Below are 114680 nucleotides of genomic sequence, written 5' to 3'. Positions count from 1 at the left end.
TGCCTGACGGGCCTGGGAAACGGTGCTGGCCGCTTTGTCCGTAGCAGGGAATTTTTCAAATAACGCAACCGGAGGTAAAAGTTCTTTTATCTCTTTGATTCTTAAGTCATCGTTCTGATAATTCATAATATTTCCAGGTTATTTCATTGCCGTACTGCACACCAGGCGCATCTCTTCCAATTTATCGCGACTCCCCAGCCCTGTAAATCGTATTACGTTGGTTAATTCCCCCTTAGATTTGATTTATCTCTGTCGTGAACTACACTTTTAATCGTTAACTCTTGCATTAAACGTATTTGTACCACTTACGATTCCACCCTGACCTTTCTACAGGATTTTATTCTGAAGATAATGAAATCGCGTAACTCACCGAATCGAGTTATTGAGTCAGGTCACATTCAATAATTAACGGAGCATAATGATGAATAAGTTTGCAATCGTATTTCTGACAGCGGCAATGACCCTGGGCTGCGCAGCAGCTATGGCTGACGACAGTGGCAATGGTTCAGCGAATGCAGCCGCAGATGCCGGTGCAGTAGCCCCAGGTTCTCATGAAAAAATTGCCCCAAATAACGTTAATAACAGCAAAATTAACACTAACGGCACGGGCACTCACAAAGATATGAAGCACCATAAAGGAATGAGTGCGGACGAAGTGAATAAGAACGCACAGTGTAAAGACGGTAAATGTCCCGACATGAACGCCAAGGTCGGTGATGGTGCGGATACCAAAACTGATGGTACCAGCCAGTAATTGGCCATAACGTCAGATTAATCAAAGGAGAGCCGATGCTCTCCTTTTTTCTTTCTCGTTTTCTTCCGCCATCCCTTCAGCTATCCTGAATCCCCTGTTTCACTTCGGAATTTTCCATGGCCACGTTGCTGCTGATTGACGATCATCCGCTGGTGCAGGTTGCGCTGGAAGCCGCACTGGTTCATGCCCCCTTTCCTCTGACCTTGCTGTCTGCTGAAAATCAGCAGGATGCACTGGCGTTACTGGACAGTCAGCGTGTCAGCCTGGTGATCCTCGATATTGGTCTGCCTGACAGCGACGGCCTGCAACTGCTCAAACGTATTAAACGACTCGCCCCCTCACTGCCAGTGGTGATCTACTCAGCGCAGGAAGAGCGTGTCTGGCCGCGTCTGGCAGAAGCGGCCGGGGCATCGGGTTTTGTCGCAAAACGCCAGCCGTTAAGTCAGCTGTTGTCAGCCGTCCTGGCGGTGTTGGGGGGGCAACGGGCCTTCCCTCCCCAGCAGCAGGATGAAAGGCTGCATGAAACGCTCACCGCTAAGGAGTTGCAGATCCTTGCCCTGCTGGCACGCGGTCACTCCAACCTGCACATCGCTGAGCAACTGCATATCAGCAACAAAACGGTCAGCACCCATAAAAAGAATATTATGGATAAAACCGGGGCACAGTCAGTGGTTGAGCTGGCGCAGCTGTGGCAGTCGCGCCAGTGATCGCCAGACAACTGCTGATTATCCTGCTGCTGTGTGTCAGTAGCGCCAGCGCCAGTCTGCGGCCGATCAGCAGTATTGCCCTGCCGCAGGAAATGATGCCGCTGGCCTCGCCTGCGTCAGAATCGCTCAAAAACCTGCGTGTTGGCGTGCTGGTTGGCAGCAGTTCGCCGTGGAATATGGTGGTGGGTAACGATCTTTACGGCATCAATGCCGACTATCTGGTGGCTTTGCAGCAGACCAGTGCTCTGAGTATGAACGTGCAGGGCTTTAACCATCTGCCAGAGATGCTGGATGCGTTACAGCAGGGGAAGGTGGACGTGTTGTTCGGCGTGCCTCAGCACCCTTTGCCACCCGGCATCAGCGCCACGCAGCCCTGGTTTAGCAGTCCGCTGCGTATCTATCGTAATCGTAACAATCTGCGTCCGGTGATGTTTAATTCCAGCGAGGCGCGCATCAGCGTCAGCCGTGACACGCTGGCGCGGGTCAATCCCACCTTTGTCCAGCAGCATCGCTGGCAGATTGTCGACAGCGATGTGCAGGCACTATCAGGGTTGCTGAATCAACACAGTGATTATGTGGTCGCTGATGAAACCAGCGCGGGCTTCCTGCTTGGTCAGTTACAGCAGGGTGAAATCTACCAACTGGCCTCCCCTCTGGATCCGGGTGTGTTGCAGATCAGGGCAATGACCCGCAGCCCGGCACTGACGCAGCAGCTGGACAGTGCGATACGCCAGCTACCGATGGAAGTGGTGAACGGCATCCAGGGGCGCTGGAGCAGCGCACTGCCGCGCTATCAGGACAGTAATACCGCCCGCCTCACCCCGATGGAACGTAGCTGGATTGCCCAACATCCGATGATTATCTACGCCGCCGTCAGTGACGATTATCCGTGGAGCTATCGCAATGCCAGCGGTCAGCCTGCCGGTTACAGCGTGGATCTGCTCAACAGCATTGGTCAGATCACCGGATTGCGCTTTCAGCCCTACTGGGTCAGCAATGCACAGCAGGCGGGTACGCTGGTTGCGCAGGGCCGCGCCCTGATCCAACTGACGTTACCGCTGACGGGCAATGATGCCATGCTGAATAATACGCAGCCCGTCTGGCGCGCGTTGTGGGGCGTTTATGTTCGTCCGTCGGAACAGAGCATCAGCAGCTGGGCAGATCTTAGCGGCAAACGGGTTGGCGTGAAGCGCGGTGATATAGCATCCCGTCTGTTGCCTGCGGGCAGCGTGCCTCAGGTGTTCGATGACACCACCCGCCTGTATGACGCGCTGGCCAGTGGTCAGATTGATGCGCTGGTGGACAATGTGCTGTCGGCTCGCTGGCGTATCCAGAGCCGTTATATCAATACGCTACAACTGGCGTTTACCGCCAGCGATACCGCCTGGCCGATTACCCTGGGCATTGCCCCTGACCAGCCGCTGCTGCGCGCATTACTGAACAACAGTCTGCAACAGATCCCGGCGGAGAGCTGGCAGCGGCTGCGCGAGAACTGGAGCAGCACACCAGAAAGTTTTGATGACGGCCATCAGGGAGCCATGCGGCCAATATCGCTGTTTGTGCTGGTGGCGGCGCTGTTTGCCATTGTCTTCCTGCTGATCCTGCTGCTGAGACGCTATATTGATCAGCGCCGCGAACGTCAGCAGCGGCAACGGCTGGAGCAGGAACGTGAAGTGGCCCAACGGGAAAACCGGATGAAAAGCCAGTTTCTGGCAACCGTCAGCCACGAGCTGCGCACGCCGATGCAGGCGGTGCTGGGACTGCTGGAACTGGAGCTGGCGCAACAACCTCAGCGCCATAATTTATCGCTGATCTATAGCAGCGCTGCCAGCCTGCTGACGTTGCTCAACGATCTTCAGGATCATGCCAGGGTGGAGAACAACAGCTTCAGCCTGGTGCCACGCCCGCTGGAACCGGAGAACTGGCTGAAACGTTTGGCTGTTTTTTACCCTCCTCTTATTCGTCGTAATGGCCCGCAGCTGAAAGTCAGTGCATTAACGACGCTGCCCGCCTGGGTGCTAATTGATGGTGAGCGCCTGCAACAGGTTGCCAATAACCTGATGGGAAATGCGATTAAGTTTACTCCGCAGGGCGAAATCAATCTGACGCTTGCCGCCCTGGAGGAGCCGCCCCGGCTCTGTCTGCGGGTCACTGATACCGGCAGCGGCATTCCTCTGGCCGAGCAGCAGCGGTTGTTTGAACCCTGGTATCAGACGCCTTCCGGTCGTCAACTGTCGGTGCAGGGCAGCGGGTTGGGATTATCTATCTGCCGTGAGATTGTCAGCCGCATGGGCGGAACGATTGATCTGCAATCGGCACCCGGCGAAGGCACCTGCGTCAGCGTCACGCTGCCGTGGCAGGTGATCAATCCGCCAGCCTATACCGCGATGCAGGAGCGCCCTGTCGCGCCCATGACCCACCATTTACGTGCGGCGATTATCGATGACCATCCGACCAACCTGCTGGTGATGCAGCAACAGCTGGCTCACTGCGGCATTCAGGCTGACACTTTCGGCGACGGACGCGCGCTGCTGGATGCCGCGAAACACGCACAATGGGATTTGCTGTTTATTGACTTCAGCATGCCGCACCCGGATGGCCTGACGCTGGCAAAAATCCTGCGCCGCAGCGAACGTCATCAGTCGCATCGCACGCGCATTGTGCTCTGTTCCGCCGATGCACAAATTCTCAACCATCCGCAGGCGCAGCAGGTTGCTGACCACCTGCTGCTCAAGCCCGTATCTCTCGCGGATATCGCAGCACTGTTGCAGGCCGATGCGCCCGATTTGTTCGCGGATATTGCCCAACGTCTGAACCAGCTTGCCCATCATGATGCCCACTATTTTCAGCGTCTGTGCCAGACGCTGAGTGATACATTAGCGCGCGATGTTGAAGCCATGACCCAGGCCGCTTCCGCTGAGGCATGGCCTGCACTGGAAAAAGCGGCTCATCGGATGAAAGGAAGCTGGCTGCTGCTGGGTTATAGCGAAGGTGAACGGCTTTGCCAGCAGATCATTCAGGCGGCACAAAACCATCAGCCCCCTAAATCTGCGCTAACTTTATTGATATCATTAAGCGCTAAGCTATTAACTCAACTGGAATCTTATGGCTCATAACCACGGTGAAACCGACACCAATCGCTCCCGTTTGCTCGCCGCTTTTGCGGTCACAGCCATTTTTATGGTGGCGGAAGTCGCGGGTGGTCTGATCTCAGGCTCGCTGGCACTGCTGGCCGATGCCGGGCACATGCTCACCGATGCTGCCGCGCTGCTGCTGGCGCTGCTGGCAACCCAGTTGTCCCGGCGTAAACCCACGGCGCAGCACTCGTTTGGCCTGTTACGTTTAACCACGCTCGCCGCCTTTGTGAATGCTATCGCTCTGCTGGTCATTACCGTTCTGATTGTCTGGGAAGCCCTGGTTCGTTTCTGGCAACCACAGCCGATTGCGGGTGGCATGATGCTGATCATTGCTATCGGCGGGCTGTTGGCGAACCTGCTGTCGTTATGGCTGCTGCGCAGCGGCAGTGAAGAGAAGAATCTGAATGTGCGGGCCGCAGCACTGCATGTCCTTGGCGATCTGCTGGGTTCAGTCGGCGCCATTGTTGCCGCGCTGATCATCATGCTAACGGGCTGGACGCCCATCGACCCTATTTTGTCGGTTCTGGTGTCGTTACTGGTATTGCGCAGCGGCTGGGCATTGATGAAAGAGAGCGGCCGCGAATTACTGGAAGGTGCGCCACGGGATATTGACACAGACAAACTGCAACGCGCGCTGGTCCGCAGCATTCCTGAAGTCCGTCACGTGCATCATGTGCATTTATGGCAGGTGGGGGAGAAACCGGTGATTATGCTGCATGTTCAGGTGATCCCGCCGCGGGATCATGATGCCCTGCTGCACAGCATTCATGATTATCTGCGTCAGCACTATCACATTGCGCATGCGACGGTGCAGATGGAGTACCAGCAGTGTGAACACAGCGACTGTAATTTGCAGCAGAGCCAGGGCGGCGGCGCGCATCATCACCCTCATTGATTGTTGATGGCCAGGGCGGACCGAAACAGGAGGTCCGCCCCAATTCAGCTATCCGCGCTGGCGGGCGCTTTTCATCCACAGCCACGAACCGTTGAGGGCGATTAATGTCAGCACGACATATTCCAGCGCCATCGCATAAACCCCCTGGCGAGCGAAAATCATCACGCTGATCACATTGATAATCACCCACAGCAGCCAGTTCTCGACGTATTTACGTGTCATCAGCACCATCGCCGCAATCGACAACACCATCATGCAGGAGTCCCAGAACGGGAACGCATCCGGCTGTAGCTGCGGCATTACCACGTTCAGGCCCAGGTTGTGCATCAGCGAGACGGCGGTTTGCGTCAGGAAAGCAAATACCGGGTCGATATAGCGCGTCATCAGGGCAATCGCCACGACGATCGCAGCGCCCCAGCCGAGCAGTTTAGGCAGCGGCAGCCAGCGTATTTTCAGCGCCTGCTGATTATCACTGGTTTGTCGGCTCCAGGCGTACCATCCGTAAATATTGGCGACAAAGAAGAACAGTTGCAGCAGCAGGCTGGCATACAGCTGGATCTGGAAGAAGATCACCGCAAACAGGGTGACGTTGATCAGGCCAAACGCATAGTTAGCGATCTTTTCAAGGCTGGCCAGCCAGATGCACAGCAGGCCAGCAAGGGTGCCGATCGCCTCGATCCACGACAGATCGTAGCCGCCCTGCCCCAGAGGGATGTGAACCAGAATATTCGAGGTGCTAAAAAAATCCATATTAGAGAGTCCTGAGATTTTATAAATTAAGCGTTACCCTTAATTTTTAATTTAAGGTCTGCGGCAAAGGTTAGCATACGATTCAGCGGGATCAATGCGGCTTCACGTAGCGCATCATCTACAAAAATTTCATGTTCGCTACCGCCCTGCTCCAGACCATCGGCAATCGCTTTCAGGCCGTTCATCGCCATCCACGGGCAGTGAGCGCAGCTGCGACAGGTGGCACCTTCGCCTGCCGTTGGGGCTTCCAGCAACTCTTTGTCCGGGCACGCCTGCTGCATTTTGTAAAAAATACCGCGATCGGTGGCAACGATCATCTGCTTGTGCGGCATGGTCTGCGCAGCATGGATCAGCTGACTGGTGGAGCCAACGGCATCGGCCAGATCGACGATCGCCTGCGGCGATTCGGGATGCACCAGCACCGCCGCATCCGGATAAAGCATCTTCATGCGTTGCAGTGCCTGCGTTTTAAACTCGTCGTGAACGATGCAGGCCGCCTGCCAGCAGATGACATCTGCGCCACTTTTGCGCGTCACGTACTGTCCAAGATGACGATCGGGTGCCCAGATGATTTTCTCTCCGAGGCTATCGAGATGCTCAATCAATTCCACGGCAATACTGGAGGTGACAACCCAGTCGGCACGGGCTTTTACTGCCGCCGAGGTGTTGGCGTACACCACCACGGTGCGGTCAGGGTGAGCATCACAGAATTTGCTGAATTCCTCGATCGGGCAGCCGAGATCGAGTGAACACTCGGCCTGCAGGGTCGGCATCAGAATGGTTTTTTCCGGGCTGAGGATCTTGGCCGTTTCGCCCATAAAACGCACCCCGGCAACCAGCAGAGTGGAAGCGGAGTGCTGGCTACCAAAGCGCGCCATCTCCAGGGAATCGGAGACGCAGCCGCCGGTCTCTTCCGCCAGGGCCTGAATTTCCGGATCGGTATAATAGTGAGCGACCATGACCGCATCACGCTCTTTCAGCAGGCGTTTGATTTTTTCACGGTAAAACTGTTTTTCATCAACAGATAAACGTGCCGGTTTTGGCGGGAAGGGATAAACGGCAGATTCGGGATCAAACATCAGGCTCATAAGGCAACTCTCGTTTCTTCAACTTAACCGAATTAACGTAGAAGGCCCATCTGGTGCCAACTCTACGGCTGGTTTGTTTTATATGCTAAACACGATAGCTGAAAAATGAACCTGTGTCGCCGGATTTTTAACTTTTGCCTCAGGATGTGATGGCAATCATCAAAGGGCTTCTTCCGCCCACAACTGTCCCCCTTCAAGGCGCAGTAAAAAGGCTTTGGTCTCCAGGCCACCGGCAAATCCGGTCAGTTTACCGTTGGCCCCAATCACCCGGTGGCAAGGCGCAATAATGGAGAGCGGGTTTCGGCCATTTGCCGCACCCACAGCGCGGACAGCAGTGGGATTGCCGATCTGTTGGGCAATTTCCCCGTAACTGCGCGTTTCACCAAAGGGGATGGTGACCAGCGCCGCCCAGACCTGCTTCTGAAACTCCGTGCCGATAAAATCCAGCGTCAAGATAAACTGCTGACGATGGCCTGCAAAATACTCGCGCAGCTGTCGTTCTGCTTCCAGCAGGGTTGCGTTCTGTATATCTTCCAGCTGCGGCCTGAAGCGCACACGTTTGGGATCATCATTTTCCCACAGAACGGCAGCGAGTCCCTGTTCGGTCGCCACCAGTTTCAACTCGCCTACCGGGGAGTGCATCATTTTATACCAGAAAGCCATCTTCCCTCTCCTTCTCTGTCTGGGGTACGCGCTATTATGCCCTGGTGATGACACATCGCTGGCCGTTTTCGGACATCAGCACAGAATAATGTTGTGTCCGAAAACGGCGAGTACCGGATGTGCTAAACGCCTAATCTGATGTGAATTCTGTGCGACAGGACATAACGATGATTGACCCAAACTCAGCTTACCGCGCCCTCACCTCACGCGATGCGCGTTTTGACGGCGTATTCTACGTTGGTGTGACCTCAACCGGCATTTATTGTCGTCCGGTTTGCCCGGTAAAGGCACCACGCGCCGAGAACTGCCTGTTCTTTGACAGTGCTGAAGCGGCAGAAAAAGCCACCTTCCGGCCCTGCCTGCGCTGCCGACCTGAGCTGGCTCCCGGCCATGCACCTGTTGATAACAGTCAGCGCATTGCCGAGCGGCTGATGCAGCGTATAGATGAAGGGATGATTGAGCAGGTGGATAGCCTGGAAGAGATCGCTGCCTGTTTTCATCTCAGCCTGCGTCAGCTTCGCCGTATTGTGCAGAAAGAACTGGGCGTTTCGCCACAGGAGTTGCGTCAGACCCGGCGATTGCTGCTGGCAAAGCAGTTGTTGAGCGAAACACACCTGCCCGTCACGCAAATTGCCTTTGCCAGTGGATTCTCCAGCCTGCGGCGTTTTAACGCGGCATTCAGCAGCCAGTATCGTATGCCCCCTACGCATTTACGTAAGAACATGAAGATTGCAGAGGGCGGCATCGACAGCAATGACACCTCAACGCTGCAACTGAGCTATCGCCCTCCTTATGACTGGGAAGCGATGCTGGCCTTCCTGCGCCGTCGTGCGCTACTGGGCGTGGAGAGTGTGGATGATAGTAGTTATGCCCGTACCGTGCGTCTGGGGCCGCATAATGGCTGGATTAGAGTGACGCAGCGCACAGAGAAAAATATGCTGCAGGTTGAGTTCACGCATTCACTGAATGCTGTTTTGCCTGTGCTGCTGCGCCGATTGAGAAATCTGTTTGACCTCAATGCCCGCCCTGACCTGATTACACAGCATCTGGGGCAGGACCCGCAGCTACGCGACTCGGTGCTGGCGCATCCCGGATTACGGGTTCCCGGTGCGTTCGACGGTTTTGAGATGGCCGTGCGTGCGATTCTCGGCCAGCAGATTACGGTGAAAGCCGCTGCCACGCTGGGCGGGCGCTTCGCTACGGCGCTGGGGGAAGAGATCACCACACCCTTTGCTGAACTGACACGCCTTTCCCCCCAGCCAGCCCGAGTGGCGCAATGCAGTATTGATGAGATCGCCCGCCTGGGGATTGTCAGTGCCCGCACCCGCTGCATCCTGGCGCTGGCGGAGCAGTGCGCGCAGGGGAAACTGCAACTGGATATCGCCAGCAACCCCGACGATACGATAGTGCAGCTGTTAACACTGCCCGGGATTGGTGACTGGACAGCGAATTACCTCGCGATGCGTGCTTTACGCTGGCCTGATGCGTTTCCGGCTGGCGATATTGTCGTACGCAATAATCTCGGTGGTCTTAGCGTTAAACAAGCGGAGGATCGCTCACAGGCATGGCGTCCGTGGCGGAGCTATGCGGTGATGCATATCTGGCATGGCGGGAAGCTGAAATAGATCGGCTGCTGCTTCGGCACGGGACGACCGGAGAAAAAGGTCGTCCCCTACGAAAGAGCAAACGCACTGGCTCAAATCGCAGATAGCAAAAAGGCGCCTTTAGGGCGCCTTCTTACATTGGTGGGTCGTGCAGGATTCGAACCTGCGACCAATTGATTAAAAGTCAACTGCTCTACCAACTGAGCTAACGACCCGATATGGTGGGTGATGACGGGCTCGAACCGCCGACCCCCTCCGTGTAAAGGAGGTGCTCTACCAACTGAGCTAATCACCCATATCAGAACTGCTGCGCTTGCTTATCTCTTTTTATTTGAGAGGGTGGGTCGTGCAGGATGACTTCGCCCTTCGGGCCGTTGCTGAAGCAACGTTGTCTCGCTTTCGCTCGACTCGAACCTTTTACGGTTTTCATCCTTCACGGTTTACACCGTTCACTATTTTGAGATGGTGGGTCGTGCAGGATTCGAACCTGCGACCAATTGATTAAAAGTCAACTGCTCTACCAACTGAGCTAACGACCCGCAATGCGGTAATGCTTTACTGGTTACTGCTTACTACTTTGAAGTGGTGGGTCGTGCAGGATGACTTCGCCCTTCGGGCCGTTGCTGAAGCAACGTTGTCTCGCTTTCGCTCGACTCGAACCTTTTACGGTTCTCATCCTTCACGGTTTGCACCGCTTACTACTTTGAAGTGGTGGGTCGTGCAGGATTCGAACCTGCGACCAATTGATTAAAAGTCAACTGCTCTACCAACTGAGCTAACGACCCGATATGGTGGGTGATGACGGGCTCGAACCGCCGACCCCCTCCGTGTAAAGGAGATGCTCTACCAACTGAGCTAATCACCCATATCGTTACTTCAAAGCACGGCTTACACCGTTTAAAATCTACGCGTAAAACTTAATAGTGGTGGGTCGTGCAGGATTCGAACCTGCGACCAATTGATTAAAAGTCAACTGCTCTACCAACTGAGCTAACGACCCACTTTTGTGCTGCTGGCGTCTCTTAACATATCCCCCGGCAACGGCGGCATATATTACTGATTTGAATTTCCAGCGCAACCACTATTTAAGGACAAGCTGTTCAACTGCTTAGGTTTCACGCGGTAAGACCATAATTCAGGCTAAAAAGAGCCAAAACGCACCAATTAAAGTGCGGCAGCGCGCTTCTGTGCCTGTTTAGCGGCTTCACTGTTCGGATACAGTTTAAGCACCTGCTGATAGACCGCTTTGGCTTTCGCCTTATCGCCTTTTTCCTGCATGATCACCCCAACCTTCAACAGCGCATCTGCGCTCTTCGGTGATTTAGGGTAATTTTTGACAACCGTCGCAAAATAAAACGCGGCGTCATCTTTTTTACCTTTGTTGTAATTCAGCTGACCGAGCCAATAGTTCGCATTAGGCTGGAAAGTCGAATCCGGGTATTTCTTCACAAAGGACTGAAATGCTGCGATAGCCTGATCGTACTGTTTTTTCTCCAGTACCAGCGCCACTGCCGCATTGTAATCGGTATTCGCGTCCCCAGTTTGGGTCGGGGCAGCAGCGGCAGCAGGAGCTGCTGCCGCTGCATTGCTGCCATCAGAGGACGTATCGGCAGCTGCCGCACCCGCACCTGACGCGGCCGCTGCACCGGCGTTTGCACCACCGCTGCTGAGACTGTCAATCTGCTGGTAAAGTCCTTTCTGACGTTCCACAACCTGATTCAGCTGATAGCTGTTTTCCTGAATTTGACCACGTAGTGAGTCAATATCATTTTGCGTTTCGGAAAGTTGCTGCTGAAGTTGCTGGAGGAGTTGTGCCTGAGCATTAGAAATACGCTCAAGTGTAGTGACACGGTCTTCAACCGAGCCGGAGCCAACGTTACTGATTGTTGCCTGGGCATTAGCGGCCCAGGGGGCCGCTACGCCAACCAGTAACGACAGACTCAACAGGTGAGTTCTGAAGCTACTAATCATGTGATTCTCTTAGTAAACCAGTACTGCACGACGGTTTTTAGCATAAGCTGATTCGTCGTGACCCAGTACTGCAGGTTTTTCTTTACCGTAAGAAACGATAGAGATCTGGTCAGCAGAAACGCCTTTACCCTGCAGGTACATTTTAACAGCTGAAGCACGACGTTCGCCCAGGGCGATGTTGTATTCAGGTGTACCGCGCTCATCCGCATGACCTTCAACAGTCACTTTGTATGATGGGTTGCTACGCAGGAAGTTAGCGTGCGCATCCAGCATCTGAGCGAAGTCAGACGCGATGTCATACTTGTCCAGACCGAAGTATACGATGTTGTTTTTCTGCAGTTCTTGCATCTGCAGACGTGCCTGCTCATCAGAAGACATGTTACCGCTGTTCATGCCGCTGTTAGAACCGTCACCAAGACCGCTAGTCTGGTCGTTGTTGTTGTTCTTGTGAGAGCTACATGCAGCCACTGCGATTACTGGCAGTGCCAGCAGTAAGCCTTTCAGCACTTTGTTCAGTTGCATTATTTAATTCCTATTATAGTTTGCCATACATATTTACACATGCATCACAGATACGGCGACCAGGCAGGAAATTTGACCTGTCCATCAGTTGCCGGAAGACGCGCTTTGAAACGCCCATCCGTCGAAACCAACTGCAATACGGAACCCATACCCTGAGTAGAGCTGTAGATTACCATTGTGCCGTTAGGTGCGAGACTTGGCGTCTCATCCAGGAACGTGTCCGTTAATTGTTGAACGGCTCCCGTTACCAGATCTTGTCGGGCGATATGTTGAGCACCGCTATTGGTGCTGACCATCACCATTGATTTGCCATCAGAGCTGACGTCTGAGTCCTGGTTCTGAGAACCTTCCCAGGTGATACGTTGTGCTGTACCGCCGCTTGCGCTGATTTTATAAATTTGTGGACGACCTGCCTGATCGGAGGTGTAAGCCAGGCTCTGGCTATCCGGGAACCAGGTCGGTTCGGTGCTGTTATAACGACCATCAGTGATCTGACGAATCTGACCAGAACCAATGTCCATCACGTACAGATTCAGGCTACCTGTTTTCGATAACGCAAATGCCAGTTTGCTGCCATCTGGGGAGAAGGCTGGCGCACCGTTGTGACGTGGGAACGAAGCAACCTGCCTGATCGCGCCATTAGCCAGCGTCTGGATAACCAGCGCAGACTTACCGCTTTCAAAGGTCACGTAAGCCACTTTGCTGCCATCTGGAGACCAGGCTGGTGACATCAGTGGTTCGGGTGAACGATGCACAACAAACTGGTTGTAGCCATCGTAATCAGACACGCGCAGTTCATACGGGAACTGACCGCCGTTGGTCTGCACCACGTAAGCAATACGGGTACGGAATGCCCCTTTGATGCTGGTCAGTTTTTCAAAGCTTTCATCACTGGCCGTATGCGCCGCATAACGTAACCACTGTTTTGTCACTTTGAACTGATTCTGCGCCAGCACAGCACCTGGGTTAGCCGAGGTATCGACCAACTGGTAGGAAACGGTATAGCTGCCGTCAGCACCTGGCTGAACCTGGCCTACGACAACGGCATCAATACCCAGCGCGCTCCATGCAGCGGGCTGCACTTCTGCAGCAGTGGTTGGCTGCTGTGGTAAACGTGAACGATCGATTGGATTGAATTTACCGCTGTTACGCAAGTCAGCAGCAACGATACCGCCGATATCTTCCGGCGCTGCACCCGGGCCATCCCATTTAAACGGCACAACACCGATAGGACGCGCGGAATTCACACCCTGAGTAATTTCAATGCGAACTTCTGCATGCGCAACCGCGACAAACAGCATTAAAAAACTCAGCGCTACACGAAATGCCTGCTTCATTCTTTCTCCCTTATCCGGGCATAGCACCCACGATAATTAGCCTTGTATCAAGAAACCTAAGAGTACGGCATGCAAAACATAGTTCAACATGCCGCTTATGACCGAATTCTTACAGTTTAAACTCGACTGTCGCTTCTTTCACCGCCTGCCAGACATCCTGAGTGGGCGGTTTTGGAATTTTCGCAGTGCGAGCAGCACTTAACGCGGCCTGACAGAGCGCAGCATCACCACCGGCCGTCGTTGCTGAAATCAGCAGTCCGTCCGGTGCCAGTTTGATGCGGATATCGCAGGTTTGTCCTGCGAACGTATCCGCATTATACAATTTACTTTGAATCGCGCCTTTAACCTGTCCCAGGTAGCTGTCAATAGCAGCACCCGATGCACCCGATTTCTTCTGAGTCCCCTGCCCGGCAGCACCGCCACCACCGGCGGCATTACCCGACTTCGGCGCATTTTTACCCGAGGTCAGATCACCCAGTAAGTTACCGACATCGCCCGACTCTTTCGCGGCTTCAGCGGCGGCTTTCTTCTTGGCTGCGGCATCGGCTTTGGCTTTCGCTGCGGCGTCTGCTTTCGCTTTTGCAGCCGCTTCGGCTTTTTCTTTCGCCGCGGTCGCCGCTTTCTCTTTGGCTTCTTCTGCTGCTTTTTCTTTCGCCTCAGCGGCCGCCTGCTCTTTGGCTTCCTGAGCGGCAGCCTTCGCATCGGCGGCCGCTTTCGCATCGGCTGCGGCTTTGGCTTTCGCATCAGCGGTAGCTTTGGCTTTTGCATCCGCTGCCGCTTTCACTTTAGCGGCTTCAGCAGCAGCCTGTTTTGCTTCCGCTTCGGCTTCTTTTTTCGCATCAGCTGCCGCTTTCTTGGCTTCTTCTGCGGCTTTTTTCTGTGCATCCGCAGCAGACTTGGCCTGGGCATCTGCCTGGGCTTTCGCATCGGCTTTGGCTTTTGCCGCCGCCGCTTCTGCCTGTTTCTGCTCCTGCTGTGCCTGCTTCGCCGCATCTGCAGCCTGCTTCTGCTCGGCGGCCGTATCTGCCGCCTGCTGTTTGGCGTCTTCCTGCGCCTGCAGTCGTTCTTTCTCGATCTGTTTCAGTCGTTGCTGTTCAGCGGCCTGCTTCTGCTGCAACTCTTCCGCCTGCTGCTTAGCCTGCTTCTGACGCTGCTGCTCGGCACGTTTGCTGTCGCTCTGCTGATTTTGCTGACGATTGTACTGTTCTACGACCGCGCCAGGATCGACCATGACTGCATCAATATCGCTACCGCCACCGCCGCCGCTGGCGTCGATGTTCTCGTCAAACGAACTCCATACCAGCACGGCCACCAGAATAATGTGGAAGATGACTGATATTGTTATCGCTCGTTTTAACTTTTCGTCTTGCTCGGTTGCCTTCGACACTCTCGGTTCCCAAAAACGGTTCGAATGAATTAAATCGGCTGCGTCATTAATCCGACAGACTTCACGCCTGCCTGATGCAGCAAGTTCAGCGCCTTGATGATTTCCTCGTAAGGAACCTCTTTAGCCCCGCCAATCAGGAACACCGTTTTCGGGTTAGCCGTAATGCGACGCTGCGCTTCGGCCACCACTTGTTCCGCTGGCAACTGCTCCATCCGATCGTGATCGACCACCAGGCTGTACTGCCCGACACCCGCGACTTCAACAATCACAGGAGGATTATCATCGCTGGAGACGGTTTTAGAATCTGTAGCGTCCGGGAGATCGACTTCCACGCTTTGAGTGATGATCGGCGCCGTTGCCATGAAAATCAGCAACAGCACCAGCAGCACGTCCAGCAACGGAACAATATTGATCTCGGACTTGACGTCGCGGCGACCGCGACCACGCCTTCTGGCCATGCTAACCTCCGACTTACTTGCTTACGTCGCTAGAGAACGCCTGACGATGCAGGATAGCCGTGAACTCTTCCATAAAGTTGTCGTAGTTCTGCTCAAGTTTGTTCACACGCTGCGTCAGGCGGTTGTAAGCCATAACGGCAGGGATGGCGGCAAACAGACCGATTGCAGTCGCAATCAGTGCTTCAGCAATACCCGGTGCCACCATCTGTAAGGTGGCCTGTTTCACCGCACCCAGCGCGATAAAGGCGTGCATAATCCCCCATACCGTACCAAACAGACCAATGTAGGGGCTGATGGAACCGACGGTACCCAGGAAAGGTATATGGTTTTCCAGCGCTTCCAGTTCACGGTTCATGGAAATACGCATGGCACGCGTCGCCCCCTCCACGACCGCTTCCGGCGCATGGTTGTTGGCACGATGCAGGCGGGCAAACTCTTTAAAGCCCGCATAGAAAATCTGCTCAGAACCGCCCAGCTCATCGCGACGGGCCTGGCTTTCCTGATAGAGACGAGACAGTTCGATACCGGACCAAAACTTATCTTCGAAGGCATCTGCATCACGTGTGGCCGCATTCAAAATACGGGTCCGCTGAATGATTACAGCCCAGGAGGCGATAGAAAATCCGATCAATATCAACATGATAAGTTTGACCAGAAGGCTCGCCTTCAGGAACAAATCAAGAATGTTCATGTCAGTCACTGCTTGAACTCCGCGACAATAGACTTGGGAAGCGCTATCGGCTTCATTAGATGTGGATTGATGCAGGCGATCAGGACCTCTGCTTCATTGAGCACACGGCCTTCTGCATTAACGATGCGTTGTGCAAATGTCATGGTCGTTCTGGTCATGCCAATGACCTCGCATTGCACCTCGAGCATATCGTCGAGACGTGCAGCTGCAAGGTAATCAACCGTGATACGACGCACGACAAAGGCCACCTGCTGTTCCAGCAGAACCTGTTGATTGAAATGGCGCTGGCGCAGCATCTCAGTTCGCGCTCGTTCATAAAAAGCGACATAGCTGGCGTGGTAAACCACACCACCGGCATCAGTATCTTCGTAATAGACACGCACCGGCCATCGAAACAGCGTTGTACTCACTCTACATCCCGGTAATGCTAACGTTGGTACAGGAAAACGTTGCTACTATACGCAAGAGCTAACCTATTGGGAATGGGTTGCCAGAGGCTGACGAAAATAATTATGCCAGCGTAACAACTTCACTAAATTCAGCACATTTGTTAGACAAATACTGACATAAACGTAGCTAAACGAAGCTTCAGAGACATTCTTTGGGGCGAGAAGAAGAAGAGAAAAACAGAGGGGCAGATAAATCCGCCCCTTTGTGCGATCAGAGGAAGAAGAAACCGACACCACTCAACGCAATCAACAGTGCAGGAAGTGGCGAGAAAAATCCGCGCCAGCGTAGACGACGCGGGCGGAAACCCACGCCGTGAATCACGCCAGTGCAGACCGCCCACATCAGCAACAGTCCCTGCCAGATAGCCAGCTCACTGCTGTTCGCGGCAAAGCGCGATGGGTTCCAGAACATGCACCCTGCCAGCACCAACGCAGCCACCAGGGAAAGAGCCCTCAACGGGCCCTTATCCATCAGTTGATAGAGACGAGCGATGCCCTCCCCCATTACAGTTTCTCTTTACTCGCAGCGCCTGCTTCAGCTTGTTCCAGCGCCAGCGCCGTAATAATACCGAAGGCACAGGCCAGCAGCGTGCCAAGGATCCAGGCAAAATACCACATGATGACACTCCTTCCTTAGTAGAGAGAATTGCTGTTACTTTCAATGTGTTCTTTGGTCACGCGACCGAACATTTTGTAGTAACACCAGGTTGTATAAGCCAGGATTAGCGGCACGAAGATCACCGCTGCCACTGTCATCACTTTTAGCGTCAGTAATGTCGACGTAGCATCCCACATTGTCAGACTGACGTTTGGCACCGTGCTTGATGGCATAACAAACGGGAACATTGCCACACCGGCAGTCAGAATAACGCAGGCCATTGTCAGGGAAGAGAAGATGAACGCCCATGCGCCTTTTTCCAGTCGTGAACACAGGATGGTCAGTAGCGGCAGAACGACACCCAGCGCCGGGATCGCCCAGAGAATCGGCGCATTATTGAAGTTCACCATCCAGGCTCCAGCCTGACGGCTGACTTCTTTCACCAGCGGGTTCGATGCACCGTTATGATCCAGTGCCGACGTCACCACGTAACCATCAATGCCGTACACCACCCAGACACCGGCCAGTACGAAGCCGACCATCATCACCAGAGCCGTGATCTGCGCCGTGACACGAGCACGCAAGTGCAGCTCACCCACAGTACGCATTTGCAGATAGGTCGCCCCCTGAGTCAGGAACATCATCAGGCTGACGATACCGGCCAACAGACCAAACGGATTCAGTAACTGGAAGAAATTACCGGTATAGAACAGGCGCAGATCGGTATCGATATGGAACGGCACACCCTGTAACAGGTTGCCAAACGCCACACCAATGACCAGCGGTGGAACGAAGCTACCGATAAAGATCGCCCAGTCCCACATACCCCGCCAGCGCGGATCTTCAATTTTCGAGCGGTAATCAAAGCCTACCGGACGGAAGAATAAAGAAGCCAGCACCAGAATCATCGCCACATAGAAACCCGAGAAAGCGGCAGCATAGACGGTCGGCCAGGCAGCAAATAACGCACCACCAGCGGTGATCAGCCAGACCTGGTTACCATCCCAGTGCGGGGCAATGCTGTTGATCATCACGCGGCGTTCGGTATCGTTACGGCCAAGGATGCGCGATAGCACCCCTACCCCCATGTCGAAACCGTCAGTGATCGCAAAGCCGATACACAGGATGCCAATCAGCAGCCACCAGATAAAACGCATTAGTTCATAAGTTAACATTTGTGGACTCCTGTCTTAGCGTGCCGGCTGCGAGGCGATGCTGGACTGTTCATAGTGATAGCGTCCGGTCTTCAGGCTGCTTGGACCCAGGCGGGCGAACTTGAACATCAGGTACATTTCAGCCACCAGGAACAGGGTATACAGGCCACAAATCAGCCCCATAGAGAACAGCAGGTCGCCGACGGTCAATGATGAGTTCGCCACAGCGGTTGGCAGAACTTCACCAATCGCCCAAGGCTGACGGCCGTATTCCGCCACAAACCAACCTGATTCGATAGCAATCCACGGCAGCGGAATCCCATAAAGCGCGCATTTCAGCAGAAGTGGGCATTTACCAATGCGATTACGAATAACGCTCCAGAATGACAGCCCGATAATCAGTAACATCAGCACGCCACTGGCGACCATGATACGGAAGGAGAAGTACAGCGGGGCAACGCTCGGGATCGAGTCTTTTGTGGCTTTCTGAATCTGCGCTTCGCTGGCATCCGTCACCTTATCGGTATAGCGTTTCAGCAATAAGCCATAACCGAGATCCTGTTTCGCTGCGTTAAACGCGGTTCTGACAGCAGGATCCTGATTGCCGGTACGCAACTCTTGCAGCAGCTCGTAGGCTTTCATCCCGTTACGGATGCGCACTTCATGCTGCTCCATCAGCTCTTTCAGGCCGGTGACCTTTTTGTCGACAGAGCGGGTAGCGATCAGGCCCAGCGCCCAGGGGATCTGGATAGCATATTTATTCTGCTGTGCTTGCTGGTCTGGAATACCAAACAGCGTAAACGCTGCGGGTGCTGGCTGCGTTTCCCACTCGGCTTCAATCGCGGCAAGTTTGGTTTTCTGCACATCACCCATTTCATAACCCGATTCGTCACCCAGTACGATGACCGACAGGATAGCCGCCATGCCGAAGCTGGCCGCAATAGCGAATGAACGCTTGGCAAATGCAACGTCACGACCACGCAGCAGGTAATATGCGCTGATACCGAGAATAAACATCGCGCCGCAGGTGTAGCCTGCTGCAACGGTATGCACGAATTTAACCTGCGCTACCGGGTTCAACACCAGCTCGGAGAAGCTGACCATCTCCATGCGCATGGTTTCGAAGTTAAACTCGGAAGCCACTGGATTCTGCATCCAGCCGTTTGCCACCAGAATCCACAGTGCGGAGAGGTTAGAGCCCAATGCCACCAGCCAGGTGACTGCCATGTGCTGCACTTTCCCCAGACGATCCCAGCCGAAGAAGAACAGCCCGACAAAGGTTGACTCAAGGAAGAACGCCATCAAACCTTCAATGGCCAGTGGGGCACCGAAGATATCACCCACATAGTGCGAGTAATAAGACCAGTTTGTGCCGAACTGAAACTCCATGGTGAGCCCAGTTGCAACACCCAGGGCAAAGTTAATACCAAATAATTTTCCCCAGAACTTGGTCATATCTTTGTAGATTTGTTTACCCGACAGTACATATACCGTTTCCATAATGGCCAGTAAAAACGCCATACCCAGCGTTAATGGCACAAACAGAAAATGGTACATAGCAGTCAAAGCAAACTGTAATCGCGACAGTTCGACAATATCAAACATTTTGACTCCTTGCTCCGCAAGTGGGTTCCGGCAGAAGAATACCCGAGTAAATTACTCGGAATTATCTGGAGATATCCCAATAAATAATTAAACACGTAATCCCGTGGAATGGTCACTGAGGCACAAGGAAGAGCCTCAATCCTTTGACCAAAAAGGCTGCTAACAGCCCTGGAAGATCCATAAGAACCCTACGGACATTATGATACGCCTTTATACACACAGGTTTAAAGTGGTTTTGTGATGACCGTATTATTTTTAGCAGGTTGTATCAATTTTCACCCAAACAGGAGAAACAACCCTAAATTGATGCAACGCAATTTAAACTAAAAACGCGAAAACACTCCAGTAATATACCCAATAAATAAGTCTGATTTTATTGATCTAAAATAAGATTCAGATCTTACATATCGTGGTAGCCAGGGCTATTTGTTAACAGCTTGTGTGCGTTATCGGGCGGAAGGTTAAAATATGAAAGCAAAGAGGTAGCAATTTAACGTTAAATAATTTTTTCATCATTTAAGAATAATTAAACGCTAATGTTCAGGCTGTAAAAAGTGAGAAGGACGGAAATGAAAAAGGCCACCCGAAGGCGGCCTCAGTATCTATAATCTGACGAAAATTACTGCGGCAGTACCGCTTTCACCGCTTCACCGATGTCAGCCAGGCTGCGCACGGTTTTCACACCGGCTGCTTCCAGTGCAGCAAACTTCTCGTCCGCTGTACCTTTACCGCCTGCAATGATGGCCCCTGCGTGCCCCATACGTTTGCCTTTCGGCGCGGTCACACCGGCGATGTAACCCACAACCGGCTTGGTCACGTACTCTTTGATAAACGCAGCTGCTTCTTCTTCTGCGCTCCCGCCGATTTCACCGATCATCACGATGGCTTCTGTCTGCGGGTCATCCTGGAACAGCTTCAGGATGTCGATGAAGTTAGAGCCGGGGATCGGGTCACCGCCGATACCGACACAGGTAGACTGGCCGTAACCAATATCTGTCGTCTGCTTCACGGCTTCATAGGTCAGCGTACCGGAACGTGAAACGATACCGATGCGGCCTGGCTGGTGAATATGGCCAGGCATGATGCCGATCTTACAGGCACCGGGGGTGATCACACCCGGGCAGTTTGGACCGATCATGCGCACACCGGCTTCATCCAGCTTCACTTTCACCGTCAGCATATCCAGCGTTGGGATGCCTTCAGTGATGGTGATGATCAGCTTAATGCCCGCTTCAATCGCTTCCAGGATACCGTCTTTGCAGAACGGAGCCGGAACGTAAATTACGGATGCTGTCGCGCCTGTTGCCTCTACCGCTTCACGCACGGTGTTAAACACGGGCAGACCCAGGTGCTCAGTACCGCCTTTACCTGGCGTAACACCGCCAACCAGCTGAGTTCCATAGGCTAACGCCTGCTCGGAGTGGAAAGTCCCCTGGCCACCGGTGAAGCCCTGGCAGATAACTTTGGTGTTTTTATCAATCAGAATAGACATTATTTACCCTCCGCTGCGGCAACAACACGGTGTGCCGCATCGCTCAGGCTGGTTGCTGCAATAATATTCAGGCCGCTGTCTGCCAGTTTCTTAGCACCCAGCTCGGCATTGTTCCCTTCCAGACGCACAACAACCGGTACGTTAACGCCCACTTCTTCTACTGCACCAATGATGCCGTCAGCAATCAGGTCACAACGGACAATACCGCCGAAGATGTTGACGAAGACCGCTTTCACTGCGTCATCAGACAGGATGATTTTGAAGGCTTCGGTCACGCGCTCTTTGGTCGCGCCGCCGCCAACGTCGAGGAAGTTTGCTGGCTGGCCACCGCTCAGTTTCACGATGTCCATAGTTCCCATCGCCAGACCAGCACCGTTGACCATACAACCGATGTTACCTTCCAGCGCCACATAGTTCAGTTCCCACTGCGCTGCATGTGCTTCGCGGGAGTCTTCCTGGCTTGGGTCACGCATTTCGCGCAGTTCTGGCTGGCGGAACAAGGCATTGCCGTCGGCAGTCAGTTTACCGTCCAGGCAAACCAGATCGCCCTGCTTGGTGATCACCAGCGGGTTGATCTCAACCAGCGCCAGATCACGCTCCAGGAACAGTGTCGCCAGGCCCATAAAGATCTTGGTGAACTGACCAACCTGCTTACCGGTCAGACCCAGTTTGAACGCCAGCTCACGGCCCTGATAGGGCTGTGGCCCGGTCAGCGGGTCCAGCGCCATTTTGTGAATCAGGTGCGGGGTTTCTTCCGCCACTTTTTCAATTTCCACGCCGCCTTCAGTCGACGCCATAAATACGACGCGACGGGTGCCACGATCCACCACGGCGCCCAGGTAAAGTTCCTGGTCGATATCGGTCGCAGATTCAACCAGGATCTGATTAACCGGCTGGCCATGTGCGTCAGTCTGGTAGGTCACCAGACGCTTGCCCAACCAGTTTTCAGCGAAAGCGCGGATTTCTTCTTTACTGTTAACCACTTTCACACCGCCCGCTTTACCGCGGCCACCGGCATGAACCTGACATTTCACTACCCACGGGCCGGCACCAATTTTAGAGGCGGCTTCTTCTGCTTCACGTGGCGTGGTGCAGGCATAACCCGTTGGTGCCGGTAAGCCATACCGTGCAAACAACTGTTTTGCCTGATATTCGTGTAAGTTCATGATGTTCTATCCATTCAGGTCTGAAAAGATTTAGCCGCGAGAAGCGGCTACACATAGGGTTGGGTGCGGCGGTAAGCTGCCACACCCCAGGGGTTTAGACATCCAGCAGCAGACGCGCCGGATCTTCCAGCAGTTCTTTGATCGCCACCAGATAGCCCACAGATTCGCGGCCATCAATCAGACGGTGATCGTAAGACAGTGCCAGATACATCATTGGCTGGATAACAACCTGACCATTCACCGCCATTGGGCGATCTTTAATGGCATGCATACCCAGGATCGCGCTCTGCGGCGGGTTGATGATCGGGGTAGACATCAGGGATCCGAAAACACCACCGTTAGTAATGGTGAAGTTACCGCCGGTCAGTTCGTCAACGGTCAGCTTACCGTCGCGCCCTTTCACCGCCAGCTCTTTAATTTTCTTCTCAATGTCGGCCATGCTTAATGCATCCACATCTTTTAGCACCGGAGTCACCAGGCCGCGTGGCGTGGAAACCGCAATGCTGACGTCGAAGTAGTTGTGATACACCACTTCTTCGCCATCGATGGACGCATTCACTTCCGGGTAGCGTTTGAGCGCTTCGACAACAGCCTTGATGTAGAAGGACATAAAGCCCAGACGCACACCGTGGCGTTTTTCGAAGGCATCACCGTACTGCTTACGCAGGGCCATAATGGGCTGCATGTTGACTTCGTTAAACGTGGTCAGCATCGCCGTGCTGTTTTTCGCTTCCAGCAGGCGTTCAGCCACACGTTTACGCAGACGCGTCATTGGCACACGTTTTTCACTGCGGTTGCCCAGGGAAGCGGCCGGTGCAGCAGCGGCTGCTTTTGGCTCCGCGCTCTTCGCCGGGGCTTTCGCCAGATGCTTTTCCACATCTTCACGGGTGATACGTCCGCCAACACCGCTGCCTTTGATGGCGGCTGCGTCAAGGCTGTGCTCTGCAATCAGACGGCGAATTGCCGGGCTGAGGGCATCATTGCTCTCTTCTTCAAGCGAGGCCGTTGCGCGCTGCGCAGGCGTCGACTCTTTGGCTTCGGCTTTAGCCGAGGTTTCTTTGCCGCCGCTGTTGCCTTCTTTCAGGCGACCCAGCGCCTGGCGAGAAACCACAGTTGCGCCTTCATCTTCGAGGATAGCTTCCAGGACACCATCTGCAGATGCAGGGACTTCCAGAATCACTTTGTCTGTTTCAATTTCTACCAGCACTTCGTCACGTTTGACGCTGTCGCCCGGTTTTTTGTGCCAGGTCGCCACGGTGGCATCTGCCACGGATTCAGGCAGGTCAGGAACAACGATATCTACGCTACTCATTCTTTTTCCTTAATTATTCAACGTTCAGCGCGTCATTAACCAGATCTTGCTGCTGCTTCTGGTGAACGGACATGTAGCCAACTGCCGGTGATGCAGATGCAGGACGACCGGCATAACGTAATGAAGCCCCAAACGGTACGACTTCGCGGAAGTGATGCTGGCTGCAATACCATGCGCCCTGGTTCAGTGGCTCTTCCTGACACCAGACAAAATCATGCACATGAGAGTATTGCTGCAACACATCCTGCACCGCTTTGTGTGGGAACGGATAAAGCTGCTCAATACGCACGATAGCCACGTCGGTTTGCTCATTCTTACGACGTTTATCCAGCAGGTCGTAATACACCTTACCGGAACACAGCACGACACGTTTGACGCCTTTAGGGTCGAGATCGTCGATTTCCCCAATGGCAGGCAAGAACGCACCGCTGGCCAATTCTTCCAGAGAAGATACCGCCTGTGGATGACGTAACAGTGACTTCGGTGACATCACTACCAGCGGACGACGCATACCGCGCAGCGCCTGACGACGCAGCATATGGTAAACCTGCGCTGGCGTTGACGGCACGCAAACCTGCATGTTCTGCTCTGCACACAGTTGCAGATAACGCTCCAAACGCGCTGAGGAGTGCTCAGGGCCCTGACCTTCATAGCCATGTGGCAGAAGCATCACCAGGCCACACATACGGCCCCATTTCTGCTCGCCGGAGCTGATGAACTGGTCAATCACGACCTGCGCACCGTTCGCGAAGTCACCGAACTGCGCTTCCCAGATGGTCAGGGTGCGTGGTTCTGCGGTGGCGTAGCCATATTCAAACGCCAGCACGGCTTCTTCAGACAGCACGGAGTCCCATACTTTGAAGATGCCCTGCCCGTTATGTACATGCTGTAACGGCGTGTAGGTCGAACCATTCGCCTGGTTATGGATAACCGCATGACGGTGGAAGAACGTGCCACGCCCCATATCCTCACCGGACAGACGGCATGGGATGCCTTCATCCACCAGCGTGGCATAAGCAAGGTTTTCTGCTGCGCCCCAGTCGAACGGTTTATTACCGGCCGCCATTTCAGCGCGATCGTTGTAAATCTTCGCCACACGGGACTGCATTTCGACAGATTCCGGTACCGTGCTAATGCGTTTTGCCAGTGCCTGCAAACGTTTCAGTTCGATAGATTCCGGGTAGCCTTCATCCCAGTCGTGGTTCAGATACGGTGACCAGGTGAAAGAGTGCAGGCTCATTGGACGCCATTCCGGCACCACGCATTCACCGGCATCCAGTGCATCACGGTACAGGTTGACCATTTCCGTGGCATCTTCCAGGCTGGCGACCTTTTCGGCTTCCAGCTTGTCAGCATAGAGTTTACGCGGCGTCGGGTGTTTCTTGATCTTCTGATACATCACAGGCTGCGTGGCACTTGGCTCATCAGCTTCGTTATGGCCATGACGGCGATAACAGACCAGGTCAATAAACACATCGCGTTTAAAGGTGTTACGGAAATCCAACGCAAGGCGGGTAACAAAAGCAACCGCTTCCGGGTCATCCGCATTGACGTGGAAGATCGGGGCCAGCACCATTTTACCGATATCAGTACAGTACTGGGTTGAACGGGCATCTTTCGGGTTGGAAGTGGTGAAACCAATCTGGTTGTTGATCACGATACGCACGGTACCGCCCACTTCGTAACCCCGGGCCTGCGACATGTTCAGGGTTTCCTGCACCACGCCCTGACCAATAACGGCAGCATCACCGTGAATGGTGATAGGTAAGACTTTATTGCTGGCAGGTTCATCAAGGCGGTCAAGACGGGCACGTACCGATCCCATCACTACCGGGCTGACAATCTCAAGGTGTGACGGGTTAAACGCCAGCGCCAGGTGAACCATGCCGCCTTCTGTTTCCACATCTGATGAGAAGCCCATATGGTACTTCACGTCACCCGTGCCGAGATGTTCTTTATGCTTACCGGAGAATTCGTCGAACAGGTCCTGTGGCTTTTTGCCCAGGACGTTGATCAGCACGTTCAGACGGCCGCGGTGTGCCATACCCAGCACCACTTCGCGCGTACCGCTCTTACCGGCATGACGAATCATCTCATTCAGCATCGGCACCAGCGCATCACCGCCTTCCAGTGAGAAGCGCTTCGCACCCGGGAATTTTGCTCCCAGATAGCGCTCCAGACCTTCTGCTGCGGTCAACTGCTTGAGGAAGCCTTTCTTCTCTTCAACAGAGTAAGAAGCCCGCCCCACCACCGATTCCAGACGCTGTTGGATCCAGCGTTTTTCTTCAGTGTTGGTAATGTGCATATATTCTGCACCGATCGAACCGCAATAAGTTTGTTGCAGCGCTGCAAACAAATCCGCCAGCTTCAGCGTCTCTTTGCCAATGGCAAAGGAACCGACATTGAAGCTCTCCTGAAAATCGGCTTCGCTCAGGCCATGGTAGGCCGGGTCGAGATCGGGTACAGCTTCCTGCTTCCACAGGCCTAACGGGTCAAGGTTTGCTTGCTGATGTCCGCGGAAACGGAAGGCGTTGATCAGCTGCAATACCTTAACCTGCTTGGCATTGGTTTCAGGGTCACTGACGGAGGCGGTGTAGCGCGAAGCATCTTTCGCCAGACGGCGGAAATACTCGCGGGTGGTGGAGTGAAATTGCTCAGGTCTAACCCCAGTTCCAGGAAGCTGCTGGAAAAGAGACTTCCAGGCCACATCGACAGAGTCAGGATCGGTTAAAAAGTCCTCATAGAGCTGCTCTATGTAGGACTGGTTCGCGCCGGCCAGCCAGGAGGAGTCTAGCCAGGGTTTCATCGCGCTGTTCTGCATTGTGATCCCTTAAGCATATTTGTGCTTTTTTTTTCGCCGTGGTTGTTTAATGGAACCTTTGCAAGTCCCGCGCCGCGTTAACGGCTTACCGTGGTACGGTTCTTCGATACGAGCGACCGGCCCGTAAGGGAACCTTTGCAAAGGGTTTCCAGCAACATCGCTCTGCCGAAAACACCTTACAAAGATGACCTGGTAAAACGCCGGGAACCCGCAGGCTCCCGGTACGTTACTGTTAAGCGCCCCGCTGCAACAGCATCGACTTAATATGGCCGATGGCACGCGTTGGGTTCAGCCCTTTCGGGCATACGCTCACACAGTTCATGATACTGTGACAGCGGAATACACTGAAAGCATCGTTCAGATTATCAAGACGTGCATCCGTTTCGGTGTCACGACTATCAATCAGGAAGCGGTATGCCGCCAGCAACCCTGCCGGACCAATAAATTTGTCCGGGTTCCACCAGAATGACGGGCATGAAGTGGAGCAACAGGCGCAAAGAATACATTCGTACAGACCATCCAGTTTTTCACGCTGCTCCGGCTTCTGAAGATGTTCCCTTGCTGGTGGTTTTTGCCCATTATTCAACAGGTAAGGCTTAATCTTCTCATACTGGGCATAGAATTGCCCCATGTCCACCACCAAATCGCGGATCACCGGTAAACCGGGCAGCGGGCGGATCACAATTTTCTGTTTACCATTACCCAACGCAGAAACGGGGGTAATGCAGGCAAGACCGTTTTTACCGTTCATATTGAGACCGTCGGAGCCACACACCCCTTCACGGCATGAGCGGCGAAATGCTAACGTCGGGTCTTTCTCTTTCAGACGCATCAACGCGTCCAGCAACATCATGTCACGGCCGTCTTCAGACTCCAGCGTGTATTCCTGCATACGCGGAGCATCATCGACTTCCGGGTTGTAACGATAGATGGAAAATTCGAGTCTCATGGTGTTATCTCCGCAAACTAGTATGTACGTGCTTTCGGCGGGAAGGCCGCACGCAGTTTCGGCTGCATGTTCACCTCACGGCGCGTCATGCTTTCAGTCAGCGGCAGATACACGCTGTGACATAACCAGTTTGCATCGTCACGATCAGGATAGTCGAAGCGGCTGTGTGCCCCACGGCTTTCCGTACGATAGTTGGCTGATACCGCCGTGGCGTAAGCCGTCTCCATCAGGTTATCCAGCTCCAGGCACTCAACACGCTGAGTATTGAAGTCCGGAGATCGGTCATCCAGTCGGGCATTTTTCAGACGCTCACGTAGCACTTTCAACTCTTCCAGACCACGCGCCATCGCATCACCTTCACGGAAGACCGAGAAGTTATTCTGCATACACGCCTGCAACGCTTTACGCAGGTCTGCCGGGTCTTCACCCGTGACGTTATTGTTCCAGCGGTTCAGTCGGGCCAGAGAAGCATCAATTTCTGCTTCCGTCGCATCGCGCAGTTCACCCTGCTCGGCAATGGATTCCTGCAAATGCACACCCGCAGCACGGCCAAACACCACCAGGTCAAGCAACGAGTTGCCGCCCAGGCGGTTAGCACCGTGGACAGACACGCAGGCAATTTCGCCTACCGCAAACAGGCCCGGAACCAGAATATCTTCACCCTTCTCGTTCACCGTCAGTGCCTGACCGCTCACTCGCGTCGGAATCCCCCCCATCATATAGTGGCAGGTTGGGATCACTGGGATCGGTTCTTTCACCGGGTCCACGTGAGCAAAGGTTCGCGACAGCTCAAGGATCCCCGGCAAACGTGCTTCCAGCACATCTTTACCCAAGTGATCCAGTTTCAGCTTAGCGTGCGGACCCCAAGGACCGTCACAGCCACGGCCCTCACGGATTTCGATCATAATAGAACGCGCCACCACGTCACGACCCGCCAGGTCTTTCGCATTTGGAGCATAACGCTCCATAAAGCGTTCGCCGTGTTTATTCAGCAGATATCCGCCTTCACCACGGCAACCTTCAGTCACCAGCACGCCCGCCCCCGCAATACCGGTCGGGTGGAACTGCCACATTTCCATATCCTGCACCGGTACACCGGCACGCAATGCCATACCCACGCCGTCACCGGTACAGATATGGGCGTTCGTGGTTGACTGGTAGATACGACCGGCGCCGCCGGTCGCCAGCACGGTGGCACGTGCTTTGAAATACACAACTTCACCATCTTCAATGTTCAGCGCAGTACAGCCGACAATGGCACCATCGGCGTTTTTCACCAGGTCCAACGCATACCATTCGGAGAAGATGGTGGTTTTATTCTTCAGGTTCTGCTGATACAGCGTATGCAACAACGCGTGCCCGGTACGGTCAGCCGCTGCTGCCGTTCGTGCGGCCTGCTCGCCACCGAAATTCTTCGACTGGCCACCAAACGGACGCTGATAAATACGGCCATCATCCAGACGGGAGAATGGCAGGCCCATATGTTCCAGTTCGGTCACTGCATCCGGGCCGGTTTTACACATATATTCAATCGCGTCCTGGTCACCGATATAGTCGGAACCTTTGACCGTGTCATACATGTGCCATTCCCAGTTGTCTTCGTGGGTATTACCCAGCGCCACGGTAATACCGCCTTGCGCAGACACGGTATGGGAACGGGTTGGGAAAACTTTGGACAACAGGGCACAGGTCTGGCCCGATTGGGAAATCTGTAAGGCAGCGCGCATACCTGCACCGCCTGCGCCGATAACCACGGCATCAAATTCTCTGACTGGCAAACTCATCACGCACCCCACACAACAACAGTTCCATAAATTGCATACACCAACAGGGCTACCACAATCACCAGCTGCAGCATCATGCGCAGCGCCAGTGGTTTAATGTAGTCAGTCAGTACCTGCCACATCCCAATCCAGCCATGCACCAGAATGGAGAACAGCGTCAGAAGGGTGAAGACTTTCGTGAAGTTTGAGGCAAAAAAGCCACGCCAGATGTCATAGGTCAGGGTCCCTGACATCACGATAAAGCCGAGGATATACAGCACATAGAGGGTCATAACCATGGCGGCAGCACGCAGCAGCAGCCAGTCATGGATGCCGTTGCGACCCAGTGCAGAAGCATTGCTTACCATACGAGGACTCCAGCCAGGATTGAGAGCACGACAGTGATACCGAATGCAATTTGCGCGGAAAACTTACCCGTTTCTAAGGTTTCACCCAGGAAACCAAAGTCCATCATCATATGGCGAATGCCACCAGCGATATGGTACGCCAGTGCGGTTAAGATGCCCCACATGATGAATTTGGCAATAAAGCTGTCCATGACGGCAGATGCCTGGAGGAAGCCTTCGGGAGAAGAGAGAGACAGACCCAGTAACCAGAGCAGAATCCCGATCGCCACAAAGGTGATCACGCCGGACACGCGGTGGAGAATGGACGCAATTGCGGTTAAGGGAAACCGGATCGTTGTGAGATCCAAGTTGACAGGTCTTTGTTTTTTCACGGTTTTGCCCACACAGCTTTTCTTATTTTGCTTCCTCCGGTCCTGAAGGGGGGTCAGACAGCGTTATCTAAGTTGACCATTCGCGCCAGGCACCAAAACTACAACGTCCAGTGTCAAAAACGACGCGTATGAAACGCTGGGTGGCTCCTACTGCAGGGTAAATCCGGAGACCTGGCGGCAGTATAGGTGGATCACATTCTCATTACAATTCCCCTACAAACTCTTTGGGAACATTTCAGCGGAACAGTGATCACCCTCACGATTTTCATAATTGATACAATTTTAATTATCTGATTTGACAAAAGTTCAACATTCTTGTTACAAACGGACGAATAAAAGTTCTATGATGCACAAAAGTTATGGGGATACACTTTCCCCTAAGCACAAGTTATGTAACATTGGTTGGGATTACCCATAAAGCATCAGGTTTTGACGATAACGTAAGTCATTACCAGACCGGATCTTTATACAACCATGTACGCATCAGTAATATGTCATCCCGGCCAGTACGCGCCCGTCACTCTGTACCCTGCACGCAAAAAGATGCCACAGAGATGATGACCTTCTGCGCCAGACACAAGGCTGGGGAATATGACTTTCCTGGTGATAAAGATCCCTAAAATACGGCGCTAAGGAGACTGTAAATGGCTGATAAAAAAGCAACACTAACCCTGGATGGCGAAGATCCTATCGTGCTCGATGTACTGAAAGGTACATTGGGTCAGGAAGAAATCGATGTCCGGAATCTGGGTTCCAAAGGGTATTTCACCTTTGACCCCGGCTTTACTTCTACTGCATCCTGCGAATCTAAAATCACCTACATCGACGGTGATGAAGGCATCCTGCTGCACCGTGGTTTCCCGATTGACCAGTTAGCGTTGCACTCTAATTACCTGGAAGTCTGCTACATCCTGCTGAATGGCGAAGCGCCAACAGAGAAAGAGTTTGAAGAATTCAAACTCACCGTAACGCGCCATACGATGCTGCATGAGCAGATTCACCATCTGTTCCGTGGCTTCCGCCGTGACTCACATCCAATGGCTGTAATGTGTGGTGTCACCGGTGCGCTGGCGGCATTTTATCATGATGCCATGGACGTCAACATTGAGCGCCATCGCGAGATCGCGGCGTTCCGTCTGCTGTCCAAAATGCCAACCATGGCGGCCATGTGCTACAAATATTCTATCGGTCAGCCGTTTGCTTATCCGCGCAACGACTTGTCCTATGCCGGTAACTTCCTGCATATGATGTTCTCCACGCCGTGTGAAGAGTATGTGGTGAACCCGGTGCTGGAACGCGCTATGGACCGTATTCTGATCCTGCACGCTGACCATGAGCAGAACGCATCAACCTCCACTGTGCGTACCGCCGGTTCGTCTGGTGCCAACCCGTTTGCCTGTATCGCTGCAGGTATCGCCTCCCTTTGGGGACCGGCCCACGGCGGTGCTAACGAAGCCTGTTTGCGCATGCTGGAAGAGATCAGCACCGTTGAACATATTCCTGAGTTCCTGCGCCGCGCGAAAGACAAAAACGATTCGTTCCGTCTGATGGGCTTCGGCCACCGCGTTTACAAGAACTACGATCCGCGTGCCACCGTAATGCGTGAAACCTGCCATGAAGTGTTGAAAGAGCTGGGCATGAAAGATGACCTGCTCGAAGTCGCGATGGAGCTGGAACACATTGCGCTGAACGACCCGTACTTCATTGAGCGTAAACTCTATCCAAACGTCGACTTCTATTCAGGCATCATTCTGAAAGCGATGGGCATTCCGTCTTCCATGTTTACGGTGATCTTTGCGATGGCACGTACCGTGGGCTGGATTGCACACTGGAAAGAGATGCATGACGATGGCGTAAAAATCGCCCGTCCACGCCAGTTGTATACTGGTTACGACCAGCGTGATTTCGCGTCAAACATTAAAAAGTAATCGTTATACGCGAAAAAATGGCCGGGCTTGTCCCGGCCATTTCTATTTCTGGCATCCGGCGCACCAGTAAAATGGCCGCGATGACAGCATCGTGCGCTCAATCGTCCCGCCACAGCGCTCACACGCCTTCCCTGCCCGGTGAAACACCTTAAAACGAAACAGTGCGCCATGATGATGCTTTTCATCCGCCTGCCCGCGCGTCTGATAAGAGAGACGCGGCACCGCCAGTAAAGCGGTGACCAGCGCATCACACTGAGCCTCATTTAACGACTCGGCTTTATGGTGTGCAGCCAGTTGCGCCTGCCAGAGTATTTCCACGCGCAGATAATTACCCAGCCCGGCCAGGAAAGCCTGGTCCAGCAGCAGGCCGCTAAACTGACGGCGGCGAAAACGCGGCGATAACAGGCGCTCGCGCACCGTCTCTTCCGTCAACGACATATCCAGCACGTCCGGCCCGATCTTTAACAGGAACGGATGACGGGCGACGCCTTCAGCATCCAGCAGCTCAATCTCGGACGCGCTGAACAGCAGCAGCGTTTTATCCGCCGCCGCCAGACGCACGCGCAGGATGCGTTTTCCCTCAGGCACACTTCCGGTTTTCACTACCCGCCAGACACCGTACAGCTGGTTATGGCTGTACAACGTCAGCCCATTGGAAAAATGGGTCAACAGCGCTTTTCCACGCGTTTCAATCGAGACAACTCGCTCACCGATCAGCGCCTGCTGATACGTTTGCAGCTCCGGGTAGGAAAACCAGACATCGGTCAGCACCTTGCCTTGTAGTGCCTTTTCCAGTTGATCCGCTGCACGGCGGATTTCCGGGCCCTCAGGCATAGATCCTCACTCTGAATTAATGGGTTGCGCCGCCTTCAAGGCGAATATCGTCTTCCACCGTCAGGGCGATACTGATCGCCATTTCCAGCGCCAGCACGACTGAAGCCTGCGACATACTCGGCACGCCGGGATGCTTGACGGCCTGCTCAGGCAGGTACGGGATATGGATAAACCCACCACGCGTTTTGCGCCGCCGCAGATGGTGCAGCAAACCATACATGATGGCGTTACAGACATAGGTTCCGGCGGTCTGCGATACCGAGACGGGGATCCCCGCTTCACGGATACCCGCCACCATCGCTTTCACTGGCAGCGTGGAAAAATAGGCTGCAGGTCCCTGCGGTTCGATAGGTTCATCGACCGGCTGCACACCGGCATTATCAGGAATGCGTGCATCGATCACATTGATCGCTACGCGCTCAATGCTGATATCAGCCCGCCCCCCCGCCTGCCCAACCGCAATCACCAATTCCGGTTTCAGCTCATCAATCAGACGCGTTATCTCATCAACCGCTGCACCAAACACACAGGGTAGTTGCCGGGCGACAACTTTGGTGTTGCCAATCAAGCGATCGCTAAGCTGATTTACCGCCTCCCAGGAGGGGTTCAACAGCTCGCCATCAAAGGGCTCAATGCCCGTAATCAGTACCGTTTTCATCGTTCCTCACAAAAACATCAGGAAATACAGCAGGAATATGTTGGTAATCAACAGTAGCACACCGGTCGGGACCTGGGCCTTGATCACCGCATTGCGGTCTGGCAGCTCCAGCAGTCTAGCAGGCACAATATTGAAGTTGGCAGCCATTGGTGTCATCAGCGTGCCACAGTAACCACAGAACATACCGATTGCCGCCATCACCGCCGGATTACCATGATGTTGCAGTACCAGGATCGGAATGCCGATACCTGCCGTCACGATGGGGAAGGCCGCAAAAGCATTACCCATCACCATGGTCAGCAGCGCCATGCCGCCCGCATACAACACGACGGCGATAAAGCGGTTGTCTACGGCCAGATAGCTTTCGGTCAGATGAGAAATCGCCGTTCCCACGCCCGCGCTGGTGAACAGCAGCCCTAACGTTGCCAGAATCTGCGGCAGGATAAATGCCCAGCCAATCGAGTCCAGCAGACGACGTGCCTCCTGTAAGGACTGTGCCGGGGATTCCCGCGTCATCCTCAGCGCCAGCAACCATGCCAGCAGGCAGCCAATCGACATCGAGAATAGCGTAACCAGAGTGGCATGATTCCCGGCCCCGAAGACTGCCTGTTGCAAACCGGGAATATTGTTGAACGCCAGTACCCCAATCACCGTGACCACCGGGATGATCAGTGCAGGCAGGAATAGACGATTCCCCAGGCGCTCTGCCCGTTCAATACGCTGTTCCGGGGTCCGCTGCGAGTAACTGCCGAGCTTAACGCCGCCCAACCCGGCAATCAGTGCCATCACGACAACGCCCACGCCAATAGAGATATGCAGCGTACGCGCCCCCACCAGATCCGTGGCCCATTCCCCCACAAAGAACACCAGACCATACAATGCCCAAAACAGCCCGGTCGTCAGTCGGCGAGGATTGGTTTTATCCCGCCACGACATCAGCGCAACCACCAGCAGAATGGTGCCCGCCAGCCAGTACAGATAATTTTGCTGGAACATCAGCGTCCCCCCTTCTGTTGCAGCGCAGTGGCATTCAACTGGCTCAGCTCGTTCGCCAGCGTTTTATCAAGACGATGCAGGCGCACCGCGTGAATTAAAAATGCACACAACGCGGTAGGGATCCCCCAAAGAGCAATATGCAGCGGTTCGGTCTGGATCCCCGCGGACTCCTGCATAAAGTTATGCATAAAGATAATGGCGCCAAAGGCGACAAAAATATCCTCACCAAAGAACAGCCCGACATTATCGGTGGCGGCAGCCATTGCCCGGAGCCGGTAGCGCACCGCCGGAGGCAGTTCCCCATAACGGCTCTCAGCGGCACCTTCCGCCATGGGTGCCAGCAGCGGACGCACCATTTGAGGATGCCCGCCGAGGCTGGTCAGCCCCAGAGCAGCGGTGATCTCGCGTGCCAACAGATACACAATCATCAACCTGCCCGCCGTGGCGCTACGAATGCGCGCAATCCATGCCTGGGCACGTTCTTTCAATCCGTTACGCTCCAGTAAACCGATAATCGCCAACGGAAGTAACAGAATAAACGGCAAATTACGGGTATTGAGGAACCCGGCACCCAGTTTTTCCAGAATATCGGCGACCGGCATTTGTGCAGCCAGACCGGTGATCAGCCCGGCAACCACCACCACAATCACCGGGTTGAAGCGTAAAAGAAAACCCACCACGATGGCAGCGATCCCCGCAAGGGGCCAGAGATTGACAACAGCGTCCATATTGACTCCTGAAGCAGAAAAAAACGCCCCAACAACGGTCAGGGCGTATCATAAAAAATCGGTATTAACGGCTGGTCACCGCAATGTGCTGCTGGCTGAATGCCTGCCGCAGCTGTCGGGCAAAATCGAGTGCATGCGCGCCATCACCGTGCAGGCACACCGTGTCAGCCTTAACCTTCACCCACTCGCCGCTCAGGCTTTGAACCTGCCCCTGTTGAATCATCGCCAACGTCTGGGTAATCGCCTGTTCGTTACTGTCCACCAGCGCACCAGGTTGGCCACGCGGAACCAGTGAGCCATCCGTTTGATAACCACGGTCGGCAAACACTTCCTGCCGGGTAATTAATCCGTGGTGAACACCCGCGCGAATCAACTCGCTGCTGGCAAGGCCAACCAGTATTAGCGCCGGGTCTACGGCTTTAACCGCTGCGGCAATCGCATCCGCCAGCTGCGGGTCGCAGGCCGCCTGGTTGTAAAGCATCCCGTGAGGTTTAACGTGAACCAGCCTGCCCCCTTCACTTTCCGTCAGCGCTTTCAGCGCGCCAACCTGGTACACCACCTGCGCATAAACGGTTTCCGCAGGAAGTTGCATAGCGGTACGACCGAAGTTTTCACGGTCAGGGAAGCTGGGATGCGCACCAATGGCGACGCCAAACTCACGTGCCCAGCGTACAGACTGCAACATCGTTTGCGCGTCACCCGCATGGAAACCACAGGCAATATTGGCTGAAGAGACCAGCTGCAACAGCTCGCGGTCACAACCCGCCCCTTCCCCCAGATCGGCATTAAGATCGACGTTCATTGGCTAACCCCCAGGCCATGTGATCCAGTGAACGCTGCTGCTCATTTTTGGCGCGCAGCGCTTCTTCTAACGTGCAGTGAACAAAGTGAATCGGTTCACCCAGGCGCAGCTGCGCCAGATGATAAAGATCGGCTTCGATTACGCAGGCAATACGCGGATATCCCCCGGTGGTTTGGGCATCGGCCATCAGCACAATGGGTTGTCCATTCGGTGGCACCTGCACCACGCCAGGCACCAGGCCGTGAGAGAGGAGATCGCGAGTGGCATTACGCTGTAATTTCCGCCCCTGCAAACGATATCCCATACGATTACTCTGTGGATTAAGCCGCCAGGCGCTGCGCCAGAATGCTTCCTGGCTGTCTTCACTGAACTCATGATATTCCGGGCCTGGCATGGCACGCACCCGATTCCCCCACAGCAACTGACGCACCCCCGCAGGCTGGTGGAACTGGCGAGTCGGTTCGCCCAGAGGCAAGATGTCACCGTCTTCCAGCTTACGTCCGGCAAAACCGCCGAAACCGGCTTTCAAATCGGTACTGTCCGATCCCAGCCTCTCGTCAACACGGTAACCGCCGCTGACAGCCAGATAGCTACGCATCCCACGCAGCGGCAAACTCAGGGTTAAACGCTGCCCTTTCTTCACCTCGGTGCGCCAGCCGGTCCAGACGGATTTGCCATCCAGTTCGGCATGACAGCCTGCACCTGCCAGCGCTATCCAGCCATCGCGCTGGAATTCGGCACAAAACTGACCCAGGGTGATTTCCAGTACCGCACTGTCGCGGGCATTGCCCACCAGCATATTGGCGGTTTGCATCGCCGGAGAGTCCAGTACGCCCCCCAGGCTGATGCCATATTTTCGCCAGCCAACACGGCCGCTATCCTGAATGCTGGTGCTCATTCCGGCACGAATAATCTTTAACATACCCCCTCCTTTTGCGGCACAAAGCGCACGCGGTCGCCGGGACGCAGCAACACCGGAGGGTGCGTATCCGGGGTAAACAGGGCCGTTTTAGTGTGGCCAATCAGCTGCCATCCGCCCGGTGCTGCCAGCGGATAAACCCCGGTCTGGCTGCCGCCGATCCCGACCGATCCAGCGGGAACCTGTACGCGTGGCTCAGCACGTCGCGGCGTATGCAGCCGCTCATCCAGACCACCGAGGTACGGGAACCCGGGTTGAAAACCGATAAAATAGACCACGTAGTCCACCGAGGCATGGCAGGCCACCACCTCAGAGGCTCTCATGCCGCTATGGCGGGCCACCTCGTCAAGATCCGGACCTGAATCACCGCCATAGACCACCGGGATTTCCATCAAACGTGATTCCAGCTCCAGCGATTCGCTGGCTTCCCACCACTGCTGTAACCACTCGATCGCATCCAGCGCGGTCTGCTGTGGATCGCTGAGCATCACGGTGATGTTGTTCATGCCCGGCACCACTTCGATCACTTCCGGTCGATCCTGCAATCGCTGCGTCAGGCCCCAAATGCGTTGCTGGCTGGCGAGTGATACTGGCGGTTCCAGCTCCAGTACGACTGCGCGTTCGCCTAACAGATAACAACGTGCTCGTTGCAAAAGGCGCCTCCTGAAAATAAGAAAAGGGAAAAAACCACTCACTCCAATGGCAAAATGGCGCGGCCAGTCAGCGGATGAGCAGGGTTAATTGCAGATATGACAGACAGTTATGCGGAATTGTTGTAACGGAGTCAACCTTCAGCGCGTTCCATCAGAACACGCTGAACGATCGGAAGGGCTCAGACAGGGTTATGAATGTCGATAAAGGTCACGTCCAGGCCGTGCTCGTTTGCCAGCCACTCCCCCAGCGCTTTAATGCCGTCACGCTCGGTAGCATGGTGGCCCGCAGCAAAGAAATGCAGGCCCTGCTCACGCGCGCTATGGATCGTCTGTTCAGACGCTTCACCGCTGATAAAAGCATCAACGCCAAACGCAGCAGCCTGATCGATATAGCCCTGACCGCCACCGCTGCACCAGGCAACGCGGCGGATAAGCGCAGGAGCATTGTCGCCACAGTGCAGTGGCTCACGCCCCAGAGCCGTAGCAATACGCCCGGCAAACTGCTCACCACTGACCGGCTCAGCCAACTCCCCCCAGGGCAGCAGCAGTGCAATTTCGCCTTTCACATCAATGCCAAACAGCCGGGCAAGCTGAGCGTTGTTGCCGATTGAAGGGTGACCGTCCAGCGGCAGATGCCAGCCAAACAGGTTAATATCGTTCGCCAGCAGAGTTTTCAGGCGCTGCCGTTTCATTCCTCTGATGGCTGGCGCTTCGCTTTTCCAGAAATAGCCGTGATGCACCAGCACAGCATCGGCCTCCAGACGCACCGCTTCATCGAGCAGCGCCTGACAGGCGGTGACACCGGTAATCACTTTTTTAATCTCGCTGCGGCCCTCAACCTGCAACCCGTTCGGGGCATAGTCTTTGTAATCCGCGCTGTTAAGTAACTGGTTAACCAGTTGTTCTAGCTCAGTATTTAGCATAATCAGTCCGTCTGTTTTCGTGCTGCTTCAAAAGCATCCAGCGTTTGCTGGCGCGCGTGTTTATGTTCCACGATCGGCAGCGGATAATCGAGACTTTGCTGATTTTTCTTTGCCCACTCATGCGGCTGATGGATATATTTTTCCGGCACCGCACGCAACTCCGGCAACCAGTGACGAATAAACTCCCCCGTTTTATCAAAGCGCTCGCCCTGGGTAGTCGGGTTAAAGATGCGAAAATAGGGGGCCGCATCCGTCCCTGTTGAGGCCGCCCACTGCCAGCCACCGTTATTCGCCGCCAAATCACCATCGAGCAGCTGCGACATGAAATAACGCTCACCTTCACGCCAGTCGATCAGCAGATCTTTCACCAGAAAGCTGGCGGTAATCATGCGTAAGCGATTATGCATCCAGCCAAGGCTGTTGAGCTGGCGCATTGCTGCATCGACAATGGGATAGCCGGTTTTTCCCTGTTGCCATGCCAGCAGCCCCCGCTCATCGTCGCGCCATTTAACGCCTCGGGTCCAGCGGGTGAATGGCTGATGCCGACACAATGACGGCCAGGCAACCAGAAGATGACGATAGAACTCACGCCAGATTAATTCATTCAGCCAGACAAACACCTGCGGATCCTCCAGACCGCGCGGATGCTGTTTCAGCAACCGGTGCAGGCACTGACGAGGAGACAGTACCCCGGTGGCCAGATACACCGACAGACGGCTGGTGCCATCGCGGGCCGGTAAATCACGCAGCTCCGGGTACTGCGTCACGGGCTGCTGGCAAAACTCACGCAGACGCGCAATCGCCGCCTGCTCTCCCACCGGAAACAAGCGGGCGTCCACCTCTTCACGCGGGTAATCGAATGCCTTGAAGGGACTATCGTTGGTTGCAATCGCCCCGCCCTCTCTCACATCAGGAGCAGGCAGACATTCGGGTAATCCCTCATGCAATCGCTTCACAAACGCCCGGCTGAACGGCGTAAACACTTTGTACATCTCGCGATTACCGGTCAGCACGCTGCCGGGTGGCAGCAGCAGGCTGTCGTCAAACCCCTGCACCATGACCTTTTGATCAAACAATGTCCGTTCTACCGCTGCATCACGCTGGCGCTCGTTCACTTCATACTGATAGTTGTAGAACAGACGGTCGACACGTTGCTCTTTGCAAAATTCCTGCAACAACGCCACTGAGGCCGTGAAATCGTCACACTCAGCGAGGTGCAAGGGAATGCCTTTTTTGGCCAGCGACTGCTGAACATCGAGCAGGCTCTGCCAGATGAACTCCGCCTGTTTCGGTGCCATGTGGTGCTGCGCCCATTGCCCGGGGGTCGCGATAAACAACGCTATCACCCTGGCATCCGCTGAACGGCAGGCGGCATGGAGTGCGTAGTTATCATTAATACGCAGGTCATTGCGCAGCCAGACCAGATGAGTTGTCATAATGCTCCCTGAGATTAATGCCCGTAACGCAGACGCAGAGATTCCGGATACGGCGCGAAATAGCGCTGCCCGGCCAGCCACGGATGCGGGAATTCCGCCATATAGTGTTTCAGTAAGGTAATAGGTGCCAGCAGCGGCTGGATCCCCTGACGATAATGGTCAATCAGCCCGGCCAGCTCCTGACGCTGGGCCGATGTCAGCTCACGGCGGAAATAGCCCTGTACATGCATCAGCACGTTGGTGTGATTGCTGCGGGAGGCGACCTGCTTCATCAGGTCCATCAGCCGCTGCCGGTACTCAAGTGCAAAATCGTCCAGCGATGCCCACTGATCCATCTTCGCGACAAAAGGCCCGATTTCACGATATGCAGGCTGGGAGTGCGCCAGCAGTAACAGCTTGTAGCGCGTATGAAATGCCATCAGTTTGGCGCGGGTCAACCCACTACGCCATAACTGGTTGAACTCATGCAAGGCATAGACCCGTGCAACGAAATTTTCACGCAACAGCGGATCATGCAGCCGCCCGTCTTCTTCTACGGGAAGCCAGGGCATCTGCGTCATCAGTTCACGGGTAAATATGCCGGTGCCAGATTTACGGTTGTTATTATTGTCGGGCTGGTAGATACGCACCCGCTCCATGCCACAGCTGGGAGATTTTGCACAGACAATGTAGCCACAGAGATGGTGCAGATGGCTGATTTTTTCCTGTGAAAAGGCGGCCATCTTGTCGGTCACCGGTGCATCCTGGCCGTTGCTAAAGCAGAGTGACACCTCACCTTCCCCAGCCTCAGTCAGGCGCAGCGCAGGCCTTGGTGTCGGCAAGCCGATGGCCATTTCCGGGCACACGGGTTCGAAGCGTAAAAAGGGAGCCAGGTGTTCTACCGCGAATTCATTGCGTTTGTGGCCGCCATCAAAACGCACCTTCTCACCTAACAAACAGGCACTAATACCAACTGGAATTTTATCGCCCATAATTATACAACCTCAAATTTCCTGTACAGATTTGAGTGTAGCGTAAAACACAGAGCAACAGGCAAAAAAAATCCCGCCAAACGGCGGGATCATTGATATTTGAGCCAAAATAGCCTGGGGCTGGCATTAACCCTTGCGGCGTTTTATTTAATAAAAATCGCAACCCGCCGCTTCAGCCTGTGCCAGCCAGACCGGCTGATCGCTGGTTTTGACCCAGACGCGATGCAGATAACTGTAAAAACGGGCGCGATCGGCGCGGAACAACATCACTGGCAGCGCAGCAATGCCGATAACCAGCACCGCAGTACGACGCATGAAAATCCGAGTGGATGAATAGTTATGATAAAGACTCATACGTCCTCCTGAAATGGGTAAAAGTGGCTGTGTGTAATCTGAACAAAATAGTACGCCTTATGATGTAATTTTGCTACTGATCCGACCACTTTTGTCGAAAAAAAAACCACCCCCCGCATGAAAACTGAAAGAAGGTTACACTTTCGTTAAATATTCACATATCAATGCTTGCTATAAGATCCATTTTTTAACAAACGCAGAGAAATCGGCACAATCAAAGACGGCTGCTTCTCTTTTTGCTAAATTATCCTGTCCCCGTTTTTCGCTGCGGTTATCTGCTGAGGTTCTGTGCCCACCATTCTGATTGTTGAAGATGAAAAAGAGATCCGCCGCTTTCTGCGCGTTGCGCTGGAAGGAGAAGGTTTTCGTGTTGTCGATGCCGACACCCTGACTCGCGGGTTAATCGAAGCCGCTACACGTAAACCTGAACTGGTGATACTCGACCTCGGATTGCCGGACGGAGACGGTTCACAGTTTATCCGTGAAGTGCGCCAGTGGAGCAGCATGCCAGTGATTGTGCTGTCAGCCCGCAGTGATGAGCAGGACAAAATCGCTGCGCTTGATGCCGGTGCTGATGACTTCCTCAGCAAGCCTTTTGGTGTGGGAGAACTGCTGGCGAGGGTCCGTGTTGCCTTGCGTCACCGTCCACAACCGGGTAATGACAGCCCTGTCGCGCTGGTCAGCTTTGGTAGTGTGAGTGTGGATATTGCCGCCCGTAGGGTGATGCGTAACGATGAAGATCTTCACCTGACGCCGATAGAATTCCGCCTGCTGGTCAGCCTGCTCAACCATCCAGGTAAAGTGATGACTCAGCGGCAGCTGTTAACCCAGGTGTGGGGACCGAATGCGGTTGAGCACAACCACTATCTGCGCATTTATATGGGCCATCTGCGCCACAAGCTGGAGCTGGACCCCGCCAGGCCCCTACATCTGCTGACCGAAACGGGTGTGGGTTATCGCTTTATGCCATAAAAAAAGGGCTCACTGCGTGAGCCCTTCTCTTCACAGCCTGATTCCTCAGGCGTTCTTCAGTACAGCACTCACAATTTCTACGGCTTCTTTCTCAATCTTCTCGCGGTGTTCAGCACCGAGGAAGCTTTCGCAATAGATTTTATAAGCATCTTCCGTACCGGATGGACGCGCAGCAAACCAGCCGTTTTTGGTCATCACTTTCAACCCGCCGATAGAGGCACCGTTACCCGGTGCTGCCGTCAGACGTGCCGTAATCGGATCACCCGCCAGGGTATCCGCACTGACCATTTCCGGGGACAGTTTTGACAGCGCGGCTTTCTGTGCGGAAGTCGCAGGCGCCTGAATACGGTTGTAGCTCGGTGCGCCAAAGCGCTGTGCCAGTTCGTCATAGTGCTGCTGCGGGTTCTTACCCGTTACCGCAGTAATCTCTGCGGCCAGCAGACACATGATGATCCCGTCTTTATCCGTTGACCACGGCGTGCCGTCGAAGCGCAGGAACGAAGCCCCAGCACTCTCTTCGCCACCAAAGCCGAAGCTGCCATCAAACAGACCATCAACAAACCATTTGAAACCGACCGGCACTTCTACCAGCTTGCGGCCCAGATCGTCGACCACGCGGTCAATCATCGCGCTGGAGACCAGCGTTTTACCGACGGCGACATCTTTGCCCCACTGCGGACGGTGCTGGAACAGATACTGGATCGCCACAGCCAGGTAGTGGTTTGGATTCATCAGTCCCGCAGGCGTGACGATGCCGTGGCGGTCGTAATCAGGATCGTTGGCAAACGCCAGGTCGAACTTGTCACGTAACGCCAGCAAACCCGCCATCGCCGACTCAGATGAGCAGTCCATACGGATCACACCATCGTGGTCGAGGTGCATAAAGCGGAAAGTCTGATCGACAGCATCGTTAACGATGGTCAGATCAAGATTGTAGAACTCCGCAATACGCTGCCAGTAGGCAATTCCCGAACCGCCCAGCGGATCAACGCCAATCTTCAGACCTGCTTTCTGGATCGCCGGAATATCAACAATCTGCGCCAGACCTTCGATATAAGGTTGGATCAGATCTTTTTCCGTCAAGTGACCACTGGCCCAGGCTTGATCCAGCGTAATACGTTTCACTTCTTTCAGGCTGTCTTTGATCAGAGCGTTAGCGCGGTCTTCCACCACTTTCGTGACGTTGGTATCGGCCGGGCCACCGTTTGGTGGGTTGTACTTAATGCCGCCATCTTCCGGTGGATTGTGTGAAGGCGTGATGACAATACCATCAGCCTGAGCACCACCGGTTTTATTGTGTTCGAGAATCGCATTGGAGATCGCAGGGGTTGGCGTATAGCCATTGTCCTGCTGAACGATCACATCAACACCGTTAGCAGTAAGCACTTCCAGTACCGAGATGATGGCCGGTTCAGACAACGCGTGCGTATCTTTACCGACGAAACAAGGACCGGTTACACCGTTCTTTTTGCGTTCTTCCGCAATCGCCTGTGCGATGGCCAGAATGTGCGTCTCGTTGAAGCTATGACGGCCCGCGCTACCGCGATGGCCGGAAGTGCCAAATTTCACCGCATGCTCTGCGTTACCCAGTTCAGGCTGCAGGACATAATATTGAGATGTTAATTGTGCAACGTTAATCAAATCGCTCTGCTGGGCGGGTTGCCCGGCACGGGGGTGATTGGCCATTGGCGCTTCTCCCTGACGCTTCAGTTAGAGGGTACCGCAAACTTTCTCTGTCAGCTCCACCGGGAACTGCATCGACAACATAATGTGTTCCACCATGCTGCGCTTACGGTCAGTATTTGTGTTGGTGATCACCCAATACGGTGTGCCCGGAATGTGCTGCGGCTTGGTATGGGTGCCATTCTCTACCAATGTTTGCTGGTTGCCCGCGAAGTAAACCCGCGTACGACCTTGCAGAGACTCAGTCGCTGCACCAAACGCTTTGGCATCCAGACTGTATAAAGTCGATAAAATCAGCATAAAGCGATTCACTGCACGCTTCTGCTCTGCGTACTCATCCGAAAGCAACAGCTCACGTACCGCACGAACACGATCCTGCGGTCGGGATGCAGATTGAATACCTGCCGTAGCAGGTTCTTTGGCTGCAACAGCAGCAGAAGCATTTGCCGCCACAGGCGCGGTTTGACCCGCAGTGAACTTCAGCATGCGACGCAAAATATCGGATGCGCTTTCACCAATATGCTGAGTGTGGCTGGCAATATAACGGTATAGCTCTTCGTCGACTTCTATCGTTTTCATCTTTATCCAGTACGGTTGTTGCTAGTATCAGAACCGGTCGTTCGCGGACAATCATCCACGCAACCATCATGACGTTGAGCCGATCCAGTTCTAACATCAGGATTATAAAGTTAAATCCCGCCAGGGTGTAGCGCCAGACCCGTTTCAGGGCAAAAGTCGGAATATGCCGCAAAAAGATCATACCCGCCATTCGCACCAGCGGCAGAAATTGTGGGATCCATGATACCCTAAGCCTTGGTGCCAACTGTAAGAACTTTCTCTATGAATTTGAATTTTCGCCTGCAATCTGAACAATCCGCCACTGACGGGCTTCCACTGGTATTGATCCACGGTCTGTTTGGTAGCCTGGACAACCTCGGCGTACTGGCCCGGGGATTAAAAGACGATCGCCGTTTGATTCAACTCGATGTCCGCAACCACGGCTTGTCTCCGCGTGCGCAACAGATGGATTATGCGTTAATGGCTCAGGATGTCCTGGGCACACTTGACGCTATGCAGGTCGATCGTTTCACGGTGATCGGGCACTCGATGGGTGGAAAGATCGCTATGGCAATGACCGCACTGGCACCCGATCGCATCGCGGAGATCGTGGTGATTGATATCGCGCCTGTGGCCTACACCACGCGTCATCACGACGATATTTTTGCCGCACTGAATGCGGTTACCGAGGCCGGTATCACCACGCGCAGCGAAGCCACAGCCCTGATGCGCCAGATGATCAGCGAAGAAGGTGTGATCCAGTTTCTTCTCAAGTCGTTTCACGAGGGGGGTTGGCGTTTCAACGTTCCGGTGCTGCTGGCATGTTATGAAAATATTATTGGCTGGCAGCCGTTGGCCCCCTGGTCACATCCTGTGCTGTTCATTCGCGGGGAGCGTTCTCCCTATCTGGCCGACGCGTACCGAGATGCCCTGTTAACCCAGTTTCCACAGGCGCGTGCCCATGTCATCACCGGCGCAGGGCATTGGGTACATGCTGAGAAACCCGATGCAGTATTACGTGCAATCCGACGTTTTTTAGCGCTGTGAAAACCATTTTCGCTGGGGTATGATGGCGCGCTAAAATTTTGCCGCTGCTGATTATCAGACGGCATAACGGCCCTATTCATCAGCAATCCAGCCTTTCAGTATTACGATTCCTATGGCAAAAGAGAACACGGACCGCACAACGATCGATCTGTTTGCAGATGAACGACGTCCGGGACGACCCAAGACTAATCCGCTGACGCGTGATGAGCAGTTGCGTATCAACAAACGCAATCAGCTCAAGCGCGATAAAGTACGCGGCCTGAAGCGTGTCGAACTAAAAATGAACAGCGACGCGGTTGATGTCCTGAATCAGTTGGCTTTCGAGCGCAATATAAGCCGCAGCGAACTGATCGAAGAAATGCTGCTGGAGCAGTTGCAACGTCATCCGTCCTGATGGTTTCAGGACCTTAGCACTCAGCGACAAAACCGGCAGCATTACTCATTTATCCGCTCACGACGGTCTGTTATCATTAGCGATATCTGCGAAAAAATCAGCAGTCACCATATCATTAAGATTCAAGAGGTTATTAAACTCATGGCACTCGTCGGCATTTTCTTTGGTAGCGATACAGGCAATACCGAAAACATTGCAAAAATGATCCAGAAGCAACTGGGGAAAGATGTTGCAGAAGTTCGTGATATTGCTAAAAGCAGCAAAGAAGACCTTGAAGCCTTTGATATTCTGCTGCTTGGCATCCCAACCTGGTACTACGGTGAAGCCCAGTGTGACTGGGATGATTTCTTCCCGACGCTGGAAGAAATCGACTTCAACGGTAAGCTGGTTGCGCTGTTTGGTTGTGGCGATCAGGAAGATTATTCCGAGTATTTCTGCGATGCAATGGGCACCATCCGCGACATCATTGAGCCGAATGGCGCAGTGCTTGTAGGCCACTGGCCTAGTGAAGGTTACAATTTCGAAGCCTCAAAAGGCATGGCAGATGATAACCACTTCCTTGGCCTGGCCATTGATGAAGATCGCCAGCCAGAACTCACCAACGAGCGCGTTGAAAAGTGGGTAAAACAAATTTCTGATGAACTTCAGCTGAAAGATATCATCGAAGCATAACCATTACCGCTTGATGTGGGAGCTATCTCACATCAAGCAAGTGGTTTTTCCTATAGAAGTAATAGATACATGTTTGTAACTTTCATCTACAAAACTGTACAATAACCCCATCGGTTACCCGCTTACTCAACACCTGCCCCATTCTTTGAGGACGTGAGTCGCCCAAAGAAGGGTAAGATGATGCAGATTGAAATGTTAACCCAACCTAATTCGGGCGCGCGCTTCCCTGGATGTAACGACACTTATCCTTACATTCCTCGCGGTTTCAGGCACCCCTTATGGTTTCCATTTCGGAGTATCAGTTCTATACTGAGACGCATTCATCTTTTAGCGTCGACCGATGTTCAGGGCTTTTCAGCCACTAAGTGACTAGCAAAGTAACAGGACAATATCCGCATGACTGACAATAACACCGCATTAAAGAAGGCCGGCCTGAAAGTCACGCTTCCCCGACTGAAAATTCTGGAAGTGCTTCAGGAACCAGAGGGCCATCATGTCAGTGCGGAAGACTTGTACAAACGCCTGATTGACATGGGCGAAGAAATTGGTCTGGCCACGGTGTACCGTGTGCTGAATCAATTTGATGATGCGGGGATCGTTACCCGCCATAACTTTGAAGGCGGTAAATCCGTTTTCGAACTGACCCAGCAGCACCATCACGATCACCTGATCTGCCTGGACTGCGGTAAAGTTATTGAGTTTAGAGACGAATACATTGAGGAACGTCAGCGTGAAATCGCCACGCGTCACGGTATCAAACTGAGCAACCATAGCCTGTATCTTTATGGCCATTGTGCTCTGGGTGACTGTCGTGAAGACGAGACTCTGCACGACAAGTAATCTGCACTGTTCAGTGTAAAAACCGGTGGCTTGGCCACCGGTTTTTTTATGCCTGCGTTATAGCGACGCCTCCCGGCTAAAACGCTGCCCATCCGCACTGACCGCACGGACCTGCACATCACCTTCTATGATGGGTGGATTCTGGCTGTCGTAATGCTGCCAACGCTTTCCACCATCCGTACTGAACTGCATCGCTACACCAGGGAAGGCCGTATTCGCTTCAAGTTTATCGCCCACGATACGAGCGCCGGGAACCGGCAAACGGTAGTGAACCCCGTGTTTATCCAATTTTTCCAACTCTCGCTGACCGAGAATATTCGCGAATCGCTGCCAGTCCTGGCGCAACGCCTTCTGGTCAACGAACTGCGTTTCACCACCACGGTACTCCTTACCTGCCTGATAATCCTGCTCCCAGGATGCACGGTGCCAGGCGCGTTCCGCTGCAGAGAACATCCGTGGATAGATCATATATTCCATATTGTCATCGGTTCGTACTGTCTCACTCCACAACTGAGCAGACATGCCTGCGGCCCCAGGCCAGGGTTTATCGGATTTCGCGTTGAAGAATTGGCCGTCGCGATCCACCGACGTTTCTGCATTTTGCGGCAAATTATCCGGCGCAAAGCTGAACATTTTACGCTCATCGCTAAAACGTGTTCCCCAGTAATACCCTCGCTCGAGGGGGTTCACCTCGTAGGGAAAATCCAAATAGGCATAATCGGGATTGGAAACAATCACCTGATAGCCTTTGTTTGCCCAGTCATTCACCGTGTCAAAACCGCCCCAGTACAGCGTATCCCAGAAATTGACTGCAACTTCAGGTGTGGCAAAGGCACGGGCATCCTGGGCATTTTTTAAACCATCCTGCCAGGCCTGCATGCGGTCAATACCCTGATCTTTGACTAATTTGCTGACCTTCAAAGCAAAATAGCTTGGAAGATGCTCCAGATCGCTCACCTTCCCTGATGCGATCATCGCCTGACAAGCATGGGATTTCGCCCATGGCCGATCCTCACGACTAAGATCGAGCTGACCCTTACCCGTTTCAGGATGTTTAATATCGGTATAGCCTGCGCCAAGACGAATATTTTTAGCCTCGTCTCCACCGAAGTGCCAGCTGCGCAGCGGCTGCCCGGCATCACGGTGCATCAATCTGACTTCGCTGATAATCTTATTCGCAAAGCGCAGTGATGAATCCAGACACGGGTTCAAATAACTCGTCCGGTCGTAAAGTTGTACTGAGGTGGTATTCGAGTTATCCCCCGGATCGACCAGCCGATATTCTGAGGCTTCTTTTGCTCGTCCTGCTTTCATCAGACGCTGGTAGCGAGCCTCCATAGCAACCACTGCCGCGCGAGCATGAGCAGGCATGTCCACTTCTGGCAGAACCTGAATACCGCGTGCTTCCGCATATTTCACGATGTCGATATAGTCCTGACGACTGAAGTAGCCGCTCCCGTTATTATCATTGAACGGTCCAGACCCAAGCTGCGGTAACAGACAACGTTGTTCTTTCAGATCGTGGCAACGTTGGCTTCCCACGTCGGTAAGCTCCGGCAGGCCAGGGATCTCAATACGCCAGCCTTCGTCATCCGTAAGATGGAAGTGGAAGACATTAATTTTCCAGGCAGCCATCTGATCAAGCATCCGCAAAATTGCGGTTTTACTATGAAAATTTCGGCCCACATCAAGGAAAATGCCGCGATAGGAGAAGCGTGGCGCATCTTCCGCTTTTAAGGTCGCAATACGGTTGCTCCCGTCACCAGGTAGCAGCGACATAATGGATTGCAGACCGTAGAAAACACCCTGGGCATCGTAGCCCGTTACCTCAGCCTTTTCTTTAGTGATATTCAGATAATAGGCACCTGATATAGCAGGAATGCCTTTCAATGCTGCGGGATCAATTCGTGTGCTAATGGGGTAACCCGCTTCATTAAGGCGAACACCCAACAGTGATAAGCGCTGCTGCACCGCCTCTGCGCGTTGTGCCGGTAAACTGGCCAGATCAAGTCTGACGCCCTGACTGAGATCGGCATCCTCTTGTGCTATCTCAACATTAAGCGGGGTCGGGACAATCTGGCCGCGTAGCGCGTTAGCGGTAAGCTGTTCAACATCACTATTTTTTTCATAACGACTGTTGGCCTGCATCAGAATGTTTTTATCCGTAGCAGTCCGCTTCCACTGCTCACCAAAAGGTGCCACAAAGCGCGAAAGGTCTTCGGTATCTGTCACCTGAATAATTTTTGGATTGGCGTCACCCGATGTCACATACCAGCGCGGCATTACGTCGGTGATAAACAACTGCCAGTACTCATTGATGATGGGGATGGTCACCGAGGCACCGGCTGCAATACCTGTAAATTTTTCCGTCGGTTCCAGTCGGGTCAGATCACCAACAATATGTACCGTGCGGAACTGATCGCTCTCAATGGCCAGGGTTTTATGGACATTACTCATATAGATAGCCCAGTTTTTACTGGTAATCGCTGGGCCATTATTGGTGAGCGTAATGGTGGCACGGTTGCAGGAGGCCCAGTCAGCACCCAATGCTGCACAGTCCACGCCATGAAGTGCAGCCTGATTATCAGTCACCTGATAACGAACGCCGAATTGGCTAATTTGGTCCACCAGCTTTTGGCTTGCAGGTGCAACACTGCTCCCCAGAAGAGTGATTACCGCCAGGGATAACTGGCTAATTTTTCTATAATTCATGATGCATCCTTCCTTAGTCGCTTATTGATTGGCGTGCTGGATTTCCTGCCGCAATTGACCGCAGTGGTCATGAACTCCCTCGCCGCCACCCATCTTTTCTGCATCCAGGCAGCGCTCATAATCGAGCGCCTTTATAGCTTCACGCCTGGGCGTATTAGCGCCTGGCACCTGAGATACGCAACCGCAAAGCAGTAGCGCAAAGAACAGCGTTATCCCTGGGTTCATATCCATTCTCCTGTTCGTTTTGCACGATCAAAACAGGGTAAAAGGCGCAATGATGATAAATTTAACGTCTTTTTCGTCCTGAAAAATATTGTTGTAACCGCCACCGTAGCTGGGAATATTGCTGTGATTGTCATACTGGGTGTAGTGCAGCTTGAACAACGTTCCTTTCGCCGCACCACCTTGAATTGTATAAAGTAAATCAAGGTTCCATGCCGACTCTTTCAAACGCGTGCTCTGGTTATACGCGGGATGGCTGCTGGGTTTCGCATCCCAGCCATAAGCATAAGATGCGCCTGCGCCCCATCCGGGTAACTGCCAGCGCGCAAGATCGTAAACCACTCCGGCAAACAGGGCTTTTTCTCCATTGGCATTCCAGTCCGAGCGAGCATCCCACCAGACGTCAAGACGACCATTTGAGGAAGCATATCCAGGCGTCATACGCTGTAAGAAGTACCCCTGATTCCCCTTCGCTTTCACCCACGTCCCTTCCAGACGGAAATCAAACGGCCCTGTGGTATAGCCCAGAGTCACCGCCTGAAGCCAGGCCAGCCCTTCGTAAACATCATTCACATTGCCAGCACCGCCATGTTCTTTATCTTTAGCACCATACAACTGCCAGCTGGTACGCAAATCATTACCCGCCACAGGAAAAGCATAAGAGGCTTTAGCAAAATATTGATCCATATACTCTGCTGCCTGGCCAAAGGCTGCTTCAATAACAAATTTTTTGGTGAAGTCATATTTCAACCCCAGGGAATGCAAATAATGAATTCCTGTGGAGCCATCCGCCTTACGAAAGTTATACATATTTTCATACCAGGGCGCTTTATAACGGTCACTCCACATATAGGAAAATGACAATATCCCCGCATCGCCAAAATTATGATGATATCCACTTTCGGCACCGAGGTATGTTCCGGGTAAAAAACTCCAGTGTGGGGCCATCAGCGTCTGCCCGCTGGGTTGTATATACCCTGCTCTTAGCCAGATATCATCATGCTTAATTTTTACTGCAGCCTGATAAATACTGCTGCCGTTACGGTCCCCGCTCCAGCGTTCATCCCAACGGGTTTTTGAATCACTAAACCCGATTTCATTAGGCGCTGCAGGGCCGCTGTTCGACATTTCCAGCGCGCTGAACATCGCGAAGTCGAACCCAATAACATCAGCGGCAAATCCCGAAGAAAAATCCAGACTGCCGTTGAAGGTAGAATGATGCAGGTTCTGCTGATACTGGCCGTACTTATCACTGGCAGGAAGCAAATCTTTACGATCACGCTGCCGCTGCCAATAATAAAGGCTGCCATTCAGCGAGGAATCAGCAATAAAACCAGCAGAAACAGAGGGAGAGGAATAAAAAAAAGTGGATAGCAGAACCAGGTACGCCAGTAAAAAAAACCGCGCACCTCTCACAAAAAAAATAGAATGCATCGAATATTCCTTATTCTTACTGGGTGGAAATATCCTATTTGGCATTAATTTAATTAACACCCTCCACCATCACGCATTCATACTATTTTTCGCAATGCGAATAATCAATTAAAAAGAGATCATGAATGTAAAAATATGATCGACTGCACACATTGCCATTGAAGAAAAAACTATTTATCGGTTTTCCTCCAATGGTATTTATGCATCTTTTTCGAAAGCGCTATTTCGTATAGAGCGGCAGCCAGTCAACATAGGAAAGCAATGAAACCACCGCATTCAATGCACCAAACAGCAGAACCAACACAATCGGTGCTATCCCACCCCGGACTCGCCAGGTGGAGGTGGAAAAGCGCCGACGTGACTGCCATGCCAATAGCGCTGGCGTGACTACAGCCCAAAGTGTCGCGGCCAGGCCAGCATAACCGATCGCCAGCAGAAAACCGTTGGGCCAGATCATTGCGGCCGTTAACGGCAGAATAAACGTCAGCAAGGTGGTTTTCAGTCTTCCGGTCGAGGAATTATCCAGTTTGAATAAATCGGCAAGGTAATCAAAAAAGCCGAGACTGACACCGAGGAATGAACAGGCAACGGCAAAGTTAGAGAAGATATCCAGCAACAGATTCAGAGAGCGATTGTGCAGTACACCGGATAACGCCCCCACCAGCACGTCAATATTCCCGCCCTGCGCAGCAATCGCTTTAAATTCGCTGCGGGGAATATTGCCCATCGTGCCGACAATCCAGATAAAGTAAATCACCAGCGCCAGCAGCGTACCGTAAATCAGGCAGCGGCTCACGCGCCCTGCATTTTTATGGTAGTAGCTCGTCAATCCGGCAATATTGCCATGATAACCAAAGGAGGCCAGACAAAACGGCACCACGATCCAGAGGTAGCGCAGATAATCGCGATCGGCTCCCTGGCTGTCGAGCAGAACCGCTGGCTGAACATGCCACAGCAGGCCGCCGAAAATCATCAGAAACGTGAGGATTTTCGCGCCAAGAAAAATCAGCGTCATCCGGCTGACAACCGCCGTACCCAGCCAGATAAACAGCGCCACCACCAATGTAAAGAGCAGCCCGGCCATCCGCGCCGATATACCGACATTTAACTGATTGAGGCTGTGCTGGATAATTGCGCCACTGGCAGAAATATACGCATAAGTGAGGATCCCCAGCACAAAGACCACTGACAGACCGTTGATCAGGTTCCAGCCACGCCCAAGCAAATCGCGCGTGACGGTATCAAAACTCGCCCCAACGGGATAATGCAGGCTGGCTTCCAGATACAGTAATCCGGACAGCAGCATACAGAACCAGGTCACGATCAGTAGCGCGGATGACCAGACAAACCAGGCACCGGACATGACCACCGGCAAAGAGAACATTCCGGCACCAATAATGGTGCCACTGATAATCAACGAGCCCCAGAGAGTTGAAGGCAAACGAACAGCAGAAGCAGGTACAGCCATGATATCCCTTAGCGGATGCAGTATATAACATGCCAAATGCCGGGATAATCCACTGGCTAAACGGCAAGAATGCCGCATAGTCTACACAGAATCACACTCGCGAACTAGTACGGTAATTAATTTACCACCATCGTTTCCTGCAAATAGCGCCAGCGAGGTGGCGTGCAACCACAATCAATCACCGCCAGCGAAATACGGTGGGTATGATTATCCCCCTGCTGTTGCAGCTCGTGATACTGGATCGCCACTTCCTCGCCAAACTGAGAGATGACTTTGCAGTGTTCAATCGTGATAGCAACACCCTGCCGTCCGCCGACCAGACGGGTAAACAGCGCAGCGACCTCTTCCATCGACAGACTTTTTCCGCCGGGTGTGACCATGACGAAATCAGGCTCAAAATGGCGCAGCAGCTCAGGGACAAAGCTCCCGTCCCCATGAAACACCTTTTCAATAAGCTGATGTAATACCACGACACTGTCTATCGCCCGCAGGCTTAACGCTGACATCGATTTTCCTTAGAAAAAGGGGAAAAACGCCCCATTCAGGCATAAAAAAAGGGCGAATGATCGCCCTTTCCGATTGATGGCATTATCCGGCAATTACTCGCCGACTTTTGCCCAGGTATCACGCAGACCGACCGTGCGGTTAAACACCAGCTTACTGGCGCTGGAGTAAACGCTGTCGGCACAGAAGTACCCTTCGCGCTCAAACTGATACGGTGCTGAGGCTTCCGCCTGCTGCATACCCGGCTCAACAAAGCCCTGACGGATCACTAACGAATCCGGGTTGATGCTGGCGAGGAAGTCTTCTGCCGCTGCCGGGTTCGGCACGCTGAACAGGCGGTCGTACAGGCGGAATTCCGCTGGCAGCGCATGAACAGCCGATACCCAGTGGATCACGCCTTTGACTTTACGGCCGTCGGCCGGATCTTTGCTCAGCGTATCCACATCGCAGGTGCAGAACAGGCAGGTGATGTTGCCTTCGTCATCTTTCGCCACACGCTCGGCTTTGATGACATAGGCGTTACGCAGGCGGACTTCTTTGCCCAGCACCAGACGCTTGTACTGCTTGTTCGCTTCTTCACGGAAATCGGCACGATCGATATAGATCTCACGGCTGAATGGCACTTCACGTGTGCCCATTTCCGGCTTGTTCGGGTGATTCGGCATGCTAATCATTTCGTCATGATGCGCAGGCAGGTTTTCAATCACCACTTTGACCGGATCCATCACCGCCATCGCGCGCGGTGCATTTTCGTTCAGGTCGTCACGAATACAGGATTCCAGCGCGGCCATCTCCACGATATTGTCCTGTTTTGTCACGCCGATACGGCGGCAGAACTCGCGGATAGACTCAGCGCTGTAACCCCGGCGGCGCAGACCAGAAACCGTCAGCATGCGCGGATCGTCCCAGCCTTCCACCACGTTTTCAGACACCAGCTGGCTCAGTTTACGCTTGGACATAATGGCGTATTCGAGGTTCAGACGAGAGAATTCGTACTGACGCGGATGCACCGGAATGGTGATGTTATCCAGCACCCAGTCGTAAAGACGACGGTTGTCCTGGAACTCCAGCGTACACAGGGAGTGAGTAATGCCTTCCAGCGCATCCGAGATGCAGTGGGTGAAGTCGTACATCGGATAGATGCACCAGGCGTTACCGGTCTGATGATGCTCAGCAAATTTAATGCGGTAAATAACCGGATCGCGCAGCACGATAAAGTTGGAAGCCATATCGATTTTAGCGCGCAGGCAGGCGGTGCCTTCGGCAAAACCACCGGCACGCATTTTGGCGAACAGTTCGAGGTTCTCTTCCACACTGCGATCGCGGTACGGGCTGTTTTTCCCTGCTGACGTCAGGCTGCCACGGTATTCACGGATCTGCTCAGGCGACAGTTCGTCAACGTAAGCCAGTCCTTTGGTGATCAGCTCAACAGCATAGTTATGCAGCTGTTCAAAATAATCAGATGAGTAGCGTACTTCTCCGCTCCAGGCGAAACCAAGCCATTGCACATCGCGCTTGATTGACTCAACAAACTCCAGATCTTCTTTCACCGGGTTGGTGTCATCGAAGCGCAGGTTGCACTGGCCCTGATAATCTTGCGCGATGCCAAAGTTCAGGCAAATCGATTTCGCATGACCAATATGCAGATAGCCATTCGGCTCAGGCGGGAAGCGGGTATGCACTGAGCTGTGCTTGCCGTTCGCCAGATCTTCGTCGATGATCTGACGAATAAAGTTAGTTGGGCGGGCTTCAGCCTCACTCATCTCAATTTCCTCAATAGTGCATGGCTTAAATTAGCTATGAAATAACGGAGTATGATCCACAAAGCAGAGAGGGGAAACAACCGTTTGTTGCGGTAATCACATAAAAAAAGGGCGGGAATCACTTCCCGCCCTGTCACAGTCGCATTAGTCGACGGTGTTAGCCATTAATTTCAACGATTCGGGTCTCACCCGCTACCACGGTTTCACCCGCCAGTAACGTTATTCCCGCAAAATCATCAATATTGCTGATGACCACCGGGCTAATCATCGAACGCGCATTCGCATTCAGGAAGACAAGGTCCATTTCCAGCACGGGCTGGCCCGCAGCCACGGTTGAACCTTCTTCAGCCAGACGCGTAAAGCCTTTCCCTTCCAGGGCAACTGTATCCAGCCCCATATGCACCACAATTTCGACGCCGTTTTCGGTTTCAAGACAGAATGCATGGTTGGTATTGAAGATTTTCACCAGGGTACCGGAAGCCGGTGCAACAACGGTGCTGCCCGTTGGCAAGATGGCCAGGCCGTCACCCACAGCTTTGCTGGCGAAGGCTTCATCAGGCACCTGTTCAATCGCAACAACCGTACCGCTAACCGGAGCAACCAGCGTACCGATGATCCCTTTGGCGGTATTCGGTATCGCCTGAGGTGCGGCGACTGGCGCCACAGGAGCCGCGCTTACGCCAGCAGCAGCAACCGGGCCTTTGGCGATCTGTTTTTTCATCTCTTCAGCGATAGATTCCGCTTTCGCGCCCACAATCACCTGAATGGTCTGCTTGTTCAGTTTCACCACGCCGGAGGCACCCAGGCGTTTACACTGTGCATCATTCACCAGCGATGCATCTTTTACGGACAGACGCAGGCGAGTAATACAGGCATCAATAACCTTAAGGTTATCAGAGCCGCCAATCGCACCAATATACTGGCGGGACAGGTCAGCTAAGCCCTCTTCGGTATTGCTGTTCGCTTCATCTGTCACCACCATGTCGCCTTCATCTTCGCGGCCCGGCGTTTTCAGATTCAGCATGCGGATCACTGCGCTGAACAGCACGAAGTAGACCACAAAGGCCACCAGCCCCATCACCAGCAGCAACCACACGTTCTGGCTGGCCGCAGGCAGTTTATACATTAACGCATAGTCGATGGCGCCCGCAGAGAAAGAGAACCCGGCATGAATGCCCAGCGATGTCGCCACAAACAGACTGATGCCTGTCAGCAAGGCGTGGATCAGATACAGCATCGGCGCCAGGAACATAAACAGGAATTCCAGCGGCTCGGTCACTCCGGTCAGGAACGCGGTCACCGCAACAGAAAGCAGCATACCGCCAACCATTGGACGGCGCGCTTTCGGTGCAGCGAGGTACATCGCCAGTGCAGCACCCGGCAGACCGAACATCATGATCGGGAAGAACCCGGACATAAACATCCCCGCCGTGCCGTCACCCGCATAAAAGCGGTTGATATCACCGTGGAACACCGCACCAGCCGCATTGGTGAACTCACCAATCTGGAACCAGGCGATGGTATTCAGCACCTGATGCAAACCGGTTGGGATCAACAGACGGTTAACGAAACCGAAGATGCCCGCACCGAAAGCGCCCTCAGACACGATCCACTCACCACCGGAGTGAATGGCTGCCTGAACCGGAGGCCAGATATAGCCAAACACCGCCGCCAGCACCAGACAGAAGAAGCCCGTCGCGATAGGTACGAAGCGTTTACCGCCAAAGAAGCTCAGGAAGTCAGGCAGTTTGATGTCAGCCCAGCGGTTGTAGGTCATACCGGCAATCAGGCCCGTAATAATCCCCGCCAGCACACCCATATTGACCGTTGGATTGATGGTCACCATCGCCTTGGTCAAAATAAAGTAACCCACCGCACCGGCCAGCGCGGCAGCACCGGCGTTGTCTTTAGACCAGGTCGACGCCACACCAATAGCAAAAATCAGTGCAAGGTTGTCAAAAATTGCCCCGCCGCCCTGTGCAATGAACGGCATATTGAGTAAATCAGGCTGGCCGAAGCGCAGCATCAGTGCGGCAACAGGCAGTACTGCGATTGGCAGCTGTAACGACCGCCCTAATCTTTGAAAGAATCCTAAAATATTCACCACTTCCCCCTATGAGACCCGTTAAGGCGGCAAAAACCGTCTGTTTTTTTTCACGGCTTTTTCAGTCAGCTCGACACTACACACCACGAAACGAAGTGTAAAAAAAAATTAATTCGCTTCGCAAATTAAACCGTCATTTATGTGATTAAAATCACCTAAAAACGCATTATTCTTAGCATGTGACTGGTCAACAGCACAAACTTATTTTATGATTCGAAAAATCAAAACGGATAAATCCCTCTGTTGCAAAATGGTAATCGCGTTACGCTTACCAGAACAACGACAGAGCACCGTTTTAAAATTATACCTAACTCTGCTTATAAACGAGGTGCAACATGAGACTGATTCCTCTGGCAACACCAGCCCAGGTCGGAAAATGGGCGGCACGCCATATTGTTAATCGTATCAACGCGTTCAATCCTACTGCCGAACGTCCATTTGTCCTGGGCTTGCCCACCGGCGGTACACCGCTGGAAGCCTATAAACATCTTATTGATATGCATAAAGCGGGCCAGGTCAGCTTCAAGCATGTTGTGACGTTCAATATGGACGAATATGTCGGCCTGCCGAAAGAGCACCCGGAAAGCTATCATAGCTTTATGTATCGTAACTTTTTTGATCATGTTGATATTTCAAGCGAAAACATCAATCTTCTCAATGGTAATGCACCGGATATTGACGCAGAATGTCGCCAGTATGAGGAAAAAATCCGTGCTTACGGCAGAATTCACCTGTTCATGGGTGGCGTAGGCAATGATGGACATATCGCCTTTAACGAACCCGCCTCCTCTCTGGCGTCGCGTACCCGTATTAAAACGCTGACTCACGATACCCGTATCGCCAACTCACGCTTCTTTGGTGGCGATGTCGACCAGGTGCCAAAATATGCGCTGACGGTAGGTGTGGGCACGTTGCTGGATGCAGAAGAAGTGATGATTCTGGTCACCGGCCATCTGAAAGCTCAGGCGCTGCAAGCTGCAGTAGAAGGCAACGTGAATCATATGTGGACTATCAGTTGTTTGCAGCTGCACGCAAAAGCCGTTGTGGTATGCGACGAACCGTCCACGATGGAGCTGAAGATGAAAACCGTGAAGTATTTCCGCGAGATGGAAGCTGGAAATATTAAAGATCTGTGATCATCCCTGGTCGCTGTCGTCATTTCAGACCGGTTTTTGCCGGCGGGTTATCGCCCTGCCGGCAGGAAAAGAAATATCAGGAAAGTCAGGAGAACAACTATGTACGCGTTAACCCAGGGCCGCATCTATACAGGCCATAAAATCCTCGATCAGCATGCGGTAGTGATTGCCAATGGCCTGATCGAACGTATCTGCCCGCTGGAGGATCTGCCCGCAGGCATTGAAACTCGTCAGGTCGGCGGTGCGATTATTGCCCCTGGCTTTATTGATCTGCAGCTGAATGGCTGCGGTGGCGTGCAGTTTAACGATGATATTTCAGCGATCAGCGTAGAAACCCTGCAAATCATGCAGAAAGCCAATGAGAAGTCAGGCTGCACCAGTTTTCTACCGACGCTGATCACCAGCACCGATGAGCTGATGAAACGCGCCGTGGAAGTGATGCGTGCCTGGCTGGCGCAGAACAGCAACCAGGCGCTGGGCCTGCATCTTGAAGGGCCCTGGCTCAACCCGCTGAAGAAAGGCACTCACAATCCTGATCTCATCCGCGCACCCGATACCGCGCTGGTCGATTTCCTGTGTGCCAACGCCGATGTCATCAGTAAAATCACCCTCGCGCCAGAAAGAGTGGACGCTGCGGTTATTCGCAAACTGCGTGATGCCGGAATTATCATCTCTGCGGGTCATTCCCACGGCACTTACGACGAAGCGCTGGTCGGGATTGATGCAGGAGTCTCGTTTGCCACGCATTTATATAACGCCATGCCGACCACCAGCGGCCGCGAGCCTGGATTAATCGGTGCGCTGTTTGATTCACCCGATGTCTGGTGCGGTATCATCGCCGACGGTTTACATGTCCATTACGCTAACATTCGTAATGCTAAACGAATCAAAGCCGACAAACTGATCCTGGTTACCGATGCGACTGCGCCAGCAGGTGCTTCTATTGATCGGTTCATTTTTGCTGGTAAAACAATATACTATCGCAACGGGCTGTGTGTTGACGAGAACGGCACGCTGAGTGGATCTGCGCTAACTATGATCGAAGCTGTAGCAAACAGCGTCGAACACGTGGGCATCTCCCTTGACGAGGCGCTGCGTATGGCAACACTTTATCCGGCCCGCGCAATGGGGGTAGACACGCATTTAGGGTCAATTGAAGCCGGGAAAGTGGCCAATCTGACGGTGTTCACCCGCGATTACAAAATCACCCGGACCATCGTTAATGGTAACGAGGTCTTAAGCGAGTAGATATTTAATGACCACTGGTGGCCAGGCTCAAATTGGAAATGTTGATCTTGTTAAACAACTTAATGGCGCAGCCGTTTACCGGCTCATCGATCAGCAGGGCCCTATCTCACGAATCCAGATTGCCGAGCACAGTCAGCTCGCTCCCGCCAGTGTCACCAAGATCACGCGTCAGCTCATTGAGCGTGGTCTGATCAAAGAAGTTGACCAGCAGGCCTCCACTGGGGGCCGCCGGGCGATTTCTATCATTACGGAAACCCGCGGATTTAATACCATTGGCGTGCGCCTTGGCCGCAACGATGCCACCGTCACCCTGTTTGATTTAAGTGGAAAATCGCTGGCGGAAGAGCACTATCCACTGCCCGAACGCACGCAGGAAACCCTCGAAAATGCGCTATTTAAGGCCATTGCCGGCTTTAGCGAACTGCATCAGCGCAAACTGCGCGAGCTGATTGCCATCTCCGTTATTCTGCCTGGCCTGGTCGACCCCAAAAACGGCATTATTCGCTATATGCCTCACATCAGCGTCAGCCACTGGCCGCTGGTTGCCAGCCTGGAAAAACGGTTCAGTGTCACCAGCTTTGTCGGCCATGACATCCGTAGCCTGGCCCTGGCAGAGCACTATTTTGGCGCATCACGCGACTGCGCGGACTCCATTTTGGTGCGTGTCCATCGGGGAACGGGGGCCGGGATTATTGCTAACGGTCAGATTTTCCTCGGCAGCAACGGCAACGTGGGTGAGCTGGGGCACATCCAGGTGGACCCGTTAGGAGAGCGTTGCCACTGCGGCAACTTTGGCTGCCTTGAAACCATCGCCGCCAACAGCGCCATTGAGCATCGCGTGCGCCATCTGCTCACGCAGGGATATCCAAGCAGCCTTACCCTTGATGATTGTCAGATTCAACTTATCTGCCGTGCCGCTAATCGGGGGGATGCGCTGGCAACGGAAGTGATCGAACATGTTGGCCGCCACCTCGGAAAAGCGGTCGCCATCGCCATCAATCTGTTCAATCCACAAAAAATCGTCATTGCAGGTGAAATTACCGAAGCAGATAAAGTGCTGCTTCCGGCAATTGAAGGCTGCATTAATACTCAGGCACTAAAAGCCTTCCGTAAAAATCTGCCCGTTGTACGCTCGGAGATCGACCACCGATCGGCGATTGGCGCTTTTGCTCTGGTAAAACGCGCCATGCTCAACGGAATTCTGCTTCAGCGCCTGCTGGAAGGTTAATTGAATGATGGACTCTGATCGCATGACGATAAAGAACGTAATCTGTGATATCGACGGCGTGCTGATGCACGACAACACCGCCGTCCCCGGTGCGCGTGAGTTTTTACAGCGCATCGTGGGCAATAATATGCCGCTGGTGGTGTTAACAAACTACCCTTCCCAAACCGCGATGGACCTGTCGAATCGTTTTGCCTCTGCTGGCATTGAACTGCCGGACAGCGTGTTTTATACCTCGGCAATGGCCACCGCCGACTTTCTCAAACGTCAGGAAGGGAAGAAAGCGTATGTAGTCGGAGAAGGCGCACTAATCCATGAGCTGTATAAAGCTGGATTTACGATTACCGATATCAATCCTGACTTCGTGATCGTCGGAGAAACCCGTTCGTTTAACTGGGACATGATGCATAAGGCCGCCTTCTTCGTAGCCAATGGCGCACGATTCATCGCGACTAACCCGGACAGCCATGGTCACGGTTTCTCACCGGCCTGCGGTGCGCTCTGTGCCGGTATCGAAAAAATTTCGGGACGCCAGCCCTTCTACGTAGGGAAACCCAGCCCGTGGATTATGCGTGCTGCACTGAACAAAATGCAGGCGCACTCAGAAGAGACGGTGATCGTGGGTGATAATCTGCGCACTGATATTCTTGCTGGCTTCCAGGCCGGGCTGGAAACCATTCTGGTCCTGTCGGGGGTATCCACCCTCAGTGACGTGGATGCGATGCCGTTCCGCCCCACGTGGATCTACCCTTCCGTTGCCGATATCGACATTATTTAGTCCTCTGCCCGGTTCGCCGGGCATTTCATTCCCTTTATGTGCATTTCTTGTTCGCTTTTAGTCATTCATTATCGATTCATCAATAAAACCTCGTTTAAATTGCATATCCGCTAAGAATACCTCCTGGTCAACAGGCTATTTTTCACCTAATGACTAAAATACTTGCATCACCTCACTGGTTAGCGCATTTTCTTATACATCATGCGATATAGTCGCTTTAAACCAATATCATCACCGCAAGGTAAGTCGTTAGGGAGCTGTTTATGTGTTCTATTTTTGGTGTACTCGATCTGAAAAGCGATCCAGTTGAACTGCGCAAGAAAGCCCTGGAGCTTTCACGTCTGATGCGTCACCGTGGCCCGGACTGGTCTGGTGTTTATGCCGATGACAAAGCAATTCTCGTTCATGAACGTCTGTCGATTGTTGACGTTAACAACGGCGCACAGCCGCTGTACAACGCAGCTCATACCCATGTACTTGCGGTGAATGGTGAAATCTACAACCATCAGGCGCTGCGTGCTGAACTGAGCGATCGCTATGAGTTCCAGACCGAGTCCGACTGTGAAGTGATCCTCGCGCTGTATCAGGAAAAAGGCATCGATTTCCTTGACGACCTGCAAGGCATGTTCGCTTTCATCCTGTATGACAGCGTGAAAAACACCTATCTGATCGGCCGCGACCATATCGGGATTATCCCGCTGTATATGGGCAACGACGAGCACGGTAACCTGTATGTAGCTTCTGAAATGAAAGCACTGGTGCCGGTGTGCCGCAGCATTAAAGAATTCCCGCCGGGAAGCTATCTGTCCAGCACCGATGGTGAGATCCGCCGCTACTGGCAGCGTGACTGGTTTGACTATGCCGCAGTAGAAGAAAACGTCACTGATGCCGCAGCGTTGAAAAATGCACTGGAAGAGTCAGTGAAAAGCCACCTGATGTCAGATGTGCCTTATGGCGTGCTGCTGTCCGGTGGTCTGGATTCTTCTATTATCTCTGCCGTAACCAAACGTTTTGCAGCGAAGCGCGTAGAAGATCAGGATAAGAGCGAAGCCTGGTGGCCACAGCTGCACTCCTTTGCCGTTGGCCTGGAAGGATCGCCGGACCTGACTGCGGCTAAAGCCGTGGCAGAACATCTGGGCACCGTGCACCACGAAATTCATTTCACCGTGCAGGAAGGTCTGGATGCAATTCGCGATGTGATTTACCACATTGAAACCTATGATGTGACCACCATCCGCGCGTCTACGCCGATGTACCTGATGTCACGCAAAATCAAGGCAATGGGTATTAAGATGGTGCTGTCCGGTGAAGGCGCTGACGAAGTGTTCGGCGGCTACCTGTACTTCCATAAAGCGCCAAATGCCCGTGAATTCCACGAAGAGAACGTGCGTAAACTGCATGCACTGCATATGTTTGACTGTGCTCGCGCTAACAAGGCGATGTCAGCCTGGGGCGTGGAAGCGCGTGTCCCGTTCCTGGATAAAAAATTCCTGGATGTAGCAATGCGCATCAACCCACAGGACAAAATGTGTGGCAGCAACGGTAAAATGGAAAAACACATCCTGCGTGAGTGCTTTGAATCTTACCTGCCAGCTAGCGTCGCATGGCGTCAGAAAGAGCAGTTCTCTGATGGTGTCGGCTATAGCTGGATTGATACCCTGAAAGAAGTGGCTGCAGAGCAGATCAGCGATCAGCAGTTGCAAACCGCCCACTTCCGTTTCGCATACAACACGCCGACCTCTAAAGAAGCGTATCTGTACCGTGAAATCTTTGAAGAGCTGTTCCCTCTGCCAAGTGCGGCAGAATGCGTCCCTGGCGGCCCGTCAGTGGCCTGTTCGTCCGCTAAGGCAATAGAATGGGATGAAGCGTTCAAAAACATGGACGATCCGTCAGGTCGCGCCGTAGGTGTGCACCAGTCCGCTTACTAATACGCTCTGGTTACTCATCTCTAACGGGCCCTTGTGGCCCGTTTTTATTTAGCCGTTGCGTCTGTTAGCATCAGAATTCGTTGATTTTATCGTCACCCTGCTCACAAGGCAGTCAAACAACACGATTGTGACAAAAAACGGGAAAAAACTTGTTGACGCTTTTAGGCCAACTCCGCATAATGCGCCCCGCAACGCCGCAGAAGGTTACGCGAAAAAAGAAGGCTACTTAGCTCAGCTGGTTATTCGATTCCCGTAGTAGCCACCATCTTTTTTTTTGCGCGGGAGTGGCGAAATTGGTAGACGCACCAGATTTAGGTTCTGGCGCCGCAAGGTGTGCGAGTTCAAGTCTCGCCTCCCGCACCATTTCCCTAAGCGGTTTGCACGGATGGGGTATCGCCAAGCGGTAAGGCACCGGTTTTTGATACCGGCATTCCCTGGTTCGAATCCAGGTACCCCAGCCATTTTCTTAGAAGTATGTTAGTGTAGTAACGCAGTAAAATTAGGCTACTTAGCTCAGCTGGTTAGAGCACAGCACTCATAATGCTGGGGTCACAGGTTCGATTCCCGTAGTAGCCACCAATTTTATTGGGGTGTCGCCAAGCGGTAAGGCACTGGTTTCTGATACCAGCATTCCGGGGTTCGAATCCCTGCACCCCAGCCATACAAAGACGGCTGGTAGTACGAGTCGCAAAAAAAAGACGCATGGCTTGCCAGTCGCATAAAAAATTGGGGTGTCGCCAAGCGGTAAGGCACTGGTTTCTGATACCAGCATTCCGGGGTTCGAATCCCTGCACCCCAGCCATAAAGTAAAAAAGCCTGCGAAAGCGGGCTTTTTTACGTCTGTAGAAAATCCAGACCTGCGATCGCGTAGGGGTTGACCTTCAGTTTCGGTCAACCCGCAATCCTACAATCCCAATGCGTATTTCAGCGCCTGCCGTTTTAACACGCCAGAATGCTGTGCCACTATCAGCCCAAGATTGCGCACCACTTTAAGCGGCGCAGACTGATTACTGAAGGCGAAATAGAACAGGTCCATGCCACTTTGCATCAGCAGGTTATCTTTCTGGCGTTTACGCTGGTAGCGCTGTAACACCGCCGTCGATGCCCAATCCTCTGCCCGCTGACGCGACTCACTCAAGACAGTGATTAATGCATCCACATCACGATAACCGAGGTTTACCCCCTGCCCGGCCAGCGGATTGATGGTGTGCGCAGCATCGCCCACCAGCGCCAGGCCGGGGAGTACATAGCGCGTGGCATGGCGACGGACCAACGGGAATGACCCGGCCGCAAACGGCGTAACCTGGCCAAGACGTGCCGGGAAGTGCGCCTGAATCTCTTTTTGTAGCTGCGGCATCGTCATCGCCTGAAGCTGGCGAATGCGGGCCGGGCTGTCGTACCACACCAGTGAAGCCCAGCGATCAAACAGCGGCAGGAAGGCACGCGGTCCTTCTGGGGTAAACTGCTGCCAGGTGGTATCCCCGGCATCCTGCTCGCAGCGCACGCTGATTAGCATGCAGGACTGAGCATAGTTCCAGCCGTGAATGCCAATTCCCGCTAACTGGCGCACCTGCGAATTGGCACCGTCGGCCCCGACCACCAGCCTGGCCGTTATTGTTTCACCGCTTTCCAGCGCCAATTGCCAGCCACCGTTAACCTGCTGTAAATCGCGCAGGCGGGCCGGGCATAACAGCGCTACATCCTGTTGTTGCAAACGCTGCCACAGCGCACGTTGCAATACGCTGTTTTCAACCATGTAGCCAAGCTCAGGTAAGCCGAGTGACTCTGCATCGAACCCGACATGCGCGGTCTGCCACTCCCAGGTCTCCAGCTTACGATAAGGTACGCAGCGCATACCGAGCACCGCAGGCCAGACGCTCAATTGCTTCAGTAACGCGACAGAGGCCACACCAATGGCCGAGATCCGCACGTCAGGGTGGCTGGCTGCATCAAACGCTGCCGGGGGAGCCTGTTCCAGCACCGCCACCTGAAAACCCTGCTGCGCCAGCCCACTTGCCAGCGCGGCCCCCACCATGCCGCCACCGACGATGGCCACATCCACTTTATGCTTTTTTTCCGTCATTTTTTTTCCTTCTCCGGCCGTATCACGCGTGCTGTGCAACTACACCTCACCGGCAGAATTCTGTTATCCTGATCGTTCGTAAGTGTACCGGATTTTTCTGTGACATTCAGAACACCGGCCTCACTGGCAGCGAAGCACTACAATACGCGCCCCGCACTCCTTTCTGCATGACAAATGGCAAGTCGATGACAAAAAAACTGCATATCAAAACCTGGGGCTGTCAGATGAATGAGTATGACTCATCCAAAATGGCAGACCTGTTAAACAGCACTCACGGTTATACCCTGACCGATGCGGCAGAAGATGCCGATGTCTTGCTGCTCAACACCTGTTCGATTCGTGAAAAGGCCCAGGAAAAAGTTTTCGCTTTGCTTGGCCGATGGAGAAAACTGAAGGAGTCAAATCCCGATGTCATTATCGGCGTTGGCGGCTGTGTGGCATCACAGGAAGGCGATCAACTGCGCCAGCGTGCCAGCTGCGTGGATATTGTTTTTGGCCCACAGACTCTGCATCGTTTGCCGGAGATGATTAACACGGTGCGTGGCACGAAAAGCCCGGTCGTGGATGTCAGCTTCCCGGAAATCGAAAAATTTGACCGCATGCCCGAGCCGCGTGCTGATGGTCCAACCGCGTTTGTCTCGATCATGGAAGGCTGCAACAAATACTGCACCTTCTGTGTGGTGCCTTATACGCGCGGTGAGGAAGTCAGCCGCCCTTCGGATGATATCTTGTTCGAGATCGCCCAACTGGCCGCACAGGGCGTGCGTGAAGTGAACCTGCTGGGTCAGAACGTCAATGCATATCGCGGTGAGACCTTCGACGGCGGCATCTGCTCATTCGCCGAGCTGCTGCGTCTGGTGGCCGCCATTGATGGTATTGACCGCATCCGCTTCACCACCAGCCACCCCATCGAATTTACCGACGATATCATTGATGTTTACCGCGACACGCCAGAGCTGGTGAGCTTCCTGCATCTGCCGGTACAAAGCGGGGCAGACCGCATCCTGACGCTGATGAAACGTGCGCATACGGCGCTGGAATACAAGGCGATCATCCGCAAGCTGGTTGCTGCCCGCCCGGATATCCAAATCAGTTCTGACTTTATCATCGGTTTTCCTGGCGAAACGCAGGCCGACTTCGAGCAGACCATGAAGCTGGTGGGTGAAATCAACTTCGATACCAGCTACAGCTTTATCTACTCAGCCCGTCCGGGAACACCGGCTGCCGACCTGCCGGATGATGTCTCCGACGATGAGAAAAAACAGCGCCTCTATATTTTGCAAGATCGCCTTAACCAGCAGGTGATGGCCTGGAGCCGCCGTATGCTTGGCACGGTGCAGCGCATTCTCGTTGAAGGTACCTCGCGTAAAAATGTGATGGAACTGTCCGGCCGAACGGCCTGCAATCGCGTGGTGAATTTCGAAGGCACACCCGAGCACATTGGCAAATTCGTTGATGTAGACATCGTCGATGTCTATGCCAACTCACTGCGCGGCATTTTTGTCCGTGGTGAAGATCAAATGGACCTGCGCAGCATCGAAACCCCCGCCTCCGTCATTGCACGCACGCGCAAAGAGAACGAGCTGGGCGTCAGCACCTTCCAACCTTGATGCCTCAATCATACGGCGAGCCTTCCGGGTTCGCCGTATGATTTCATTGCGTTACACTTGCTTTCTGAAAGACGCGCCCAAATATCCAACCGGACACTTGCAGCTTTGCATGCTGCCATAAATACTTCGTTTATGGCGCTGAAGCCGGACAGTCATCCATTTCTCAACCTGGCCCTGTGTGACCCAAAGGATTAGTTTGAATATTGAAACACGTGAAGTAACGCTGGAACCCATTGATAACGCACGTCTACTGAGCCTGTGCGGCCCGTTTGATGACAATATCAAACAGCTGGAACGCCGACTGGGTATTGAGATCAACCGCCGTGAAAACGCCTTTAAGCTGGTGGGACGCGCGCTGAGCGTTCATGCCGGCGTAGATATTCTGCGTCATCTTTATGTGGATACCGCCCCTGTGCGTGGCCATATCCCGGATATCGACCCGGAACAGATTCACCTGGCGATTAAAGAGAGCGGCGTGCTTGAACAGACCGCCGACAGCGTGCCCGATTTCGGCAAAGCGATTCATATTAAAACCAAACGCGGCGTGATAAAACCGCGTACACCAAACCAGGCGCAGTATGTCGCCAACATTCTCGACCATGATGTGACGTTTGGCATTGGCCCTGCGGGAACCGGTAAGACGTATCTGGCGGTCGCGGCCGCCGTTGATGCCCTGGAGCGTCAGGAGATCCGTCGTATTATGCTGACCCGCCCTGCGGTTGAGGCCGGTGAAAAGCTTGGCTTCCTGCCGGGGGACCTCAGCCAGAAGGTGGACCCGTATCTGCGTCCACTGTACGACGCCCTGTTCGAGATGCTGGGCTTTGAACGCGTTGAGAAGCTGATCGAGCGTAACGTGATTGAAGTGGCGCCACTGGCCTATATGCGCGGCCGTACCCTGAACGATGCGTTCATCATTCTGGATGAAAGCCAGAACACCACCATCGAACAGATGAAGATGTTCCTGACGCGTATTGGATTTAACTCGAAAGCGGTGATCACCGGTGATGTGACGCAGATTGACCTGCCACGTAACCTGAAATCCGGCCTGCGCCATGCCATCGAGGTGCTGTCCGATGTGGATGAACTGAGTTTTAACTTCTTCCACAGTGAAGACGTGGTGCGCCATCCTGTTGTTGCGCGCATTGTCGTTGCCTATGAAGCCTGGGAAGCTGCCGATCAAAAACGACGCGATGCCCAGGCAGAAGAACGTAAACGTGAAGCTCTGGCTGCCCAGCAGGCTTCACAGGAGAACAAATGAGTAATGTTATTCTGGACCTGCAACTCGCTTGTGAAAGCGAGCAGGGACTGCCGGCTGAAGCCGATTTTCAACGCTGGCTGGAGGCGGTACTGCCGCAGTTCCAGCCAGAGAGCGAAGTCACTATCCGAGTGGTTGATGAAGCGGAAAGCCGTGAGTTAAACCACACCTATCGCGCCAAAGACAAACCGACCAACGTGCTGTCGTTCCCGTTTGAAGCCCCTCCGGGCATTGAGCTGCCGCTACTGGGTGATTTGATTATCTGTCGCCAGGTGGTGGAACAGGAAGCCGCCGAGCAGGAAAAAACGCTTGCGGCCCACTGGGCGCACATGGTGATCCACGGTAGCCTGCATCTGTTGGGTTATGATCACATCGAAGATGACGAAGCCGAAGAGATGGAATCGCTGGAGACCGAGATAATGCTTGCTCTTGGCTATCCCGATCCGTACATTTCGGAGAAAGAATAAGTACCTGGCTTGTATAGCCTGAAAACGAAGGCCACTGCGGCTTCCGATGAAAGACTTGTACAGGCCATCACGCCTGCCCCACCTGGGGCAGCCGATTTTATTGATAGAGAGACAAACTCAAAAACGCCATGAGCGATGACCATTCACAAAACAATGACAGTCCCAGTACCAAAAAGGGATTTTTTACGCTGATTCTCAACCAATTGTTCCACGGTGAGCCGAAAAACCGCGATGACCTGCTGGAGTTGATCCGTGATTCTGAACAGAATGACCTGATCGACCCGGATACCAGGGACATGCTGGAAGGTGTGATGGATATCGCCGAACAGCGTGTACGCGACATCATGATCCCCCGCTCTCAGATGGTCACACTCAAGCGTAATCAGACGCTGGAAGAGTGCCTGGCGGTGATTATTGAATCCGCCCACTCGCGCTTCCCGGTGATCAGCGAAGACAAGGACCATGTTGAAGGCATCCTGATGGCCAAAGACCTGCTGCCATTTATGAGCAGTGAGTCTGAGCCGTTCAGTATGGAAAAGGTACTGCGCACAGCGGTAGTGGTACCGGAAAGTAAGCGCGTCGACCGGATGCTAAAAGAGTTCCGTTCACAGCGTTATCATATGGCTATCGTGATTGACGAATTTGGTGGCGTCTCCGGCCTGGTGACTATCGAGGACATCCTTGAGCTGATCGTCGGTGAAATTGAAGATGAGTATGACGATGAAGAAGATCGCGATATTCGTCAGCTCAGTCGCCACACTTACACCATTCGCGCCCTGACGCCGATCGAAGATTTCAACGAAGTCTTTAACACCCACTTCAGCGATGAAGAGGTAGATACCATCGGCGGCCTGGTGATGCAGGGCTTTGGCCACCTGCCAGCACGCGGTGAAAGCATTGAGATCGATGGCTACCAGTTTAAAGTCGCGATGGCAGACAGCCGCCGTATTATTCAGGTCCATGTCAAAATCCCGGAAAATTCGCCGCAACCGACTCTGGAAGAGTAACCGACTTATGGCAATTGCTTCATTCTGCCAGCGCCAGCGGGTTCGCCTGCTTTTAGCGCTTATAACGGGTGCCATTGGCACCCTTTCTTTCTCCCCCTATGATTTCTGGCCTGCTGCACTGGTTTCACTGATTGGCTTACAGGCCCTGACGTTAGACCGCACCACGCGTCAGGCCAGCGCCATCGGTTTTGTCTGGGGCATGGGCCTGTTCGGCAGCGGCATTAACTGGGTTTATGTCAGCATTGCCACCTTCGGCGGCATGCCTGGCCCGGTCAATGTGTTCCTTGTGATCCTGCTGGCTGCCTGGTTGTCGCTCTACACCATGTTGTTTGCCACCCTGCTCAACCGCCTGAGCCCGAAAACCACGCTGCTGCGCCTGACGCTGGTGGCTCCGGTGCTGTGGCAAATTACGGAGTTCCTGCGTGGCTGGGTACTGACCGGTTTCCCGTGGTTGCAGTTTGGCTACAGCCAGATTAATGGTCCGCTGAAAGGCCTGGCACCCTTACTGGGCGTGGAAGGCATCACCTTCCTGTTGATGATTATCGCCGGCATTGCTGTGTACGCTTTACTGAAACGCCGCCTGGCTGCTGGCGTCACCGCCCTGGCGTTACTGCTGCTGCCCTGGCCATTGCGTCAGATCAGCTGGTACCAGCCCTTGCCAGAGAAGGCCGTGGATGTGGCGCTTGTGCAGGGCAATATTGAACAATCGATGAAGTGGGATCCGGATCAGTTGGTGAATACGCTGAAAACCTATACCGCACTCAGTCGCCCGTTTGTCGGAAAAGCGCCGATCATTATCTGGCCGGAATCGGCTATTCCCGATCTGGAAACACGCCAGCAGCCATTCCTGAAAGCCGTTGATGAACAACTGCGTGCGGGGGGCAGCAGTCTGGTGACCGGCATTGTTGATTCACGTCTCGAAAGCAATCGCTACCACGATTACAACTCCATCATCGTGTTGGGAGGGCCGCAGCCGTACAACTATTTCAGCAAGAACCGCTATCAGAAGAACCATCTGGTGCCTTTTGGCGAGTTCGTCCCACTGGAAGCCCTGCTGCGTCCACTGGCTCCGTTCTTCGACCTGCCGATGTCGTCCTTCAGCCGTGGGGACTACGTACAACCGCAGCTTCAGGTTGCTGGTTATAACCTGACGGCAGCCATCTGCTACGAAATCGTCCTGGGCCAGCAGGTTCGTGATAACTTCAGGCCGGATACCCACTTCCTGCTGACGATCTCGAACGATGCCTGGTTCGGTCACTCCATTGGTCCGTGGCAGCATCTGCAAATGGCGCGCATGCGCGCACTGGAGCTTGGCCGCCCACTGCTGCGCAGCACCAATAACGGTGTAACGGCAGTGGTCAATGCTGATGGTGAGATTGCACAGATGATTCCGCAGTTCAAAGCTGAAGTACTGGAAGCCAAAGTCATACCGACGACCGGGCTGACACCTTATGCCCGAATCGGCAACTGGGGTATCTGGGCTGTCTCACTGCTGTTTGCCCTTGCTGGCGTAATCTGCACCTGGCGTTCACGCCGTTCATAACGTCCTCCGGGCGAGGCATGCCTCGCCCCTACATTTTCACACCGCCATTCCCAACAGCTTATGCTGCATTTCTGTTAAAAAACCGCCATTGGCACGATGATTGCAAAATATTTCCGTGAAACGTGTGTCAGCACGATACCAAGTCGCTACGAAATCGTTCGCGCACCAATATGGCGCAGCTATTGCACCCGAGCGAAGCATTGCTGAAAAAATCGCACTTAATTGGTGCGGGGTGCATCGCAAAAAAGAAACTTTTCCATATCAACCTATTAACATTCAGCTATGTTATTGGGAAATGACACCGTTTTCGTTTTGAATAAAACAGATAACTAGCAGGAAATACACACATCACATCACGTCGGCGTAGGTTTTAGCGCCACAACTGCAAAGGAGTTGGAACATGAAATTACGGAAACTGGGGCTTTGCCTTGCACTGGCAGGATTCGCCTCTGGTATCGCTCATGCTGAGGACGCAAAACCACAGGCAGCAACCGATGCACAACAGCAAGCCACCCTGGAAAAGATTGCTAAAAACGGCGTCATCGTCGTTGGCCACCGTGAATCCTCCGTCCCGTTCTCCTACTACGACAACCAGCAAAAAGTTGTGGGTTACTCTCAGGATTATTCCAACGCAATTATTGACGCCATTAAGAAAAAGCTGAACAAGCCTGACCTGCAAGTGAAAATGCTGCCGATTACCTCTCAGAACCGTATTCCTCTGTTGCAGAACGGCACCTACGATTTTGAATGTGGTTCAACCACCAATAACCTTGAGCGCCAAAAACAAGCCAGCTTCTCCGACAGCATCTTCGTCGTGGGTACGCGCCTGCTGGTGAAAAAAGGTGGGGCGATTAAAGACTTCGCAGACCTGAAAGGCAAAAGTGTTGTTGTGACTTCAGGTACCACTTCGGAAATTCTGCTGAACAAGCTGAACGACGAGAAAAAAATGGACATGCGTATCATCAGTGCAAAAGATCACGGTGACTCTTTCCGCACCCTGGAAACCGGCCGCGCTGTGGCATTTATGATGGATGATGCTTTACTGGCAGGTGAACGTGCTAAGGCGAAAAAACCGGCTAACTGGGAGATCCTCGGTACGCCGCAATCCCGTGAAGCCTACGGCTGTATGCTGCGTAAAGACGACGGTGAATTCAAAAAGCTGATGGATGACACCATAGCCCAGGCGCAGACCTCGGGTGAAGCCACCAAGTGGTTCGACAAATGGTTCAAACAGCCGATTCCACCAAAAAATATGACCATGGACTTTGACCTGTCTGACGACATGAAAGCATTGTTCAAAGCGCCTAATGACAAGGCAGTAAATTAAATACCCAAAATAATTCGAGTTGCTTGTAGGCGGCAAGCGAGTGACTAATCGGTCATTGGCCGATTTGAACAGCGCCTGCGCTGGCCCGCAGGGTGAGCGAACGCAGCCAACACCCAGGCAACTTGAAGTAAGACGGGGATAAAGAAAAAACACGCACTCATTCGCGTGTCAACAGGGCGGTACGCTGCCCTACGATTGTTGAACACAGGCTCGGACAGACACAGTCAGGCGGACAGGGCTTAAGTCCTGGCGCCTGGCGAAGATGCAAACCGGTCGTTCCCCGGTGCGCATATCAAAATACTTTCCCGAACCAGGAGAGTATTTGAGCCTCTCATCAATCTTCAGGGTAGCGATCGCTACCCTTTTTTTCCGGAGTATTTTATGTCAATTGATTGGAACTGGGGAATATTCCTGCAAGAGGCCCCATTCGGTAATACAACCTATCTTGGTTGGCTGTGGTCCGGTTTTCAGGTCACCATCGCCGTCTCCGTTTGTGCCTGGATTATCGCCCTGTTAGTCGGTTCCCTGTTCGGTATTTTGCGAACCGTTCCTAACCGCCTGCTTTCAGGTCTCGGCACCTGCTACGTTGAGTTATTCCGTAACGTGCCGTTGATCGTGCAATTCTTTATCTGGTATCTGGTGGTGCCGGAACTGCTGCCGGAAGGTATCGGCATGTGGTTTAAATCGGAAATCGATCCGAACATCCAGTTCTTCACCTGCTCGGTGCTATGCCTGGGTCTGTTCACCGCAGCCCGCGTCTGCGAACAGGTTCGTGCCGCCATTCAGTCACTGCCCAGCGGCCAAAAAAATGCCGGCCTGGCCATGGGACTGACGCTGCCACAAACCTATCGTTATGTATTGCTGCCTAACGCCTACCGCGTGATTGTACCGCCGATGACCTCAGAGATGCTTAATCTGGTCAAAAACTCAGCCATCGCCTCCACCATCGGGCTGGTCGATATGGCGGCTCAGGCAGGCAAGCTGCTGGACTACTCTGCACACGCCTATGAATCTTTCACCGCCATTACCCTCGCCTACATCGCTATCAATGCGGTCATTATGCTGCTGATGGGACTGGTTGAACGAAAAGTCCGCTTACCGGGGGGCAAATAAATAATGTATGAATTTGACTGGAGTACCATCGTTCCCAATCTGCCTTATCTGTGGGCAGGGATGGTTGTTACGCTGAAAATCACCGTAACGGCGGTTGTTTTTGGCATTATCTGGGGCACCTTGCTGGCGGTCATGCGACTGTCATCCTTCAAACCGATCAGCTGGTTCGCCAAGATCTACGTCAACCTGTTCCGCTCCGTTCCGCTGGTCATGGTGTTGCTGTGGTTCTATCTGGTGGTACCAAGCTTTCTGCAACAAGTTCTGGGACTGTCGCCGAAGACAGATATCCGTCTGATCTCTGCCATGGTGGCCTTCTCGCTGTTTGAAGCCGCTTATTACTCAGAAATTATCCGCGCGGGTATTCTGAGTATCGCGCGTGGCCAGGGTAACGCCGCACTGGCACTGGGGATGACTCAGTGGCAATCCATGCAGTTGATCATCCTGCCTCAGGCGTTTCGCGCTATGGTGCCGCTGCTGCTTACCCAGGGGATTGTCTTATTCCAGGATACCTCCCTGGTGTATGTCCTGAGCCTGGCGGACTTCTTCCGTACGGCCGATACCATCGGTGTAAATAACGGTACTGAGATTGAAATGGTGCTGTTTGCCGGTGCGATTTACTTCGTTATCAGCCTTAGCGCTTCGCTGTTGGTCAGCTATTTAAAGAAAAAAAGGACTGCATAAATGATTACCCTGAAAAATATTTCTAAGTGGTATGGTCACTTTCAGGTGCTGACCGACTGCTCAACCGAAGTCAAAAAAGGTGAAGTGGTGGTAGTGTGTGGTCCTTCAGGTTCAGGAAAATCAACGCTGATCAAAACGGTGAACGGTCTTGAACCTATCCAAAAAGGGCTGATTGAAGTGAATGGAACCCCCGTTAACGACAAGAAGACCAACCTTGCCCAACTGCGTTCTAAGGTGGGTATGGTGTTTCAGCATTTTGAGCTTTTCCCGCACCTGTCGATCGTCGATAACCTGACGCTGGCACAGGTAAAAGTGCTGAAACGTAATAAAGAAGAAGCGCGTCAGAAAGGCCTTAAGCTACTGGAGCGCGTTGGCCTGTCCACCCATGCTAATAAGTTTCCCGGACAGCTCTCCGGTGGTCAGCAGCAGCGTGTGGCGATTGCCCGTGCATTGTGTATGGACCCTATCGCGATGTTGTTCGACGAACCCACCTCCGCGCTGGACCCGGAAATGATCAACGAAGTGCTGGACGTCATGGTCGAACTGGCGAATGAAGGCATGACAATGATGGTGGTAACGCACGAAATGGGCTTCGCCCGTAAAGTGGCTAACCGGGTGATATTTATGGATGAAGGAAAAATTGTCGAAGATTCACCGAAGGATGAGTTCTTCAACAATCCACAGTCTGAGCGTGCTAAAGACTTCCTGGCGAAGATCCTGCATTAATCTTGCCTGACGGGCGGACCGCAACAAAAGGTCCGCCCCCTGCATAGCAATCAAGATCAGGGTTCAAACGGCTGACGTACAAACTGATCGTGGTTGCACTCCGGGCAACGCGTCAGCACCTCGGGTGTATAAATCGCCCGCGTATACTGGCAGTTCTCACACACCAGATTGCCCAATCCCACCACTTCGCCACTTTGATAGACGCCATGATGGTTCAGGTCCTGGAAGACCTCGCGCCACTCAAGCTGACTCTTATCCGTAATGTCAGCCAACTCTTTCCACAGGCTCTGGCGGATAACCCGCATAAACACACTGTCGCTGAGCTCTTCCTGGTTCTCTGCATAGCTACGGGCAAACTCTTCCAGGTCACGGCGAACGGCGCGGCTGACTTCATCAATTTCGCTACGGGTTAACTCCCCCCGGTTTTGCATACGCTGCCGGGCACTCTCCACCAGGGTATCAATGTCACGTTCCCCACGCTCCAGGCGTTGAGTGAGGGAGGACACCAGCTCGCGATAATACTGAGCAACCTTGTTCATAGACACTCCTTATTGATAACGAAAGCGTTTCTCCTCATTCTAGTTGTTGATAGCAAATACCCACATTTTCGCGCTGAAATTTGCCGCCGCGCTTCCAGCTTGTAGAGAAATGCCCCCCAGCAGGACGCTTACTGTTGTTGCCTCGGGGCCGAATCAGCTATGCTATGCGGATCTGAACGAACACGAAAAAATTGATACAAAGGACTACTGGCTACTATGCAAGAGCAATATCGCCCGGAAGAGATAGAATCCCATGTTCAGCAGCAGTGGGATAACAAGCAAACGTTCAAAGTGACCGAAGAAGAAGGTAAAGAGAAGTACTACTGCCTCTCCATGCTGCCCTATCCTTCTGGCCGCCTGCACATGGGCCACGTGCGCAACTATACTATTGGCGATGTGATCTCCCGCTATCAGCGCATGCTGGGTAAAAACGTATTACAGCCAATCGGTTGGGATGCGTTCGGCCTGCCCGCTGAAGGCGCCGCAGTAAAAAATAACACTGCGCCAGCCCCGTGGACTTACTCCAACATCGACTACATGAAGAACCAGCTTAAACTGCTGGGCTTCGGCTACGACTGGAACCGTGAACTGGCGACCTGTCAGCCAGAATACTATCGCTGGGAGCAGTGGTTCTTTACCAAGCTGTATGAAAAAGGCCTGGTCTACAAAAAGACCTCTGCGGTTAACTGGTGTCCACACGACCTGACGGTGCTGGCTAACGAGCAGGTCATCGATGGCTGCTGCTGGCGCTGTGATACCAAAGTTGAGCGTAAAGAGATCCCTCAGTGGTTTGTAAAAATCACGGATTATGCCGACGAACTGCTGAATGACCTCGACACGCTGGAAAGCTGGCCTGAGCAGGTTAAAACCATGCAGCGTAACTGGATTGGCCGCTCTGAAGGCGTCGAAATCGAGTTCAATGTTAGCAACAGCCAGGAAAAGCTGCGCGTTTACACCACGCGTCCTGACACGTTCATGGGCGTCACGTATCTCGCCGTGGCAGCAGGTCATCCTCTGGCCGCACAGGCTGCTGCAAGCAACCCAGCGCTGGCTGACTTTATCGCTGAATGCCGTAACACCAAAGTTGCAGAAGCAGAAATGGCAACGATGGAGAAAAAAGGCATGGCCACCGGCCTGTACGCGCAACACCCGCTGACGGGTGACGACGTACCGGTGTGGGTCGCTAACTTCGTGCTGATGGAATACGGCACAGGTGCGGTGATGGCCGTTCCAGGCCACGACCAGCGCGACTGGGAGTTCGCCACCAAATACGACTTGCAGATCAAACCGGTTATCCTGGCCGCAGATGGCAGCGAACCGGATCTGAGCGAAGCGGCAATGACCGAAAAAGGCACGCTGTTTAACTCCGGTGAGTTCGACGGTTTGTCTTATGAAGACGGTTTCAACGCCATTGCGACTAAACTGGCTGATAACGGTGTTGGTGAGCGTAAAGTGAACTATCGCCTGCGCGACTGGGGTGTCTCCCGTCAGCGTTACTGGGGCGCACCAATCCCAATGGTCACCCTGGAAGACGGCACTGTGATGCCAACCCCGGAAGACCAGCTACCGGTGATCCTGCCGGAAGACGTGGTGATGGATGGGATTACCAGCCCGATCAAAGCCGATCCTGAATGGGCAAAGACCACCGTCAACGGCCAGCCTGCGCTGCGCGAAACCGACACCTTTGACACCTTTATGGAATCGTCATGGTATTACGCGCGTTATACCTGCCCGGATTACGATAAAGGGATGCTGGACCCGGCAGCCGCCAACTACTGGCTGCCAGTAGACCAATATGTTGGTGGTATTGAACACGCCATCATGCACCTGCTCTACTTCCGTTTCTTCCATAAACTGCTGCGTGATGCAGGGTTGGTGAACTCGAATGAACCGGCAAAACGCCTGCTGTGTCAGGGAATGGTACTGGCAGACGCCTTCTACTATCTCGGCACCAGCGGAGAACGTAACTGGGTTTCACCGGTTGACGTGACCGTTGAACGTGATGAGAAAGGCCGTATCACCAAAGCCAGCGATGCCGCAGGCAATGAGCTGGTGTATGCCGGCATGAGCAAAATGTCGAAGTCGAAAAACAACGGCATCGACCCGCAGATCATGGTTGAGCGTTACGGTGCCGATACCGTTCGCCTGTTTATGATGTTTGCTTCACCAGCAGAAATGACGCTGGAATGGCAGGAGTCTGGTGTGGAAGGGGCTAACCGCTTCCTGAAGCGCGTCTGGAAACTGGCGTTCGAACACACAGAAAAAGGGGTAACGGTTGCCCTGAACGTTGATGAACTCAACGACGATCAGAAAAGCCTGCGTCGTGACTTGCATAAAACCATCAGTAAAGTCTCTGATGATATCGGCCGCCGTCAGACCTTCAATACCGCCATTGCGGCAATTATGGAGTTAATGAACAAACTGGCACGTGCCCCGCAGGAGAGCGAACAGGATCGTGCGCTGATGCAGGAAGCCCTGCTGGCCGTTGTACGTATGCTTAACCCGTTCACCCCTCACGCCAGCTTCGTGCTGTGGCAGGCGCTGGGTGGCGCTGGTGATGTTGACAACGCACCGTGGCCGCAGGCAGATGATGCTGCAATGGTGGAAGATTCACTGCTGGTCGTGGTACAGGTTAACGGCAAGGTGCGCGGTAAAATCACCGTAGCCGCTGACGCTAATCAAGAACAGGTGCAGGCACGTGCTGCGCAGGAGCATCTGGTGGCCAAATATCTCGATGGCGTCACCATTCGTAAAGTGATTTACGTACCAGGCAAGCTGCTTAACCTGGTCGTTGGCTGATGTCTGGAGGAATTGTGCGACATCCTATAGTCTCTGTGTTACTCAGCCTGGCGGTGTTGATCACCGCCGGTTGTGGTTACCATCTGCGCGGCACCACCTCGGTGCCGCCGGAAATGAAAACCTTGATTCTCGATACCTCTGACCCGTACGGTCCGCTGACGCGCGCGGTGCGCGAACAGTTAAGGCTGAACGACGTTAACATTATTGATAATCCGCAAGAGCGTACCGATGTCCCTTCGCTGCGTCTGATGGGTGAAAGCCGGGGTCGCGATACTGCCTCTATTTTCCAGGACGGTAAAACGGCGGAGTATTCAATGGTGATGACCGTTAATGCTCAGGTACTGGTGCCGAATAAAGGCATCTATCCAATCAGCGCCACGGTATATCGTTCATTCTTTGATAACCCACTGGCCGCGTTGGCAAAAGACTCTGAACAGCAGATCATTGTAAATGAAATGCGCACTCAGGCCGTGCAACAGCTGGTGCGTAAGCTCCTCACCGTTCACGCGGCAGAGAACGATCCGTCAATCAATACGCTTGGCAATACCCCTTCAGCGGTCGATCGTTTAACGACTGACCCGGGCAGTATGTCGGACAGTTCTTACACACGATGATCAGGATTTACCCTGAACAGCTAGGCGCGCAACTCCGCGAGGGGCTGCGCGCCTGTTATTTATTGAGCGGTAATGAACCGCTGTTGCTACAGGAAGCGCAGGATGATATCCGCGCTGCCGCCCAGCAGCAGGGCTTTACCGAACACTTCAGTGTCACCCTGGAAGCAAACACCGACTGGCAGGATATTTTTGCTATCTGTCAGGCGCTCAGCTTGTTCTCCACCCGCCAGACACTGCAACTGACGCTGCCAGAAAATGGCCCCAATGCCGCGATAGGTGAACAGCTGCTCACCCTGTCGACGCTGCTGCACAGCGATATTCTGCTGGTTTTGCGAGCCGCTAAATTGACCAAAGCGCAGGAAAATAGCGCCTGGTATAAAGCACTCAGTTCACAAGGTGTGGTGGTTCCCTGTCAGACACCGGAACAGGCGCAACTGCCGCGCTTGGTTTCTGCACGCGCAAAAAAACACCAACTCACGCTGGATGATGCCGCTAATCAGCTGCTCTGTTACTGCTACGAAGGCAACCTTCTGGCGCTATCACAGGCCCTGGAGCGACTGTCGCTGCTGTGGCCGGACGGAAAGCTGACGCTACCGCGCGTTGAACAGGCCGTGAACGACGCGGCGCACTTTACCCCCTTCCATTGGGTAGATGCGCTGCTGGCAGGTAAAAGCAAACGTGCCCTGCACATCCTGCACCAGATGCATTCAGAAGATAGCGAACCGGTGATCCTGATGCGAACCCTGCAACGCGACCTGCTGCTGCTGGTGACGTTACAACGGCAAATGGCGCAGACGCCGCTCCGCACGCTGTTCGATCAGCATCGTGTCTGGCAGAACCGCCGAACGCTATTCAGTGATGCATTACAGCGTCTGAGTGCCATGCAGCTGACCCAGGCGGTACGGCTGCTGACGCAAATTGAGTTAACGCTGAAGCAGGATTACGGCCAGTCTGTCTGGTCCGAGCTGGAAACCCTGGCGCTGATGTTATGCCATCCGTCATTCCCGGCGAGTTTTTGTGATGTCTGATCGTTACGCGCTCCATGCGCTGTTCGGCGGCACATTTGACCCGATTCATTACGGTCACCTGAAACCAGCAGAAGCGCTGGCCAAACTCACCGGGCTGAAAAAAGTGACGTTATTACCGAATAACGTCCCGCCACATCGTCCGCAGCCGGAAGCCACATCGGCACAACGTGTGGCGATGGTCAAACTGGCGATTAGCGGCAACCCGCTGTTTGACCTTGACCTGCGGGAAATGCAGCGCGACACACCGTCTTATACTATCGACACGCTGGCAGCTCTGCGCCTTGAGCGGGGTGAACAGCAGCCTCTGGCATTTATCATTGGTCAGGATTCCCTGCTCACCTTGCACAAATGGCATCGCTGGCAGGATTTACTGTCACTGTGCCATCTGCTGGTCTGTCAGCGCCCCGGTTATCGCAGTGAAATGGAGACACCTGAGCTGCAACATTGGCTTGATCGTCACCTGGTAACGCAGCCACAGGCGTTGCAACAATCGCCCGCCGGTAAAATTCTTCTGGCTGAAACGCCGCTGATTGATATTTCCGCCACGGAAATTCGCGCTCGCTGCCATCGGGGCCAGTCGGATGACAATCTGCTGCCTCCGGCAGTCAGCGACTACATCGATCGCGAGGGTTTATATCGTAACCCTTAACAGCGTGATATACTGCGCCGCTCAATTTTTCAGGGCGTAAGCCCCGCAAACACACAATGTTACGGTTATCATTTCGGCTCACAAAGCTTATATGAGATAACCCACCAGACTTAAAATCCCAAGGGGGAACCTTTTGCAAGGTAAAGCACTCCAAGACTTCGTCATTGATAAATGTGACGATTTAAAAGCTCAGGACATCATTGCTATCGACGTTCAGGGCAAATCAAGCATCACCAGCTGCATGGTGATCTGTACCGGTACTTCAACCCGTCATCTGGTTTCAATTGCAGAACACGTGGTACAGGAAGCCAAGCTTATCGGTCTGGATGCATTTCGTGTCAACAGCCGTGCTCCAAGTGACTGGGTAGTGGTTGATCTCGGTGAAGTCATCGTTCACGTGATGGAAGCAGAGAGCCGTAAGATCTACGAACTGGAAAAGCTCTGGAGTTAAGCCGTGAAGCTTCAACTGGTCGCCGTCGGCACCAAAATGCCTGACTGGGTACAAACTGGTTTTATGGAATATCTGCGGCGTTTTCCCAAAGATATGCCTTTTGAACTGGTTGAAGTGCCCGCCGGAAAGCGCGGTAAGAATGCAGATATTAAACGCATTCTTGAAAAAGAAGGCGAACTGATGCTGGCAGCCGCAGGAAAAGGCAACCGCATCGTGACGCTGGATATACCCGGCCAGCCGTGGGAAACCCCGCAGCTTGCCAGCCAGCTGGAACGCTGGAAGCAGGATGGCCGTGATGTCAGCCTGTTTATTGGCGGACCGGAAGGCTTGTCACCCGCCTGCAAGGCTGCGGCGGAACAAAGCTGGTCACTCTCAGCGCTAACCCTGCCCCATCCGCTGGTACGCGTATTGGTTGCAGAGAGTTTGTATCGTGCATGGAGCATTACTGCGAATCATCCTTATCATCGCGAATAGCGAATAAGGCTAACCGGACTGACAAAGCAGCGGATGAAATTACAACGTAACTCCTTTCGTGACTACACCGCCGAGCAGACACTGTTTGTTCGCCGGGCGCTGATTGCATTTTTTGGCATTATCACTCTCTCCGGTGTTCTGGTGGCCAATCTGTACCACCTGCAAATCATCCGCTTTAATGACTACAGCACGCGTTCCAATGAAAACCGCATCAAGCTGGTTCCTGTCGCCCCAAGTCGCGGTATTATTTACGATCGTAATGGCATCCCGCTGGCGCTTAACCGCACTATTTACCAGCTTGAACTGATGCCGGAAAAAGTGGAAAACCTGCAGCAGACGTTGCAGGAACTGAAACCGATTGTCGATCTCACCGATGATGACATCGAAGCTTTTGAAAAAGAGCGCAAACGCTCGCGCCGCTTTACCTCTATCGCCGTGAAAACCAGCCTGAACGATGTTCAGGTAGCGCGTTTCGCCGTGAACCAATATCGCTTCCCCGGCGCTGAAGTCAAAGGCTACCAGCGTCGCTACTATCCCTACGGTTCTGCTCTGACCCATGTGCTGGGTTACGTGTCGAAAATTAACGACCGTGACGTTGAGCGCCTGGACAAAGAGGGAAAATGGCCGAACTACGCCGCCACCCATGATATCGGCAAACTGGGCATTGAACGTTATTACGAAGATGTTCTGCACGGTAAAACCGGTTATGAAGAGGTGGAAGTGAATAACCGTGGCCGCGTGATCCGCCAACTGCATGAACAATCCCCCCAGGCCGGGCGGGATATCTATCTGACCATCGATCTGAAACTTCAGCAATATATTGAAACCCTGCTGGCGGGTAGCCGCGCGGCAGTGGTGGTCACTGACCCTCGCAATGGCGAAGTTCTGTCGATGGTTTCGATGCCAAGTTATGATCCGAATCTGTTCGTCGATGGCATCTCCAGCAAAGATTATAACGGCCTGCTGCATGACGAAAACCGCCCATTGATTAACCGTGCCACTCAGGGTGCCTATCCTCCGGCCTCAACGGTGAAACCTTATATTGCGGTCTCTGCACTGACGGCGGGGGTGATCACCCGTAATACCAGCCTGTTCGACCCCGGCTGGTGGCAACTGCCCGGTTCTGAAAAGCGCTTCCGCGACTGGAAACGCTGGGGGCATGGTCGTCTGAATGTGACCAAATCGCTGGAGGAGTCTGCCGATACCTTCTTCTACCAGGTCGCCTATGATATGGGGATTGACCGTCTGGGCGAGTGGATGAGCAAATTCGGTTACGGCCATCTTTCGGGCATCGATCTGATCGAAGAAACCCCGGGCAACATGCCAACACGCGAATGGAAAATGAAGCGCTTTAAGAAACCCTGGTATCAGGGTGACACCATCCCGGTGGGCATCGGCCAGGGTTACTGGACTGCCACACCAGTACAAATGAACAAAGCGCTGATGATCCTGATTAACGACGGTGTTATCAAAACGCCACATCTGATGATGGATACCATGCAAGGTTCGGCGAAAGTTCCCTGGCGTCAGCCTCCGGCTCCGCCTATCGCGGATATTCACACCGGATACTGGGAAATTGCCAAAGACGGGATGTACGGCGTGGCGAACCGTCCAAACGGTACCGCGCGTAAAAGCTTTGATGATGCATCTTATAAAATTGCCGCCAAGTCCGGTACCGCGCAGGTATTTGGCCTGAAGGCGAACGAAACCTACAACGCCCACAAGCTGACTGAGCGCCTGCGTGACCATAAATTGATGACCGCGTTTGCGCCTTATGACCACCCGCGCGTGGCCGTCAGTATTATTCTCGAAAACGGCGGCGCAGGCCCGGCAGTCGGTACGATCATGCGCCAGATACTCGACCATATTATGCTTGGCGATAACAATACCAACCTGCCTGACGCTGCACCAACGCCGCCAGGCTATGAAGGCGAATAATCGGTTATGAATGATAGCCATCAGAAACGGACAATCTGGACTCGCATCCACGTTGATCCTCTATTTTGCCTCATTATTACCGCGCTGCTGGTTTACAGTGCGCTGGTGATGTGGAGTGCCAGCGGCCAGGATCCGGGCATGATGGAGCGCAAACTCGGTCAGATCGCTATGGGTGTGATTGTCATGCTGGTCATGGCACAGATCCCACCGCGCGTCTACGAAGGCTGGGCGCCCTATCTGTACATCGTCTGCGTTATCCTGCTCATCGCGGTGGATGCGTTCGGTCATATCAGTAAAGGTGCGCAGCGCTGGCTGGACCTCGGCGTGGTGAGATTCCAGCCATCGGAAATTGCTAAAATTGCCGTGCCGCTGATGGTGGCGCGCTTTATTAACCGCGACGTCTGCCCGCCTACGCTGAAAAATACCGCTATCGCGCTGGTACTGATCTTTATGCCTACCTTGCTGGTGGCAGCACAGCCCGATCTGGGAACGTCGATCCTGATTGCCGCATCCGGGCTTTTTGTCCTGTTCCTTTCCGGCATGAGCTGGAAACTGATCTCTGTTGCGGTACTGCTGGTCGCCGCGTTTATCCCAATACTGTGGTTCTTCCTGATGCACGACTATCAGCGTGACCGCGTGATGATGCTGCTGGACCCGGAAAGTGACCCGCTGGGTGCGGGTTACCACATTATTCAGTCGAAGATAGCCATCGGCTCTGGTGGGCTGCGCGGCAAGGGATGGCTACACGGAACACAGTCACAGCTGGAGTTTTTACCCGAGCGTCACACGGACTTTATTTTCGCCGTACTGGCCGAAGAATTAGGATTAGTCGGGGTGCTGGTTCTGCTGATACTCTACGTGCTGCTGATTATGCGCGGCCTGATGATGGCCGCCCGCGCGCAGACCACCTTTGGTCGCGTGATGGCTGGCGGTATGATGCTGATCTTCTTTGTTTATGTTTTTGTTAACATTGGCATGGTCAGCGGCATTCTGCCCGTCGTTGGGGTACCGTTACCGCTAGTCAGCTACGGGGGTTCCGCGCTGATCGTCCTGATGGCCGGGTTCGGGATCATTATGTCGATTCACACCCATCGAAAACTGTTGTCGAAGAGCGTTTAAGAGGCATAAACATGCGTAAGGATTGGCTTTGGATTGCCCTGGCTTCAGCACTGCTGGCGGCCTGTACTACTGACAGCGACCAGCAGGCGCCCGTCACCCAACAGCAAGCGACTTATAACGGCCCTGTGGTCGAAATTGGCGGTGCGGAGCCTCGCTATGAGCCAGTTAATCCCGGTACCAACCAGGATTACTCGGCCAACGGCAAAAATTATAAAATTGTCAAAAATCCATCGAACTTCAGTCAGGTTGGTCTGGCTGCCTGGTATGGCGAAGAAGCCAACGGCAACCGTACCGCGACAGGTGAAACCTTCGATCCAAACGCTATGACGGCGGCCCATCCAACGCTGCCTCTGCCCAGCTACGTCCGTGTAACCAACATTGCCAATGGCCGTATGATTGTGGTGCGCGTCAACGATCGCGGCCCGTACACGCCAGGCCGTATTATTGACCTGTCACGTGCCGCAGGTGACCGCCTGAATATCTCCAATAACAGCAAAGTCCGTATTGATTACATCGCTGTCGCACCCGATGGTAGCCTGTCAGGCCCGGGTACGGTTGGCACAACCGTGGCGAAACAGAGCTATGCACTGCCCTCCCGCCCGGAGATTAGCGGTGGAATGACAATGGGCGGCGGTGCCGCTGCTGCCTCTGCACCGATGATGTCATCATCGCAGTCACAACCTGTGCAGTATTCCAGCCCGCAGCCACAGGAAGTGGAGCAGGAGCAGTCACGCCCCGTGGATAACAGCTCACTGAACAGTGATAACACTATGGGCGCTCCCGTGCGCAGCAGTGGTTTCCTCGGCGCAGCACAACCCTTACCAGGCGGCGTGCTGGAAGACAGTGAACCCGCCGCAGCAACACCTTCTTCTGCCCCTGCTGCGTTAGCGGCCCCAACGGCGGCGGCAGTTTCACGCCCTGCGACGGGCGCCACCGGCAATTTTGTGGTGCAAGTCGGCGCACTGAGCGATGGCCCACGCGCACGTCAGCTGGCAACCAGTCTGGGTAAACAGTTCGGCGTTCCCGGCTCAGTAGACAGCCGTGGCAATGTCTATCGCGTTCAGCTCGGTCGTTTCACTTCGCGCCAGCAAGCCGCCGCATTACAGCAGCGCCTGGCGAGTGAAGCACAGCAACAATCGTTTATTACTGTCGCACCTGATGCAATGTAATTCTCCGCTGACCCGCCTGATTTAGGCGGGTCGTGGCAGGATGCTTTTGCTATAGTGAGTCACTTTTTTTAACCTAGCCCATGGATGTTGTCGTCCTTACATGAACACTCTGAAGCCATCCCGACTGCTCAAACGCCTGACTACAGGCTCGCTTATCGCCCTCAGCCTCAATGTTGTCGCTTATGCTGACGACCTGAACATCAAGACCATGATCCCCGGCGTACCGGAAATTGATGCTGAAGCCTATGTCCTGATCGATTACAACTCAGGGAAAGTCCTGGCTGAGAAGAATGCCGATGCGCGCCGTGACCCGGCGAGCCTGACAAAAATGATGACCAGCTATGTCATCGGCCAGGCGGTTAAAGCCGGTAAAATCCATCAGGATGATATCGTCACCGTCGGGAAAGATGCATGGGCAACCGGTAACCCGGTGTTCAGGGGTTCTTCTCTGATGTTCCTGAAGCCTGGTGACCGCGTACCGGTCTCTCAGCTGACGCGCGGTATCGTACTGCAATCCGGTAATGACGCCTGCGTAGCGATGGCCGACTATGTTGCCGGCAGCCAGGATGCGTTCGTGGGCCTGATGAACAACTACGTGAAAGCGCTGGGTCTGCAAAATACCCACTTCCAGACGGTACACGGTCTGGACGCTGAAGGGCAGTACAGTTCCGCGCGCGATATGGCGCTGATTGGCCGCTCACTGATCCGTGATGTGCCGGAAGAATACGCTGTTTATCACGAGAAAGAATTTACCTTTAATAATATTCGCCAGACGAACCGTAACGGCCTGCTGTGGGATACCAGCCTCAACGTTGACGGCATTAAAACCGGCCACACCGATGCGGCAGGTTATAACCTGGTGGCCTCGGCGACCGAAGGCCAGATGCGTCTGATCTCCACCGTGATGGGCGGCCACACCTACAAAGGGCGTGAAACCGAGAGCAAGAAATTGCTGACCTGGGGCTTCCGCTTCTTTGAAACTGTGGCACCACTGAAAGCCGGGAAAGAGTTTGCTTCTGAGCCAGTATGGTTCGGTAACAGCGACCGCGTGCAGCTGGGCGTGGAAAAAGATGTGTTCCTGACCATCCCTCGTGGCCGCATGAAAGATCTGAAAGCCAGCTATACCCTGAGCAATACCGAGCTGCATGCACCATTGCAGAAAAATCAGGTTGTCGGCAGCATCAACTTCCAGCTGGATGGCAAAACCATTGAACAGCATCCGCTGGTGGTGCTGAATGAAATGCCGGAAGGCGGCTTCTTTGGCCGCATCATTGACTATATCAAACTCATGTTCCACCACTGGTTCGGTTAATTATCCCCGCTGTCAGAGTGGCCGGCCACTGAAAGCCCGGCTGGCCGATCGTTGATCGGCCACTACTTGAAATTATTCTGTAATATCCCCATATTGTTAGTATCTGTGAACTCCCGTTACGGCGGGAGTCCTTGTTGGTGTCACCGGAGTCCATATGAAAACCAATCTTAAAGAACTGCTCGAATTCCCCACCTCTTTTACCTATAAAGTGATGGGTCTGGCACAGCCGGAGCTGGTCGATCAAGTGGTTGAAGTGGTGCAGCGTCATGCACCGGGTGACTACTCTCCGGATGTAAAACCAAGCAGCAAAGGCAATTATCATTCGGTGTCGATTACTATCACCGCAACCCACATCGAACAGGTTGAAATCCTGTACGACGAGTTGGGTAAGATTGAAATTGTCCGTATGGTGCTGTAACCCTGACGTTGGCGGGGGCAAGCTAGCTCTTGTCCTGTGCCAACGTTATACTGTTCCCCTCGTTACCCAACCGGATTGTCCGTTTTGCCTCACACTAGCCTGATTATCCGCCAACTCGGCATGCAGCCCTGGGCGCCTGTTTCTCTCGCGATGCATCAGTTCACTGACCAGCGTAACGATGATACGCCGGACGAGATCTGGCTGGTGGAACACCCGCCGGTGTTTACTCAGGGTCAGGCAGGAAAAAGCGAACACCTGTTAATGCCCGGCGATATCCCGGTCATGCAGAGCGATCGTGGCGGCCAGGTCACCTATCATGGCCCCGGTCAGCAGGTTATGTATGTGATGGTGAATCTGAAACGCCGTAAAACGGGCGTCCGTCAGCTGGTTACCGCCCTTGAACAAACGGTGGTCGATACGCTGGCGCATTTTTCCGTCACAGCCAATGCGCGCCCCGATGCGCCGGGTGTCTATGTTGAAGGTAAAAAAATCTGTTCATTAGGGCTGCGGATCCGCAATGGCTGCTCCTTTCACGGCCTCGCCTTGAATATCGATATGGATCTCACACCGTTCCTGCGCATTAATCCCTGCGGCTATGCCGGGATGGAGATGACGCAGCTGGCGGCGCTCACTGCCTCTGTGACCCCTGCCGATATCCAGCCATTGCTGATCAAGAATTTTGCCCTTCAACTGGCAATAACTGACGTTTCCTGGAGCGAAAGTGCAGAACTCCCGCTAAGATAGGGGGCAAATGCGCATGCAGCTTTACAATTCTGCAACGCTTTCTCGCACAGGCAGGCTGAATCTGCCGCGAGGAGATGATATAATTTTTGCGCTTTATCAAAAAAAGTTGAAAATCACCAACTCATTGAGTGTTAGCGGCTGTTTTGGAAACGCATAGATTGCCGCAATCCAACCTGGAACCTGCAAGAATATGAGTAAACCGATCGTGATGGAACGCGGTGTTAAATACCGCGACGCAGACAAAATGGCATTGATCCCGGTGAAAACCGTGATCACCGAGCGTACGGAGATTTTACGTAAGCCAGAATGGATGCGTATTAAACTTCCTGCCGATTCCAGCCGTATTCAGGGCATTAAAGCCGCGATGCGTAAAAATGGTCTGCACTCCGTTTGCGAAGAGGCTTCCTGCCCTAACCTGTCTGAATGTTTTAACCACGGAACGGCCACCTTTATGATTCTGGGTGCCATCTGTACACGCCGCTGCCCGTTCTGCGACGTGGCCCACGGCCGCCCGGTAACCCCTGATGCCAACGAACCCGGCAAACTGGCACAGACCATCGCGGATATGGCACTGCGCTACGTGGTGATCACCTCCGTTGACCGTGATGACCTGCGTGATGGCGGAGCACAGCACTTTGCTGACTGTATTCGCGCTATCCGTGAAAAAAGCCCAACGATTAAAATCGAAACACTGGTGCCTGATTTCCGTGGTCGTATGGACCGCGCGCTGGAAATTTTGATTGAGACGCCACCTGATGTGTTTAACCACAACCTGGAAAACGTGCCGCGCGTTTACCGCCAGGTACGTCCGGGTGCTAACTATGACTGGTCACTGAAATTGCTGGAACGCTTTAAAGAAGCACATCCAGAGGTGCCAACCAAGTCAGGCCTGATGGTCGGTTTAGGTGAAACTAACGCAGAGATCGTTGAAGTGATGCGTGACCTGCGTCGCCACGGCGTAACCATGCTGACCCTCGGACAGTATCTGTCGCCAAGCCGCCATCATTTACCGGTACAGCGCTATGTCAGCCCTGCTGAGTTTGACGAAATGAAAGAAGCCGCGATGGATATGGGCTTCACTCATGCGGCCTGTGGCCCATTCGTACGTTCGTCATATCATGCTGACCTGCAGGCGAAAGGGTTGGAAGTAAAATAACCCCCTTCTGCCGGAGCCAAAAAAAACGGATGACAATGTCATCCGTTTTTTTGAGCAACATTACTCTTTATGAGAGATCTGCCCGGCGGTTTTTTCTTCTGGCTCGGCTTTCTGCGCGGAGGCATCATCATCATTCATCGCCTTTTTAAATCCCTTAATGGCCGAACCTAAGTCCCCTCCCAGGGTACGCAGCTTTTTGGTTCCGAATAACAGGACGATTAATGCGCCAACGATCAGCAATTTGCCAATACTGAGACCTTCCATACTTACCTTCTTTGATTTATCTGACCGTCACAACGGCCTGCAACAAGCGTGTATTAACGCGCTGAATACGTGAAAATACAACTGCAATCTGTAACAGAATATGCGCTGTGTTAGCGTAATCCCTGTCAGATAAACCGGCTGAGAAACGCCTGGGTGCGCGGGTGTTGCGGGTTCACCAGGACCTCCTCCGGGGCCCCCTGCTCAACCACGCGCCCGCCGTCCATAAACACCACGCGGTCCGCTGCTTCACGGGCAAAACCAATCTCGTGCGTCACAACCACCATTGTCAGCCCCTGGTCAGCCAGCGTGCGCATGGTCGCCAGCACTTCCCCCACCAGTTCAGGATCAAGCGCAGAGGTCGGTTCATCAAACAACATCAGTTTGGGCTTGATCGCCAGTGCGCGGGCAATCGCCACACGCTGCTGCTGCCCGCCGGACAGATGGCGCGGCCAGGCATCCGCTTTATCGCTCAGCCCCACTGTTGCCAGTAGTTCATACGCCTCAGCAATCGCTTCAGCGCGTGGCTGTTTGTGCACACCGACCGGCGCTTCAATAATATTTTGCAGTACGGTCATATGCGGATAGAGGTTGAACTGCTGAAACACCATCCCTATCTCCTGGCGCTGACGTGCAATGCGCTTTGGCGACAGACGATGCAGCAGCCCTTTTTTTAGCTCAAAACCCACCTGCTGTTCACCGATCATAATCGACCCGGCATTCAGTTCCTCCAGATGATTGATACAGCGCAGGAAGGTGGATTTCCCTGAGCCGGAAGGCCCGAGGATCACCACCACTTCACCCGGTAACACATCCAGGTCGATGCCCTTTAGCACTTCATTATCACCGTAGCTTTTCTGTACGTTACGCGCCCGTACCAGCGGCTCAGCTAAGCTCATTGTTCTTCCTTCTGGACCAGTGAACGCACTGCCATTGCGGGCATATTGTTTGCAGCAGGACGCTTTTTGCTACTGGCAACCACCCGGCGTGTGCCGCGAGCATAGTAGCGTTCAATCGCCGACTGGCCGACATTGAGAACCGAAGTAATCAGCAGATACCAGATCACCGCTACCATCAGCATCGGGATGATTTCAAAGGTGCGGTTATAGACCGCCTGTACCGAATAGAGCAGGTCGCCCATGGCGATCACACTGACCAGTGAGGTGGCTTTGATCATGCTGATGAGCTGATTGCCGGTTGGCGGAATAATGGAACGCATCGCCTGCGGGATAATAATGCGCCGCAACGCACGCGCACGACTCATACCAAATGCCTGCGTTGTCTCCACCTGGCCGTTATCCACCGACTGTAATCCCGCCCGAATAATCTCCGCCATATAGGCGGCTTCATTCAGCGCCAATCCGGCTATCGCCGCCGTCAGCGGGGTGATCAAATCGTTGGTATTCCAGCTTGCCAACACCGGGCCACCAAACGGGATCGCCAGCGAGATCTGCGGAAACAGCGTTGACATGTTGTACCAGAAAATCAGCTGCACCAGCAGCGGCGTACCGCGAAAGAACCAGATATATAACCCGGCTAGTCCACGCATCAGGCGGTTATCGGACAGACGTGCGACGGCCAGCAGCAGGCCAATCACCACGCCCAGCAGCATTGAAACGACGGTTAACCCGAGTGTCACCTTCAGCCCGGTCATCACCGAGCCGTCCATAAACCACTGGTACACCACACCCCACTCAAAGTTGGGATTGGTAGCGACCAGCCAGAGAAAGTTAACCGCGACCGCCAGCACCAGCAGCCAGCTGATCAGTCGCCCGTAACGGGGAGCGCTAAGGGCTGAAGCCACATCGCGCTGCTGTACGTCTGTCCGATCCCTGGTTGAAGATTGCGTGACGGGTTGGGTCATTTCACCGCCCCCTGCGCCAGGTTACGACCCGGTGCGCTGATGATATTCCCGTCGAGCTGCCATTTTTTCATGATCGCCGCATAGGTGCCGTTGGTGAACAGGACTTTATAAGCATCCAGCACCACGTCACCGAGCGGTGAATCCTTCGGCACCACGGTGCCCTGGAAAATATCGCCAAATCCGTTTTTCTGACCGGTGCCGGTTAATTCCAGCTGCCCATCGGCCTGCTGGACGAAATAGACCAGCGGTGCCTGGGAAGAGAAAAAGGCATCTGAACGCTTAGATCGTACCGCCAGAATTGATGACGGTTGGTCGGTAAATGACTGCACGGTCACAGCGGCTTTACCCGCTGTGGTACAGGCGATGGACTGCTTGCGGATCACCTGCTCGGCAGAACCACCCGCCATTACGGCGATGCGCTTACCGCAGGTATCATCCAGTCCGTTAATCTTCGCCGGGTTACCTTTCTGCACGGCAAACACCACAAACTCCTGCACAAAATCGATAAAATCATTTTTCTGTTGGCGATCAGGGTAATCACCTACCGGACCGATCGCCAGCTGGTAACGACCCGATTTGATCCCTGCCAGCAAGCCTGGCAGACCACTGACGGTAGCGTGCTCAATTTTCACCCCGAGCAGCTGCGCCAACGCCTCGGTCAGATCGGCAGACGCACCGGTCATCGAGGTCGGGCCTTCAACAATTTCATACGGAGGGAAAGAACCGTTATTAACCGAGGTCATCTTCCCGGCACTTTTTACCGCATCCGGCAGACGGTCGTGCAGTGCCTGGTCCATCTTCTGGAGTGGAATCGTCTCGGCAGCCTGGCTGACCGTACTCAGCGTCGCCAGCATCAGCGCCAGCGCAATAGCGTGTTTTTTCATTATTGAGTCTCCCCACCATCAAGTTCAGGGCGGGCAAAGCGACGATTAGCTAACACTGGCAATGCGCGACGCGCATCAGCAATACGCTGCGGGTCGATCCCGGCAAACACCAGTGCCGGGCCTTCAGCGGCTTTGGCAATCGCCACACCGAGTGGATCAACCACCAGGCTGTTGCCGATGTTACGCGGGCCGCACTCACCCACCGCCACCACATAACAGGTATTCTCCAGCGCACGGGCGGTGACCAGGACTTCCCAGTGCATCTCTTTCAGCGGCCCTTTCACCCAGGCGGCGGGCAGCACCAGCAGGTCGGCACCGTCCAGCACCAGGCGGCGTGCCAGTTCCGGGAAGCGGATGTCATAACAGGTCATCAACCCCACTTTCAGCCCATCCACCTCTACCAGCGGTGGCACGTCGTTGCCCGCCGTCACATTACGCGACTCCTGCATCGCAAAGGCGTCATAAAGATGCAGCTTGTCGTAGCGGGCGATAATCTCGCCGTTACGGATTGCCACCAGTACATTCAGCGCCCGGCTATCTGCCGTTGGCACATGCACCGTCATCATGGTCGTCAGCGTATTCGCCCGACTGGCCTCAAGAACCTGGCTGAGGAACGGGCCATCCAGCGGCTGCGCTGCTTTCAGCACCAGGTCCGGGTCAGTAATATCACGCGCCAGTACCCCTTCCGGCAGTACCAGCAGTCTTGCTCCCTGCTGCTCTGCCTGAGCCATTAAGCCGATGCAGATATCGGCGTTTTCCTGCCACTCGCGGCTGACCGCGAACTGTCCTAATGCCACTTTCATCGTCATCGTTATGCTCCTGAGGTCATTGCCGGAAACAGCACTTGTGGGGTCAGGCGTTCGGCCGTCAGCCCCTGAGCAAACAGCTCCTGGCAGAAATCATTAATCATCTTCTTATTAGCCTGAAAGCCGTTAGCATTCCAGTCGGCAGGTAAATCCTGCGCAGTACGCCGCAAATCATCGAGCAGCCACGGCGTGGTATCCGCGTATTTCTCACGTTTCTGTTGCCAGACCCGTGCGGATTCGTCAATAACCGCACTTAACTCCTGCGCAATATCGGGATGCTGCTCTGCCAGGGTTGCTTTCAGTGCCAGCAGGTGGATGCCGGGGATATAACCGCAGCGGTGGAAATATTCCAGCTCAGCCTGGCGAAAATCGGTTTGCAGTTGACGCAGGCCAGAATCGGGCAGGAAAAAACCGTCCGGCATAAACGGGGTAAAGACCGCGTCCAGCTCACCCGCACGCAGCAGATTGATCAGTGGGTGTTCACCCGGTGCGGCTTCAATCCGGCCAGGACGGCCAAAGCCGTTCAGGCGGTCAATAATCGGGTGGTCAGCCGTCAGTCGGCCAACAAACCAGTAAGCATCATCAATTTCGACCCCGGCTTCACGCAGCAACGTGCGCGTCCAGGTGTTGCCGGAATCCTGCCAGCCAGTCAGCCCAATTTTTTTGCCTTTGAGCTGGTCCAGAGACGTCAGCGGGCTATCGGCGGTGGTGATAATGCAGCGCTGGCGAAAGCCGCGCATCAGGAAATGTGGCAACGCCTGCAGGCTAAAATCACCACAGGCACGCGCCTGAGCAAAACGGCTGAAAGAGACTTCGGCCGCATCGTATTGTTCGCTGTTTGCCAGATCGCCGACCAGTGTGCCCACGCGATGTACCTCCAGCTTAAAACCCTGGGGACGAATATCCCCTAACGCCAGCGGTGTAAAATAGTCCCAGTCGCGTACCGCCAGTCTGATGGTCACCATGTGCATTCTCTCCGGTTTAGCGCAGCCCTGCCGCGTTTAAAAAAACACCAATACCTGCTTGAATTTGATACTAGAGTGATAATATTATCTGTACAATAATTTCTTTGTTACTGAACAAATGGATTTCTTATGACCGCACTGCTGGATGTGAACTGGCTCAGCGCCCGTATTGAGGATGCTTCCGTAAAAGGCATTACCGCCGCCACGGCGCTGCTGATCCGTGAGGGGGAGATCCCCATTGGCACACAGCTTCCAGCCGTGCGCGATCTGGCGGAGAAACTCGGTGTCAGCCCGGCCACGGTATCTGCTGCATGGGGAGAGTTGAAACGGCACAAGGTGATCGCGGGCAAGGGGCGTAGCGGGGTCTGGGTGTGTGGCGATCACGTCTCACCGCGTCCGGTGCGATTTGAAAAGATTGGCCACTATGGTAGCCATATCAAAGCCGATCTTGCCATGGCATCACCCGATCCGGCATTGCTGCCCGACCTCGGTCATGCCCTGCAACAGGGGATCCTCACTCCTAATCTCAACAGCTACCAGCGCGAGGCGATTACCCCGGCACTGCTGGATGCCGTCAGCGCCGACTGGCCGTTTGCGGCACAGGCATTTCTGGCGACCGACGGCGGTTTCGATGCCATGAGCTGCATCATGCAGACGCTGTTTTCACCGGGAGATAAAGTGGTCATTGAGGACCCAACCGCCACGCGGCTGCTGGATATGCTGGACAACCTGGGCGCGGAAATATTGCCGCTGGCCTGCGATGAGAACGGCCCGCAGCCCGGCCCGCTGGGCATACTGCTCCGCCAGCGCCCGGTAGCAGTCATATTCCAGCCGCGTACCCATTCGGCCACCGGACATACGGTAAGTGAGGTGCGCAGCCATGAACTGGCTGCCGTGCTGAGCGGAAGCACGGCGTGGATTATTGAAGATGACGGCATTGGCGCTCTTTCGGCGCACCCGCTGTGGAGCCTGGGGCGGTTCTTCCCCAACCGCACATTGCACGTGCGGTCATTTTCTAAGGCTTATGGGCCAGATCTGCGGCTGGGGGTATTATCCGGGCCGGAAGCACTGGTACGGCGCATTCAGTCGTGGCGTAATTTTGGTGCCAGCTGGACCAGCCGCATCCTGCAACAGGCCGTCGCGTGGATGCTGACCGATGCCGGTGTTCAACAGCGTATCGGCCAGGCGCGCGAAGTCTATCGCCAGCGGCGCCAGCGTTTACTGACTGCACTGGCACAGCGGGGAATGGCCCTGCCAGATCGTGACGGGTTAAGTATTTATCTGCCGGTAAAGTCAGAACAGTTTGCAATGATCACCCTGGCCGCCAGAGGTATTGCGGTGGTACCCGGTGAGCGCTGCCGCAGCGGCAGCGGGCAGTTTGTCCGCGTCAGCACCTCAATGCTGCCAGAACATCTTGTGGATGAAGTTGCCGATGCGCTGTTACTGGCCAGTGGCCTGGAACCGGGGACGGTCAGGTCAGATCTTTAATATGATAGCGCGGTGACTCCTGATAACCCTCACGCTCGTAAAACGCATTCGCCTTTTCACGACGTTCATGACAGTGCACCTCCATCCGATCACAGCCGCGATCTATTGCCAGCTGCTCTGCATGTTGTAACAACCGCTGCCCGGCCCCTTTGCTGCGCTCACCTTCGGCAATGCAGAAATAGCTGATGCGGGCAAAATCCCCTGCCAGAGCCAGCTGTGGAATAAAATGCAGCGACAAAAAACCCAGAACCGTGTTCCCCTGCTCGGCAATAAGAAGCCGCTCAGTCTCATCGATGATCAGTTGGGCAAGTCTGCGTTCAATAAAGGGGGCGGTATCCGCATATCCCAGTTCAGTTAACAGCGCGCTGAGGGCAAAAGCATCTTTCGATTCAGCCAGACGAATATTCATAGTCATTCTCCGCAATATGCCAACGAGCCGGGTTTACAGGTGAAAACTTCTGTCTATGTTTATAGCTGTAGCAAGGCAATCACTGCAAGGAGCCAGATCACAAGGTAATGTTACAAAAGCTAATTAATGTTAGGGCATCCTTATTTACGGCGCGTACCCCCACATTTTAATGTTTCCTTAATAATCGTGCGGCACACTGGTCATCATTCAGCCAACAGAGATGATCGCCATGAACTTCCTTCCCCGCCACAAAAATGAATATCTTGCCGTCCTGCTGGCATTGACTGCGACTATTCTCTGGCTGGTACAGTATTTCAACGCCTAGATCTGCCCTGTGTGCCGCTGATCGCAGACGAAAAAAAACCCGCCATTGGCGGGTTTTTAAGAATTCTGTCTGATAACTTAAATAGCGGCAACGTTAGCAGCAGATGGGCCTTTGGCACCGTTGGTGATTTCGAACTCTACGCGCTGACCTTCAGCCAGAGTTTTGAAACCATTGCTCTGGATGGCAGAGAAGTGTACGAACACATCTTTGCTACCATCTTCAGGAGTAATGAAACCGAATCCTTTGGACTCATTAAACCACTTAACGCTACCTTTGATCTTAGACATCTATATTACCTTTACATGAAAAATGGACACTAAACTGTGTCGGGGGTTAGTACAGCAATTGCCAAGGCTTTTGTCCAGTAGCCGAGGTCGAAAAAGTGATAAATATCGCCTTTTTTTACCCCCACACCATTTTTACGTCAAACCCCGGAGATTAAAACTGCCAGCGCAACCAGGCGAAGAAAACATTACCATTATTGTAAGTTCCTGGAATGTAAGTCATCTGAAAAGTTGCAGGCCCGTAACCGACTGAGGCCAGCGGCAGCACTAATGGGATAGGTATATAGTTCCAGTTATCACGCATTGTTACCCCGGCGGTATACCCCAGACCAAGGTGGAAGTCAGAGTCATTTAGCGGTCGCCAGGTTTTCTCCCAGCCATAGCCGCCAATCGGTTCCCACTTATTGTAAGAGTCCTTAAACACCATCAGATAGATGCCGTTCCAGTTACCCTTTTCGTCATAGCGTGAGATGCCTCCGCCAGCCCCCCAGGGGCGCTCATTGTAACGGTCAGTTTTCTCTTTATCGTAGGTCCAGCGGTTATGCCAGGTGATAGCAGGGACATAAAGGTCGACAGTTTGCGGTTCACTCCATGTCTGGCTAACGTTATCACTGAAGGAATGCCAGGTATCCGCAATTCCATCACCGAGGCTTGCCGCATGCGCACTGCTCAGAGCCAGTCCGCCAAGCAGGGTTGAAAGTAATAAGGCTGATTTTTTGTTCACGATAAATTCACTGCTCCCTGGATGATCGCTGTATGCAACATCCTTACGTTAGTCAGAAACCCTGACCAAATGCATTACCCGTTCTGGTAACAATTATAAACAAAGTACTTAAACACTCCATTAATCACCGAAATACATCTCACCAGCAAAAAGAGCCCCCCATAAATTCATATTATAAAACATTGGGATATGTAATAAAAAATATAATTCAGCCACGAAAATATAACACCAGGAAAACTCGTAAAAGCCAGCCCTCACCTTTCCAGAAAAGGGAACCAAACCTTCACAACGCTAATCAATCAACGGAAAAATGGTGGACTTTACTTGATGCAAATCATTGTACCCTGGATGAATTGTATGTTTTTATTATTAATAATTCGATAAAACTGTTAAAAAAACCCGTAAATCCTAAAAAAACCATACCAATGGCCCCTCCACCTCGCCATTAATTAATAAATTTTATTTATAGATCTCCGTGAGAATTTTGATAAGATAATTCTCATTGAATAGCACTCAGGAAGAGTAGAGGTTGTGAAAATGCTAAGGTGTGGCAAGTGCGGAAGTTCAAAATTTATATTCACAACGCGCAATGATAGTACTGAATATCACGGGGCTGCTTGTGCGATCTGTCATAAGCGTTTGAATCCTCATGATACATGTATCAACTCTGCGGAATCGGTTTCAGCATGGCCAGCGTCGAAGGGCGATAAGCACGCTGCACGCTACTTCTCGGATAAGCCGTTACGCGGGTGATATCGCCGGAATAGCGTGGAACACGGGGCCAGCAGACTACTGACCGCCGTGTTAATACGGAATAATAATGATTCACAATACTGTTAGAAAATAAGCTTGAATACACCCGTAATGGTCAGCAGACCCACAATAAAGATGATCGCAATAATCCAGAAAATAATCTTCATTACATGCCCTCTTCTCATAAAAAAAAGTCACTACAACGTAGTGACTTAAGCATAGAAGAAGATTGATGTTTTGCGTGGTAAGCACGTTCAGACAGACATTACAGCATCAGCGACAACATCCACACCAGCGCAAAACCTGTCAGTCCCATCGCCGTGGTCAGCACCGTCCAGGTTCTCAGACCGTCGGCTACCGACAGGCCAAGATAACGCGTCACCACCCAGAACCCGGCATCATTCACATGCGACAACCCTAAGCCACCAAAGCAGGCTGACAGGGTAACCAGCACCAGCTGGGTGTCGCTCAACCCAGTGACCGCCTGGGTCAACAGGCCACTGGTCGTAAGAATGGCCACGGTAGCCGATCCCTGCGAAGCACGCAGCGCCAGCGACAGAATAAAAGCAGCCGGAATTAATGGCAGATGGATGGTTTCCAGCGACAATGCCAGCGCTTTACCGACACCTGACTCCACCAATACCTTCCCAAACGCGCCCCCTGCACCTGCCACCAGAATCACGCCTGCTGAACTCGGAATAGCGCGGTCCAGCAATTCGCCGAGCTTCTCTTTACTCAAGCCACGGCGCAAGCCCAGCAGCCAGGCAGAAAGCGCCAGAGCGATCAGTAATGCAATTGCCGGCGTCCCTACTAGCGTCAGGAACTGGCGCAGGCTGTTGCCTTCCGGTAGCACGCTGTGTGCCAGCGTCCCCACGACGATCAGGACGATCGGCACCACAATCAGCGATGAAATCATCCAGGCACCCGGTGGTAACTCCTGGTTCTGACGCGGGCTGCTTTCTGGTTTCGCCAGCTGGAGCTGCTCCAGCACATCCAGTGACAGATGATACTGACGGCGGTTCATCACTTTCGCGACAAAATAACCCACAATGCCGACCGGAATCGATACGGCGATACCCAGCAACATCAGCCAGCCCATATCAGAACCCAACAACCCTGCCGCCGCCGCCGCCCCCGGATGAGTAGGTAGTGCGACGTGTACGGTTAACATCACCCCCGCCATCGGCAGACCATATTTCAGCGGAGAAACATGCGCCACTTTGGTGAAGCCGTAAATCAGCGGAATAACAATAATGAACCCGACTTCGAAGAATACCGGTATCCCAAGGATAAACGCCGCCATGGTCAGTGCAGCCACGGTGCGTTTTACCCCCAGCGTATGGGTAAATCGCTGTGCCAGCGACTCGGCACCGCCGGACGATTCAATAATCGCGCCCAGCATCGCCCCCAGAACAATAATAATGGTAATCGAGCCGAGCAGCCCGCCCATACCGGAAACAATCACCTTCATAATGTTATCGGCGGGAATGCCGGTCGAGATCGCCACTAACAGACTGACGACCAGCAGGGCAACAAACGGATGAACTTTGGCTTTAATGACCAGCAGCAGCAGGATCAGCACACTGGCAACAGCAATGGTTAATAACAGGGCAGTCGACATCTTTTCAGCCTCGTAGGGTTTTATTTTTACGCAGTGCTCTACAGCACCGTTTTATATAACTTTCCCCGGCTTTACGGCCTGATTCAGGCAGCAAAAAGCCAGCGCTGCGCGCCAGGACACGCAGCGTTCATCACAATACGTCCTGTTATTTAAAGGCGTTAAACCAGCCCAGTCCTTCCAGCGTGGTGGTTCGCGGGAAATACTCGCAGCCAATCCAGCCGTCATAGCCGCTGCGATCGAGCAGATCGAACAGCCACGGATAGTTGATTTCACCCTCGTCCGGTTCATGGCGATCCGGTGCGGAAGCAATCTGGATATGCTGATACTGCCCGATATAGTCAGTAATCAGATGGCTCAGGTTGCCGTCCACCAACTGCGCATGGAACAGATCCAGCTGGCTGAACACGCCCGGGCGGTCAATACGCTTGATGATCTCCAGCACCTGATACTGGCTGGAATAGAGATAATTCGGTTTTGTCCTGGGATTCAGCGCTTCCAGCAAAATACGCACGCCATGCATCGCGAAGCGATCGGCGGCATAGCGCACGTTATCGATGAACGTACGGCAGTAAGCCTCACGGTCAGCCCCTTCCGGCACCACCGATGCCATGATATGGACCTGCCGACAGTTCAGCGCCAGTGCGTACTCCAAGGCCCGCTCAATATCTTTGCGGGCATCCGCTTCACGGCCGGGGATAGCAGAAACACCCCACTCACCCGCCGCTGTATTACCGGGTGCGGTATTAAACAACACCAGTTCGAGATGATTGCGGGTTAACGCCTGCTTTAACTCATCGGCAGCGTAATCATAGGGAAACAGAAACTCTACCCCATGAAAACCGGCTTCAGCCGCCGCATCAAAGCGTGCTAAAAATGGCAGTTCGTTAAACAAGGTGGACAGATTGGCAGCAAATTTAGGCATGTTCAGCTCCGTAATTCAGCCACTTCGTCATCATTAAGATAACGAATCGGGCGGTCGCCCAGCGTAAAGATCAGCCGGGCCGTCTCTTCCAGTTCTTCCGTATTATCAGCGGCTTCACGCAGGGTTTTCCCCACCACCACCGGGCCATGATTCGCCAGCAGAAACGCCTTATAGTACGGGGCCAGTTTCGCCAGGTCTTCCCCCAGGCGCTCATCGCCCGGACGATAATAAGGCACCACCGGCACATCCCCCACACGCATCACCACATACGGCGTGAACGGGCGAATACAGTTTTTCGTGTCCAGCCCTTCCAGGCAGGAGAGCGCCGTAAGATACAGGCAATGCAGGTGAACAATCGCCCCGCAGGCCGGATTATTCAGGTAAATGGCGCGATGGAAGCTGATCTCTTTCGACGGTTTGTCACCGCCGATCCACTCGCCTTCCGGCGTCACTTTCGACAGTCTTTCCGCGACTAGCTCCCCCAGGCAGGAGCCGGTGGGTGTCGCCAGCAGCGTACCATCGTCCAGCCGCATGGACAGATTCCCGGCTGAGCCTGTGGCATAGCCACGCTGGAAAAACGACGCGCCCAACCGGACCATCTCTTCGCGTGCTTGTTGTTCAGTCATACTACGAACTCCGTTTGTGCGCGGGCAAAAAAGTTCTCGTCGCCGAAATTACCGGACTTCAGCGCCAGCGAAACGGGCTGTCCGACGGCACGCACCCACGGCACACCGGGAGAAATCACCGGGCCGATATGAAACGCATCGATACCTAACGTCTGTGCCACCACGCCAGAGGTTTCCCCCCCAGCCACGATAAAACGCTGCCAGCCACGCTGTTGCAGCTCACGCACCACCGCGGCAAACAACTGCTCAACGGCTTCACTGCTGTGCGCTGCGCCATACTGCTGCTGAATACGTTGCAGGGTTTCCGGTTCAGAGGTCGCGAACAGCAACGGGGCCAGCGTATCCGCTTCGTGCTGTACCACCCAGTCGCACAGTTCGCGGGCATAACTGTCGCGTTCGTGCAGTGCTCGTTCTACATCAATCATGGCGGCTGCGGCCTGCTGGCGATAACGCGCCACCTGGCGATTGGTCATGGTCGAGCACGAACCCGACAGCACCACCGCACGCTTGCCCTGCGGTGCACCCGCCGCCTGTGCACGCGTACTATCGTGCCCGGCACTGGCCCACTGACGTGCCAGACCGATTGCCAGCCCTGAGCCGCCCGTCACCAGACGGCAATCGCGCAGCGCTTCACCCTGGGTCAGCAGATGCTGCTCATTCAAGGCATCCAGCACCACATAACGCACGCCCTGCTGTGCCAGTTCATCCAGTGCCTGACGCACCGCATCGGCGCCCTGATCCAGCGTCTGGCTGTTAATCAATCCAGCCTTTCCGCTGGCCTGCGCTTCCATCAGCCGTAACAAATTGCTGTCGGTCATCGGCGTTACCGGATGATGGCGCATACCGGAATCGGACAGCAGCTGATCCATGACAAAAAGATGCCCCTGATACACCGTGCGGCCATTCACCGGCAGCGATGGGGAGATAATAGTTTGTGACTCGCCGAGAGCCGCCAGCAGCGCATCGGTCACCGGGCCGATATTCCCGTGCGCGGTGCTGTCGAACGTGGAGCAGTATTTAAAATAAAAACGCTCACAGCCCTGCTGCTGTAACCAGGCCTGCGCATGCAACGAATCGGCGACGGCTTTCTCGGCAGAACAGGAACGCGATTTCAAACTGACAACTATCGCATCAGCCTGTAACGACAGTGGCTCCGCTGGCACGCCATTCACCTGCACGGTAGACATACCGTTCTGTACCAGGAAGCTGGCAATATCCGTCGCCCCGGTAAAGTCATCCGCAATCACACCCAGACGCATTATTTTTGCTCCTGTTTTACGGGCAGCGTGATGCCACTGAAAATCTTAATCACTGCACTGTCATCTTCGCGGCCGAAGCCCGCGTTACTGGCAGAGGTAAACATATTGAAGGCCGTCGACGCCAGCGGCAGTGGGAAATGCAGCGCTTTCGCCGTGTCAGCCACCAGACCGAGATCTTTAACAAAGATATCGACTGCCGATTTCGGTGAATAATCGCCGTCAACCACATGACGCATACGGTTTTCAAACATCCAGGAGTTACCTGCCGCATTGGTCACTACGTCATACATGGTATCCAGTGGAATGCCAGCGCGGGCGGCCAGCGCCATCGCTTCGGCCCCTGCGGCAATGTGAACACCGGCCAGCAACTGGTGAATGATCTTCACCGTTGAGCCCAGGCCAATCTCGCTGCCAATGCGATAAACTTTGCCAGCGACCGCATCCAGCACGGGCTGTAAACGCTCAAATGCTTCATCGCTACCGGAAGCCATCACGGTCATTTCACCCGTTGCCGCTTTCGCTGCGCCACCGGATACCGGTGCATCCAGCATGATTAACGAGTATCTGGCCAGTTGCTGTTCAATCGCCTGCGCATCCTGCGAAGAGATAGTCGAAGAGACCATCACTACGGTGCCAGGTTTTAGGCGCGACGCCAGTCCATTCTCCGCAAACAGGATCTGTTTCACCTGGGCGGCATTCACGACCAGCAGCAGCACAGCATCAAGCTGAGCCGCGAAGTCATTAGCCGAGTTCTCTGCGGCCTGCGCACCGCTGTCGCGCAGTGTTTGCAAGGCCTGTGGGTTAAGATCCACACCCCAGGTTTTCAGGCCTGCTTTAATACAGGATTGCGCTGCTCCCATTCCCATCGAACCGAGACCGACGACACAAACCGACATTGATGTTGCCTTAGACATACGCTCTCCGTGTTAATTTTGGTGATTATTTGTTTTGATGTGTTAAGTATAGGCGCTTTTATCGGCACTTTTGGTGACGGGCATCACAACAATTAACAGATAAAAGGAAGAGATAACAAGAATTAACATGACAGGATAAAACCACAACATCAAAAAATACTCATTTAAATTCATCAAGATAAAAACGAAATCATCGAAATATGGGAAGGGAATTTTCTTCTTAACGTGATAAATTGATAAAAAATGTGGTGCAGACGGCAAGTGCGCTCCTTTACACTCTGGTCAGGCTAACTCCCCTCTCAACAGGAATAATGATGATCCCGGTAGAACGACATCAACAAATATTAGCGCTGGTACAGGAACGGGGAGTCGTGAGCATTGCTGAACTGACCGAACGCCTGGCCGTGTCGCATATGACCATTCGCCGCGATCTGCAAAAGCTGGAAGAACAAGGAGCCGTTTTACTGGTGTCAGGCGGCGTCCGTTCCACGGAGCGTCTTTCCAGCGAGCCGACGCATCTGGATAAAACCAGTATGTTCAGCCTGGAAAAACAGACCATTGGTGCTGCCGCAGCCCGCCATATTCCGCGTAACAGCTGCATCTATCTTGACGCTGGCACCACCACGCTGGCGCTGGCACGTGAGCTGGGCATTCGTGACGATCTGCTGATCATTACCAACGACTTTGTCATTGCCAATTTCCTGATCGACACCAGCCAGTGCCGGATGATCCATACCGGCGGAACGCTGTGCCGTGATAACCGTTCCTGTGTGGGCGATGCGGCTGCGCAGGCGCTACGTGGCCTGTCGGTAGATATCGCGTTTATTTCCGCCTCATGTTGGGGAATGCGTGGCATCTTCACCCCGGATGAAGAAAAAATCGCCGTCAAACGCGCCGTCAGTGAAGTCAGCCGCAAACGCGTACTGCTGGCCGACAGCTCAAAGTACAACAAGATTGCCACCTTTCTCGCCCTGCCGCTGACACAGTTTGACAGTATCATCACCGACCCACACCTGCCTGCCGCCGCATGTCAGGAGCTGGCTACGCTCGAACTTGATGTCACCCTCGCGGGGTAAACCGCCGACGAAACAGGCTGTGTAAAACACCGTAAGATTTAGCGACCGCGATCACGATATTTCACTTCTTTACGTTCAGGGTTGAGGGGATCTTATGAGCACAATAAATACCAGCATGGGCCGTTACAGCCTGACGGCGAAAAATGCGGGTGATCACATTAAAGGTTCAATTGCGATCAATGATGAAGGCGGTGGTCAACTGACCGCACAGGAGTTTAATGAGCATTATCTGGATGATGTGATCAATAACGTTATCTTTCCGGTCACGGGGGGTAACAGGGTGATCACCAGCGCTCTGCGCGAACAGATGGTGAAAGCCGGTTTTGAACCGGCCGAACTAACACAATTATTGAAGAAATTACGATAACAACTGTACAATTTCACCGATTTTCGTATCACTATCTTCACACTTCAACGATTAATCGATTTTGACGATCAATCCCTACAGATCGATCTATATAATCACTTATATTTTCTACCGATTTAGTGCGATGATTTATTGCCCGTAACTATACAGGCAAAGTCAGATGAATAGTTTTAGTTGCCCACTTTACGTGGGCTTTTTTTATACTGCAGGCGGGGATGATGGATTATCTTCTGCCACATCCGTAGTCGACTCTTCTTTGCCCTGTTTACGGTGACTGCGCAAACCCTGTCGAACCAGGAAAACAGGTGCAGCCAGCAGCAGCAGCAAACTGCCCGACATTCCACAGATAACCAGACTCACCAGCCCTAACCATCCCCCTCCCGCCGTCACGCCCGCCGCCACCAGTGAGAGCAGGAAAAAGAACATCAGGGTCATCGTCACCGGCCAGAGATTGACGATATCCATATCGCTCAAGGCCATTTTCACCGGCCGGGCTGCCAGCAGCTCTTCCTGTTTTTCAGCCTCTATTTTCTGTTGCAGCGCCTCTAAATCCACGCAGGGTGCAACAAAATCCTCGGCGGATTGAGGATGATGCAGCTCGTCGAAAATACGTTCTGTTGAGGGAAAAGTGTGAGGCCAAACAGCACTATGTACCCCGTAGTTGCTCAATGCAGGCAACGTGATACGCGGCCACTGAATCGCCTGTAAATAGCGATCATTCAGCACCACCCAGCTCTGGCGGGTATTGCCCCGGGTGACATGATAGAGCTTGAAACGGTCGGCTGGCGGGTAGGAGAGATACGTCACCCGCGCCGTAATAAACGGAATATGCCGTTGTCGGCAATAATTCACTCTGCTCTGGCCCTGTACCGCCAGCAGCACGGCCAGTGCGGAAATAAAATAGTACGAGGTACTCTCGGCAGCATTGGGACCGTTCAGATGTTCACGCAGCTTCTCTTCGCTGTTAGCGCTGAGATGATCGGGCCACCAGCGCCAGCTTCGGCCAATCACCCGCTCGGTCGGCACCTGATAGACCCCCATCGGTTCGGTTTCTGAAGGGAGGATCGCAAAGGGGAAAATCTTACTGAAAAAAGTCAGCGCGTCGTCCGGGCCATTCCACTCGCCACTGGCTTCCAGACCGTGCAGGTTAGCCGTCAGCTCACCCCAGCCAACTTTCCCCAGCATATCAATCTTATATTTGGTATCTGCCAGCCGTTTGCCCAGCAGTAACATCTCGCGCGAAATCGCAGACAGATCCAATAAAGGAATGCTGTTGGCGCTGTTGGGTTCTGTCTGTTCACTTTCCATACGGCTGTTTTACCCCAGGCGACGTCTATCCGAGCAAAAAATTTGGCTTTAGTTAAAAAAGTCAATACATATCAATGCAATAGTATACTTAGCAACCGATGAAATTAGCAATATACCGAACAGTGATGTCGCTATATTCATCAAAAAAAAACGCCGACCTGAAGAAAAATTAAACGGACAAAGACCAATTATTCGTTTAAAAATAAGCAGTAACCTTCATTATTTTAAGGAAAAAAATGAGCCAGATTCAGGATGACATTCACATTAATCACCGCGTTTTACAGCAAATGGTACAGAGTTTGTGGCAACACGCCGGCAGCAGCGAACAGGAAGCGCAGCGTGTCGCCGAGCATCTGGTGGCAGCGAACCTCGCGGGGCATGACTCGCACGGCGTCGGGATGATCCCAAGCTATATGCTCTCAAGATCTCAGGGACATCTGCAGCAGAACCAGCAGCTCAGGATTGCCAAAGATACCGGGGCCGTGCTCACCGTTGATGGCGGTCAGGGCTTTGGTCAGGTGATGGCCGCTGAGGCGATGGAGCTGGCGATTGCACGCACCCAGAAACTGGGGATGTGTGCCATTGCATTGCGCAACTCGCACCATATTGGCCGCATTGGTCACTGGGCAGAACAGTGCGCCCGTGCCGGTTTTATCTCCTTTCATTTCGTCAACGTTGTTGGCGACCCGATGGTTGCCCCGTTTAATGGCAGCGACCGCCGCTTCGGCACCAATCCGTTTTGCGCCATCTTCCCGCGCCCCGGCCAGCCACCGCTGCTGCTTGATTTCGCCACCAGCGGCATTGCCTACGGTAAAACCCGCGTTGCCTGGAATAAAGGCGTTAACGTACCGCCAGGTTATCTGATCGACCATCGAGGACAGCCGGAAATTGACCCGGCAGTAATGCATGAAGCTCCGTTCGGTTCACTGCTGGCCTTTGGCCTGCATAAAGGGTATGCGCTGGCAGTGATGTGCGAAATCCTCGGCGGCGCACTTTCCGGCGGGCAAACGACTCACCCGCAATCGCTGAAAAATGCCAGTGACGCCATCTTTAACTGCATGACTACCGTGGTGCTGGACCCGGCGGCGTTTGACGCACCGGAGATGCAACAAGAAGCGGAAGCCTTTATTGCCTGGACGAAAGCCTCACCGCAGGCAGGTGACAGCGCGATCCAGGTCCCCGGTGAGTGGGAGGAAGCGCAGCGCGCCGAACGCCGCGAGCACGGCATTCCGATCGATGCCAATAGCTGGCAGCAGATTTGTCAGGCGGCGCGCGATGCCGGAATGCCGGAAAGTGAACTGGCGCGTTATCAACCTCAGGCGTAAGGCACACCTGAAGCCGGGCGCAGGTTAACGTGAAAACAGCAGCTTCACGCCTGCCGCCGTGAAAAACAGCGAGAAGACGCCTTCAATTATGCGGCGACATTTCTGATAACCCCGGCTCATCGCCGGGGTCGAGAACAACAGCGCGTAGCTGCTGAACACCATCATCCCCAGTAATGCACAGCCACCCACAATCAACGGCAGCACGGAAGGGGCCGCATCCGGGTGGATCCCCAGCGACATGATCGCGGTCCAGACCAGAATCGCCTTGGGGTTTCCAAGGTGCAACAGCAAACCACGGCGGTAAAGTGAAGCCGCTGAACCGACAACAGCCAGCGGAACAGCGGCATCCTCCCCACGACGGGCAGCACTGCGTGCTGCTTTCCATGCCAGCCAAAGCAAATAGAAGCCCCCCACCACTTTGATCACCACAATAGCCTGCACATAAGCCAGCAGCAGCGTGGATAATCCGGTCGCCACAAGCAGCGCCCAGCAAAGTGATCCCGTGATCACCCCTGCAGCCAGCATGAATGCCGGGCGACGTCCCTGGCGCATCGCGACGCCCATAATGGCCATATTACTCGGGCCGGGGCTGGCCGTGCCCAGCAGATAAGCCACATACACGGGCAACAGCATAATAAAGGTATCCATTTTACTCCCGAGGCAGACGATGTTTTTTTGGTTATAGCATGCGCGGCACCGACTCGCCATAAGCATCATTCACCCGGCGAATTCTTGATTCCTCACAACAATCGAGCAGATAACCGGCATTAATTTGTAACCAAATAATTCAATTCACATATTTATGTGTATTACACCCTTAACATTTACAGGGAGGTGAGTCACGACTCATCATGCAGAGATATTTATCAGTAAATTCGAATAGTGGAAACGTGATCATGTAGAATTAACAGAACCAAATAATAACATTAAATCTACATATTATTCATAAGTCATGAATAACTATAGGGTTATTATAATAATGATGCGTAAACATCCTTTTTTATAGCGGTATTCGCTATATTAAAAAACCGCCTCACCACACTCTTTAAACACAAAATAGCGAGAGTCCCCTGATGAAATCCGCCACAGTTAAAATTAAAAAAAAGCTTTTACGACATAAAGATACAGTATTTTCACATCTGAGCATCATTCCTCTAGCCTGCATTAACATTATCTTCCGTTGATTTAACCTGCTGATGAAACAATTACTCGTAATAATCGTTACTGTTATAGGCCAGTTAACTATTACTGTTGCTACTTCTTTACCTGCTTTGGTCTTAGGATCAAATCTCCGATGAGAAGTCCCCCGGCTGACACGTTTCTTTTTTGCTATAGGTCGTCTATTTGTTAACCGTGGGTAAAAAAATAAAAGGCAGTTGTTCATGTTAGATCGAGGTAAGCAATGTTCGGATTAGATGCGTTCCAGCTGGCGAGGATACAGTTTGGTTTCACCGTAGCCTTCCACATTCTCTTTCCCGCCATCACCATTGGGCTGGCGAGTTTTCTCGCTGTGCTCGAAGGTCTGTGGCTGAAAAGCAAAAATGAGGTCTATCGCGACCTTTATCATTTTTGGTCAAAAATCTTTGCCGTAAACTTCGGTATGGGTGTGGTATCGGGTCTGGTGATGGCCTATCAGTTCGGGACCAACTGGGCAGGGTTCTCTCAGTTCGCAGGCAGTATTACCGGCCCGCTCCTGACCTACGAAGTGCTTACCGCGTTCTTCCTTGAAGCTGGCTTCCTTGGCGTGATGCTGTTTGGCTGGAACCGTGTCAGCCGTGGCCTGCACTTCTTCGCCACCTGTATGGTCGCGCTGGGCACCATTATCTCCACCTTCTGGATCCTGGCCTCCAATAGCTGGATGCAGACGCCGCAAGGTTACGCGCTGGAAAATGGCATAGTGATACCGGTGGACTGGTTCAAGATTATCTTCAACCCCTCCTTCCCCTACCGCCTGCTGCATATGTCTGTTGCTGCTTTCCTGGTGACGGCCTTCTTCGTTGGCGCCTCTGCCGCATGGCATCTGCTGCGTAAAAACGACACGCCAGCAGTACGTAAAATGCTGTCGATGTCTCTGTGGATGGCACTGATCGTCTCGCCAATTCAGGCGATGATTGGCGATGCCCACGGCCTGAACACTCTGGAACACCAGCCTGCAAAAATCGCAGCGATTGAAGGCCACTGGGAAAACCCACCGGGAGAAGCCACCCCGCTGATCCTGTTCGGCATCCCGGATATGAAAGAAGAGCGCACCAAATACGCACTGGAAATTCCTTATCTCGGCAGTCTGATCCTGACCCACAGTCTGGATAAACAGGTTCCGGCCCTGAAAAGTTTCCCGAAAGAGGACCGCCCTAACTCCACTGTCGTGTTCTGGTCGTTTCGTGTGATGGTTGCGCTGGGCATGCTGATGATTCTGCTGGGCGTCGTGAGCCTGTGGATGCGTCGCGGTCAGCGTCTTTATACTTCTCGTCCTTTCCTGTGGTTTGTTCTGTTAATGGGGCCTTCCGGCCTGATTGCTCTCGTGGCGGGTTGGATTACCACCGAAATTGGTCGTCAGCCGTGGGTCATTTATGGTCTGCTGCGTACGCGTGATGCCGTTTCGCTGCACAGTACGCTGCAAATGAGCATCAGCCTGATCGCGTTCCTGCTGGTGTACTGCGCCGTCTTTGGTGTCGGCTACAGCTACCTGGCGAACCTGATTAAGAAAGGCCCGCAGGCCGGTGAAGGTGACCATACGCCAGAAGGTGGCCCAGGCACATCACATACCCCGTCTCGCCCGCTGTCTGCGGTGCAGGAAAAATTACATTCGCCGCAGGAGGAGAAGTAAGGTGGGCATCGATCTCTCAATTATCTGGTTTACTATCATCATCTTTGCCACCCTGATGTATATCATCATGGATGGTTTCGATCTGGGTATCGGTATCCTGTTCCCGTTCAATAAAGATCCGATCGAACGCGATATGATGGTCAACACCGTTGCCCCGGTATGGGATGGCAACGAAACCTGGCTGATCCTCGGGGGTGCCGCGCTGTTCGGTGCCTTCCCGCTGGCCTATGCGGTGATCACCAGCGCCCTGGCAGCTCCGCTGACCATCATGCTGATCGGCCTGATTTTCCGTGGCGTGGCGTTTGAGTTCCGTTTTAAAGCAACGGAAGAACACCGTCCGTTCTGGGATAAAGCGTTTATCGGCGGTTCCTACGTGGCAACCTTCAGTCAGGGTGTGGTACTGGGTGCATTTATCAACGGCTTTGAAGTGACCAACCGCACGTACAGCGGCCCGGCACTGGCCTGGCTGACGCCGTTTACCCTGTTCTGCGGCGTCGGTCTTGTTCTGGCCTATGCCCTGCTGGGTAGCACCTGGCTTATCATGAAGACCGAGAATGCACTGCACAGCAAAATGACGGCGCTGACCAAACCGCTGCTGATCGGCCTGCTGGTGGTGATGGCTATCGTCAGTATCTGGACGCCGCTGGCACATGCCAGCATCATGCAACGCTGGTTCACCCTGCCTAACCTGTTCTGGTTTTTACCTGTTCCTTTACTGGTTCTGGCAGCGGCCTGGGGTCTGTGGCGCGCACTGCAACGCCATGCGCACTACACGCCATTCCTGCTGACGCTGGCGCTGGTATTCCTTGGCTTTACTGGGCTTGGCATCAGTATCTGGCCGTATATCATTCCGCCTTCCATCACCATCTGGGATGCCGCATCGCCGCCACAGAGCCAGGGCTTTATGCTGGTGGGTGGTCTGCTGATTATCCCGGTGATTCTGGTCTATACCTTCTGGAGCTACTACGTGTTCCGCGGCAAGATCAAGCCGGACGAAGGCTATCATTGATCGCCTGAGTTTCATGCAGAATATCACTGACGGCGCGGGGGCTTAACGCCCGCGATAACAGAGGGCAGATCGTTGATCTGCCCTCTGCTTTTGTCAGCATCTGGCGCTTTCATTCATATTTTTACACATAAGTACCCCAGCGAAGCCTGTCAGATGGACTACGCTTAAAGTCGTTTCAGGAAATCATGCCATCAAAAGGAGGCAAAATGAGTCTGTTTGATAAAGCGAACGATAAAGCGCAAGAAGCCGTCGGCAAAGGTCAGGAAGAGTTTGGTAAAGCCGTAGACTCGCCGGAGCATGAATTCAGAGGAAAAGTGCGTCAGCAGGCAGCGAAAGCCTCTTACGCCGTGGATGATGCGCTGGACTGCGTGAAAAGCAAAACCCAGGATTCCCCCCTGGTCTCACTGGCGATTGCCGCCGGTGTGGGCTTCCTGGCCGCCAAGATTTTTGGCCGCCGCTAAGTCTGACCAGAGTCACCATCTGAACGCCCCTCGTGGGCGTTTTTTTATGGACGCTCCCCACAGCACTCTCCATAGCACTTAATAGTGAAACGGGTTAACCACATTGTGATGTACTTATCGGGCTAAAAAACCGATTAGATAATCGTAATAGAGGTGAACTCATGGAAAGAATAGCCTGTTTAAGTATTGCCGCTCTGTTCATGGCGGCTAACGCATTTGCCATACCACCGCGTTTTCATCTGCATCACCCGCAACCATCGACAGAAATCATTTCACCACAGCCAGACATACCTGCCATTCCTGACGAGTATCGCGACAATAAACCGCAACCGCTGATGCGGGGCGACGGGTTTAATTACAACCTCTATTACAACTACCGCTTAACACCCCACTTGATACTGCAGCCTAACCTGCAATCCACCACCAAACCCGGTGCTGTGAGTGACAATTCACATCTGTTTGTAGGCGGTTTGAGCGCGGGCATCAACTTCTAGCACCTGCATACCCGGCAATGCTTGTTGGCAAGAAGATTATTCATAACAAGGAGAGATAAATGCATCAACACGGTGTTTTTCAATGGACGAGTAGACATACCATGATGATGATGTGCAGCAGCGCACTGTTATGGGCTTCTGCGCCCGCAGGGGCAGAAATGCGCCCTCTCAGTATGGATTCGTATTATCTGTTTGGTGACTGGGGCGGCTATCGCAGCGAATTAAAAAGGGAAGGTGTCGATTTCCAGGTCAATTACACCATGGAGTCAGCCAGTAATCTTGCCGGAGGCTATAACACCTCCACCACTGCCCGTTATACCGACCAATGGGCCTTCGGCACCGCCCTCGATCTGGAAAAACTCCTCAACTGGGATGACACACAGTTCCAGTTCACCATAACCAGTCGTAACGGCCGCAACCTGAGCCAGCATATCAGCGATCCGCGCACTGGCGGGTTGTCCTCAGTACAAGAAGTCTGGGGGCGCGGCCAGACCTGGCGCCTGACCCAATTTTGGGTAAACAAAGGCTTCTTTGACCATCTGGTTGAAGTTAAAGCGGGCCGGGTCACCACGGGCGAAGACTTCGACTCATTCGACAGCAAATTCCAGAACCTCGCACTCGGCAGCGGTCAGCCGGGTAACTGGCGCGGAGACCGCTGGTTTAACTGGCCGGTATCGCAATGGGGCGGTCGTGTGAAACTGAACTTCACACCGGAGGTCTACCTCCAGGTCGGCTTCTATAACCAGACGCCGGGCAACTACGACAGAGGCGATGGTTTCCGCCTGGACACAAGCCCCACTCTTGGCAATATGGTGCCGATTGAACTGGGCTGGAAACCCGTTTTCGGGCCAGATAAATTACCGGGGAATTACCGCATCGGCGCGTACTACTCCTCCGTTAATGGTGACAACTACGCCAGCTATGGTGGTGGTGGTTATCACGACAAGAACCACGCCTATGGCGGCTACTTGCTGGCGCAACAACAGCTGACGGCCACCGATGGAGATAACCAGCGTGGCCTTGGCCTGACCGTGCAGGCGGTGATGAACGATCACAAAACGTCGAAAATGGATAACTATCATGCGATTGCACTGACCTGGAAAGGGCCAATGGCGTCACGCGCGGAGGATGAAGTTGGCCTGGGTGCCGCACGTATTCACGTCAATAGTGACTACGCCCATATGCAGCGCACCGCCAACGCGTATCACGGCGTCAGTGATTACCGCAATCCGACGTATCTGCCGATCCAGCACGGTGCAGAATATAACGTCGAACTCTATTACAACGCCCGCATCACCCACTGGCTGAACCTGCGGCCTAACTTGCAATACGTTGCCTCTCCCGGAGCCGTCAGCGGGGTGAAAGACGCGTTTATCGGTGGTCTGAGCGCCAACGTAAACTTCTGATATAAAAGAATACATCCCCCTCCGTCGTAGTGGCCGACCTTCTTTTTCGGTCGGCCAGCAACACGGGCAGACCGGAAAAAAGGGTCTACCCCTGAGGGATCCCCACAAAAATTAATGGCTGACAGTCTGGCTTCAGGTCCGGGGCCAGTTTGAGCACGCCGGATCGGCAAAATCCGCA

General features: G+C 53.5%; 108 protein-coding genes, 11 tRNA genes and 2 other RNA genes (1 of these 121 running past the window's edge). 52 read left to right on the top strand and 69 right to left on the bottom strand.

Translation table 11 applies throughout. The annotated features are described in order from the left end of the window. Positions 1-126 carry the 5' end (the start) of a 3-deoxy-7-phosphoheptulonate synthase AroG gene (gene aroG / locus ACFL9S_RS02140; RefSeq protein ID WP_405260056.1) on the bottom strand. The gene continues 927 nt to the left of window position 1, outside the view, so 126 of the gene's 1053 nt are visible here — the first part of the coding sequence; the start codon lies at positions 124-126; its stop codon lies off the left edge, out of view. Positions 127-418: 292 nt separating this feature from the next. On the opposite strand from aroG, the gene ACFL9S_RS02135 reads away from it, so the two are divergent. The 4 genes from ACFL9S_RS02135 to zitB all read left to right on the top strand — a co-directional run bounded on the left by ACFL9S_RS02135 (position 419) and on the right by zitB (position 5493). Continuing rightward, a complete protein-coding gene (locus ACFL9S_RS02135) occupies positions 419-754 on the top strand; it encodes a YbgS-like family protein (protein WP_405260055.1) in 336 nt (111 codons plus the stop codon). 116 nt (positions 755-870) lie between these two features. Further along, positions 871-1461, top strand: coding sequence for a response regulator (locus ACFL9S_RS02130; RefSeq protein WP_405260054.1), 591 nt, complete (start codon positions 871-873; stop codon positions 1459-1461). After that, positions 1443-4577 (top strand): ATP-binding protein, encoded by a 3135-nt coding sequence (locus ACFL9S_RS02125; RefSeq protein WP_405260053.1) that lies wholly within the window; start codon positions 1443-1445, stop codon positions 4575-4577. Before ACFL9S_RS02130 ends, ACFL9S_RS02125 begins: the two co-directional genes overlap by 19 nt. After that, complete coding sequence (gene zitB / locus ACFL9S_RS02120) at positions 4567-5493, top strand: CDF family zinc transporter ZitB (protein WP_405260052.1); 927 nt, start codon at positions 4567-4569, stop codon at positions 5491-5493. The genes ACFL9S_RS02125 and zitB overlap by 11 nt, the downstream gene beginning before the upstream one ends. A 48-nt stretch (positions 5494-5541) precedes the next feature. Here zitB and pnuC read toward each other — a convergent pair whose 3' ends face one another. The 3 genes from pnuC to ACFL9S_RS02105 form a co-directional block, all read right to left on the bottom strand. Then, a complete protein-coding gene (gene pnuC / locus ACFL9S_RS02115; protein WP_405260051.1) occupies positions 5542-6243 on the bottom strand; it encodes a nicotinamide riboside transporter PnuC in 702 nt (233 codons plus the stop codon). A gap of 26 nt (positions 6244-6269) precedes the next feature. Continuing rightward, the gene (gene nadA, locus ACFL9S_RS02110) at positions 6270-7331 is read right to left on the bottom strand and encodes a quinolinate synthase NadA (protein ID WP_405260050.1); all 1062 of its coding nucleotides are present in this window, start codon (positions 7329-7331) and stop codon (positions 6270-6272) included. A gap of 159 nt (positions 7332-7490) precedes the next feature. Beyond that, positions 7491-7994, bottom strand: a complete 504-nt coding sequence (locus ACFL9S_RS02105) for a methylated-DNA--[protein]-cysteine S-methyltransferase (RefSeq protein WP_405260049.1) — start codon at positions 7992-7994, stop codon at positions 7491-7493. Between the two features lie 167 nt (positions 7995-8161). Here ACFL9S_RS02105 and ACFL9S_RS02100 point away from each other — a divergent pair, with 167 nt between their 5' ends. Further along, a complete protein-coding gene (locus ACFL9S_RS02100) occupies positions 8162-9619 on the top strand; it encodes an AlkA N-terminal domain-containing protein (protein WP_405260048.1) in 1458 nt (485 codons plus the stop codon). A gap of 118 nt (positions 9620-9737) precedes the next feature. Here ACFL9S_RS02100 and ACFL9S_RS02095 read toward each other — a convergent pair. From ACFL9S_RS02095 to sdhC, 27 genes are all read right to left on the bottom strand, one after another. Next, positions 9738-9813, bottom strand: a tRNA-Lys gene (locus ACFL9S_RS02095). 4 nt (positions 9814-9817) lie between these two features. Further along, positions 9818-9893, bottom strand: a tRNA-Val gene (locus tag ACFL9S_RS02090). Positions 9894-9935: 42 nt separating this feature from the next. Beyond that, positions 9936-10049, bottom strand: a non-coding RNA gene (locus ACFL9S_RS02085) — RtT sRNA. 12 nt (positions 10050-10061) lie between these two features. Next, a tRNA-Lys gene (locus tag ACFL9S_RS02080) sits at positions 10062-10137 on the bottom strand. A 44-nt stretch (positions 10138-10181) separates the two neighbouring features. After that, positions 10182-10295: non-coding RNA, RtT sRNA (locus tag ACFL9S_RS02075), on the bottom strand. A 12-nt stretch (positions 10296-10307) separates the two neighbouring features. Next, a tRNA-Lys gene (locus ACFL9S_RS02070) sits at positions 10308-10383 on the bottom strand. Between the two features lie 4 nt (positions 10384-10387). Further along, positions 10388-10463, bottom strand: a tRNA-Val gene (locus ACFL9S_RS02065). 59 nt (positions 10464-10522) lie between these two features. Continuing rightward, a tRNA-Lys gene (locus ACFL9S_RS02060) sits at positions 10523-10598 on the bottom strand. 164 nt (positions 10599-10762) lie between these two features. Next, positions 10763-11569 (bottom strand): cell division protein CpoB, encoded by an 807-nt coding sequence (gene cpoB, locus ACFL9S_RS02055; protein WP_405260047.1) that lies wholly within the window; start codon positions 11567-11569, stop codon positions 10763-10765. A 9-nt stretch (positions 11570-11578) separates the two neighbouring features. After that, a complete protein-coding gene (gene pal / locus ACFL9S_RS02050; protein ID WP_405260046.1) occupies positions 11579-12091 on the bottom strand; it encodes a peptidoglycan-associated lipoprotein Pal in 513 nt (170 codons plus the stop codon). A 44-nt stretch (positions 12092-12135) separates the two neighbouring features. Further along, entirely contained in the window at positions 12136-13428 is a 1293-nt protein-coding gene (tolB, locus tag ACFL9S_RS02045; RefSeq protein ID WP_405260045.1) for a Tol-Pal system protein TolB, read from the bottom strand. A gap of 109 nt (positions 13429-13537) precedes the next feature. Further along, positions 13538-14815: a cell envelope integrity protein TolA gene (gene tolA / locus ACFL9S_RS02040; RefSeq protein ID WP_405260044.1), complete on the bottom strand. Its 1278-nt coding sequence runs from the start codon at positions 14813-14815 to the stop codon at positions 13538-13540. Between the two features lie 29 nt (positions 14816-14844). Continuing rightward, positions 14845-15273, bottom strand: coding sequence for a colicin uptake protein TolR (tolR, locus tag ACFL9S_RS02035; protein ID WP_062748479.1), 429 nt, complete (start codon positions 15271-15273; stop codon positions 14845-14847). A gap of 13 nt (positions 15274-15286) precedes the next feature. Beyond that, a complete protein-coding gene (gene tolQ / locus ACFL9S_RS02030) occupies positions 15287-15964 on the bottom strand; it encodes a Tol-Pal system protein TolQ (protein WP_171148735.1) in 678 nt (225 codons plus the stop codon). A gap of 5 nt (positions 15965-15969) precedes the next feature. Beyond that, positions 15970-16374: a tol-pal system-associated acyl-CoA thioesterase gene (ybgC, locus tag ACFL9S_RS02025; protein ID WP_405260043.1), complete on the bottom strand. Its 405-nt coding sequence runs from the start codon at positions 16372-16374 to the stop codon at positions 15970-15972. A gap of 250 nt (positions 16375-16624) precedes the next feature. Continuing rightward, a complete protein-coding gene (gene ybgE / locus ACFL9S_RS02020; RefSeq protein ID WP_405260042.1) occupies positions 16625-16918 on the bottom strand; it encodes a cyd operon protein YbgE in 294 nt (97 codons plus the stop codon). Further along, the gene (gene cydX, locus ACFL9S_RS02015) at positions 16918-17031 is read right to left on the bottom strand and encodes a cytochrome bd-I oxidase subunit CydX (RefSeq protein ID WP_405260041.1); all 114 of its coding nucleotides are present in this window, start codon (positions 17029-17031) and stop codon (positions 16918-16920) included. The genes ybgE and cydX overlap by 1 nt, the downstream gene beginning before the upstream one ends. 15 nt (positions 17032-17046) lie before the next feature. Next, a complete protein-coding gene (gene cydB / locus ACFL9S_RS02010; protein WP_405260040.1) occupies positions 17047-18186 on the bottom strand; it encodes a cytochrome d ubiquinol oxidase subunit II in 1140 nt (379 codons plus the stop codon). A gap of 15 nt (positions 18187-18201) precedes the next feature. Further along, positions 18202-19770, bottom strand: coding sequence for a cytochrome ubiquinol oxidase subunit I (cydA, locus tag ACFL9S_RS02005; RefSeq protein WP_405260039.1), 1569 nt, complete (start codon positions 19768-19770; stop codon positions 18202-18204). 619 nt (positions 19771-20389) lie between these two features. Further along, entirely contained in the window at positions 20390-21262 is an 873-nt protein-coding gene (sucD, locus tag ACFL9S_RS02000) for a succinate--CoA ligase subunit alpha (RefSeq protein WP_062748464.1), read from the bottom strand. Continuing rightward, positions 21262-22428 carry an ADP-forming succinate--CoA ligase subunit beta gene (sucC, locus tag ACFL9S_RS01995; RefSeq protein WP_062748462.1) on the bottom strand — a complete coding sequence of 389 codons (1167 nt, stop codon included), beginning with the start codon at positions 22426-22428 and terminating at the stop codon, positions 21262-21264. Before sucC ends, sucD begins: the two co-directional genes overlap by 1 nt. 94 nt (positions 22429-22522) lie before the next feature. Beyond that, complete coding sequence (odhB, locus tag ACFL9S_RS01990) at positions 22523-23740, bottom strand: 2-oxoglutarate dehydrogenase complex dihydrolipoyllysine-residue succinyltransferase (RefSeq protein WP_405260037.1); 1218 nt, start codon at positions 23738-23740, stop codon at positions 22523-22525. Positions 23741-23753: 13 nt separating this feature from the next. Further along, positions 23754-26561, bottom strand: a complete 2808-nt coding sequence (gene sucA / locus ACFL9S_RS01985) for a 2-oxoglutarate dehydrogenase E1 component (protein WP_405260036.1) — start codon at positions 26559-26561, stop codon at positions 23754-23756. 232 nt (positions 26562-26793) lie between these two features. Then, entirely contained in the window at positions 26794-27510 is a 717-nt protein-coding gene (locus tag ACFL9S_RS01980) for a succinate dehydrogenase iron-sulfur subunit (protein WP_405260035.1), read from the bottom strand. 17 nt (positions 27511-27527) lie between these two features. After that, positions 27528-29294, bottom strand: a complete 1767-nt coding sequence (gene sdhA / locus ACFL9S_RS01975) for a succinate dehydrogenase flavoprotein subunit (protein ID WP_405260034.1) — start codon at positions 29292-29294, stop codon at positions 27528-27530. Next, positions 29294-29641, bottom strand: a complete 348-nt coding sequence (sdhD, locus tag ACFL9S_RS01970; protein ID WP_133845514.1) for a succinate dehydrogenase membrane anchor subunit — start codon at positions 29639-29641, stop codon at positions 29294-29296. Before sdhD ends, sdhA begins: the two co-directional genes overlap by 1 nt. Next, the gene (gene sdhC, locus ACFL9S_RS01965; RefSeq protein ID WP_405260033.1) at positions 29635-30024 is read right to left on the bottom strand and encodes a succinate dehydrogenase cytochrome b556 subunit; all 390 of its coding nucleotides are present in this window, start codon (positions 30022-30024) and stop codon (positions 29635-29637) included. Before sdhC ends, sdhD begins: the two co-directional genes overlap by 7 nt. A gap of 632 nt (positions 30025-30656) precedes the next feature. On the opposite strand from sdhC, the gene ACFL9S_RS01960 reads away from it, so the two are divergent. Beyond that, positions 30657-31940, top strand: a complete 1284-nt coding sequence (locus tag ACFL9S_RS01960; protein ID WP_405260032.1) for a citrate synthase — start codon at positions 30657-30659, stop codon at positions 31938-31940. Between the two features lie 42 nt (positions 31941-31982). On the opposite strand, the gene nei is transcribed toward ACFL9S_RS01960, so the two are convergent. The 11 genes from nei to ACFL9S_RS01905 form a co-directional block, all read right to left on the bottom strand. Further along, positions 31983-32774 (bottom strand): endonuclease VIII, encoded by a 792-nt coding sequence (nei, locus tag ACFL9S_RS01955; protein WP_405260030.1) that lies wholly within the window; start codon positions 32772-32774, stop codon positions 31983-31985. 16 nt (positions 32775-32790) lie between these two features. Beyond that, positions 32791-33432 carry a pyroglutamyl-peptidase I gene (gene pcp, locus ACFL9S_RS01950; RefSeq protein ID WP_405260029.1) on the bottom strand — a complete coding sequence of 214 codons (642 nt, stop codon included), beginning with the start codon at positions 33430-33432 and terminating at the stop codon, positions 32791-32793. A gap of 6 nt (positions 33433-33438) precedes the next feature. Beyond that, entirely contained in the window at positions 33439-34428 is a 990-nt protein-coding gene (locus ACFL9S_RS01945; protein WP_405260028.1) for a DUF979 domain-containing protein, read from the bottom strand. Next, entirely contained in the window at positions 34428-35156 is a 729-nt protein-coding gene (locus tag ACFL9S_RS01940) for a DUF969 domain-containing protein (protein WP_405260027.1), read from the bottom strand. Before ACFL9S_RS01940 ends, ACFL9S_RS01945 begins: the two co-directional genes overlap by 1 nt. A 64-nt stretch (positions 35157-35220) precedes the next feature. Next, the gene (gene pxpA, locus ACFL9S_RS01935; protein ID WP_405260026.1) at positions 35221-35958 is read right to left on the bottom strand and encodes a 5-oxoprolinase subunit PxpA; all 738 of its coding nucleotides are present in this window, start codon (positions 35956-35958) and stop codon (positions 35221-35223) included. Then, on the bottom strand, positions 35942-36880 hold the full coding sequence (gene pxpC / locus ACFL9S_RS01930; RefSeq protein ID WP_405260025.1) for a 5-oxoprolinase subunit PxpC: 939 nt from the start codon (positions 36878-36880) through the stop codon (positions 35942-35944). Before pxpC ends, pxpA begins: the two co-directional genes overlap by 17 nt. Beyond that, a complete protein-coding gene (gene pxpB, locus ACFL9S_RS01925; RefSeq protein WP_405260023.1) occupies positions 36874-37530 on the bottom strand; it encodes a 5-oxoprolinase subunit PxpB in 657 nt (218 codons plus the stop codon). Before pxpB ends, pxpC begins: the two co-directional genes overlap by 7 nt. A 179-nt stretch (positions 37531-37709) precedes the next feature. After that, positions 37710-38453: a type 2 GTP cyclohydrolase I gene (locus ACFL9S_RS01920; RefSeq protein ID WP_405260021.1), complete on the bottom strand. Its 744-nt coding sequence runs from the start codon at positions 38451-38453 to the stop codon at positions 37710-37712. 2 nt (positions 38454-38455) lie between these two features. Then, positions 38456-39889 carry a deoxyribodipyrimidine photo-lyase gene (gene phrB / locus ACFL9S_RS01915; RefSeq protein WP_405260020.1) on the bottom strand — a complete coding sequence of 478 codons (1434 nt, stop codon included), beginning with the start codon at positions 39887-39889 and terminating at the stop codon, positions 38456-38458. A 14-nt stretch (positions 39890-39903) separates the two neighbouring features. Continuing rightward, a complete protein-coding gene (locus ACFL9S_RS01910) occupies positions 39904-40860 on the bottom strand; it encodes a YbgA family protein (RefSeq protein ID WP_405260019.1) in 957 nt (318 codons plus the stop codon). 147 nt (positions 40861-41007) lie between these two features. Next, positions 41008-41214: a YbfA family protein gene (locus ACFL9S_RS01905; RefSeq protein WP_405260018.1), complete on the bottom strand. Its 207-nt coding sequence runs from the start codon at positions 41212-41214 to the stop codon at positions 41008-41010. A gap of 288 nt (positions 41215-41502) precedes the next feature. Here ACFL9S_RS01905 and kdpE point away from each other — a divergent pair, with 288 nt between their 5' ends. Further along, positions 41503-42186, top strand: coding sequence for a two-component system response regulator KdpE (gene kdpE, locus ACFL9S_RS01900; RefSeq protein ID WP_405260017.1), 684 nt, complete (start codon positions 41503-41505; stop codon positions 42184-42186). A gap of 45 nt (positions 42187-42231) precedes the next feature. Here kdpE and pgm read toward each other — a convergent pair whose 3' ends face one another. Together pgm and seqA are read right to left on the bottom strand one after the other, a co-directional pair. Further along, positions 42232-43872 carry a phosphoglucomutase (alpha-D-glucose-1,6-bisphosphate-dependent) gene (gene pgm / locus ACFL9S_RS01895; protein ID WP_133845542.1) on the bottom strand — a complete coding sequence of 547 codons (1641 nt, stop codon included), beginning with the start codon at positions 43870-43872 and terminating at the stop codon, positions 42232-42234. A 24-nt stretch (positions 43873-43896) separates the two neighbouring features. Then, positions 43897-44448 carry a replication initiation negative regulator SeqA gene (gene seqA / locus ACFL9S_RS01890; RefSeq protein WP_405260016.1) on the bottom strand — a complete coding sequence of 184 codons (552 nt, stop codon included), beginning with the start codon at positions 44446-44448 and terminating at the stop codon, positions 43897-43899. A gap of 261 nt (positions 44449-44709) precedes the next feature. Here seqA and ybfF point away from each other — a divergent pair, with 261 nt between their 5' ends. From ybfF to fur, 4 genes are all read left to right on the top strand, one after another. After that, positions 44710-45474, top strand: coding sequence for an esterase (gene ybfF / locus ACFL9S_RS01885; RefSeq protein ID WP_405260015.1), 765 nt, complete (start codon positions 44710-44712; stop codon positions 45472-45474). A 112-nt stretch (positions 45475-45586) separates the two neighbouring features. Continuing rightward, on the top strand, positions 45587-45868 hold the full coding sequence (ybfE, locus tag ACFL9S_RS01880) for a LexA regulated protein (RefSeq protein ID WP_133845548.1): 282 nt from the start codon (positions 45587-45589) through the stop codon (positions 45866-45868). A 141-nt stretch (positions 45869-46009) separates the two neighbouring features. Then, on the top strand, positions 46010-46540 hold the full coding sequence (gene fldA / locus ACFL9S_RS01875; protein ID WP_405260014.1) for a flavodoxin FldA: 531 nt from the start codon (positions 46010-46012) through the stop codon (positions 46538-46540). A gap of 396 nt (positions 46541-46936) precedes the next feature. Further along, a complete protein-coding gene (gene fur / locus ACFL9S_RS01870) occupies positions 46937-47380 on the top strand; it encodes a ferric iron uptake transcriptional regulator (protein ID WP_154752128.1) in 444 nt (147 codons plus the stop codon). A 57-nt stretch (positions 47381-47437) separates the two neighbouring features. Here fur and ACFL9S_RS01865 read toward each other — a convergent pair whose 3' ends face one another. The 7 genes from ACFL9S_RS01865 to nagE form a co-directional block, all read right to left on the bottom strand. Then, positions 47438-50092, bottom strand: a complete 2655-nt coding sequence (locus ACFL9S_RS01865; protein ID WP_405260013.1) for a family 20 glycosylhydrolase — start codon at positions 50090-50092, stop codon at positions 47438-47440. Positions 50093-50113: 21 nt separating this feature from the next. Beyond that, on the bottom strand, positions 50114-50317 hold the full coding sequence (gene chiQ, locus ACFL9S_RS01860; RefSeq protein WP_405260012.1) for a ChiQ/YbfN family lipoprotein: 204 nt from the start codon (positions 50315-50317) through the stop codon (positions 50114-50116). A gap of 27 nt (positions 50318-50344) precedes the next feature. Then, positions 50345-51748: an OprD family outer membrane porin gene (locus tag ACFL9S_RS01855; protein ID WP_405260360.1), complete on the bottom strand. Its 1404-nt coding sequence runs from the start codon at positions 51746-51748 to the stop codon at positions 50345-50347. A 220-nt stretch (positions 51749-51968) separates the two neighbouring features. Then, a complete protein-coding gene (gene mtr / locus ACFL9S_RS01850) occupies positions 51969-53216 on the bottom strand; it encodes a tryptophan permease (RefSeq protein ID WP_405260010.1) in 1248 nt (415 codons plus the stop codon). A 116-nt stretch (positions 53217-53332) separates the two neighbouring features. Next, complete coding sequence (locus ACFL9S_RS01845; RefSeq protein WP_405260009.1) at positions 53333-53722, bottom strand: hypothetical protein; 390 nt, start codon at positions 53720-53722, stop codon at positions 53333-53335. A 93-nt stretch (positions 53723-53815) separates the two neighbouring features. Then, positions 53816-55483 carry a glutamine--tRNA ligase gene (gene glnS, locus ACFL9S_RS01840; protein ID WP_405260008.1) on the bottom strand — a complete coding sequence of 556 codons (1668 nt, stop codon included), beginning with the start codon at positions 55481-55483 and terminating at the stop codon, positions 53816-53818. Positions 55484-55640: 157 nt separating this feature from the next. Then, on the bottom strand, positions 55641-57587 hold the full coding sequence (nagE, locus tag ACFL9S_RS01835; protein ID WP_405260007.1) for a PTS N-acetyl glucosamine transporter subunit IIABC: 1947 nt from the start codon (positions 57585-57587) through the stop codon (positions 55641-55643). Between the two features lie 335 nt (positions 57588-57922). Here nagE and nagB point away from each other — a divergent pair, with 335 nt between their 5' ends. From nagB to ACFL9S_RS01785, 10 genes are all read left to right on the top strand, one after another. Further along, positions 57923-58723 carry a glucosamine-6-phosphate deaminase gene (nagB, locus tag ACFL9S_RS01830; protein ID WP_405260006.1) on the top strand — a complete coding sequence of 267 codons (801 nt, stop codon included), beginning with the start codon at positions 57923-57925 and terminating at the stop codon, positions 58721-58723. 99 nt (positions 58724-58822) lie between these two features. Then, positions 58823-59971, top strand: a complete 1149-nt coding sequence (gene nagA / locus ACFL9S_RS01825; protein WP_405260005.1) for an N-acetylglucosamine-6-phosphate deacetylase — start codon at positions 58823-58825, stop codon at positions 59969-59971. Positions 59972-59978: 7 nt separating this feature from the next. Next, positions 59979-61199 carry an N-acetylglucosamine repressor gene (locus ACFL9S_RS01820; RefSeq protein ID WP_405260004.1) on the top strand — a complete coding sequence of 407 codons (1221 nt, stop codon included), beginning with the start codon at positions 59979-59981 and terminating at the stop codon, positions 61197-61199. A 22-nt stretch (positions 61200-61221) separates the two neighbouring features. Next, positions 61222-61974, top strand: coding sequence for an HAD-IIA family hydrolase (locus ACFL9S_RS01815; RefSeq protein WP_405260359.1), 753 nt, complete (start codon positions 61222-61224; stop codon positions 61972-61974). A 263-nt stretch (positions 61975-62237) separates the two neighbouring features. Further along, positions 62238-63902: an asparagine synthase B gene (gene asnB, locus ACFL9S_RS01810; protein WP_405260003.1), complete on the top strand. Its 1665-nt coding sequence runs from the start codon at positions 62238-62240 to the stop codon at positions 63900-63902. 278 nt (positions 63903-64180) lie between these two features. Then, positions 64181-64265: transfer RNA gene (locus ACFL9S_RS01805), tRNA-Leu, on the top strand. Positions 64266-64288: 23 nt separating this feature from the next. Beyond that, a tRNA-Gln gene (locus ACFL9S_RS01800) sits at positions 64289-64363 on the top strand. Between the two features lie 41 nt (positions 64364-64404). After that, positions 64405-64481: transfer RNA gene (locus ACFL9S_RS01795), tRNA-Met, on the top strand. A 7-nt stretch (positions 64482-64488) separates the two neighbouring features. After that, a tRNA-Gln gene (locus tag ACFL9S_RS01790) sits at positions 64489-64563 on the top strand. A gap of 66 nt (positions 64564-64629) precedes the next feature. Next, positions 64630-64704, top strand: a tRNA-Gln gene (locus ACFL9S_RS01785). 102 nt (positions 64705-64806) lie between these two features. On the opposite strand, the gene ubiF is transcribed toward ACFL9S_RS01785, so the two are convergent. Then, positions 64807-65985: a 3-demethoxyubiquinol 3-hydroxylase gene (gene ubiF, locus ACFL9S_RS01780; RefSeq protein ID WP_405260002.1), complete on the bottom strand. Its 1179-nt coding sequence runs from the start codon at positions 65983-65985 to the stop codon at positions 64807-64809. A 185-nt stretch (positions 65986-66170) separates the two neighbouring features. Between ubiF and miaB the strand changes: the two genes are divergently transcribed. From miaB to ACFL9S_RS01735, 9 genes are all read left to right on the top strand, one after another. Further along, complete coding sequence (miaB, locus tag ACFL9S_RS01775) at positions 66171-67595, top strand: tRNA (N6-isopentenyl adenosine(37)-C2)-methylthiotransferase MiaB (protein ID WP_405260001.1); 1425 nt, start codon at positions 66171-66173, stop codon at positions 67593-67595. A gap of 196 nt (positions 67596-67791) precedes the next feature. Continuing rightward, the gene (locus ACFL9S_RS01770; RefSeq protein WP_405260000.1) at positions 67792-68853 is read left to right on the top strand and encodes a PhoH family protein; all 1062 of its coding nucleotides are present in this window, start codon (positions 67792-67794) and stop codon (positions 68851-68853) included. Then, a complete protein-coding gene (ybeY, locus tag ACFL9S_RS01765; RefSeq protein ID WP_405259999.1) occupies positions 68850-69317 on the top strand; it encodes an rRNA maturation RNase YbeY in 468 nt (155 codons plus the stop codon). Before ACFL9S_RS01770 ends, ybeY begins: the two co-directional genes overlap by 4 nt. 128 nt (positions 69318-69445) lie before the next feature. Then, entirely contained in the window at positions 69446-70324 is an 879-nt protein-coding gene (gene corC, locus ACFL9S_RS01760) for a CNNM family magnesium/cobalt transport protein CorC (protein WP_405259998.1), read from the top strand. Between the two features lie 7 nt (positions 70325-70331). Continuing rightward, on the top strand, positions 70332-71867 hold the full coding sequence (gene lnt / locus ACFL9S_RS01755) for an apolipoprotein N-acyltransferase (RefSeq protein ID WP_405259997.1): 1536 nt from the start codon (positions 70332-70334) through the stop codon (positions 71865-71867). 400 nt (positions 71868-72267) lie between these two features. Continuing rightward, positions 72268-73194, top strand: coding sequence for an amino acid ABC transporter substrate-binding protein (locus tag ACFL9S_RS01750; RefSeq protein WP_405259996.1), 927 nt, complete (start codon positions 72268-72270; stop codon positions 73192-73194). Positions 73195-73575: 381 nt separating this feature from the next. Beyond that, positions 73576-74307 carry an amino acid ABC transporter permease gene (locus ACFL9S_RS01745; RefSeq protein ID WP_405259995.1) on the top strand — a complete coding sequence of 244 codons (732 nt, stop codon included), beginning with the start codon at positions 73576-73578 and terminating at the stop codon, positions 74305-74307. Positions 74308-74310: 3 nt separating this feature from the next. Then, positions 74311-74988 (top strand): glutamate/aspartate ABC transporter permease GltK, encoded by a 678-nt coding sequence (gene gltK / locus ACFL9S_RS01740; protein WP_405259994.1) that lies wholly within the window; start codon positions 74311-74313, stop codon positions 74986-74988. After that, on the top strand, positions 74989-75714 hold the full coding sequence (locus ACFL9S_RS01735; protein WP_405259993.1) for an amino acid ABC transporter ATP-binding protein: 726 nt from the start codon (positions 74989-74991) through the stop codon (positions 75712-75714). A 56-nt stretch (positions 75715-75770) separates the two neighbouring features. Here the strand turns inward: ACFL9S_RS01735 and ACFL9S_RS01730 are convergent, their stop codons facing one another. Continuing rightward, on the bottom strand, positions 75771-76253 hold the full coding sequence (locus tag ACFL9S_RS01730) for a zinc ribbon-containing protein (protein WP_405259992.1): 483 nt from the start codon (positions 76251-76253) through the stop codon (positions 75771-75773). 216 nt (positions 76254-76469) lie between these two features. Between ACFL9S_RS01730 and leuS the strand changes: the two genes are divergently transcribed. The 13 genes from leuS (at position 76470) to lipA (ending at position 90124) form a co-directional block, all read left to right on the top strand. Continuing rightward, positions 76470-79052, top strand: a complete 2583-nt coding sequence (gene leuS / locus ACFL9S_RS01725) for a leucine--tRNA ligase (RefSeq protein WP_405259991.1) — start codon at positions 76470-76472, stop codon at positions 79050-79052. Positions 79053-79066: 14 nt separating this feature from the next. Next, positions 79067-79666 carry an LPS assembly lipoprotein LptE gene (gene lptE / locus ACFL9S_RS01720; protein ID WP_405259990.1) on the top strand — a complete coding sequence of 200 codons (600 nt, stop codon included), beginning with the start codon at positions 79067-79069 and terminating at the stop codon, positions 79664-79666. After that, positions 79663-80694 carry a DNA polymerase III subunit delta gene (gene holA / locus ACFL9S_RS01715; RefSeq protein ID WP_405259989.1) on the top strand — a complete coding sequence of 344 codons (1032 nt, stop codon included), beginning with the start codon at positions 79663-79665 and terminating at the stop codon, positions 80692-80694. Before lptE ends, holA begins: the two co-directional genes overlap by 4 nt. Further along, positions 80687-81343 carry a nicotinate-nucleotide adenylyltransferase gene (nadD, locus tag ACFL9S_RS01710; RefSeq protein WP_405259988.1) on the top strand — a complete coding sequence of 219 codons (657 nt, stop codon included), beginning with the start codon at positions 80687-80689 and terminating at the stop codon, positions 81341-81343. Before holA ends, nadD begins: the two co-directional genes overlap by 8 nt. Positions 81344-81476: 133 nt before the next feature. After that, positions 81477-81794, top strand: a complete 318-nt coding sequence (gene rsfS / locus ACFL9S_RS01705; protein WP_405259987.1) for a ribosome silencing factor — start codon at positions 81477-81479, stop codon at positions 81792-81794. Positions 81795-81797: 3 nt separating this feature from the next. Next, entirely contained in the window at positions 81798-82268 is a 471-nt protein-coding gene (gene rlmH / locus ACFL9S_RS01700; RefSeq protein ID WP_056240011.1) for a 23S rRNA (pseudouridine(1915)-N(3))-methyltransferase RlmH, read from the top strand. 33 nt (positions 82269-82301) lie between these two features. After that, positions 82302-84206, top strand: coding sequence for a peptidoglycan DD-transpeptidase MrdA (gene mrdA, locus ACFL9S_RS01695; protein ID WP_405259985.1), 1905 nt, complete (start codon positions 82302-82304; stop codon positions 84204-84206). A 6-nt stretch (positions 84207-84212) separates the two neighbouring features. Beyond that, complete coding sequence (mrdB, locus tag ACFL9S_RS01690; protein ID WP_405259983.1) at positions 84213-85325, top strand: peptidoglycan glycosyltransferase MrdB; 1113 nt, start codon at positions 84213-84215, stop codon at positions 85323-85325. Between the two features lie 11 nt (positions 85326-85336). Beyond that, entirely contained in the window at positions 85337-86494 is a 1158-nt protein-coding gene (rlpA, locus tag ACFL9S_RS01685; protein ID WP_405259982.1) for an endolytic peptidoglycan transglycosylase RlpA, read from the top strand. Positions 86495-86594: 100 nt separating this feature from the next. Further along, on the top strand, positions 86595-87806 hold the full coding sequence (dacA, locus tag ACFL9S_RS01680) for a D-alanyl-D-alanine carboxypeptidase DacA (RefSeq protein ID WP_405259981.1): 1212 nt from the start codon (positions 86595-86597) through the stop codon (positions 87804-87806). A gap of 154 nt (positions 87807-87960) precedes the next feature. Then, positions 87961-88224, top strand: a complete 264-nt coding sequence (ybeD, locus tag ACFL9S_RS01675; protein ID WP_405259980.1) for a DUF493 family protein YbeD — start codon at positions 87961-87963, stop codon at positions 88222-88224. A gap of 84 nt (positions 88225-88308) precedes the next feature. Beyond that, positions 88309-88968 carry a lipoyl(octanoyl) transferase LipB gene (lipB, locus tag ACFL9S_RS01670; RefSeq protein WP_405259978.1) on the top strand — a complete coding sequence of 220 codons (660 nt, stop codon included), beginning with the start codon at positions 88309-88311 and terminating at the stop codon, positions 88966-88968. 190 nt (positions 88969-89158) lie between these two features. Further along, on the top strand, positions 89159-90124 hold the full coding sequence (gene lipA, locus ACFL9S_RS01665) for a lipoyl synthase (RefSeq protein ID WP_405259977.1): 966 nt from the start codon (positions 89159-89161) through the stop codon (positions 90122-90124). Between the two features lie 60 nt (positions 90125-90184). On the opposite strand, the gene tatE is transcribed toward lipA, so the two are convergent. From tatE to ACFL9S_RS01635, 6 genes are all read right to left on the bottom strand, one after another. Further along, positions 90185-90388 carry a twin-arginine translocase subunit TatE gene (gene tatE, locus ACFL9S_RS01660; protein ID WP_405259976.1) on the bottom strand — a complete coding sequence of 68 codons (204 nt, stop codon included), beginning with the start codon at positions 90386-90388 and terminating at the stop codon, positions 90185-90187. 125 nt (positions 90389-90513) lie between these two features. Next, positions 90514-91284 (bottom strand): amino acid ABC transporter ATP-binding protein, encoded by a 771-nt coding sequence (locus tag ACFL9S_RS01655; protein ID WP_405259975.1) that lies wholly within the window; start codon positions 91282-91284, stop codon positions 90514-90516. Next, positions 91281-92249 carry an amino acid ABC transporter permease gene (locus ACFL9S_RS01650; protein WP_405259973.1) on the bottom strand — a complete coding sequence of 323 codons (969 nt, stop codon included), beginning with the start codon at positions 92247-92249 and terminating at the stop codon, positions 91281-91283. Before ACFL9S_RS01650 ends, ACFL9S_RS01655 begins: the two co-directional genes overlap by 4 nt. Continuing rightward, positions 92246-93133 (bottom strand): ABC transporter substrate-binding protein, encoded by an 888-nt coding sequence (locus tag ACFL9S_RS01645; protein WP_405259972.1) that lies wholly within the window; start codon positions 93131-93133, stop codon positions 92246-92248. Before ACFL9S_RS01645 ends, ACFL9S_RS01650 begins: the two co-directional genes overlap by 4 nt. Further along, positions 93133-93936 (bottom strand): deaminated glutathione amidase, encoded by an 804-nt coding sequence (locus tag ACFL9S_RS01640; protein ID WP_405260358.1) that lies wholly within the window; start codon positions 93934-93936, stop codon positions 93133-93135. Before ACFL9S_RS01640 ends, ACFL9S_RS01645 begins: the two co-directional genes overlap by 1 nt. 8 nt (positions 93937-93944) lie before the next feature. Continuing rightward, positions 93945-94904 carry a nitrate ABC transporter substrate-binding protein gene (locus tag ACFL9S_RS01635; RefSeq protein WP_405259971.1) on the bottom strand — a complete coding sequence of 320 codons (960 nt, stop codon included), beginning with the start codon at positions 94902-94904 and terminating at the stop codon, positions 93945-93947. Positions 94905-95033: 129 nt separating this feature from the next. Here ACFL9S_RS01635 and ACFL9S_RS01630 point away from each other — a divergent pair, with 129 nt between their 5' ends. Continuing rightward, positions 95034-96392 carry a PLP-dependent aminotransferase family protein gene (locus ACFL9S_RS01630; protein ID WP_405259970.1) on the top strand — a complete coding sequence of 453 codons (1359 nt, stop codon included), beginning with the start codon at positions 95034-95036 and terminating at the stop codon, positions 96390-96392. On the opposite strand, the gene ACFL9S_RS01625 is transcribed toward ACFL9S_RS01630, so the two are convergent. From ACFL9S_RS01625 to ltnD, 8 genes are all read right to left on the bottom strand, one after another. Continuing rightward, a complete protein-coding gene (locus tag ACFL9S_RS01625; RefSeq protein ID WP_405259969.1) occupies positions 96376-96801 on the bottom strand; it encodes a GNAT family N-acetyltransferase in 426 nt (141 codons plus the stop codon). The two genes, ACFL9S_RS01630 and ACFL9S_RS01625, sit on opposite strands and share 17 nt — an antisense overlap. A 402-nt stretch (positions 96802-97203) precedes the next feature. After that, entirely contained in the window at positions 97204-97413 is a 210-nt protein-coding gene (gene cspE, locus ACFL9S_RS01620; protein WP_004156612.1) for a transcription antiterminator/RNA stability regulator CspE, read from the bottom strand. Positions 97414-97564: 151 nt separating this feature from the next. Further along, complete coding sequence (gene pagP / locus ACFL9S_RS01615) at positions 97565-98134, bottom strand: lipid IV(A) palmitoyltransferase PagP (protein WP_405259968.1); 570 nt, start codon at positions 98132-98134, stop codon at positions 97565-97567. Positions 98135-99152: 1018 nt separating this feature from the next. Continuing rightward, the gene (locus ACFL9S_RS01610) at positions 99153-100508 is read right to left on the bottom strand and encodes a GntP family transporter (RefSeq protein ID WP_405259967.1); all 1356 of its coding nucleotides are present in this window, start codon (positions 100506-100508) and stop codon (positions 99153-99155) included. 145 nt (positions 100509-100653) lie between these two features. Further along, on the bottom strand, positions 100654-101430 hold the full coding sequence (locus ACFL9S_RS01605; protein ID WP_405259966.1) for an HPr family phosphocarrier protein: 777 nt from the start codon (positions 101428-101430) through the stop codon (positions 100654-100656). A gap of 2 nt (positions 101431-101432) precedes the next feature. Continuing rightward, the gene (locus tag ACFL9S_RS01600) at positions 101433-102056 is read right to left on the bottom strand and encodes an aldolase (protein ID WP_405259965.1); all 624 of its coding nucleotides are present in this window, start codon (positions 102054-102056) and stop codon (positions 101433-101435) included. Then, a complete protein-coding gene (gene otnK, locus ACFL9S_RS01595; protein WP_405259964.1) occupies positions 102053-103315 on the bottom strand; it encodes a 3-oxo-tetronate kinase in 1263 nt (420 codons plus the stop codon). The genes ACFL9S_RS01600 and otnK overlap by 4 nt, the downstream gene beginning before the upstream one ends. After that, complete coding sequence (gene ltnD / locus ACFL9S_RS01590) at positions 103315-104229, bottom strand: L-threonate dehydrogenase (protein WP_405259963.1); 915 nt, start codon at positions 104227-104229, stop codon at positions 103315-103317. The genes otnK and ltnD overlap by 1 nt, the downstream gene beginning before the upstream one ends. A 314-nt stretch (positions 104230-104543) precedes the next feature. Between ltnD and ygbI the strand changes: the two genes are divergently transcribed. Continuing rightward, positions 104544-105305, top strand: a complete 762-nt coding sequence (gene ygbI / locus ACFL9S_RS01585) for a DNA-binding transcriptional repressor YgbI (protein ID WP_405260357.1) — start codon at positions 104544-104546, stop codon at positions 105303-105305. Positions 105306-105399: 94 nt separating this feature from the next. Next, the gene (locus ACFL9S_RS01580; RefSeq protein ID WP_405259962.1) at positions 105400-105672 is read left to right on the top strand and encodes a hypothetical protein; all 273 of its coding nucleotides are present in this window, start codon (positions 105400-105402) and stop codon (positions 105670-105672) included. A 198-nt stretch (positions 105673-105870) separates the two neighbouring features. Here the strand turns inward: ACFL9S_RS01580 and ACFL9S_RS01575 are convergent, their stop codons facing one another. Next, positions 105871-106980 carry a hypothetical protein gene (locus ACFL9S_RS01575; RefSeq protein ID WP_405259961.1) on the bottom strand — a complete coding sequence of 370 codons (1110 nt, stop codon included), beginning with the start codon at positions 106978-106980 and terminating at the stop codon, positions 105871-105873. Positions 106981-107216: 236 nt separating this feature from the next. On the opposite strand from ACFL9S_RS01575, the gene ACFL9S_RS01570 reads away from it, so the two are divergent. Further along, the gene (locus tag ACFL9S_RS01570) at positions 107217-108305 is read left to right on the top strand and encodes a malate/lactate/ureidoglycolate dehydrogenase (RefSeq protein ID WP_405259960.1); all 1089 of its coding nucleotides are present in this window, start codon (positions 107217-107219) and stop codon (positions 108303-108305) included. Positions 108306-108329: 24 nt separating this feature from the next. On the opposite strand, the gene ACFL9S_RS01565 is transcribed toward ACFL9S_RS01570, so the two are convergent. Further along, on the bottom strand, positions 108330-108953 hold the full coding sequence (locus ACFL9S_RS01565) for a LysE family translocator (RefSeq protein ID WP_405259959.1): 624 nt from the start codon (positions 108951-108953) through the stop codon (positions 108330-108332). A gap of 754 nt (positions 108954-109707) precedes the next feature. Here ACFL9S_RS01565 and ACFL9S_RS01560 point away from each other — a divergent pair. From ACFL9S_RS01560 to ACFL9S_RS01540, 5 genes are all read left to right on the top strand, one after another. After that, on the top strand, positions 109708-111132 hold the full coding sequence (locus tag ACFL9S_RS01560; RefSeq protein WP_405259958.1) for a cytochrome ubiquinol oxidase subunit I: 1425 nt from the start codon (positions 109708-109710) through the stop codon (positions 111130-111132). Between the two features lies 1 nt (position 111133). Further along, the gene (gene cydB / locus ACFL9S_RS01555) at positions 111134-112141 is read left to right on the top strand and encodes a cytochrome d ubiquinol oxidase subunit II (protein WP_405259956.1); all 1008 of its coding nucleotides are present in this window, start codon (positions 111134-111136) and stop codon (positions 112139-112141) included. A 206-nt stretch (positions 112142-112347) separates the two neighbouring features. Further along, positions 112348-112602, top strand: coding sequence for a CsbD family protein (locus ACFL9S_RS01550; protein ID WP_133845634.1), 255 nt, complete (start codon positions 112348-112350; stop codon positions 112600-112602). Between the two features lie 161 nt (positions 112603-112763). Next, on the top strand, positions 112764-113096 hold the full coding sequence (locus tag ACFL9S_RS01545) for a carbohydrate porin (RefSeq protein WP_405259954.1): 333 nt from the start codon (positions 112764-112766) through the stop codon (positions 113094-113096). A gap of 158 nt (positions 113097-113254) precedes the next feature. Further along, complete coding sequence (locus ACFL9S_RS01540; protein ID WP_405259953.1) at positions 113255-114502, top strand: carbohydrate porin; 1248 nt, start codon at positions 113255-113257, stop codon at positions 114500-114502. Positions 114503-114680 lie beyond the last annotated feature (178 nt).

The organism is Erwinia sp. AnSW2-5 (assembly GCF_045107195.1).
Classification (GTDB): domain Bacteria; phylum Pseudomonadota; class Gammaproteobacteria; order Enterobacterales; family Enterobacteriaceae; genus Erwinia.
The sequence above is the reverse complement of the archived record's forward strand: the minus strand, read 5'-3'. Positions and strand labels throughout refer to the sequence as shown.

What these genes read in the sequence shown, in the direction of transcription:
- lnt (WP_405259997.1), top strand. Translation starts at nt 70,332, where the DNA reads ATGGCAATTGCTTCATTCTGCCAGCGCCAGCGGGTTCGCCTGCTTTTA.
- ACFL9S_RS01735 (WP_405259993.1), top strand. Translation starts at nt 74,989, where the DNA reads ATGATTACCCTGAAAAATATTTCTAAGTGGTATGGTCACTTTCAGGTG.
- leuS (WP_405259991.1), top strand. Translation starts at nt 76,470, where the DNA reads ATGCAAGAGCAATATCGCCCGGAAGAGATAGAATCCCATGTTCAGCAG.
- ACFL9S_RS01845 (WP_405260009.1), bottom strand. Translation starts at nt 53,722, where the DNA reads ATGTCAGCGTTAAGCCTGCGGGCGATAGACAGTGTCGTGGTATTACAT.
- rlpA (WP_405259982.1), top strand. Translation starts at nt 85,337, where the DNA reads ATGCGTAAGGATTGGCTTTGGATTGCCCTGGCTTCAGCACTGCTGGCG.
- mrdA (WP_405259985.1), top strand. Translation starts at nt 82,302, where the DNA reads ATGAAATTACAACGTAACTCCTTTCGTGACTACACCGCCGAGCAGACA.
- nagB (WP_405260006.1), top strand. Translation starts at nt 57,923, where the DNA reads ATGAGACTGATTCCTCTGGCAACACCAGCCCAGGTCGGAAAATGGGCG.
- ACFL9S_RS01940 (WP_405260027.1), bottom strand. Translation starts at nt 35,156, where the DNA reads ATGGACGCTGTTGTCAATCTCTGGCCCCTTGCGGGGATCGCTGCCATC.
- otnK (WP_405259964.1), bottom strand. Translation starts at nt 103,315, where the DNA reads ATGCGTCTGGGTGTGATTGCGGATGACTTTACCGGGGCGACGGATATT.
- dacA (WP_405259981.1), top strand. Translation starts at nt 86,595, where the DNA reads ATGAACACTCTGAAGCCATCCCGACTGCTCAAACGCCTGACTACAGGC.
- ACFL9S_RS01905 (WP_405260018.1), bottom strand. Translation starts at nt 41,214, where the DNA reads ATGAGTCTTTATCATAACTATTCATCCACTCGGATTTTCATGCGTCGT.
- ACFL9S_RS01960 (WP_405260032.1), top strand. Translation starts at nt 30,657, where the DNA reads ATGGCTGATAAAAAAGCAACACTAACCCTGGATGGCGAAGATCCTATC.
- ACFL9S_RS01540 (WP_405259953.1), top strand. Translation starts at nt 113,255, where the DNA reads ATGCGCCCTCTCAGTATGGATTCGTATTATCTGTTTGGTGACTGGGGC.
- cydB (WP_405260040.1), bottom strand. Translation starts at nt 18,186, where the DNA reads ATGTTAACTTATGAACTAATGCGTTTTATCTGGTGGCTGCTGATTGGC.
- ybgE (WP_405260042.1), bottom strand. Translation starts at nt 16,918, where the DNA reads ATGGGGGAGGGCATCGCTCGTCTCTATCAACTGATGGATAAGGGCCCG.
- lipA (WP_405259977.1), top strand. Translation starts at nt 89,159, where the DNA reads ATGAGTAAACCGATCGTGATGGAACGCGGTGTTAAATACCGCGACGCA.
- ACFL9S_RS01625 (WP_405259969.1), bottom strand. Translation starts at nt 96,801, where the DNA reads ATGAATATTCGTCTGGCTGAATCGAAAGATGCTTTTGCCCTCAGCGCG.
- sdhD (WP_133845514.1), bottom strand. Translation starts at nt 29,641, where the DNA reads ATGGTAAGCAATGCTTCTGCACTGGGTCGCAACGGCATCCATGACTGG.
- ubiF (WP_405260002.1), bottom strand. Translation starts at nt 65,985, where the DNA reads ATGACGGAAAAAAAGCATAAAGTGGATGTGGCCATCGTCGGTGGCGGC.
- mtr (WP_405260010.1), bottom strand. Translation starts at nt 53,216, where the DNA reads ATGGCTGTACCTGCTTCTGCTGTTCGTTTGCCTTCAACTCTCTGGGGC.
- ACFL9S_RS01605 (WP_405259966.1), bottom strand. Translation starts at nt 101,430, where the DNA reads ATGCCTAAATTTGCTGCCAATCTGTCCACCTTGTTTAACGAACTGCCA.
- tatE (WP_405259976.1), bottom strand. Translation starts at nt 90,388, where the DNA reads ATGGAAGGTCTCAGTATTGGCAAATTGCTGATCGTTGGCGCATTAATC.
- ACFL9S_RS01630 (WP_405259970.1), top strand. Translation starts at nt 95,034, where the DNA reads ATGACCGCACTGCTGGATGTGAACTGGCTCAGCGCCCGTATTGAGGAT.
- ybfF (WP_405260015.1), top strand. Translation starts at nt 44,710, where the DNA reads ATGAATTTGAATTTTCGCCTGCAATCTGAACAATCCGCCACTGACGGG.
- ACFL9S_RS01730 (WP_405259992.1), bottom strand. Translation starts at nt 76,253, where the DNA reads ATGAACAAGGTTGCTCAGTATTATCGCGAGCTGGTGTCCTCCCTCACT.
- ACFL9S_RS01600 (WP_405259965.1), bottom strand. Translation starts at nt 102,056, where the DNA reads ATGACTGAACAACAAGCACGCGAAGAGATGGTCCGGTTGGGCGCGTCG.
- ACFL9S_RS01545 (WP_405259954.1), top strand. Translation starts at nt 112,764, where the DNA reads ATGGAAAGAATAGCCTGTTTAAGTATTGCCGCTCTGTTCATGGCGGCT.
- ACFL9S_RS01910 (WP_405260019.1), bottom strand. Translation starts at nt 40,860, where the DNA reads ATGGGCGATAAAATTCCAGTTGGTATTAGTGCCTGTTTGTTAGGTGAG.
- ACFL9S_RS01865 (WP_405260013.1), bottom strand. Translation starts at nt 50,092, where the DNA reads ATGAATTATAGAAAAATTAGCCAGTTATCCCTGGCGGTAATCACTCTT.
- pcp (WP_405260029.1), bottom strand. Translation starts at nt 33,432, where the DNA reads ATGAAAACGGTACTGATTACGGGCATTGAGCCCTTTGATGGCGAGCTG.
- ACFL9S_RS02100 (WP_405260048.1), top strand. Translation starts at nt 8,162, where the DNA reads ATGATTGACCCAAACTCAGCTTACCGCGCCCTCACCTCACGCGATGCG.
- ACFL9S_RS01575 (WP_405259961.1), bottom strand. Translation starts at nt 106,980, where the DNA reads ATGGAAAGTGAACAGACAGAACCCAACAGCGCCAACAGCATTCCTTTA.
- ACFL9S_RS02135 (WP_405260055.1), top strand. Translation starts at nt 419, where the DNA reads ATGATGAATAAGTTTGCAATCGTATTTCTGACAGCGGCAATGACCCTG.
- ACFL9S_RS02130 (WP_405260054.1), top strand. Translation starts at nt 871, where the DNA reads ATGGCCACGTTGCTGCTGATTGACGATCATCCGCTGGTGCAGGTTGCG.
- zitB (WP_405260052.1), top strand. Translation starts at nt 4,567, where the DNA reads ATGGCTCATAACCACGGTGAAACCGACACCAATCGCTCCCGTTTGCTC.
- ACFL9S_RS01560 (WP_405259958.1), top strand. Translation starts at nt 109,708, where the DNA reads ATGTTCGGATTAGATGCGTTCCAGCTGGCGAGGATACAGTTTGGTTTC.
- ybeD (WP_405259980.1), top strand. Translation starts at nt 87,961, where the DNA reads ATGAAAACCAATCTTAAAGAACTGCTCGAATTCCCCACCTCTTTTACC.
- glnS (WP_405260008.1), bottom strand. Translation starts at nt 55,483, where the DNA reads ATGAGTGAGGCTGAAGCCCGCCCAACTAACTTTATTCGTCAGATCATC.
- ACFL9S_RS01570 (WP_405259960.1), top strand. Translation starts at nt 107,217, where the DNA reads ATGAGCCAGATTCAGGATGACATTCACATTAATCACCGCGTTTTACAG.
- phrB (WP_405260020.1), bottom strand. Translation starts at nt 39,889, where the DNA reads ATGACAACTCATCTGGTCTGGCTGCGCAATGACCTGCGTATTAATGAT.
- nadA (WP_405260050.1), bottom strand. Translation starts at nt 7,331, where the DNA reads ATGAGCCTGATGTTTGATCCCGAATCTGCCGTTTATCCCTTCCCGCCA.
- sucA (WP_405260036.1), bottom strand. Translation starts at nt 26,561, where the DNA reads ATGCAGAACAGCGCGATGAAACCCTGGCTAGACTCCTCCTGGCTGGCC.
- odhB (WP_405260037.1), bottom strand. Translation starts at nt 23,740, where the DNA reads ATGAGTAGCGTAGATATCGTTGTTCCTGACCTGCCTGAATCCGTGGCA.
- pxpC (WP_405260025.1), bottom strand. Translation starts at nt 36,880, where the DNA reads ATGTTAAAGATTATTCGTGCCGGAATGAGCACCAGCATTCAGGATAGC.
- pxpA (WP_405260026.1), bottom strand. Translation starts at nt 35,958, where the DNA reads ATGAACGTCGATCTTAATGCCGATCTGGGGGAAGGGGCGGGTTGTGAC.
- tolQ (WP_171148735.1), bottom strand. Translation starts at nt 15,964, where the DNA reads ATGAACATTCTTGATTTGTTCCTGAAGGCGAGCCTTCTGGTCAAACTT.
- ACFL9S_RS01650 (WP_405259973.1), bottom strand. Translation starts at nt 92,249, where the DNA reads ATGACCCAACCCGTCACGCAATCTTCAACCAGGGATCGGACAGACGTA.
- ACFL9S_RS01815 (WP_405260359.1), top strand. Translation starts at nt 61,222, where the DNA reads ATGACGATAAAGAACGTAATCTGTGATATCGACGGCGTGCTGATGCAC.
- asnB (WP_405260003.1), top strand. Translation starts at nt 62,238, where the DNA reads ATGTGTTCTATTTTTGGTGTACTCGATCTGAAAAGCGATCCAGTTGAA.
- chiQ (WP_405260012.1), bottom strand. Translation starts at nt 50,317, where the DNA reads ATGAACCCAGGGATAACGCTGTTCTTTGCGCTACTGCTTTGCGGTTGC.
- fur (WP_154752128.1), top strand. Translation starts at nt 46,937, where the DNA reads ATGACTGACAATAACACCGCATTAAAGAAGGCCGGCCTGAAAGTCACG.
- ACFL9S_RS01750 (WP_405259996.1), top strand. Translation starts at nt 72,268, where the DNA reads ATGAAATTACGGAAACTGGGGCTTTGCCTTGCACTGGCAGGATTCGCC.
- ACFL9S_RS01920 (WP_405260021.1), bottom strand. Translation starts at nt 38,453, where the DNA reads ATGCTAAATACTGAGCTAGAACAACTGGTTAACCAGTTACTTAACAGC.
- pnuC (WP_405260051.1), bottom strand. Translation starts at nt 6,243, where the DNA reads ATGGATTTTTTTAGCACCTCGAATATTCTGGTTCACATCCCTCTGGGG.
- holA (WP_405259989.1), top strand. Translation starts at nt 79,663, where the DNA reads ATGATCAGGATTTACCCTGAACAGCTAGGCGCGCAACTCCGCGAGGGG.
- cpoB (WP_405260047.1), bottom strand. Translation starts at nt 11,569, where the DNA reads ATGATTAGTAGCTTCAGAACTCACCTGTTGAGTCTGTCGTTACTGGTT.
- ACFL9S_RS01745 (WP_405259995.1), top strand. Translation starts at nt 73,576, where the DNA reads ATGTCAATTGATTGGAACTGGGGAATATTCCTGCAAGAGGCCCCATTC.
- ACFL9S_RS01550 (WP_133845634.1), top strand. Translation starts at nt 112,348, where the DNA reads ATGAGTCTGTTTGATAAAGCGAACGATAAAGCGCAAGAAGCCGTCGGC.
- cydX (WP_405260041.1), bottom strand. Translation starts at nt 17,031, where the DNA reads ATGTGGTATTTTGCCTGGATCCTTGGCACGCTGCTGGCCTGTGCCTTC.
- ltnD (WP_405259963.1), bottom strand. Translation starts at nt 104,229, where the DNA reads ATGTCTAAGGCAACATCAATGTCGGTTTGTGTCGTCGGTCTCGGTTCG.
- seqA (WP_405260016.1), bottom strand. Translation starts at nt 44,448, where the DNA reads ATGAAAACGATAGAAGTCGACGAAGAGCTATACCGTTATATTGCCAGC.
- corC (WP_405259998.1), top strand. Translation starts at nt 69,446, where the DNA reads ATGAGCGATGACCATTCACAAAACAATGACAGTCCCAGTACCAAAAAG.
- tolB (WP_405260045.1), bottom strand. Translation starts at nt 13,428, where the DNA reads ATGAAGCAGGCATTTCGTGTAGCGCTGAGTTTTTTAATGCTGTTTGTC.
- cspE (WP_004156612.1), bottom strand. Translation starts at nt 97,413, where the DNA reads ATGTCTAAGATCAAAGGTAGCGTTAAGTGGTTTAATGAGTCCAAAGGA.
- sucC (WP_062748462.1), bottom strand. Translation starts at nt 22,428, where the DNA reads ATGAACTTACACGAATATCAGGCAAAACAGTTGTTTGCACGGTATGGC.
- ACFL9S_RS01980 (WP_405260035.1), bottom strand. Translation starts at nt 27,510, where the DNA reads ATGAGACTCGAATTTTCCATCTATCGTTACAACCCGGAAGTCGATGAT.
- cydA (WP_405260039.1), bottom strand. Translation starts at nt 19,770, where the DNA reads ATGTTTGATATTGTCGAACTGTCGCGATTACAGTTTGCTTTGACTGCT.
- mrdB (WP_405259983.1), top strand. Translation starts at nt 84,213, where the DNA reads ATGAATGATAGCCATCAGAAACGGACAATCTGGACTCGCATCCACGTT.
- nagA (WP_405260005.1), top strand. Translation starts at nt 58,823, where the DNA reads ATGTACGCGTTAACCCAGGGCCGCATCTATACAGGCCATAAAATCCTC.
- ACFL9S_RS01635 (WP_405259971.1), bottom strand. Translation starts at nt 94,904, where the DNA reads ATGGTGACCATCAGACTGGCGGTACGCGACTGGGACTATTTTACACCG.
- ACFL9S_RS01820 (WP_405260004.1), top strand. Translation starts at nt 59,979, where the DNA reads ATGACCACTGGTGGCCAGGCTCAAATTGGAAATGTTGATCTTGTTAAA.
- sdhA (WP_405260034.1), bottom strand. Translation starts at nt 29,294, where the DNA reads ATGAGTTTGCCAGTCAGAGAATTTGATGCCGTGGTTATCGGCGCAGGC.
- ygbI (WP_405260357.1), top strand. Translation starts at nt 104,544, where the DNA reads ATGATCCCGGTAGAACGACATCAACAAATATTAGCGCTGGTACAGGAA.
- fldA (WP_405260014.1), top strand. Translation starts at nt 46,010, where the DNA reads ATGGCACTCGTCGGCATTTTCTTTGGTAGCGATACAGGCAATACCGAA.
- ybeY (WP_405259999.1), top strand. Translation starts at nt 68,850, where the DNA reads ATGAGTAATGTTATTCTGGACCTGCAACTCGCTTGTGAAAGCGAGCAG.
- ACFL9S_RS01640 (WP_405260358.1), bottom strand. Translation starts at nt 93,936, where the DNA reads ATGAAAGTGGCATTAGGACAGTTCGCGGTCAGCCGCGAGTGGCAGGAA.
- ACFL9S_RS01655 (WP_405259975.1), bottom strand. Translation starts at nt 91,284, where the DNA reads ATGAGCTTAGCTGAGCCGCTGGTACGGGCGCGTAACGTACAGAAAAGC.
- ACFL9S_RS01945 (WP_405260028.1), bottom strand. Translation starts at nt 34,428, where the DNA reads ATGTTCCAGCAAAATTATCTGTACTGGCTGGCGGGCACCATTCTGCTG.
- ACFL9S_RS01855 (WP_405260360.1), bottom strand. Translation starts at nt 51,748, where the DNA reads ATGCATTCTATTTTTTTTGTGAGAGGTGCGCGGTTTTTTTTACTGGCG.
- ACFL9S_RS01580 (WP_405259962.1), top strand. Translation starts at nt 105,400, where the DNA reads ATGAGCACAATAAATACCAGCATGGGCCGTTACAGCCTGACGGCGAAA.
- ACFL9S_RS01610 (WP_405259967.1), bottom strand. Translation starts at nt 100,508, where the DNA reads ATGTCGACTGCCCTGTTATTAACCATTGCTGTTGCCAGTGTGCTGATC.
- tolR (WP_062748479.1), bottom strand. Translation starts at nt 15,273, where the DNA reads ATGGCCAGAAGGCGTGGTCGCGGTCGCCGCGACGTCAAGTCCGAGATC.
- ACFL9S_RS02105 (WP_405260049.1), bottom strand. Translation starts at nt 7,994, where the DNA reads ATGGCTTTCTGGTATAAAATGATGCACTCCCCGGTAGGCGAGTTGAAA.
- gltK (WP_405259994.1), top strand. Translation starts at nt 74,311, where the DNA reads ATGTATGAATTTGACTGGAGTACCATCGTTCCCAATCTGCCTTATCTG.
- ACFL9S_RS01565 (WP_405259959.1), bottom strand. Translation starts at nt 108,953, where the DNA reads ATGGATACCTTTATTATGCTGTTGCCCGTGTATGTGGCTTATCTGCTG.
- sucD (WP_062748464.1), bottom strand. Translation starts at nt 21,262, where the DNA reads ATGTCTATTCTGATTGATAAAAACACCAAAGTTATCTGCCAGGGCTTC.
- ACFL9S_RS01645 (WP_405259972.1), bottom strand. Translation starts at nt 93,133, where the DNA reads ATGAAAAAACACGCTATTGCGCTGGCGCTGATGCTGGCGACGCTGAGT.
- pgm (WP_133845542.1), bottom strand. Translation starts at nt 43,872, where the DNA reads ATGGCCAATCACCCCCGTGCCGGGCAACCCGCCCAGCAGAGCGATTTG.
- nei (WP_405260030.1), bottom strand. Translation starts at nt 32,774, where the DNA reads ATGCCTGAGGGCCCGGAAATCCGCCGTGCAGCGGATCAACTGGAAAAG.
- nadD (WP_405259988.1), top strand. Translation starts at nt 80,687, where the DNA reads ATGTCTGATCGTTACGCGCTCCATGCGCTGTTCGGCGGCACATTTGAC.
- pal (WP_405260046.1), bottom strand. Translation starts at nt 12,091, where the DNA reads ATGCAACTGAACAAAGTGCTGAAAGGCTTACTGCTGGCACTGCCAGTA.
- ybfE (WP_133845548.1), top strand. Translation starts at nt 45,587, where the DNA reads ATGGCAAAAGAGAACACGGACCGCACAACGATCGATCTGTTTGCAGAT.
- miaB (WP_405260001.1), top strand. Translation starts at nt 66,171, where the DNA reads ATGACAAAAAAACTGCATATCAAAACCTGGGGCTGTCAGATGAATGAG.